The sequence below is a fragment of the Pseudogracilibacillus sp. SE30717A genome (assembly GCF_037071985.1).
Classification (GTDB): domain Bacteria; phylum Bacillota; class Bacilli; order Bacillales; family Amphibacillaceae; genus Pseudogracilibacillus.
The window spans coordinates 57,672-173,014 of the sequence record NZ_JAXHDF010000009.1 but is presented as its reverse complement, the minus strand read 5'-3'; the positions used below and the strand labels follow the sequence as shown (position 1 = coordinate 173,014).

108 protein-coding genes, 4 tRNA genes, 1 pseudogene and 2 riboswitches (2 of these 115 cut by a window edge) are annotated in these 115,343 nt (G+C 35.7%); of the genes and pseudogenes, 79 read left to right on the top strand and 34 right to left on the bottom strand.

The genetic code is table 11. From position 1 onward, the window contains the following. Positions 1-764 carry the 3' portion of a class I SAM-dependent methyltransferase gene (locus tag SPD48_RS15275; RefSeq protein WP_336258993.1) on the top strand. Its footprint begins 154 nt before the window's first position, so the window shows 764 of its 918 coding nt (coding positions 155-918); its start codon lies beyond the left edge, outside the window; it ends in the stop codon at positions 762-764. Positions 765-968: 204 nt separating this feature from the next. Here SPD48_RS15275 and SPD48_RS15270 read toward each other — a convergent pair whose 3' ends face one another. Continuing rightward, positions 969-1,712, bottom strand: a complete 744-nt coding sequence (locus SPD48_RS15270; RefSeq protein WP_336258992.1) for a class I SAM-dependent methyltransferase — start codon at positions 1,710-1,712, stop codon at positions 969-971. 456 nt (positions 1,713-2,168) lie between these two features. Between SPD48_RS15270 and SPD48_RS15265 the strand changes: the two genes are divergently transcribed. From SPD48_RS15265 to SPD48_RS15240, 6 genes are all read left to right on the top strand, one after another. Further along, a complete protein-coding gene (locus tag SPD48_RS15265) occupies positions 2,169-2,810 on the top strand; it encodes a TetR/AcrR family transcriptional regulator (RefSeq protein WP_336258991.1) in 642 nt (213 codons plus the stop codon). A gap of 115 nt (positions 2,811-2,925) precedes the next feature. Continuing rightward, positions 2,926-3,840, top strand: a complete 915-nt coding sequence (locus SPD48_RS15260) for an ABC transporter ATP-binding protein (RefSeq protein ID WP_442962164.1) — start codon at positions 2,926-2,928, stop codon at positions 3,838-3,840. 5 nt (positions 3,841-3,845) lie between these two features. After that, the gene (locus SPD48_RS15255) at positions 3,846-4,682 is read left to right on the top strand and encodes an ABC transporter permease (protein WP_336258990.1); all 837 of its coding nucleotides are present in this window, start codon (positions 3,846-3,848) and stop codon (positions 4,680-4,682) included. A gap of 44 nt (positions 4,683-4,726) precedes the next feature. Continuing rightward, the gene (locus tag SPD48_RS15250; protein ID WP_336258989.1) at positions 4,727-7,048 is read left to right on the top strand and encodes an ABC transporter permease; all 2,322 of its coding nucleotides are present in this window, start codon (positions 4,727-4,729) and stop codon (positions 7,046-7,048) included. Positions 7,049-7,060: 12 nt separating this feature from the next. Continuing rightward, entirely contained in the window at positions 7,061-7,828 is a 768-nt protein-coding gene (locus SPD48_RS15245; RefSeq protein ID WP_336258988.1) for an ABC transporter ATP-binding protein, read from the top strand. A gap of 135 nt (positions 7,829-7,963) precedes the next feature. Further along, positions 7,964-8,779: an SDR family NAD(P)-dependent oxidoreductase gene (locus tag SPD48_RS15240; RefSeq protein WP_336258987.1), complete on the top strand. Its 816-nt coding sequence runs from the start codon at positions 7,964-7,966 to the stop codon at positions 8,777-8,779. A gap of 236 nt (positions 8,780-9,015) precedes the next feature. Here the strand turns inward: SPD48_RS15240 and SPD48_RS15235 are convergent, their stop codons facing one another. Both SPD48_RS15235 and SPD48_RS15230 read right to left on the bottom strand, forming a co-directional pair. Further along, positions 9,016-9,480: a spore coat protein gene (locus tag SPD48_RS15235; protein ID WP_336258986.1), complete on the bottom strand. Its 465-nt coding sequence runs from the start codon at positions 9,478-9,480 to the stop codon at positions 9,016-9,018. Positions 9,481-9,558: 78 nt separating this feature from the next. Then, entirely contained in the window at positions 9,559-9,855 is a 297-nt protein-coding gene (locus tag SPD48_RS15230) for a hypothetical protein (protein WP_336258985.1), read from the bottom strand. 269 nt (positions 9,856-10,124) lie between these two features. Between SPD48_RS15230 and SPD48_RS15225 the strand changes: the two genes are divergently transcribed. Both SPD48_RS15225 and nagZ read left to right on the top strand, forming a co-directional pair. Then, complete coding sequence (locus SPD48_RS15225; protein ID WP_336258984.1) at positions 10,125-10,661, top strand: transcription repressor NadR; 537 nt, start codon at positions 10,125-10,127, stop codon at positions 10,659-10,661. A 30-nt stretch (positions 10,662-10,691) separates the two neighbouring features. After that, the gene (gene nagZ, locus SPD48_RS15220) at positions 10,692-11,942 is read left to right on the top strand and encodes a beta-N-acetylhexosaminidase (protein WP_336258983.1); all 1,251 of its coding nucleotides are present in this window, start codon (positions 10,692-10,694) and stop codon (positions 11,940-11,942) included. 100 nt (positions 11,943-12,042) lie between these two features. On the opposite strand, the gene fabI is transcribed toward nagZ, so the two are convergent. Continuing rightward, the gene (gene fabI / locus SPD48_RS15215; RefSeq protein ID WP_336258982.1) at positions 12,043-12,819 is read right to left on the bottom strand and encodes an enoyl-ACP reductase FabI; all 777 of its coding nucleotides are present in this window, start codon (positions 12,817-12,819) and stop codon (positions 12,043-12,045) included. A 181-nt stretch (positions 12,820-13,000) separates the two neighbouring features. On the opposite strand from fabI, the gene SPD48_RS15210 reads away from it, so the two are divergent. The 13 genes from SPD48_RS15210 (at position 13,001) to SPD48_RS15150 (ending at position 23,868) form a co-directional block, all read left to right on the top strand. Next, a tRNA-Glu gene (locus SPD48_RS15210) sits at positions 13,001-13,072 on the top strand. 10 nt (positions 13,073-13,082) lie between these two features. Then, positions 13,083-13,155, top strand: a tRNA-Thr gene (locus tag SPD48_RS15205). A gap of 47 nt (positions 13,156-13,202) precedes the next feature. Continuing rightward, positions 13,203-13,284, top strand: a tRNA-Tyr gene (locus SPD48_RS15200). Between the two features lie 19 nt (positions 13,285-13,303). Next, positions 13,304-13,378 (top strand) — tRNA-Gln (locus SPD48_RS15195). Positions 13,379-13,715: 337 nt separating this feature from the next. Further along, the gene (locus SPD48_RS15190; protein ID WP_336258981.1) at positions 13,716-15,005 is read left to right on the top strand and encodes a hydroxymethylglutaryl-CoA reductase, degradative; all 1,290 of its coding nucleotides are present in this window, start codon (positions 13,716-13,718) and stop codon (positions 15,003-15,005) included. After that, positions 15,002-15,967, top strand: a complete 966-nt coding sequence (gene mvk / locus SPD48_RS15185) for a mevalonate kinase (RefSeq protein ID WP_336258980.1) — start codon at positions 15,002-15,004, stop codon at positions 15,965-15,967. Before SPD48_RS15190 ends, mvk begins: the two co-directional genes overlap by 4 nt. A gap of 81 nt (positions 15,968-16,048) precedes the next feature. Then, the gene (gene mvaD, locus SPD48_RS15180) at positions 16,049-17,026 is read left to right on the top strand and encodes a diphosphomevalonate decarboxylase (RefSeq protein WP_336258979.1); all 978 of its coding nucleotides are present in this window, start codon (positions 16,049-16,051) and stop codon (positions 17,024-17,026) included. Between the two features lie 11 nt (positions 17,027-17,037). Then, positions 17,038-18,144 (top strand): phosphomevalonate kinase, encoded by a 1,107-nt coding sequence (locus tag SPD48_RS15175; RefSeq protein ID WP_336258978.1) that lies wholly within the window; start codon positions 17,038-17,040, stop codon positions 18,142-18,144. A gap of 79 nt (positions 18,145-18,223) precedes the next feature. Next, positions 18,224-19,126: an arginase gene (gene rocF, locus SPD48_RS15170; protein WP_336258977.1), complete on the top strand. Its 903-nt coding sequence runs from the start codon at positions 18,224-18,226 to the stop codon at positions 19,124-19,126. Positions 19,127-19,575: 449 nt separating this feature from the next. Further along, a complete protein-coding gene (cdaA, locus tag SPD48_RS15165) occupies positions 19,576-20,397 on the top strand; it encodes a diadenylate cyclase CdaA (protein ID WP_336258976.1) in 822 nt (273 codons plus the stop codon). Continuing rightward, complete coding sequence (locus SPD48_RS15160) at positions 20,390-21,607, top strand: CdaR family protein (protein WP_336258975.1); 1,218 nt, start codon at positions 20,390-20,392, stop codon at positions 21,605-21,607. The genes cdaA and SPD48_RS15160 overlap by 8 nt, the downstream gene beginning before the upstream one ends. Before the next feature lie 66 nt (positions 21,608-21,673). Then, complete coding sequence (gene glmM, locus SPD48_RS15155; protein ID WP_336258974.1) at positions 21,674-23,008, top strand: phosphoglucosamine mutase; 1,335 nt, start codon at positions 21,674-21,676, stop codon at positions 23,006-23,008. 143 nt (positions 23,009-23,151) lie between these two features. Next, positions 23,152-23,868: a polysaccharide deacetylase family protein gene (locus SPD48_RS15150; protein ID WP_336258973.1), complete on the top strand. Its 717-nt coding sequence runs from the start codon at positions 23,152-23,154 to the stop codon at positions 23,866-23,868. 26 nt (positions 23,869-23,894) lie between these two features. Here the strand turns inward: SPD48_RS15150 and SPD48_RS15145 are convergent, their stop codons facing one another. Further along, positions 23,895-24,113 carry a CDGSH iron-sulfur domain-containing protein gene (locus tag SPD48_RS15145; protein ID WP_336258972.1) on the bottom strand — a complete coding sequence of 73 codons (219 nt, stop codon included), beginning with the start codon at positions 24,111-24,113 and terminating at the stop codon, positions 23,895-23,897. 113 nt (positions 24,114-24,226) lie between these two features. On the opposite strand from SPD48_RS15145, the gene SPD48_RS15140 reads away from it, so the two are divergent. Both SPD48_RS15140 and SPD48_RS15135 read left to right on the top strand, forming a co-directional pair. Further along, entirely contained in the window at positions 24,227-25,633 is a 1,407-nt protein-coding gene (locus SPD48_RS15140; RefSeq protein WP_336258971.1) for a LysM peptidoglycan-binding domain-containing protein, read from the top strand. A 94-nt stretch (positions 25,634-25,727) separates the two neighbouring features. After that, complete coding sequence (locus SPD48_RS15135) at positions 25,728-26,315, top strand: lysophospholipid acyltransferase family protein (RefSeq protein WP_336258970.1); 588 nt, start codon at positions 25,728-25,730, stop codon at positions 26,313-26,315. Between the two features lie 416 nt (positions 26,316-26,731). On the opposite strand, the gene SPD48_RS15130 is transcribed toward SPD48_RS15135, so the two are convergent. Beyond that, a complete protein-coding gene (locus SPD48_RS15130) occupies positions 26,732-27,493 on the bottom strand; it encodes a DUF3891 family protein (protein WP_336258969.1) in 762 nt (253 codons plus the stop codon). Between the two features lie 197 nt (positions 27,494-27,690). Between SPD48_RS15130 and SPD48_RS15125 the strand changes: the two genes are divergently transcribed. The 8 genes from SPD48_RS15125 (at position 27,691) to moaA (ending at position 34,410) form a co-directional block, all read left to right on the top strand. Next, a complete protein-coding gene (locus SPD48_RS15125; protein WP_336259040.1) occupies positions 27,691-28,656 on the top strand; it encodes an ABC transporter ATP-binding protein in 966 nt (321 codons plus the stop codon). Continuing rightward, positions 28,649-29,287 carry an ABC transporter permease gene (locus SPD48_RS15120; RefSeq protein WP_336258968.1) on the top strand — a complete coding sequence of 213 codons (639 nt, stop codon included), beginning with the start codon at positions 28,649-28,651 and terminating at the stop codon, positions 29,285-29,287. The genes SPD48_RS15125 and SPD48_RS15120 overlap by 8 nt, the downstream gene beginning before the upstream one ends. A gap of 14 nt (positions 29,288-29,301) precedes the next feature. Continuing rightward, complete coding sequence (locus tag SPD48_RS15115) at positions 29,302-30,189, top strand: glycine betaine ABC transporter substrate-binding protein (RefSeq protein WP_336258967.1); 888 nt, start codon at positions 29,302-29,304, stop codon at positions 30,187-30,189. A 150-nt stretch (positions 30,190-30,339) separates the two neighbouring features. Next, on the top strand, positions 30,340-30,867 hold the full coding sequence (locus SPD48_RS15110; protein WP_336258966.1) for a hemerythrin domain-containing protein: 528 nt from the start codon (positions 30,340-30,342) through the stop codon (positions 30,865-30,867). 156 nt (positions 30,868-31,023) lie between these two features. Beyond that, complete coding sequence (locus SPD48_RS15105) at positions 31,024-32,274, top strand: molybdopterin molybdotransferase MoeA (RefSeq protein WP_336258965.1); 1,251 nt, start codon at positions 31,024-31,026, stop codon at positions 32,272-32,274. Beyond that, positions 32,262-32,765 carry a molybdopterin-guanine dinucleotide biosynthesis protein B gene (gene mobB / locus SPD48_RS15100; protein WP_336258964.1) on the top strand — a complete coding sequence of 168 codons (504 nt, stop codon included), beginning with the start codon at positions 32,262-32,264 and terminating at the stop codon, positions 32,763-32,765. Before SPD48_RS15105 ends, mobB begins: the two co-directional genes overlap by 13 nt. A gap of 53 nt (positions 32,766-32,818) precedes the next feature. Then, positions 32,819-33,415, top strand: a complete 597-nt coding sequence (locus SPD48_RS15095; RefSeq protein WP_336258963.1) for a molybdenum cofactor guanylyltransferase — start codon at positions 32,819-32,821, stop codon at positions 33,413-33,415. Then, the gene (gene moaA / locus SPD48_RS15090; RefSeq protein ID WP_336258962.1) at positions 33,400-34,410 is read left to right on the top strand and encodes a GTP 3',8-cyclase MoaA; all 1,011 of its coding nucleotides are present in this window, start codon (positions 33,400-33,402) and stop codon (positions 34,408-34,410) included. Before SPD48_RS15095 ends, moaA begins: the two co-directional genes overlap by 16 nt. Positions 34,411-34,500: 90 nt before the next feature. Here moaA and fdhD read toward each other — a convergent pair whose 3' ends face one another. After that, positions 34,501-35,322 carry a formate dehydrogenase accessory sulfurtransferase FdhD gene (fdhD, locus tag SPD48_RS15085; RefSeq protein ID WP_442962163.1) on the bottom strand — a complete coding sequence of 274 codons (822 nt, stop codon included), beginning with the start codon at positions 35,320-35,322 and terminating at the stop codon, positions 34,501-34,503. Positions 35,323-36,351: 1,029 nt separating this feature from the next. Between fdhD and SPD48_RS15080 the strand changes: the two genes are divergently transcribed. The 13 genes and pseudogenes from SPD48_RS15080 to SPD48_RS15020 form a co-directional block, all read left to right on the top strand. After that, a complete protein-coding gene (locus SPD48_RS15080) occupies positions 36,352-37,179 on the top strand; it encodes an MIP/aquaporin family protein (protein WP_336258961.1) in 828 nt (275 codons plus the stop codon). 23 nt (positions 37,180-37,202) lie between these two features. Next, complete coding sequence (gene glpK / locus SPD48_RS15075) at positions 37,203-38,696, top strand: glycerol kinase GlpK (RefSeq protein WP_336258960.1); 1,494 nt, start codon at positions 37,203-37,205, stop codon at positions 38,694-38,696. Positions 38,697-38,822: 126 nt separating this feature from the next. Beyond that, positions 38,823-39,821, top strand: coding sequence for a dihydroxyacetone kinase subunit DhaK (dhaK, locus tag SPD48_RS15070; protein WP_336258959.1), 999 nt, complete (start codon positions 38,823-38,825; stop codon positions 39,819-39,821). A gap of 15 nt (positions 39,822-39,836) precedes the next feature. Continuing rightward, positions 39,837-40,460, top strand: coding sequence for a dihydroxyacetone kinase subunit DhaL (gene dhaL / locus SPD48_RS15065; protein WP_336258958.1), 624 nt, complete (start codon positions 39,837-39,839; stop codon positions 40,458-40,460). Continuing rightward, positions 40,461-40,832 (top strand): dihydroxyacetone kinase phosphoryl donor subunit DhaM, encoded by a 372-nt coding sequence (gene dhaM / locus SPD48_RS15060; protein ID WP_336258957.1) that lies wholly within the window; start codon positions 40,461-40,463, stop codon positions 40,830-40,832. Positions 40,833-41,280: 448 nt separating this feature from the next. Next, entirely contained in the window at positions 41,281-42,495 is a 1,215-nt protein-coding gene (gene fdhA / locus SPD48_RS15055) for a formaldehyde dehydrogenase, glutathione-independent (RefSeq protein WP_336258956.1), read from the top strand. Positions 42,496-42,723: 228 nt separating this feature from the next. Next, the gene (locus SPD48_RS15050; RefSeq protein WP_336258955.1) at positions 42,724-43,947 is read left to right on the top strand and encodes an acyl-CoA dehydrogenase family protein; all 1,224 of its coding nucleotides are present in this window, start codon (positions 42,724-42,726) and stop codon (positions 43,945-43,947) included. Then, positions 43,925-44,800, top strand: a complete 876-nt coding sequence (locus SPD48_RS15045; RefSeq protein WP_336258954.1) for a transporter substrate-binding domain-containing protein — start codon at positions 43,925-43,927, stop codon at positions 44,798-44,800. The genes SPD48_RS15050 and SPD48_RS15045 overlap by 23 nt, the downstream gene beginning before the upstream one ends. Before the next feature lie 309 nt (positions 44,801-45,109). After that, positions 45,110-45,802, top strand: a complete 693-nt coding sequence (locus SPD48_RS15040) for an amino acid ABC transporter permease (RefSeq protein ID WP_336258953.1) — start codon at positions 45,110-45,112, stop codon at positions 45,800-45,802. Positions 45,803-45,814: 12 nt separating this feature from the next. Then, a complete protein-coding gene (locus SPD48_RS15035; protein ID WP_336258952.1) occupies positions 45,815-46,531 on the top strand; it encodes an amino acid ABC transporter permease in 717 nt (238 codons plus the stop codon). A gap of 11 nt (positions 46,532-46,542) precedes the next feature. Further along, the gene (locus SPD48_RS15030) at positions 46,543-47,298 is read left to right on the top strand and encodes an amino acid ABC transporter ATP-binding protein (RefSeq protein WP_336258951.1); all 756 of its coding nucleotides are present in this window, start codon (positions 46,543-46,545) and stop codon (positions 47,296-47,298) included. A 99-nt stretch (positions 47,299-47,397) separates the two neighbouring features. Continuing rightward, the gene (locus SPD48_RS15025; protein ID WP_336258950.1) at positions 47,398-48,540 is read left to right on the top strand and encodes a YeiH family protein; all 1,143 of its coding nucleotides are present in this window, start codon (positions 47,398-47,400) and stop codon (positions 48,538-48,540) included. Positions 48,541-48,582: 42 nt separating this feature from the next. Next, positions 48,583-48,879, top strand: a pseudogene (locus tag SPD48_RS15020) (aminotransferase class I/II-fold pyridoxal phosphate-dependent enzyme); the annotation flags it as partial. An 80-nt stretch (positions 48,880-48,959) separates the two neighbouring features. On the opposite strand, the gene SPD48_RS15015 reads toward SPD48_RS15020, so the two are convergent. Further along, positions 48,960-49,448, bottom strand: coding sequence for a QueT transporter family protein (locus tag SPD48_RS15015; RefSeq protein ID WP_336258949.1), 489 nt, complete (start codon positions 49,446-49,448; stop codon positions 48,960-48,962). 8 nt (positions 49,449-49,456) lie between these two features. Further along, positions 49,457-49,501: riboswitch (PreQ1 riboswitch) on the bottom strand. 304 nt (positions 49,502-49,805) lie between these two features. Between SPD48_RS15015 and SPD48_RS15010 the strand changes: the two genes are divergently transcribed. The 4 genes from SPD48_RS15010 (at position 49,806) to SPD48_RS14995 (ending at position 52,838) form a co-directional block, all read left to right on the top strand. Then, positions 49,806-49,979, top strand: coding sequence for a hypothetical protein (locus SPD48_RS15010; protein ID WP_336258948.1), 174 nt, complete (start codon positions 49,806-49,808; stop codon positions 49,977-49,979). Between the two features lie 153 nt (positions 49,980-50,132). Beyond that, complete coding sequence (locus SPD48_RS15005) at positions 50,133-50,816, top strand: response regulator transcription factor (protein WP_336258947.1); 684 nt, start codon at positions 50,133-50,135, stop codon at positions 50,814-50,816. Next, a complete protein-coding gene (locus SPD48_RS15000; RefSeq protein WP_336258946.1) occupies positions 50,817-52,166 on the top strand; it encodes a HAMP domain-containing sensor histidine kinase in 1,350 nt (449 codons plus the stop codon). Between the two features lie 90 nt (positions 52,167-52,256). Then, positions 52,257-52,838, top strand: coding sequence for a PepSY domain-containing protein (locus SPD48_RS14995; RefSeq protein ID WP_336258945.1), 582 nt, complete (start codon positions 52,257-52,259; stop codon positions 52,836-52,838). 58 nt (positions 52,839-52,896) lie between these two features. On the opposite strand, the gene SPD48_RS14990 is transcribed toward SPD48_RS14995, so the two are convergent. The 3 genes from SPD48_RS14990 to SPD48_RS14980 all read right to left on the bottom strand — a co-directional run bounded on the left by SPD48_RS14990 (position 52,897) and on the right by SPD48_RS14980 (position 57,179). Then, the gene (locus SPD48_RS14990; RefSeq protein ID WP_336258944.1) at positions 52,897-55,017 is read right to left on the bottom strand and encodes an MMPL family transporter; all 2,121 of its coding nucleotides are present in this window, start codon (positions 55,015-55,017) and stop codon (positions 52,897-52,899) included. Positions 55,018-55,171: 154 nt separating this feature from the next. Then, complete coding sequence (locus SPD48_RS14985; RefSeq protein ID WP_336258943.1) at positions 55,172-56,665, bottom strand: PH domain-containing protein; 1,494 nt, start codon at positions 56,663-56,665, stop codon at positions 55,172-55,174. After that, on the bottom strand, positions 56,658-57,179 hold the full coding sequence (locus tag SPD48_RS14980) for a PH domain-containing protein (RefSeq protein ID WP_336258942.1): 522 nt from the start codon (positions 57,177-57,179) through the stop codon (positions 56,658-56,660). The genes SPD48_RS14985 and SPD48_RS14980 overlap by 8 nt, the downstream gene beginning before the upstream one ends. A gap of 517 nt (positions 57,180-57,696) precedes the next feature. Here SPD48_RS14980 and SPD48_RS14975 point away from each other — a divergent pair. Beyond that, positions 57,697-58,935 (top strand): serpin family protein, encoded by a 1,239-nt coding sequence (locus tag SPD48_RS14975; RefSeq protein WP_336258941.1) that lies wholly within the window; start codon positions 57,697-57,699, stop codon positions 58,933-58,935. 50 nt (positions 58,936-58,985) lie between these two features. Here SPD48_RS14975 and lipA read toward each other — a convergent pair whose 3' ends face one another. The 4 genes from lipA to SPD48_RS14955 all read right to left on the bottom strand — a co-directional run bounded on the left by lipA (position 58,986) and on the right by SPD48_RS14955 (position 64,839). Then, entirely contained in the window at positions 58,986-59,954 is a 969-nt protein-coding gene (lipA, locus tag SPD48_RS14970; RefSeq protein ID WP_336258940.1) for a lipoyl synthase, read from the bottom strand. Further along, a complete protein-coding gene (locus SPD48_RS14965) occupies positions 59,951-60,796 on the bottom strand; it encodes a lipoate--protein ligase family protein (protein WP_442962162.1) in 846 nt (281 codons plus the stop codon). The genes lipA and SPD48_RS14965 overlap by 4 nt, the downstream gene beginning before the upstream one ends. Before the next feature lie 965 nt (positions 60,797-61,761). Then, positions 61,762-64,194 carry a YhgE/Pip domain-containing protein gene (locus SPD48_RS14960; RefSeq protein ID WP_336258939.1) on the bottom strand — a complete coding sequence of 811 codons (2,433 nt, stop codon included), beginning with the start codon at positions 64,192-64,194 and terminating at the stop codon, positions 61,762-61,764. A gap of 72 nt (positions 64,195-64,266) precedes the next feature. Then, positions 64,267-64,839, bottom strand: coding sequence for a TetR/AcrR family transcriptional regulator (locus SPD48_RS14955; RefSeq protein WP_336258938.1), 573 nt, complete (start codon positions 64,837-64,839; stop codon positions 64,267-64,269). A 195-nt stretch (positions 64,840-65,034) separates the two neighbouring features. Here SPD48_RS14955 and metA point away from each other — a divergent pair, with 195 nt between their 5' ends. The 4 genes from metA to wrbA all read left to right on the top strand — a co-directional run bounded on the left by metA (position 65,035) and on the right by wrbA (position 67,785). Then, positions 65,035-65,943, top strand: coding sequence for a homoserine O-acetyltransferase MetA (metA, locus tag SPD48_RS14950; RefSeq protein WP_336258937.1), 909 nt, complete (start codon positions 65,035-65,037; stop codon positions 65,941-65,943). A 131-nt stretch (positions 65,944-66,074) separates the two neighbouring features. Further along, positions 66,075-66,512: a ferritin-like domain-containing protein gene (locus SPD48_RS14945; protein ID WP_336258936.1), complete on the top strand. Its 438-nt coding sequence runs from the start codon at positions 66,075-66,077 to the stop codon at positions 66,510-66,512. A gap of 114 nt (positions 66,513-66,626) precedes the next feature. Then, positions 66,627-67,082 carry a MarR family winged helix-turn-helix transcriptional regulator gene (locus tag SPD48_RS14940; RefSeq protein WP_336258935.1) on the top strand — a complete coding sequence of 152 codons (456 nt, stop codon included), beginning with the start codon at positions 66,627-66,629 and terminating at the stop codon, positions 67,080-67,082. A 103-nt stretch (positions 67,083-67,185) separates the two neighbouring features. Beyond that, a complete protein-coding gene (wrbA, locus tag SPD48_RS14935; protein ID WP_336258934.1) occupies positions 67,186-67,785 on the top strand; it encodes an NAD(P)H:quinone oxidoreductase in 600 nt (199 codons plus the stop codon). A 73-nt stretch (positions 67,786-67,858) separates the two neighbouring features. Here wrbA and SPD48_RS14930 read toward each other — a convergent pair whose 3' ends face one another. Continuing rightward, positions 67,859-69,004, bottom strand: coding sequence for an MFS transporter (locus SPD48_RS14930; RefSeq protein ID WP_336258933.1), 1,146 nt, complete (start codon positions 69,002-69,004; stop codon positions 67,859-67,861). Positions 69,005-69,192: 188 nt separating this feature from the next. Between SPD48_RS14930 and SPD48_RS14925 the strand changes: the two genes are divergently transcribed. The 4 genes from SPD48_RS14925 (at position 69,193) to SPD48_RS14910 (ending at position 74,098) form a co-directional block, all read left to right on the top strand. Next, entirely contained in the window at positions 69,193-70,917 is a 1,725-nt protein-coding gene (locus tag SPD48_RS14925) for a methyl-accepting chemotaxis protein (RefSeq protein ID WP_336258932.1), read from the top strand. A 222-nt stretch (positions 70,918-71,139) separates the two neighbouring features. Beyond that, positions 71,140-72,180 (top strand): ABC transporter substrate-binding protein, encoded by a 1,041-nt coding sequence (locus SPD48_RS14920; protein WP_336258931.1) that lies wholly within the window; start codon positions 71,140-71,142, stop codon positions 72,178-72,180. 144 nt (positions 72,181-72,324) lie between these two features. Further along, entirely contained in the window at positions 72,325-73,311 is a 987-nt protein-coding gene (locus SPD48_RS14915) for an ABC transporter permease (RefSeq protein ID WP_336258930.1), read from the top strand. Beyond that, positions 73,304-74,098 carry an ABC transporter ATP-binding protein gene (locus SPD48_RS14910; protein ID WP_336258929.1) on the top strand — a complete coding sequence of 265 codons (795 nt, stop codon included), beginning with the start codon at positions 73,304-73,306 and terminating at the stop codon, positions 74,096-74,098. The genes SPD48_RS14915 and SPD48_RS14910 overlap by 8 nt, the downstream gene beginning before the upstream one ends. Before the next feature lie 236 nt (positions 74,099-74,334). Here SPD48_RS14910 and thrB read toward each other — a convergent pair whose 3' ends face one another. From thrB to SPD48_RS14880, 6 genes are all read right to left on the bottom strand, one after another. Then, positions 74,335-75,231, bottom strand: a complete 897-nt coding sequence (gene thrB, locus SPD48_RS14905; protein WP_336258928.1) for a homoserine kinase — start codon at positions 75,229-75,231, stop codon at positions 74,335-74,337. A 1-nt stretch (position 75,232) separates the two neighbouring features. Continuing rightward, positions 75,233-76,294, bottom strand: coding sequence for a threonine synthase (gene thrC / locus SPD48_RS14900; RefSeq protein ID WP_336258927.1), 1,062 nt, complete (start codon positions 76,292-76,294; stop codon positions 75,233-75,235). 4 nt (positions 76,295-76,298) lie between these two features. After that, the gene (locus tag SPD48_RS14895; protein WP_336258926.1) at positions 76,299-77,591 is read right to left on the bottom strand and encodes a homoserine dehydrogenase; all 1,293 of its coding nucleotides are present in this window, start codon (positions 77,589-77,591) and stop codon (positions 76,299-76,301) included. Positions 77,592-77,795: 204 nt separating this feature from the next. Beyond that, positions 77,796-78,245 carry a YaiI/YqxD family protein gene (locus SPD48_RS14890; protein ID WP_336258925.1) on the bottom strand — a complete coding sequence of 150 codons (450 nt, stop codon included), beginning with the start codon at positions 78,243-78,245 and terminating at the stop codon, positions 77,796-77,798. An 867-nt stretch (positions 78,246-79,112) separates the two neighbouring features. Continuing rightward, entirely contained in the window at positions 79,113-80,015 is a 903-nt protein-coding gene (locus SPD48_RS14885) for a DMT family transporter (RefSeq protein WP_336258924.1), read from the bottom strand. Between the two features lie 310 nt (positions 80,016-80,325). After that, complete coding sequence (locus SPD48_RS14880) at positions 80,326-81,801, bottom strand: methyl-accepting chemotaxis protein (protein WP_336258923.1); 1,476 nt, start codon at positions 81,799-81,801, stop codon at positions 80,326-80,328. Between the two features lie 227 nt (positions 81,802-82,028). Here SPD48_RS14880 and SPD48_RS14875 point away from each other — a divergent pair, with 227 nt between their 5' ends. From SPD48_RS14875 to SPD48_RS14850, 6 genes are all read left to right on the top strand, one after another. Next, positions 82,029-83,003, top strand: coding sequence for an N-acetylglucosamine kinase (locus tag SPD48_RS14875; protein WP_336258922.1), 975 nt, complete (start codon positions 82,029-82,031; stop codon positions 83,001-83,003). A 25-nt stretch (positions 83,004-83,028) separates the two neighbouring features. Then, the gene (locus tag SPD48_RS14870) at positions 83,029-83,892 is read left to right on the top strand and encodes a MurR/RpiR family transcriptional regulator (RefSeq protein ID WP_336258921.1); all 864 of its coding nucleotides are present in this window, start codon (positions 83,029-83,031) and stop codon (positions 83,890-83,892) included. 254 nt (positions 83,893-84,146) lie between these two features. Then, positions 84,147-85,052 (top strand): N-acetylmuramic acid 6-phosphate etherase, encoded by a 906-nt coding sequence (gene murQ, locus SPD48_RS14865; RefSeq protein WP_336258920.1) that lies wholly within the window; start codon positions 84,147-84,149, stop codon positions 85,050-85,052. A 143-nt stretch (positions 85,053-85,195) separates the two neighbouring features. Further along, the gene (locus SPD48_RS14860) at positions 85,196-86,515 is read left to right on the top strand and encodes an ABC transporter substrate-binding protein (RefSeq protein ID WP_442962167.1); all 1,320 of its coding nucleotides are present in this window, start codon (positions 85,196-85,198) and stop codon (positions 86,513-86,515) included. Positions 86,516-86,600: 85 nt separating this feature from the next. After that, on the top strand, positions 86,601-87,494 hold the full coding sequence (locus tag SPD48_RS14855) for a carbohydrate ABC transporter permease (protein ID WP_336258919.1): 894 nt from the start codon (positions 86,601-86,603) through the stop codon (positions 87,492-87,494). 38 nt (positions 87,495-87,532) lie between these two features. Next, positions 87,533-88,375 carry a carbohydrate ABC transporter permease gene (locus tag SPD48_RS14850; protein ID WP_336258918.1) on the top strand — a complete coding sequence of 281 codons (843 nt, stop codon included), beginning with the start codon at positions 87,533-87,535 and terminating at the stop codon, positions 88,373-88,375. A gap of 647 nt (positions 88,376-89,022) precedes the next feature. Here the strand turns inward: SPD48_RS14850 and SPD48_RS14845 are convergent. Further along, positions 89,023-90,288 carry an ATP-binding protein gene (locus SPD48_RS14845; RefSeq protein ID WP_336258917.1) on the bottom strand — a complete coding sequence of 422 codons (1,266 nt, stop codon included), beginning with the start codon at positions 90,286-90,288 and terminating at the stop codon, positions 89,023-89,025. 202 nt (positions 90,289-90,490) lie between these two features. On the opposite strand from SPD48_RS14845, the gene SPD48_RS14840 reads away from it, so the two are divergent. From SPD48_RS14840 to ytxJ, 4 genes are all read left to right on the top strand, one after another. Next, positions 90,491-91,321: a phytoene/squalene synthase family protein gene (locus SPD48_RS14840; RefSeq protein WP_336258916.1), complete on the top strand. Its 831-nt coding sequence runs from the start codon at positions 90,491-90,493 to the stop codon at positions 91,319-91,321. A gap of 327 nt (positions 91,322-91,648) precedes the next feature. Then, the gene (locus SPD48_RS14835; RefSeq protein WP_336258915.1) at positions 91,649-91,852 is read left to right on the top strand and encodes a helix-turn-helix transcriptional regulator; all 204 of its coding nucleotides are present in this window, start codon (positions 91,649-91,651) and stop codon (positions 91,850-91,852) included. Beyond that, positions 91,853-92,530 carry a DUF3169 family protein gene (locus tag SPD48_RS14830; protein WP_336258914.1) on the top strand — a complete coding sequence of 226 codons (678 nt, stop codon included), beginning with the start codon at positions 91,853-91,855 and terminating at the stop codon, positions 92,528-92,530. It abuts the gene before it with no gap. 92 nt (positions 92,531-92,622) lie between these two features. Continuing rightward, positions 92,623-92,967 carry a bacillithiol system redox-active protein YtxJ gene (gene ytxJ / locus SPD48_RS14825; RefSeq protein ID WP_336258913.1) on the top strand — a complete coding sequence of 115 codons (345 nt, stop codon included), beginning with the start codon at positions 92,623-92,625 and terminating at the stop codon, positions 92,965-92,967. 53 nt (positions 92,968-93,020) lie between these two features. Here ytxJ and SPD48_RS14820 read toward each other — a convergent pair whose 3' ends face one another. The 3 genes from SPD48_RS14820 to SPD48_RS14810 form a co-directional block, all read right to left on the bottom strand. After that, positions 93,021-93,413 (bottom strand): hypothetical protein, encoded by a 393-nt coding sequence (locus SPD48_RS14820; RefSeq protein ID WP_336258912.1) that lies wholly within the window; start codon positions 93,411-93,413, stop codon positions 93,021-93,023. Between the two features lie 70 nt (positions 93,414-93,483). Continuing rightward, positions 93,484-94,869: a sensor histidine kinase gene (locus SPD48_RS14815; protein ID WP_336258911.1), complete on the bottom strand. Its 1,386-nt coding sequence runs from the start codon at positions 94,867-94,869 to the stop codon at positions 93,484-93,486. Next, positions 94,866-95,540, bottom strand: a complete 675-nt coding sequence (locus SPD48_RS14810) for a response regulator transcription factor (RefSeq protein ID WP_336259036.1) — start codon at positions 95,538-95,540, stop codon at positions 94,866-94,868. Before SPD48_RS14810 ends, SPD48_RS14815 begins: the two co-directional genes overlap by 4 nt. Before the next feature lie 86 nt (positions 95,541-95,626). On the opposite strand from SPD48_RS14810, the gene SPD48_RS14805 reads away from it, so the two are divergent. From SPD48_RS14805 to deoC, 7 genes are all read left to right on the top strand, one after another. After that, positions 95,627-96,367 carry a MerR family transcriptional regulator gene (locus tag SPD48_RS14805; RefSeq protein WP_336258910.1) on the top strand — a complete coding sequence of 247 codons (741 nt, stop codon included), beginning with the start codon at positions 95,627-95,629 and terminating at the stop codon, positions 96,365-96,367. 361 nt (positions 96,368-96,728) lie between these two features. After that, the gene (locus tag SPD48_RS14800) at positions 96,729-98,459 is read left to right on the top strand and encodes an ABC transporter ATP-binding protein (protein WP_336258909.1); all 1,731 of its coding nucleotides are present in this window, start codon (positions 96,729-96,731) and stop codon (positions 98,457-98,459) included. A 355-nt stretch (positions 98,460-98,814) separates the two neighbouring features. Continuing rightward, the gene (locus tag SPD48_RS14795; RefSeq protein WP_336258908.1) at positions 98,815-100,101 is read left to right on the top strand and encodes an efflux RND transporter periplasmic adaptor subunit; all 1,287 of its coding nucleotides are present in this window, start codon (positions 98,815-98,817) and stop codon (positions 100,099-100,101) included. Next, positions 100,085-100,765: an ABC transporter ATP-binding protein gene (locus SPD48_RS14790; protein ID WP_336258907.1), complete on the top strand. Its 681-nt coding sequence runs from the start codon at positions 100,085-100,087 to the stop codon at positions 100,763-100,765. Before SPD48_RS14795 ends, SPD48_RS14790 begins: the two co-directional genes overlap by 17 nt. After that, on the top strand, positions 100,762-101,964 hold the full coding sequence (locus SPD48_RS14785) for an ABC transporter permease (protein ID WP_336258906.1): 1,203 nt from the start codon (positions 100,762-100,764) through the stop codon (positions 101,962-101,964). The genes SPD48_RS14790 and SPD48_RS14785 overlap by 4 nt, the downstream gene beginning before the upstream one ends. A 201-nt stretch (positions 101,965-102,165) precedes the next feature. Then, complete coding sequence (locus SPD48_RS14780) at positions 102,166-103,326, top strand: GNAT family N-acetyltransferase (RefSeq protein WP_336258905.1); 1,161 nt, start codon at positions 102,166-102,168, stop codon at positions 103,324-103,326. 24 nt (positions 103,327-103,350) lie between these two features. Beyond that, positions 103,351-104,025, top strand: coding sequence for a deoxyribose-phosphate aldolase (gene deoC, locus SPD48_RS14775; protein ID WP_336258904.1), 675 nt, complete (start codon positions 103,351-103,353; stop codon positions 104,023-104,025). A 106-nt stretch (positions 104,026-104,131) separates the two neighbouring features. Here the strand turns inward: deoC and thiE are convergent, their stop codons facing one another. Genes thiE through thiW form a run of 4 tightly spaced genes read right to left on the bottom strand, consistent with a single transcriptional unit; the run spans position 104,132 to position 106,817 of the window. After that, positions 104,132-104,743, bottom strand: coding sequence for a thiamine phosphate synthase (gene thiE, locus SPD48_RS14770; protein ID WP_336258903.1), 612 nt, complete (start codon positions 104,741-104,743; stop codon positions 104,132-104,134). A gap of 12 nt (positions 104,744-104,755) precedes the next feature. Continuing rightward, positions 104,756-105,502: a hydroxyethylthiazole kinase gene (gene thiM / locus SPD48_RS14765; RefSeq protein ID WP_336258902.1), complete on the bottom strand. Its 747-nt coding sequence runs from the start codon at positions 105,500-105,502 to the stop codon at positions 104,756-104,758. Then, a complete protein-coding gene (gene thiD / locus SPD48_RS14760) occupies positions 105,502-106,305 on the bottom strand; it encodes a bifunctional hydroxymethylpyrimidine kinase/phosphomethylpyrimidine kinase (RefSeq protein WP_336258901.1) in 804 nt (267 codons plus the stop codon). Before thiD ends, thiM begins: the two co-directional genes overlap by 1 nt. 5 nt (positions 106,306-106,310) lie before the next feature. After that, positions 106,311-106,817, bottom strand: coding sequence for an energy coupling factor transporter S component ThiW (gene thiW / locus SPD48_RS14755; protein WP_336258900.1), 507 nt, complete (start codon positions 106,815-106,817; stop codon positions 106,311-106,313). 91 nt (positions 106,818-106,908) lie between these two features. Continuing rightward, a riboswitch (TPP riboswitch) is annotated at positions 106,909-107,020 on the bottom strand. A 247-nt stretch (positions 107,021-107,267) separates the two neighbouring features. Between thiW and SPD48_RS14750 the strand changes: the two genes are divergently transcribed. Next, on the top strand, positions 107,268-108,398 hold the full coding sequence (locus SPD48_RS14750) for an amidohydrolase (protein WP_336258899.1): 1,131 nt from the start codon (positions 107,268-107,270) through the stop codon (positions 108,396-108,398). A gap of 217 nt (positions 108,399-108,615) precedes the next feature. On the opposite strand, the gene SPD48_RS14745 is transcribed toward SPD48_RS14750, so the two are convergent. Continuing rightward, positions 108,616-109,098, bottom strand: coding sequence for a GNAT family N-acetyltransferase (locus SPD48_RS14745; RefSeq protein ID WP_336258898.1), 483 nt, complete (start codon positions 109,096-109,098; stop codon positions 108,616-108,618). Between the two features lie 129 nt (positions 109,099-109,227). Here SPD48_RS14745 and SPD48_RS14740 point away from each other — a divergent pair, with 129 nt between their 5' ends. Then, entirely contained in the window at positions 109,228-110,157 is a 930-nt protein-coding gene (locus SPD48_RS14740) for a bile acid:sodium symporter family protein (RefSeq protein WP_336258897.1), read from the top strand. Positions 110,158-110,305: 148 nt separating this feature from the next. Here the strand turns inward: SPD48_RS14740 and SPD48_RS14735 are convergent, their stop codons facing one another. Together SPD48_RS14735 and SPD48_RS14730 are read right to left on the bottom strand one after the other, a co-directional pair. After that, on the bottom strand, positions 110,306-110,968 hold the full coding sequence (locus SPD48_RS14735; protein ID WP_336258896.1) for a 3-oxoacid CoA-transferase subunit B: 663 nt from the start codon (positions 110,966-110,968) through the stop codon (positions 110,306-110,308). Positions 110,969-110,992: 24 nt separating this feature from the next. Further along, positions 110,993-111,688 (bottom strand): CoA transferase subunit A, encoded by a 696-nt coding sequence (locus tag SPD48_RS14730; protein ID WP_336258895.1) that lies wholly within the window; start codon positions 111,686-111,688, stop codon positions 110,993-110,995. Between the two features lie 235 nt (positions 111,689-111,923). Here SPD48_RS14730 and SPD48_RS14725 point away from each other — a divergent pair, with 235 nt between their 5' ends. Both SPD48_RS14725 and SPD48_RS19975 read left to right on the top strand, forming a co-directional pair. Continuing rightward, complete coding sequence (locus SPD48_RS14725; RefSeq protein ID WP_336258894.1) at positions 111,924-112,853, top strand: S66 peptidase family protein; 930 nt, start codon at positions 111,924-111,926, stop codon at positions 112,851-112,853. Positions 112,854-113,170: 317 nt separating this feature from the next. Continuing rightward, the gene (locus SPD48_RS19975; protein ID WP_442962166.1) at positions 113,171-113,593 is read left to right on the top strand and encodes a helix-turn-helix domain-containing protein; all 423 of its coding nucleotides are present in this window, start codon (positions 113,171-113,173) and stop codon (positions 113,591-113,593) included. A gap of 418 nt (positions 113,594-114,011) precedes the next feature. Here the strand turns inward: SPD48_RS19975 and SPD48_RS14715 are convergent, their stop codons facing one another. Beyond that, positions 114,012-115,343: the 3' portion of a (Fe-S)-binding protein gene (locus SPD48_RS14715; RefSeq protein ID WP_336258893.1), read on the bottom strand. 12 nt of this gene lie beyond the right edge of the window; the window shows 1,332 of its 1,344 coding nt (coding positions 13-1,344); its start codon lies off the right edge, out of view; the stop codon is at positions 114,012-114,014.

The following is a 115,343-nucleotide window of genomic DNA, read 5'->3' as shown; positions in this document are numbered from 1 at the left end:
AAGGAATTCAATTCTTTAATCATGAAATTGCGCTGAAGTTTCAAGATAATCCGGATGAAATTTTAAAATGGATCACACAAGTACAGCTTTCTCCAACTCCTTTAGCACGAGCTGCCTTTTGTGAAAATATATTGTTTCATGAAATAGTGCTTGGTGTTAAACAGTATGTCATTCTAGGAGCTGGATTAGATACCTTTTGTTTTCGAAACCAAGAATTAAACGACAGCCTAGAAATTTTTGAAGTTGACTATCCAGCCACACAAGAATTTAAAAAGAAAAGGTTAGCAAATTCTAATTACCAACTACCAGATAATCTTCATTTCGTTTCCATAGATTTCACCAAAGATTTTACTTTGCAAACTCTTGTTGAAGAAGGTTTTATGCCTAATAAAAAAACTTTCTTTAGTCTTTTAGGTGTTTCTTATTATTTAACAAAGGAAGAGAATGCTAAATTAATTAAGGAATTATTCACAAAAGTCCCATCAGGAAGTTCCATCGTTTTTGACTATGCAGATGACAACCTTTTTGAAGCAAAAGGAATGTCTAATCGAGTTCAAAATATGGTCCAAATGGCTTCTGCTAGCGGTGAGCCAATGAGATCATGTTTTACTTATGATGAAATGGAAAGAATGTTAGAAAACTCAGGATTACTCATTTATGAACATTTATCACCTGATGCTATTAATAATCAATTCTTTGGTGATCGTTCAGATTATTTGTCTGCATTCGAAACGATCCATTACATCCATGCTGTAAAAAAATGACTTTTGGTAAATAGCCAACTAGCCTCTCAATCTTTATTATGATTGAGAGGCTTTACTTACTTTTTATTTGAATAGATATTTTTTGGTTGTATGTAACATTCTTCATTTTAGTAAGAGACTAATGATGACTTCATTCTTGGTGAACTTGTGGATTTTAAGCGTAACATGCTCTTAATTTTAGTTTTAAATATGGTACGAAAGAACTTATTCGTTTAGTTTTTTTGATTTAATAATAATAAAAGAGGGCCTGCGTTTCTCATGTATTAATTTTGGCATTTTTTCCAACCCAACTGGAGTTGGCTGAGGTTCGACGATTTTATCCAGCACAAATCCATTTTCAATAAGCGTGTTTATTAAAGTAGAAATGGTTCTATGATAGATAACTACCCCATCTACAAACCAATCGTGTTCTCTTTTGCCTTCTTCATGATAATTATCCAATGCCCAGTGCAGTTTATTGTTTTCCTCGGTCGATATCCAATGACTAGTACCTTTTCGAGCAGTTACAATCGGATGTTCAGTTGAAAAAATAAATTCACCGTTACTTTTTAATAGTCTATTAATATTTCGAATTAGAGCTGAGTAATCTTCAACATAATGTATAGAAAGAGAGCTGATCACTAGATCAAATTGTTGATTGGTTAATTTCAAGTCCTCCATTGGTACGCATATATATTCTATATGTTTATCCCCGTTTATCTTTTTAGCCCGTTCAATCATATTAGTTGAGATGTCGATACCTATTACTTTTTTTGCACCGTTTTCAATACAATATTTTGAAAAATGACCATCTCCACAGCCTAAATCTAAAACGGACTTTCCTTTCATGTTTGGAACAATTGATTTTATTGCAGGCTGTTCGATAAAGTCATTATAGGTTATTCCACTTTCTCGCAAATTTGTGTAAGCTTTAAAGAAAGTTGAATTATCATATACATTTTGTTTCAAATATTTTTCCTCCTTCACATTTTTTGTGAAATAAACTTACTAATGTAAAAACTGAATACATTTTACCTTTCTTTCGGAAGAACCTTCTTTTTCCGCGATCTGAAGCGTTTGTTGGTTGTGAATACTATATATTTCCATATTAACATCAAAACCCTTCTGTTTGAACGAATATTTTTGGAAAAGAATTGATTATCATATTAAAAAACGATTTAAATCCCTCTTAAATCGTTTCTTGGTGATAATTATTGTATTAATGATTAGTTATCATTAGTCCTGCTGATTAGCGCGATAAAGAAAAGAAATCTGTCTCTTGAAATTGCTTATGTATGTTTGGGCAGAGCCCTAATTTGTTAAAAGATGTTTTTGAAAGAATACAGAAACTCTTGACTTTATAAATGGAAAAATGTTACTATTTATTATAGACCGACCGTCGGTCTATAAAGATGGAGGTATTTCATGAGAAGCATAAAAAATCCAGAAGAACGAAGAAATGAAATATTAGATGTAGCTGAGATGTTTTTTACTACGAAAGGTTATTCGAAAACAACAATTAAAGACATCTTGAATGAGGTAGGGATTGCTAAAGGGACTTTTTATTATTACTTCCAATCAAAGGAAGAAGTTATGGATGCGGTTATCACACGTTTTGTCGAAACAGGGGTAAAGGCAGCGAAAGTGATTGCTTCAGATCCTAACTTGAAAGCACCTGAAAAAATATTTAGGATCATCATGGCCCAAACACCAGAGGTTGGCGGAAAGGAAAAAATGATTGAAGAGTTGCATCAAGTAGATAATGCTGAAATGCACCAAAAAAGCTTGGTAGAAACCATCCTTCACCTAACACCAGTATTAACTGAAGTCATTGAACAAGGGATTTCTGAAGGTGCTTTTAAAACTCCTTATCCAAAGGAAACTGTAGAATTTTTATTAGTAGGTTCTCAATTTTTATTAGATGAAGGAATTTTCAAATGGGAGCCACACGATCTAATGCAAAAGGCAATTGCACTTGTGCACATTATAGAAACAACGTTAGGGGCTGAACCAGGTAGTTTTGCTTATATACTTGGCAGGTACGATCAAAGTCAGGAAGGAAAATAACTAATCGAATAAAAAGGTAGTAGAAGTAGAGTTCTTAGAAAATTGGATTTGAAAAAGGTATTAATGAAAATTATTAAAGTTTAAGCTTTCTAATAAGCAAGAAAAGGTGATTAATTTGGAAAAAATGATTGTCGTAAAAGATTTTATGAAAAAGTACGGAAATTATACGGCGGTCGATGGAATTTCTTTTGATGTGGAGCAGGGAAGTATTTTTGCTTTTCTAGGTCCGAATGGTGCAGGCAAGAGTACAACGATTAATACGTTATGCACGATTTTAGAGAAAACTTCAGGTACTTTACTGATCGATGGAAAGGATGTTACGAGTTCTAGAGATGAAGTAAGAAATGTGATTGGAGTCGTCTTTCAAGAGTCGACTTTAGATAATAAAATGACTGTCGAAGAAAATCTAAAGATGCATGGTCATTTTTATGGAATCCCGAGATCAAAAATAGAGGAACGTATTGATTTTGTTTTAAAAATAGTTGATTTATTGGAATGGAAAAAATCAATGGTTAGTTCCTTATCAGGTGGAATGAAAAGGCGTGTAGAAATTGCAAGAAGCCTACTACATTTTCCTAAAGTGTTGTTTTTAGATGAACCGACAACTGGACTTGATCCAAATACAAGGGCAAATATTTGGGATTACATCGTCAAGCTGCAAAAAGAGAAAAACATTACCATTTTTTTAACGACTCATTATATGGAAGAAGCAGAAATTAGTCATAAAGTAGCTATTATGGACAATGGGAAAATTATTGCTTTTGATAGTCCGAATGTTTTAAAAAGCCAATATACAAAGGATAAGGCTTATATGACAAGCCAAGATGCAGCAATATTAGAAAAGTTACTTCAAAAGTATAATATGAGTTTTTCTAAGGAATCGAATAATTACACGATAGAGATCAATCAATTAGCTGATTTTATGGAAATTATTAATGAGCATCGACCATTAATAAAAACTTTGGAAATTAAAAAAGGAACATTGAATGATGTGTTTCTCCAAATTACTGGGAAGGACATAAGGGGGTAATCAAGATGCGAGTTATTGCAGCACTATGGTTTAGGAATGTAAAACTTTTTGCCAGGAATCGTGTGCAGCTGATTTTAATGTTTATTATGCCGTTTTTCTATTTATATTTATTAAGCTCGATTTTTAAAAGTGCGTATATAAGCAATCCAGTTAATTATGTATTAGCAGGAATTGTAATCATCGTCGTGTTTCAAACATCTTTGAATATTGCCACTTCAACGATCGACGATATTGTTTCAGGTTATATGAAAGAAATACTTGTCAGTCCGGTTAAGAGAGTCCACATTGCGATCGGGCAAATGCTATCTTCTACAACGATTGCAACTTTTCAAGGAATTTTAATTCTCGTTGTAGGTTATTTCATTGGAATGAGGTATGCGTCTCCTTTCACTCCAATCGCAATCTTTGGTTGTATGATCATAATCGGACTTGTATTTTCTTCTTTTGGATTATATATAGCAACATGTGTAAAAAATTCACAAACATTCCAAGTTGTTTCAATCGCCGTTACGACTCCTATTACTTTTTTATGTGGCGTCTACGTACCTCTTAGTCTTCTACCCAATGGACTCCAACATCTTGCATTATTAAATCCAATGACATATGCAACTGCATTTTTCAGAACCCTCAGTTTAGAAAAAATGTCTCTTACAGCAGATGAACTACTAGCAGAACAGCTTGCATTTAAGGTCAATCATTTAGTCATCACACCGCAAATGAGTATTATCATTGTATTGTTATTTGGGGTTTTGTTTTTAATACTTTCAACCCTTGCATTTTCAAAAGTAGATTTTTCTTTAATGAACCGGACGAATGCACATAAAGATATTTTTCAACAATAGTTCTCTAAGTGAAAGGAGCTGTGTATATTCAAGTGTTAATTAGAATGTTTAAAAAGGATTTTTTAAAAAATAAAGTTATAACAGCAACATTATTTATTTTCATCTTTCTATCTTCTTTACTTGTTGCCAGTGGAACAAATATGATAACAGAAATGACCAACTCTTTAAATGCTTTGTTTACAAAATCTCAAGTTCCACATTTTGTCCAGATGCACTCAGGAAAGGTCGATTACTCTCATATTGATGCTTTTGCAACAGAAAATAATTTAGTCAAAGATCATCAGGTCGTTGAAATGATTCAAATTGATGATGGAAATATTACCTTTGGAAATGTGAAGGCATCAGAAACGAACAGCATTATGGATCATTACTTTGTAAAACAGAATAGTTCCTTTGACTTTCTATTAAATTTAAACAGTGAGAGGATACACGTTTCATCCGGAGAAATAGCTGTTCCTATTTACTTTATGCAAAAAGAAAATATTTCACTAGGCGATAAAGTTACCATTTCTACAACAGACTTTACTAAGGAATTTATCGTCACTGATTTTGTTCGAGATGTGCAGATGAATCCATCTGTCATTCATTCAAAACGTTTTGTTGTAAACGAGGCTGATTTAAATGAGCTAAAAAAGAATATCGGGCAAATTGAATATTTACTTGAATTTCAACTAACTGATGTAAATGAACTTAATAATTTTAGAAATTTGTATCAATCTGCTGAACTGCCAAATAAGGGACCGACTATTGATTATCCATTGTTTAAAGCTTTAAATGCAATTACAGATGGGATCGTATCTGCTCTCATTATCTTTGTCAGCATTCTTCTTAGTATTATTGCGCTTCTCTGTATTCGATTTACTATTCTTGCAGCAATTGAAGAAGATTATCAAGAAATTGGTGTCATGAAAGCGATAGGAATTGATCTTCAAGATATTAAAAAAGTATATCTATTAAAATATATTGTTATGGCAGCTGGAGCATCTGTAGCCGGTTATATGGTCTCTTTATTGGTAAATCATTTGTTTACTTTCAATATCATGTTGTATATGGGGACCGCTCCTAAGAATTTGTTCCTGAAGCTCATTCCTTTTCTTGCCGTTGTGTTAATTTTCCTCTTTACCGTATTTTTTTGTATGTTTATTTTGAGGAGATTTAATAAAATTTCGGCAGTAGAAGCATTGAGGTTGAAAGATAGTAATGAGAAGAGTAAAAACGTAAATTATTTTCCCTTTAATAAGAATTCTTTTTCTAATATTCACATTCTTCTTGGAATAAGAGATATACGTATAAGATTCAGAATATACGGATTACTGTTTTTAGTATTTTTAATTTGTTCATTTATTATCATCGTCCCGGTTAATTTCCTTAACACTATTCAATCTCCTGATTTTATAAAATATTTGGGAGTGGAACGCAGTGATATCCGAATTGACATACAGCAATCAGATACCTCAGATAATTTTGCGAACATAATCACAAATATTTCAAATGACCCAGATGTCGAAAAGTTTGCACCTCTTGTGACGAGTCAATTTAAACTTGTAAACAATGAGGGGGCCTTAGAAAACATATCAATTGAATCGGGGGATTTTTCAATTTTTTCTTTAGAATATGTAACGGGGGCCGCTCCAACTCGACAAAATGAGATTGCAATTTCCTATTTGAACAGTGAAGAATATGAAAAAAGTGTCGGGGATTCTTTAAAACTATTCATTGATGGGCAAGAGGAAGAGATGGTCATAAGCGGTGTCTATCAAGATGTAACAAATGGTGGCAGAACCGCAAAAGCATTGATTCCTCCAAATAAGGATAACGTGCTTTCGTATAAAATAGGTGTAGATTTCAAAGCCAATGTCAGCATTCCGGGGAAAATTGCGGAGTATAGCAATACTTTTTATCCGGCAAAAGTGACCAATTTAAAAGGATATGTAAACGAAACATTTGGGAATACGATCAAGCAGGTAAGAACATTTACCATTTCTGCAATTATTATTGCTATCTTCATATCGATACTCATTACATCTTTATTTTTGAAAATGTTAATTGCAAAGGATTATTCACAACTTGCAATAATGAGAAGTATTGGTTTTTCCTTAAAACATATCCGAATACAATATGTAACAAGAACATTAGGTGTTCTCATTATTGGTATTATTCTTGGAACTTTTGTTTCAAATGCATTAGGTCAAAGGGTTGCGAGTGTCGTATTGTCTTTTATGGGAGCTTCCGAAATAAAGTTTGTAATTGATCCAATAAAAGCTTATTTCATATGTCCGTTTATTCTTATTTTGACAGTATCATTAACAACTATTTTGAGTATAGGATCCATAAAGAATTTCAGTATTACCAATATAGGTGCGTAAGGAGGAGATGTGGTGGAAATTATTTTAGAGGCAAAGGGATTAAGTAAATCATATAGGGTTGGAGAAAAAAATGAACACAAAGTATTAAAAAATATAGATTTAAAAATAAAACAAGGTGAATTTGTATGTGTGATGGGGCCATCCGGTTCTGGAAAATCAACGTTGCTTTACAATATAAGTGGCATGGACAAAATCTCCTCTGGAAGTGTTTTATTTAATGATAAAGAGATTTCAGGATTATCTGAAAAAGATTTATCGCTGCTGCGTTTACATGAAATGGGGTTTATTTTTCAGCATATTCACTTGTTAAAAAATTTATGTATTTATGACAACATTATTCTTTCAGCTTATCTAGCCAATAAAAGAAGTCGTAAGAAAATTAATGATACAGCAATTGAATTAATGAAGAAAATGGGAATATATGAACTCGCTAATAATGATATAACGCAAGCATCTGGTGGCCAGTTACAAAGGGTAGCAATTTGCAGAGCGCTTATCAATGATCCCAATATTATTTTTGGTGATGAGCCTACAGGCGCTTTAAACTCTAAATCTGCAAGTGACATCATGGAAATATTAAACGATATTAATAAGTTAGGGACGACGATTTTATTAGTGACGCATGATGTAAAAGTGGCTGCTAAAACCGAACGTATTCTTTATATGTTAGATGGTCAAATTGTCGGTGAAAAGAAACTTAATAAATATAAAAAAGAAAGCAAGGATGTGAGGGATCGGGAAAAAATTCTTTCCATATGGTTAAGAGAAATGGATTTTTGATCGACTATTATTAGTAGAATTTAATAAACAGGAGGGGATCACCATAAAGGTACAATGTCATAGAGATAGTTTAACAGAAAGTTATGGAGTTTCATTTTGCTCTTCTTCAACAAAAACAATTGGGAAGAAATAATAATGAAAACGAATAATAAAGTAGCTGTTGTCACTGGTGGTGCATCTATCGGGGAGGCTCTCTGTAAAGAGCTTGTGTCCCAAGAAGTATTTGTAATTATTGCTGATATTAATGAAAAGGAAGGAAAGGAAGTTGAAGCTTCTCTTAATAAATCAAAGGTCAATTCAAGATTCGTATTATTAAACGTCACCGATTATGATCAAATGAATCAAATTCTGACAGAGATATATGAGGAATTCGGACATTTAGATTACCTTTTCAATAATGCAGGAATAGCTATGTATGGTGAATTATATGATATGTCTATTCAAGATTGGAAAGAAATGATTGATGTTAACTTGTGGGGTGTCATTTACGGCACCCAAATTGGCTATAACATTATGAAAAAACAAGGTTTCGGACATATTGTTAACACGGCATCTGCAGCTGGCCTTGGTCCATCCCCCGTATCCGCAGTCTACTCTACAACAAAGCATGCCGTAGTAGGTTTAACAACGTCACTTCATTATGAGGCTGAAGATTTTGGGGTCAGTGTTAGCACCCTTTGTCCAGCATTTGTGGACACTCCCATCTTTGAAAAGTCAAAAGCAGTCAATATTAATAAATCCCTTATTATTAACCAATTAAAGAAACAGAAGGTAATGTCTCCCGAAAAATTAGCCAAAATCGTCTTAAAAGAAGTCCATAAAAATAAAGTTATCATTTATCCAATACCGATGCGCAAAACAATGGATATTGTTTTTAGCCTAATTCCTCCAGCACATCATGCACTGATGAAAATGGTTTGTAAGGTAAGTAGGCAGGCGAGGGTTAGTTGAAACATGATTACAGAAATTAGAGTAGCGGCAGCTTGTTTATAATATAAAGGAGAAATCAAAAAAGTGCCCATCCTAAAAATGTATCGTTAGTTCTTGCGTATAGGATTAGTGTCAATAATTAATATTTTAGTTGTATTTAATATATTAAGGTCTCTTCAGCTGAAGAGACCTTTTAAAAAAAGATGGTTCAAACAGGAACATAGCCAAGCTGGTTAACATTATATATAGTGAAGAGTTTAGAGGATATCCAGCTGTGCGAAAAGTGCAACAAGGATTTGTAGCATTAATTGTAATGAAATTGCGACGTCAGTATCAGTAGTAGTGACATCTACATTTCGTGAATTGACAATGACAAGTTTTTGGCGATTTGTTTGTTTAATTTGAGACAATTCTAATAATTCTTGCGTCACTTTTTCTGCACGGCTGCTATCCGCAATTGTAATATTTATTACTACTGCAATAGCTACTTGAAGTGCTGCCTGTAAGGATGCAGCAATTTGTGTGTCTGTCGTTTCTACAGATATATCACAGGAATCTCTTATAATAATGACTTCATTAGAGGACTGGTCAATTTCACTAATTTGAGCTGCTTCGTTTTCTGCATTTGAATTGTTGTCACAAAATCTTACTGGATGTTCTGACCTCTCATCTAATGCTATCCATCCGTTTGAAAACCTGTAATCATCTTCATAATCATACATATTTATCCCTCCTATAGTTCTATTAAATGCAAGCGAGCAAACTTTTGAGTGAGCTTATTTATCAGTGACTTCAACTATTTATTCACTTTTATCCTCTTGATTTTTTCTTCTAAACATTTCCCTAAGTGGACTTTCGGAATTGCTCTTATCTTGATCATTTTCTGTAATAGTTTTTTTGGCATTTTTTTCATAAAGAAAGCTTTCCACTTGTTCCTTTAAATTATTTACGGAATTTTTCAATGCTTCACGTTGTTCTTCCGAAATGTTTGACTTTGCTTCAACTAAGTCTATTTTATTATTTGAGAAAATATCTTTAATAAATATATCCATCATTTGGTTGGACAAGTTATATAATTCTTTTCGATTATCTTGCATATACTATTCCACCTCCTTTTTTCTCCTACTATAATTTATTCTTAAATGAATGAAGTGAAAGGGCGGACAACGTATGAAAACGAAGAAAAGGTGAGCTTGTGGTCGTTTAATATAAAATAATGTGTTTTTGAAGTGATATTATCGGCTATAGTGGCAAGCTATAAAACTATGTTGGAATCTTACTTTGGGGTGCTTTATTTTGTTTTTGATAATATGGTAAGATGGAACAGATATAAGGAAGATCCAGGATAAAGGGGTAATTTAACAAAATGACAAGTCGTAATATGAATGGTGAAGAAAGAAGAAGGTTTATTGTTGATCAATTAAAAAAGAGTTCAAAGCCTTTAACAGGTCAAATACTAGCTGAACTAACCGGTGTTAGCAGGCAAGTAATCGTAACAGATATTGCTTTATTACGAACTGCCGAGGAGCCGATCATTGCAACAAGCCGTGGCTATGTTTATTATCAAAATACGTCTCAAAACCACTTGTATAGAAAAGTTATCGTTTGTAATCATGCACCTGAAGATACAAAAAAAGAACTGAAGATTTTAGTAGACTTTGGAGTGACAATTGTTGATGTGATTGTTGAACATCCTTTTTATGGCGATTTAGCTGGTTCTCTTATGATAAAAAGTAAATCGGATATTGATTATTTTATTCATGCTTTAAATCAGACGGTCCCTTTATCCGTACTAACCGGAGGTCTTCATTTACATACTTTAGAATCTGATTCAATAGAAAAAATACATTCTGCCTGTGAAGCTTTAAAAGAAGCAGGCATTTTGGTTACGGAGAATCGATAAGTAAAGTTTGCATTACAAGGAGTGAAGCAAATGAGAAGATTGATTATCATCGTAACCCTACTTAGCTTATTTTTTACTTTCTACTTGATTTTAGCAAAGAAGTATCCAAGTCCATTAAGTATACAATCAATGAATAAAAATGGAATAGAGGTAGATATGCCTGACAACGGACTAAGTAAAGAGGATAAACACGGAAAAGAAGCTCATGAAATTATTAGTGATATGACATTAGATGAAAAGATCGGTCAACTTATCGTCGGGGGAATAGATACACCTGAACTAACGGAGGATACTAAAAAATTACTTCACACGTACAAGTTAGGAGGCTTTATCTTATTCTCGCGCAATTTACGAGAACCTGAACAATCGTTACAATTAATAAGCGATTTGAAAAATGAAAATTCACACGATCAATTACCGTTATTTTTAAGTGTTGATCAAGAAGGTGGTAAGGTTGTACGTTTACCAAATTTAAAACCGTTAAAGTCCAACTGGGAAATAGGGGAATTCTATCAAGAAAATATAGCTTTTGAGACGGGAAAAGTTTTAGGGAGACAATTAAAGGAATTTGGACTGAATATGAATTTTGCGCCTGTAATAGATATAAATAGCAATCCAGACAACCCTGTAATAGGTGCTCGTGCATTTGGTAGTGATAAATACCTTGTTAGTGAATTGGGAATTGAGATGATGAAAGGGATGCATAATGAAAATGTTATTGCTGTAGTAAAACATTTTCCAGGACATGGGGATACGAGTATAGATTCTCATGAGGACTTACCGAAAGTAGATAAAAACTATGAAGAATTAAATGAAATAGAACTTTTTCCCTTTAATGAAGCAATAAACGCTGGGGCAGAAGCTATAATGACAGCTCACATTTTATTGCCTAACGTAGATTCGCAGTATCCGGCCACTCTTTCGGAAACTATAATTACAGGTATATTAAGAGAAAATCTAGGGTTTGAAGGTGTTATTATTACGGATGATTTAACGATGGGAGCAATTTTAAAAACGTATGAGATTGGGGAAGCAGCTGTAATGGCAATTGAAGCGGGGGCAGATATTGTTTTGATAGCTCACCAATATGAGAACGTAATTGAGGTATTTAATGCGTTAAAAGAGGCAGTAAAAGCAGGTAGGCTAAATGAGGAAAGAGTAGATGAAAGTTTGTTTAGAATACTTACCTTGAAGGGAAAATATGACATTCAAGATAATGTACTGAAAAATATAAATGTAGAAAAATTAAATAAAGATATTGATAATTTATATAAAAATTAATCAGCAGTAAAAGAAATATAAAAGTCCGTCAATCACTAACAAGTAGTTTGCTTGAAATGTTGACGGACTAATTTAAAAGATGTGTTACTTTAACTTTATGTTATAGACCCATAATATGATATCCAGAGTCAACATGAATGACTTCCCCTGTAATTCCTCGAGCGAGATCACTTAGTAAGAACATTGTTGCATCTCCAACTTGGTCCTGATCAATGTTTCTTCTTAAAGGTGCTTTTTCTTCGATTACCGAATGAATTTCATTTAATCCGGAAACCCCTTTAGCCGAAAGTGTCCGAATCGGACCTGCAGAAATAGCATTGACACGAATCTCATTTTTCCCTATGTCTTCTGCTAAATATCTCACACTTGCTTCTAATGAAGCCTTCGCGACACCCATTACGTTATAGTTTTTTACAACTCGCTCAGCACCTAAATAAGATTGAGTAACAATACTACCGCCTTCTGTCATTAATTTTCTAGCTTCGTTTGTTACTGCTACTAAGGAGTAAGCACTGATTTCTTGTGCAAGTAAAAAACCGTCTCGAGAGGTTTCTGCATATTCTCCCTGTAATTCATCACGGTTTGCAAAAGCAACCGAATGAACGAGGCCGTGAATTGCCCCTACCTTTTCTTTGATTTCTGCAAATGCTTCTTTAATGCTCTCGTCACTGGCCACGTCGCAGGAGACAAGTAATTTCGCTTCTATATTATTTTCGTCTAATAACTTTTCTAATTTCTGGGATGAGCGCTGTTGTCGGTTTGTAAAGATAAGATTTGCGCCTTCACGATGAAGTGATTTTGCAATTCCCCAAGCGATGCTTCGCTGGTTCGCTACGCCCATAACAACGATGTTTTTTCCATTTAATAAGCCAGACATGAATGGCACCTCCATAATATGTACTGTTACTTATTATAACGATTTTAAAAATGGATTCATACTACAAACTAGTTTTCTAATGGATAGTAAATAATTATTAAAGATTTTTAAACTTTACCCTTTACAAAGTAGAAAAGCTTGTATATAATAAAATCTGTTGGCTTTTAAGAGCAACTTATTTGGCCCGTTGGTCAAGTGGTTAAGACACCGCCCTTTCACGGCGGTAACACGGGTTCGAATCCCGTACGGGTCATCTTAACAATGCCGGCCTAGCTCAATTGGTAGAGCAACTGACTTGTAATCAGTAGGTTGGGGGTTCAAGTCCTCTGGCCGGCATTTTTTTTATCTCTAAGTATATTTTATATTTAGATGGTAAAGCATATGGAGGGGTAGCGAAGTGGCTAAACGCGGCGGACTGTAAATCCGCTCCCATCGGGTTCGGCAGTTCGAATCTGCCCCCCTCCATTTTTATAATAAATTTGATTGGGCTATAGCCAAGCGGTAAGGCAACGGATTTTGGTTCCGTCACTCCTAGGTTCGAATCCTAGTAGCCCAGCCATCTTTATTTCATACATGAATGAATTAATTCTTATTGTAAACAAGGAGTGTATTTATACAACCTTGTTTATTTGCATTTTTAGAAGGATTTTCTCATAATAGAGTCAATTAACAGATTAAAAGTAAATAAACAAGCAATTTACGTATGTTTTTTGGTATAATTATAAAGCAGAGTTTTTTTAGTAAATAAGATAATATAAAAATTAATTTAAAAATGTAGTAGCACTTTTACTATCAATTTGGTGAAGGAGCTACCTACTTTATCAGAAACATATAGTTCGTACAGATACTATTTTATATATTCAGTTTTATTAAAACACTTTTTAAGGGTGAATTGCATGGAGATATCTTCTAGAATTCCTGGCTTTTATAAAATGACAATTGAAGAAAGAAAGAGACAACTCATCAAATTATTCGATTTTTCCGAAGAAGATGCATCTCAATTATTACATCAAATGTCGTTGCCGGAAGAAACAGCAGATAAGATGATAGAAAATGTTGTAGGGACATTCTCTCTTCCACTTGGATTAGGATTAAACTTTACAATCGATGGAAAAGATTATATTGTTCCAATGGCCGTTGAGGAACCCTCAATTGTTGCTTCTGCAAGCTATATTGCGAAAATTGTCAGGGAAGCTGGAGGCTTTCATACAGAAGCAACAGAGCGGATTATGATTGGACAGATTCAAGTTGTCGGTTGTGAAGATTTTAACAAAGCTAAAGATGCGATAATAGCCGAGAAAGAAATGCTTATTCAGGCAGCTAATGATGCTTACCCTAGTCTTGTCGCAAGAGGAGGAGGAGCCGAGGATCTAGAAGTTCGAATCATCAATGAAAGTGGCTCAAGATTTAATCAAATGTTAATTGTCCACCTGCTCGTAAATACGTGCGATGCAATGGGGGCAAACATTATTAATACAATGGCAGAATCGTTAGCACCTATTGTAGAGCATTTGTCAGGCGGAAAAGTATATTTACGTATTTTGTCAAATTATGCTGATCGCTGCTTAGCAAAAGCGACATGTGTTATTCCACCGGAGTTATTAGCATCAGAAGGCTTTACTGGTGAAGAAGTTCGTGACGGAGTGGTACATGCATACGAATTTGCTGCTTCAGATCCTTATCGCGCAGTTACGCATAATAAGGGTATTATGAATGGAATTGATCCGGTTATTATAGCTACAGGGAATGACTGGCGTGCTGTAGAAGCAGGTGCACATGCATATGCAGCTCGATATGGTCAGTATAGTTCAATGACTACATGGTCTGCAGATGAAGAAGGTAATTTAGTAGGCGAATTAGAACTTCCTATGTCTTTAGGAACTGTTGGCGGAGCTAGCCGTGTTCATCCAATGGCCAAATTGGCGTATAAGATTTTGCAAGTGGATTCTGCAAAAGAACTTGCGCGTGTAATTGTCGCTGTTGGTCTAGCTCAAAATTTAGGAGCACTTAAAGCACTTGTAACAGATGGAATTCAAAAAGGGCATATGGCACTTCATTCCCGTTCTGTAGCAATGGCAGCAGGTGCTACTGGTCAACTAGTTGATATAATTGCTGAGAAATTAGTAGATGCGAAAGAAATCCGTGTAGGCTACGCAAAAAAATTAATGGAAGAGTATGCAAAATGAGTGTGGAAAAAATTACAATCTCAGAAAAAGTTGCTACTGGGGTAGCACATAGTAAATTAATATTAGTAGGAGAGCATGCTGTTGTTCATGGGCAGCCTGCAATAGCTATTCCATTTCCTTTAATAGGGGTGGAGTCTATTGTCGAGCGTGTAATTGGGAATGTCTATCTTGACAGTTCACTTTACCAAGGTCCAATGGAATTAGCTCCTAAGTCATTAGCGGGTATTGTTAACACGGTTAAACAAACATTAAAGATTTTAAAAATTCCTTATCGCGATTTACTAATTCGGATTAAGTCTTCTATCCCTCCTGGTAAGGGGCTTGGGTCAAGTGCTTCTGTAGCAATTGCAATTGTGAAGTCGCTTTATAAGTATTCTAATGTACAATATACAAAAGAGCAGTTATTACAGCTAGCAAATATTTCAGAAACGTTTGCACATGGCGCTCCTAGTGGAATAGATCCGTTAACGATCACTTCACAAAGCCCAATATGGTACAAGAAAGAAGAACCTATTGATTATATTAAGCCGAATGGGGAGTTTTATTTTGTTGTTGCCGATTCGGGAAGAATGGCTGATACGAGAACTGCCGTTAGTACAGTGACTAAACTCATCAATCAAACGCCTCAAAAAATTAATGGTAAAATAGAGCGAATTGGGGAAATTACGTATCAAGTAAGAGAAGCACTCGAAAAGTCTAGTAAACAATTATTAGGTAATCTTTTAAATGAAGCTCAAAATGAATTGGAGTCAATTGGTGTTAGTGATTCAAGTTTAAATAAATTGATTAATTTTGCACGAGAGCATGGGGCACTTGGAGCAAAATTAACAGGTGGCGGAAACGGAGGCTGTATTATTGCTTTAGCTCAAAATGAGATTCATTCAATGCAGCTAAGTGAAAAATTGAAAGCATCAGGAGCACAAGCAGTATGGCCTTTTGTATTAAAAAGCGAAAATGAATAAACTTTTCTAGGAAATCGGTTAGATGCCGATTTCCTGTCTGTTTATGAACTTTTGCATCATTATGATTAAAGGAGTAAATTAATGCGTGCAACTGCGAAAGCACATACAAATATTGCTTTAATTAAATATTGGGGAAAGCGTAATGAGGAGCTAATATTACCTACGAATAGCAGTCTGTCTGTAACGTTGGATGGATTTTACACTCGGACAACTGTTCACTTTAAAAATGAATTACAAAAAGATGTTTTTACATTGAACGATAAGGTTATTAAAGATATTGCATATGAACGTGTAACGAATTATTTGGAATTATTCCGAAATTATGCCAATAAACAAGGATTGTATGCCGAAGTAAATTCAATAAATAAAGTTCCTACAGCAGCAGGTTTTGCGTCTTCTGCTTCAGGTTTTGCAGCTTTGGCTGCTGCTACCGCACAAGCGCTCAAGTTAGATTTGAGTGAGCAGGAACTTTCTAAATTTACAAGACAAGGCTCTGGATCAGCATGCCGTTCTATTTATGGTGGATTTGTAGAGTGGCAAAAAGGACAAGCTAATGATGGCAGTGATTCTTATGCGATACAGATTGCTCCCCAAGATCATTGGGACATCCGAGTCGCAGCAGTTGTTCTTACGGCAAAGGAAAAAGATGTTTCAAGTCGTGTAGGAATGAAAAGGACAGTAGATACTTCTGTCTTTTATGATGGCTGGTTAGATAGTCTGCCAGCAGATTTAGAAGCAATAAAAGAAGGTATTGTAGCAAAAGACTTTGAAAAAGTAGGATCAATTGCAGAAGCAAACTGTCTAAAAATGCATGCAACTACATTAGGAGCTGTTCCCCCGTTTACATATTGGCAAGATACGACAATGACAGTGATGCAAACAGTTCAAAGTTTGCGGAAAAGCGGGTTTCCAGCGTATTTTACCATTGATGCTGGACCAAATGTAAAAGTGCTGTATTTGCCTAAAGATGAACAAGAAGTTTTGAAAAAATTACGTCAAACAGACGGAGTCACTGATGTAATTGTTAGTAAAGTTGGAGAAGGAATATCCTACGTGTAGGAGTGAGTTGGTTGGAACAAAGTTTAACAATAAAAACGCCTGGAAAACTTATGGTCGCTGGGGAATTTGCGGTACTGGAACCTTACCATCATCTTGTCGTTATGGCTGTTGATCGATTTGTTTATACCGAAATTATCGATAGCGATAAAAAAGTTGTTACATTAAAAGATTTTCAACTTCATGATCTTGAATGGAAATTTGTAAATGGTGAAGTAGTTTTTAATCATACAGATACGCGGTTGGCATTTGTAAAGGAAGCAATCGGAGTCACACTAACTTATTTAGAAGAAGTAAATAGTACATTACAGCCTTTTTCTTTAGTAATAACAAGTGAATTAGATGATAATGATTCAGGACTTAAATATGGACTAGGATCGAGTGCTGCCGTTGTCACATCTATTGTTACTGCTATATTAACAAAGTTCTTACCTGAGACTCCAACACGTGAATTGATCTTTAAATTAGCTTCGATAGCACATATTAAAACTCAAGGAAATGGCTCTGGAGCTGATATTGCAGCCTCAACCTATGGTGGTGTATTAAATTACACTTCTTTCCAAGCAGAATGGTTAAAAGAAGAGCTAAGCAAACAGCCGAATATTGTTAAACTTGTTGAGAAAGATTGGAAATATTTATCGATTAAACCAATGAAATTTCCTTCTACTATTCAAGTGTGTATTGGTTGGACTGGTAATCCAGCTTCTACAGGCAGTTTAGTAAGTCATATTAAATCTTTAAAGGATTTACGACCTGATAGATATACTGCTTTTTTACATAAAAGTGAGCGAGCGGTAAGCAGTATACTAACTGGGATGGAGCATGACGACGCTAAATTATTTTTTGATGGGATAAGATTAAATAGAGAAGCATTAGCACAATTAGGAATAGATGCACAAGTTGAGATTGAGACAGATAAATTGTATAAATTAAGTGTTGCGGCAGAAAACTATGGAGGCGCTGGAAAGTTGTCAGGAGCAGGTGGCGGTGATTGTGGCCTTGCCTTTATACCGGAACAGCAATCTCGTCAAAAGTTGTATGATGACTGGGAAAAAACAGGGATTCAAACACTGCAAATTTCGATCCATCTGGAAGGATCAAGTTTAGTAAAACCTGAATAATTATGCAAATTTTTGTCGAGTTGAGTCAACCCCTTTAAATCGCTAGAATAAATATATCTAGTCAAGGGAGGCAAGTGGGATGAAAAAAGATATATCTATTATCGGAGTGCCGATGGATCTAGGACAAATGAGACGGGGAGTAGATATGGGTCCTAGTGCAATTAGGTATGCCGGTATAGTTGAAAGATTAGAAAAATTAAATTATCGAGTCCATGATTTAGGCAATATAGATATTTCCCGACCTGATCGGAACGAACCAGAAAGGGAAGACAAATTACGAAATTTGTCTGAAGTAGTTGAGGCAAATAGTAAACTAGCTGAAGTAGTTGATGAACAAGTGAAAGAGGATCATTTCCCACTTGTATTAGGGGGCGACCATAGTATTGCAGTTGGTAGTTTAGCAGGGGTCTCCCGTCACTATAACAATCTTGGTGTTATATGGTATGATGCTCATGGTGATCTTAATACTCCAGAAACGTCTCCTTCTGGAAATATCCATGGAATGCCTTTAGCCGTTAGCTTAGGTTTAGGTCATGAAAAACTGACATCGATTATGGATGATGAACCAAAAGTTAAACCCGAAAACATCGTCATGATTGGAGTTCGGGACTTGGATGAAGGAGAAAAAGAACTCATTCGTCGATTAAAAATTAAAGTTTATACGATGCATGAGATTGATCGTTTAGGAATGCCTCAAGTGATGAAGGAAACAATTGATTATTTAAAGGGGCGGACGGATGGTGTTCATTTAAGTTTTGATTTAGATGGGATCAATCCTTCAGAAGCTCCAGGTGTGGGAACGCCGGTTATTGGCGGGGCCACGTATAGGGAAAGTCATCTTGCAATGGAAATGTTAGCCGAAGCAGATATTATTACTTCAGCTGAGTTCGTTGAAGTAAATCCAATGTTGGATGATAAAAATAAAACAGCAATTCTTACAGTTGCTTTAGCCGGTTCATTACTTGGTGAAAAATTAATTTAAGGTATTATGCAGCTAGGATAAAAGCATTTTGTATTGGCAATCAAAATCCGAACAATGATTCAATAGAAATATTTTGAATCAGTTCGGATTTTTCTTTTAGTGGGTGGAAAATAATTTACAGACTCGAAAGTAAAGATAAGAAGCTATTTGTTCCTTATTCTCCGTTTTTGGTAACGATAAGATGTTTTTTGTTTCCTTATTTCCTAGATTCGAAGTCTACGTAAAATGGTTTACTTTTTTAAGCTTTTCTAACTTGTGATGGGTCTTGGCTAGAGAATAAAATTATTGTCGTATCCAAGGCTCTTTTTATTTGAAAAGGGACATACTAACATGTAAGAACGTATTAAATCGTTCGGCTTGAAAATGTCTTGTATATAACATTACCATTTAGTAATATGGTATAATATGTTTCGAATCATATACTTTTTTTGATAAAAGGAAGTGTCGGTGTGCTTGGTGGGGACTTTGATCTCGTAAACATAATCAGAATTGGTGTTGACATTGCAATCGTCTGGTATGTTTTATATAAATTAATAATGATTATTCGTGGGACAAAAGCAATTCAATTACTAAAAGGAATTGTGGTAGTCATTATCGTTTGGTTGTTGAGTATATTGTTCAATCTTCAAACGATTCAATGGATTACAAACCAAGCTATATTATGGGGTTTTCTTGTAATTATTATTTTGTTCCAACCAGAATTAAGAAGAGCTCTTGAACAATTGGGGAGAGGAAGTCTATTTTCAAGAGGTACTCGCTCCGAAGAAGAGGTAATTGACCATATTAGCAAGTCTATTGTCACGTCCTGTCTATATATGGCTAAAAGAAGAATTGGAGCGTTAATTACAATTGAGCTTGAAACTGGTGTAGGAGAATACGCTGAAACAGGTATTCCTATTAACGGTGAGTTAACAAATCAATTGTTAACGAATATTTTTACACCAAATACCCCGTTACATGATGGAGCTGTCATCATACAACATAATAAAATAATAGCAGCTGCTTGCTATTTACCTCTTTCAGAAAGTGCGTCTATTTCTAGAGAGTTAGGGACGCGACATCGAGCAGCATTAGGGATTAGTGAAGTTACAGATGCTCTAACTATAGTCGTTTCAGAAGAAACTGGTGCAATTTCATGCACTAAAAATGGTGAGTTATTCAGAGACATCGATGAGAAGAGACTCTCTGAAATATTGTTGAAAAACTTAACACAATCAATCAAAACCCCTGATGTAAATCCGCTCAACTGGAGGGGAAGAAAAGATGGATAAGTTATTTCAAAGTAAGTGGTTTATACGGGTTATTTCATTAGTTTTTGCTGTTACTTTATATTTGTTTGTAACAGTTGAAACTGATACGGCACAAAATGAATCAAGAGTGATTCCAGGTATCTCGAATGAGGTGCAAGTATTAGAAGATGTCCCATTAGATATCCGAATTGATGCGGATCAGTATGTTGTAAGTGGGGTTCCTGAGCATGTAAAAGTTTCACTTGAAGGGAAAACAAGTGTTTTAACACCGATTGTCAGACAGCGAAACTTTTCAGTCTTTGTCGATTTACGTGATTTAGGAGAAGGAGAGCACACCGTAGAGATTGAATACGAAAACATTCCTGAGGAGTTAACAGCCTATATCGAACCGAAAACGATTGATGTTAATATTGAAAAGCGTGCAGCAAAAGAATTTAATGTAAGTGTTGATTTAGTAAATACAGATAGTTTGCCAATCGGCTATGAACTTGGTGAACCAGAGATTTCTCCTGGAACTGTAACAATTATAAGTTCAGAAAGTGTTATTGAACAAATTGCAATGGTTAAAGTTTTTGTCGATGTTACAGATTTAAAAGAATCGATCCGTAATCGTGAAGTGCCGATTAGTGTATACGATATTCAAGGCAATGATTTAAATGTTCGTGTGGAACCGGCGAGTGTTACAGTTTCTGTGCCTGTAGAACGTCCAAGTAAAACAGTTCCTTTAACGATTAAGACGAAAGGGGAACTCCCAGAAGGATTGAAACTGGAAAAATTAGAGGCAGAGCAAGAGATTGAAGTTTTCGGTAAACGGGAAATTTTAAGTCAAATAAAGGAAATAACGACAAAAGAAATCGACCTTTCAAAAATTGAAAAATCGGATATGTACGAAATCGACCTTGATTTTCCTGAAGGTATTATTGCAAATGACGACATGGTAGAAGTCAATATCTTGTTGAGTGAGACGAAATTATTTGAAGATATACCGATTGAACAAGAAGGAGATAATTCGGGTAATCTAACAATAACAAAGCCAAAAGAACCCTTAGTAAATATTATTGCTCGTGGAAGTGACACTGATATAGGAGCACTTAAAAAAGAAGATATTAAAGCTATTATCGATATAGGTGCTTTAGATGAAGGTGAGCATAAAATAGAACTTGTAGTGAATGGACCGGATAATGTAACCTTAGAACCAGAATTTAAAAATGTTACGGTAAAAGTGGAGTAAGAGTTTTTAAATCACGGATTTGTTTGATTAACTCCTGTATAAAAACAGGAAAAGGAGAGGTAAAGGTTGGGTAAATATTTTGGTACGGATGGTGTGCGAGGAGTAGCGAATAAGAGCTTAACACCTGAATTAGCATTTAAGTTAGGAAGAATTGCTGGATATATTTTTACCAAAGAAGACAAAAAACCAAAAGTATTAATTGGGCAAGATACAAGGATATCTGGACCGATGTTCGAAGGAGCTCTTGTTGCAGGTCTTATATCAATTGGTGCTGAAATTATGCGCTTAGGCGTTATTTCAACTCCAGGAGTTGCTTACTTAACAAAAGTAACAAATGCTCAAATGGGAATAATGATTTCAGCTTCTCATAACTCTTTCGAGGACAATGGAATTAAAATCTTTGGTCCAAATGGTTTTAAGCTAACGGATGAACAAGAAGAAGAAATAGAACGATTGATGGATAATGAAGATAATTTGCCGCGCCCTGTTGGAAAAGATATTGGTGTCGTTAGTAATTATTTCGAAGGTTCTCAAAAATATCTGTCTTATTTGCAGGAAACTGTAGACAATGATTTTACTGATCTGCATATTGGATTAGACTGTGCACATGGAGCGACATCCAGTTTAGCTGCACATTTGTTTGCAGATTTAGATGCTGAAATTTATACAATTGGAAATAATCCGAACGGAACGAATATTAATGATGGATTTGGTTCAAACCATCCGGAAAATTTGCAAGCGATGGTGAAGGAAAAGGGATTAGATATCGGGCTTGCTTTTGATGGGGATGGAGATCGCCTAATCGCAATAGACGAAAATGGAAATCTAGTTGACGGTGATCAAGTGATGTATATTTGTGCTACTCATTTAAAAAGACGTAATCAATTACATAAAGACACTGTAGTAGCTACAGTGATGAGTAATTTGGGTTTTCACAAAGCTTTAGAAAAGCAAGATATAAATGTAGTAACTGCAAATGTCGGTGATCGTTATGTATTAGAAAAAATGCTTGAAGGCGAATATAATTTTGGTGGCGAACAGTCTGGACACGTAATTTTCCTAAATCACAGTACAAGTGGTGATGGAATGTTAACTGCGATTCAATTAATAGATATTATGAAAGAGACTGGAAAACCACTATCTGAACTTGCTGCAGAAATGAAAGTCTACCCACAACTATTAAAAAATGTCAGAGTTAGTAATAAAGAACAGGCACTTGTTGATCCTAATGTTTTGGCTGAAATAGAACGAGTTACAGTTGAATTAGGAGAAAGTGGAAGAGTGTTAGTACGTCCTTCCGGGACCGAGTCATTAATCCGTGTTATGGTTGAAGCAGAAACAGAAGAAGCATGTGAAAAATACTGCGAACAATTGGTAAACGTTATTGAAGATCATATTTAACGATATGTAGAGGGAAGATGTAAATCTACCTCTACTTTTTTTATTCCCCTAAAAAATATATTTCATTATTTTTAAATGAATAGTCGAGTTAAAAGAACTCAAACTAAGATATAAATAATCTATAATAAAAGGTAAGATTAAAAATGAAAAAAATAGTAATTCAAACCTGTTTTTTTATTTGGTTAATTTTTCACTTCTCATCAATAACTTACGCAGCCTCATCTTATTATCCATTACAAACGAAATATCCGGACACCATGCTTTATAAATTAGAAACGAATCAGAAAGTGATTGCTTTTACATTTGATGATGGCCCCGATACTATTTATACACCTAGTATTCTTGATGTGTTAAAAAAACATCAAGTGAGAGCTACCTTTTTTTTAATGGGTGTTCGCGTTGATAAATATCCTCAAATCGCAAAAAGAATTCACAACGAAGGACATGTTATAGGAAATCATACATATTGGCACCCTCAGCTTACTAAAACTGGAGCGGCTAATATGATGTGGGAAATAAATAAGACTGAAAAAGCAATTAGATCAGTTATAGAACTAGAAACAAATTTATTTCGAGCGCCATATGGTGCAATTACAGAAAATATGGTTAAAAAGCTAAAAGAAGAGGGATATCTTGGTATTGGTTGGTCGATCGATTCAGAGGATTGGAGAGGTTTGTCTAAGGAAGAAATCAAAGCTAACGTATTAAATAACTTACATGCAGGCTCAATTGTATTAATGCACTCAGCAGGTAATGTGCCAGGGACTGAAGAAGCGCTAGATGAATTATTGACATTTCTAAAAAAGAATGGATATGAATTTGTAACTGTACCAGAAATGTGGGAAACGATATATAAATAGAGGTGCATTAAACACCTCTAAATTTGTTATACTTCTACGAATACATCTTCGACGCGTGGCGCACTTTTAAAGTCAATTTCTTCATGAGTCCTATCACAGAAAGGTTTGTTGTCCGAGTACCCACAACGGCATAGGGATACATCTTTGTCTACCTCAAATGAGTTTCCTTCAGCATCAACTAAATTAAAAGAGCCTTTAACTTGGTAAGGGCCATCGTCCAGTACATGAATTGTAGGCATTTTCATTAAATTCACCTCCGTTATTATTATTTTCTTTTAGAAAATAAATATCAGTTTTAATAATTGGTATGAATACTGAATAAACTTGTTATAGCTGTTTAAGATGGAGGGGGGATTTAATGAGAATCCATGTTGTTCAAAAAGGAAACACGATTTGGCAATTAGCCACAATGTATGACACAACGTTGACTCAAATTTACTTCGCCAACCAGTTAGGAGCTCAAAGCAATTTAGTCGTTGGTCAGGCCCTTGTTATCCCAATACGAAGTACTGAATATATAGTTGAACCAGGAGATACAATAACAGAAATCGCTAATAACTATCGTGTATCAGTGAGAGAGTTATCGGAAACGAACAATATTACTGATCCAAACTTTATATTTGTAGGTCAAATGTTACGGATGCCCTATTTTTATTATCGTATCAAATCAGGAGATACCATATTTTCATTATCAGAAAGGTATGGAATATCGGTAAGTAAATTGAATCGCTTGAATGGATTACAAAACAATGCAATTATTTATCCAGGACAAGAAATTAAAATACCTAATAACGAACAACTGTCTACAGAAGTAAATGCATATACGACCTCATTCAACATTCAGGGTAGAAATGAAATTTTAGCACTGGGGAGTTATTTTACGTATTTATCTCCTTTCTCATATCAAGTGAGAGAAGATGGGAGTTTTACTCCGTTGCAAGATGAATTGGTGCTAGAAGCGGCCCGGCTAACTAATACATCACCTTTATTCGTACTGACTAATTTTCGCGATGGTTTTAACTCCGAGTTGGCAGCGTCTATTTTGCGAAATCCAGATGTTCAAGAAAAATTAATTGATAATATATTGAATGAAATGAAGGCAAAAGGATACGAGGGATTAAATATTGACTTTGAGTATATATATCCTCAGGACCGTGAAAATTACAATGCTTTTTTACGAAGAGTAGTGGAGAAATTACATCCAAATTATAGTGTATCTACCGCGCTCGCACCAAAAATAAGTAGAGAACAACGAGGTACTCTGTATGAAGCACATGATTACAAAGCACATGGAGAAATCGTCGACTTTGTTATACTTATGACGTATGAATGGGGATGGGCAGGTGGGAGTCCATTAGCAATTGCCCCAATTAATAAAGTGAAGGAAGTACTTGATTATGCTGTAACAGAAATCCCGAGAAATAAAATTATGATGGGAGTCCCACTGTATGGAAGGGACTGGAAAATACCTTTTATTCAAGGCACATTTGCTCGACAAGTTAGTCCTTTAGAAGCGGTGCAACTTGCTGCGCGATATGGTGCTGAGATTTTCTACAATGAAACATATCAGTCCCCATATTTCCGTTATACAGATCAGCAAGGACAAGCGCATGAGGTCTGGTTTGAAGATGCGCGAAGTGTTCAAGTAAAATATGATACAGTAAAGGCGTATGGAATTCGTGGAATCAGTTATTGGGTATTAGGCAACCCGTTTCCACAAAACTGGGGCGTATTACGTTCTACTTTTACGATTATAAAAAAATAACTCACAAACTGAAGAATTAACTATTTCCCCTCGACATATTTTGTGCTTATGGTAAAGTATAAATGTAAAATAGATTTATAAAGAGGGGAACAAAATGGTTTATTATCTAGCTGGATATTTGTTAAAAATATTCTTAAGCCTATTCGGCTTTTTAAAAGTATATCAAAAAGAAAACTTGCCCAAGGATGGGTATGTAATTGCTTGTACTCATACTGGATGGGTTGATATATTATGGCTTGGCGTTTCTATTTTACCGACCAAAATCAACTATATGGCAAAAAAAGAGTTATTTGAATCAACTTTTCTAAAGTGGTTGATGGAAAATTTAAATGCTTTCCCAGTAGATCGGGAAAATCCTGGTCCAAGTTCGATTAAAACGCCAATGAGATTAATTAAAGAAGGGAAAATTGTAGGAATCTTCCCAAGTGGAACGAGAACTAGTGAAGACGTTCCTTTAAAAAGAGGAGCGGTTACCATTGCGAGTTATGCAAAAGCTCCAATCGTACCTGCTGCGTATGTTGGCCCGAATAATTTTAAAGAATTATTTAATTGGCAAAGACCTAAAATTATTTTTGGGAAGCCAATTCACTTAAATAAAGATTTGCCTAAAAAAGAAGCGCTAGATGTCATGATGACAGAATTGAATGAAGCCATGAAAACTTTACAACAAAAGCTTAGATAACTCCAGAGATAACTGGAGTTATTTTGTTTTTTGCAAAGTGGCGCGACTTTGTACCTTAATGCAATAGACGCCTAAGCAGGATTACATTCAGCAAGTCGAATAAAACCAACGTTAAGAAACTTCTTCTAAACCTCTGGAATCTGTTCGTTACCCTATTGACTACGGAAATTCTAAAGTAGGGGCATGAAAAGTAGTTTATTTAGTGATTTACATTTGGATAACGGCGGTTGTGTAAGTTTAACGGCGGGACAAATTCATTTATCGGCGGTGGTGAAATTTTAACGGCGAGACAAATGATTTATCGGCGCTTGACCAAATATAACGGCGCTGATAACTTTACGGATAACGACGGGATAGTTGACCAGTCCATGCTAGGAAAACGGTCTTGCGATAATGAGGTATTTTTTACTGAAGTATTAGGCGCTTTTTTTAATAGTTATATTTATTTTCTCTTCCTTAGCTGTAATATATGCCTCGTTTAATCCCATCTGTAATATAGATGATTTTGGAATTACTTTTTGTTTTAATTCAATTGTAAAATTATGTTTAAAAATATTGTCTGATACAGTCAATTGATTATTTGATAACCATTCAACGGCTAAAGAATCCATTCCAAAATAAGAGGGAGTTTGGATGCCATCTGTAAAGAAATGATGTTCTTTCTCCTTTTTTACCCCCGGCTCATTAAGGCAAAGATAGAGAGATAGATCATCAAAAAATGTTAATAACTTGGAGTGCTTGGCAAATAAATCTTCATCAAAAAGTGGAATTTCTTCTTTTAATCTGGATTGACGAGTTTTTTCGTTTGTAACAAATTGTTTTACCAGTTCATTTGGGTGTTTATCCAAAAATGAGGAATAGTGTTTGCTACATAATAGGGCGGCATATTTTGATTCCTTTTCTACTTTATTAATCCCATACTCATATAAGACTGTTTTTGTAGATCTTGGAAAACTTGAAAACGAAAAAGGTTCATTTTTTGCATCGTCCCAGAAAGGATTCTGGTCAAACGGAATCCATCCACAATCATGTTGATATATTGCAAATTCAACCTCTTTTCTCCATTTAGAATCAACCATAAGATGATCTGCTAAGTAAGTGAAAAGATCCCCTGAGACTCTAGCATGATCATGTTGCTCGATAAAAACAAATGCTTCTTTGCATTTACGAATAATCACGACTGCACCTCCGCTATACGTATTCTCTTTGTTAAGTCTAATGTAATTGATCGTTTCTATTTGTACAAGTAATTGGCAAAATGAATCTGATGCCAAGGGGAAGTTTTGAAATAAATTATTGTTATCCTAACAGTTTTATCAACGTTCACTTTCTGTTAGAATCAACTGTAACCAAATGGAAAAAGGTGTGAGTGATCATTATTTCTTTTAAGAAAGTAACAAAGCGTTTTGCAGATGGAACCGAAGCTTTAAAGGATATTACGATAACAATACCGAGAAACGAATTAACCGTTATAATCGGTCCTTCGGGATGTGGAAAAACGACATTAATGAAAATGATTAACCGGTTAGAAACACCTACAAGTGGGGAAGTATATATTGACGAACACCCCATATTATCAAAAGATCCGGTTGACTTAAGAAGATCAATTGGATACGTTATCCAGAAGATTGGTCTCTTGCCTCATCTAACAATTGAAGAAAATATTGCTCTTGTTCCTAATTTAGTAGGTTGGAAAAAGTCTGAAACGAGTGACCGCGTCAATGAATTACTAGAAATGGTAGAATTAGATCCTGAAATTTATAAAAACCGTTATCCACTAGAATTATCTGGTGGTCAACAGCAAAGAGTTGGCGTCTGTCGGGCGCTTGCGAGCAATCCCGAGATTATCTTGATGGATGAGCCTTTTTCTGCTTTGGATCCGATAAGTAGAGAGCAATTACAAATAGAATTACATCATTTGCAGAAAAAAATTAAAAAAACAATCGTTTTTGTTACTCATGATATGGACGAAGCTTTGGATATTGCCGATAACATTATTATTATGCGTGATGGTCAAATTGAACAGATGGCAACTCCGTCGGAAATTTTGTCGTATCAAGTGAATGATTTTGTAAGAGAGTTTATCGGAATGAAACGGATTAATGGGAAAAAAGTTTTTGGTGATAGACGATTAAAAGAGTTAAAATCACTCTTCGACACGACAGTTGATCGAGAAGTAGAGCCTGTTCAGAGTTCGATATCTGTAAAACAGGCGGTCCATATACTGAAAAATAAACCGCAAATATTATTGGAAGTGAAGGAAAAAGGAGAAGTACTTGGCTATCTTGGATATGACCATCTCTTACAAGCGGCGGTAAATTGGAGTGGAACAGATGAATAAATTTATAACGACAATCGCAGATCGCTCAGATTTAATTATTGAGGCGCTATTTCAACATATCTATTTATCATTTGTCTCACTATTAATTGGCGTACTTATTGCGCTGCCATTAGGTATGTTTATTGCCCGATATCGAAAATATGCAGAATCAATCATCGGGATCACTGCTGTATTTCAGACAATCCCGAGTCTTGCACTATTTGGTTTTCTTGTTCCATTAATAGGGATTGGTTCTAAGACGGCGTTAATCGCATTAATTATTTATGCACTCTTACCAATTTTACGAAATACATATACAGGATTAACGAGTGTAGATGGTTCAATTATTGAGGCAGGTAAAGGAATGGGAATGACAGAGAATCAAATTTTGGTAAAAATTGAATTACCATTAGCCTTACCGTTTATTATGGCTGGAATTCGAACGGCGACTGTACTTACAGTCGGAATAGCAACTTTGGCAACTTTTGTCGGTGCAGGTGGACTTGGTGATGTGATCTATCGAGGTTTGCAAACATATAATAATTCGCTCGTGTTAGCGGGTGCGTTACCTGTTGCAATTCTGGCAATTTTGTTTGATGTGATATTAAAGATAGTTGAGAAAAGGGTAACACCTAAGGGATTAAAAGTATGAGAGGAGAAGATTATATGAAAAGGATATTCATTACTTTTGCAGGATTAATCTTGTTATTAACTGCATGTAGCAGTAAAGAAGAAGTCATAATTAGTGGTAAACCATGGACAGAGCAATTTATTTTGCCATATATTTTAGGCATAGTAATCGAAGAGCATACAAATTATAAGGTTACATATAAAGAAAGTCTTGGGGAGGTAGCTATTTTAACTCCAGCTATCGAAAAAGGAGAAATTGATGTATATGTCGAATATACTGGAACAGGTTTAATGGATGTGTTAAAGGAAGATACAGAACCGGGCGAAAGTGCAGAAAGTGTATATGAACGAGTGAAAAAAGGCTATGAAGAAGCATTTCAAGTTACCTGGTTAGAACCTTTAGGTTTTGAAAATACATACACATTAGCCTATTCAAAAGATAGTGATATTACAGCAGAAAATATTTCTGAACTGGCAGCGTATTCACAGAATAATGAGATGATTTTTGGGGCTCCTCATGCTTTTTATGAACGAGTAGGAGAGGGGTACGACGATTTAGTAAAAGAATATGATTTTGATTTTTCAGATACAAAAAGCCTGGATCCAAATATTATGTATGACGCAGTTAAAAATGGCGAAGTGGATCTGATACCTGGTTTTACAACAGATAGTCGTTTAGAACTTTTCGATTTAGCAACAACAGAGGATGATTTGAAATTTTTCCCGAAATATGAAGCAGTTCCGATTATCAGACAAGAAAAACTTCAAGAAATGCCGGAATTAGAGGAAGCAATTAATAAATTGGCGGGACAAATTAGCGAACAGGAAATGGTCAAGATGAACGCACGTGTTGATATAAAGGATGAAAATCCAGAAGATGTCGCAAGAGAGTTTTTAATAGAGAAAGGTATAATTTCAGAATAATTCCTTAAAATCGATAAGAATAGTTCAGCTAAATAAATGAATAGATGGATAGTTGCATTACGTAAAATTTTTTAAATCGAAGTTCGCGATAAGTCAATGTATCTAGATATCTTGTCGCGGACATTGAATATATTATTCTGAGGTGAAAATATGATAAATCATTCCGAATTTATATTTGATTTGCCAGCATTAAAAGTGATGGAGAAGGAGCACCGTTTGTTCAAGTTTTTAATGGAAGAATGGCGGCCGATTGTTTTAAAATTTGAACGGAATAAATTTAATCAGGAACAAGGACTTAAAGCTTTTTTAGCATTACATACGAAAATAGAACAATTTATGGAGCCGTTACACAATCATTTTTATAAAGAGGAACGCTATTTGTTTCCTTTGCTCGCACAATATATTGGAAATGACCATGAAATGATTTTAGCAGCAGAAAAAAATCATGAGGAAATTCATCAGTATATTAATTGTTTTTTTGATGTGAACAAAGAAGATATGACTAAAATAACGTTGCCACAAATGAAAGAGGCAGCAACTGAGGTAGGAAAAGTATACGAACTCTTAAATTCCCATTTTTTTAAGAAAGAGACGTTTATTTTCCCGATGTTAGAAGATATTTTAGAACCGAGAGAACAAGAACAATTATATAAAAATATAACATCCACGCTTCACTAACTATTTCAGTCTATTAGTATAGAACTTTCCAGCGAAACGACCCTATCGCTCAAAGTGTGTTATTTGGCATCTTTATAGAATAACGAAAGACCTTTAAACTAGTGTTTAAATATAGTATAGTTCAAGGTAAGAGAGTTGATATGGGGGTTGGATTAAGTGATTAGAAAACCTATTCCAGTTAAGGAAGCGGTACAACTTGTGATGGGGAAATGTAACATATTAAAATCGGAATCGGTGAAATTAGAGGATGCATATGGAAGAGTGCTAGCCGAGCCAATTGTTGCAAAACACGATGTACCGCCATTTGACCGTTCGGCATTTGATGGATATGCGATCCGTGCCATAGATTCAACAGAAGCTTCAGAAATCAAGCCAGCTTCTTTTCAAGTGATTGGTGAAATCGGAGCAGGACAAGTTGGAGAAGAACCAATTGGTGAATATGAAGCATATCGTATAATGACTGGAGCAATTTTGCCTAAGCATGCAGATGCAATTGTTATGTTGGAAGACACAATGGAAACAAATGAAGGGTTTATTATAACAAAGCCATTTCAAGAAAATGATAATATCTCTTTTCAAGGCGAGGACGCAAAAACCGGTGAATTGCTAATCGAAAAAGGTTCTGTCATTCACCCTGGTACGATTGCACTTTTAGCTACATTTGGATATGCATCTGTGCATGTTGCTAGATATCCTGTCGTCAGTATTGTCTCAACAGGAACAGAATTGCTAGATGTCGGAGATGAGTTGGTTCCCGGGAAAATTCGGAATTCAAACGGACCTATGTTACAAGGTCAATTAAAGCGCATGGATATTCCATATAAGTCATACGGAATGATGGAGGATGACTTAGATTCATGCACTGAATTAATTGAAAAAGCGCTAAAAAAGTCTGATATTGTGATTACGACAGGCGGAGTTTCAGTCGGTGATTATGATTATCTTCCTGAAATATATAAGCGAATTGGGGCAGAAGTTCTATTTGACAAAGTGATGATGAGACCTGGAAGTGTCACGACAGTTGCTGTTGTTGGGGATAAGTTTCTATTTGGATTATCGGGTAATCCTTCCGCATGTTTTACCGGATTTGAGTTATTTACTCGACCAGCTATATTAAAAATGATGGGGAATACATCCCCTTTCATGCCAAGAATGACAGCAATTTTAGGTGAAGACTTCTCTAAAAAGAATCCTTTCACCCGTTTTATTCGTGCCATTTGGAGAATGGAAAAAGGTGTTCCAGTTGTAGTTCCCGCCGGTTTTAATAAATCGAATGCAGTTTCTTCAATCGCGAGAGGAAACTGTTTGATTGCCTTACCAGGTGGTTCAGAAGGGTATACAAAGGGAATGGAAGTTGATGTTTTATTGCTGGGCCAAGAATTGGGAGTGCCTACATGGGAACTGTAAAAATGCTCCATGTCATTGGATTTAAAAATAGTGGAAAAACGACGCTGATTAATAGATGGATACGTCTACTGAAGGCAAATAAGTACGCCGTTTCTGTCATCAAACATCATGGGCATGGAGCGAAATTAGATGTGCCCGATGAAGAGAAGGATTCCATGCAATATTTATCGAACGGGGCAGATGTATCTCTCGTCGCCGGGGGAGGTTTTACTCAACATATGATCAATCGGACGGCTAAATTTAGTGAGTTAAAACAACTGGCAAATTGGAATCAACCTGATGTGGTTCTTGTTGAAGGATATAAAGAAGAACTAGGTGAGAAAGTTGTCCTTATTCGAGATAATAAAGATTGGCAGGAACTAAAGAATAGTAAAGGTATTGTATTAGTGGTTGGATTGGACGGGGAATGCACCTATTCTCAGATAGAGTCACGGGATAAAACAGAGGAATTAGATGATTGGCTTTTAAAGTGGATGAAAAACGAATGTTAGTATCCATGTTTGTTTAAGTTGGGTTATTTTTAAAAAGATAAAGGGAGACAAATATGAGCAATTCCAAATCGTTTGTAGGAATATTGTTGGCAGGAGGACTATCTCGAAGGTATGGTACCCCCAAAGCTTTTGCGATGCTGAATGAACAAAATTTTTACCAAATAGCCTATCAAATTCTTCTTTCCATATGTGATGAAGTTGTCATTGTTACTCGTCCTGAATTCACAAGTCGATTTCCAAAAGATAATCATGTTATAGTTGATGTAGAAGAGTTTTCAGGTTGCGGTCCATTGGCCGGTATCTATTCAGGAATGGATGCAATCGATGCAGAGAATTATGTTGTTCTGCCTTGTGATATGCCATTAATGACTACAACAATAATGAAACACTTATTAACATTTCATACAAAAAAAGTTACCATTATTAACACGGGAGATTATTTACAGCCACTAGTCTCCGTCTGGGATAAAGAGGTAAAAGACGTCATTTATTCATTTTTAAAGAACGGTCGATTTAGGATAACTGATGTATTAAAACAGACTGAAGTAGTTGAAGTCGATGCGAGTAGATTGACAGAAACTCCTCAACGATTTTTAAATATAAATACACCTCAAGAGGATAAGGAGATGAGAAAATGGAAGGGATTTTAGATAAATTTGGAAGACCGATTCGGGATTTACGTATTTCCGTAACGGATCGTTGTAACTTTCGATGTACGTACTGTATGCCAAAAGAAATATTTGGTGATGACTACGTTTTTTTGCCCAAAGAGTCCTTATTAACTTTTGAAGAAATTTCTCGTCTTGCAACATTATTCACGAAAATAGGTGTTAAAAAGTTACGTATAACAGGAGGAGAGCCGTTATTAAGGAATGATTTGACGAAGCTTTTACAAAAACTGTGTCAAATTGAAGGAATTGAAGATATAGGTTTGACAACAAATGGTGTCTTGCTCGGACGTTATGCAAAAGAATTGTATGATTCGGGATTGCGTCGATTGAATATCAGTTTAGATGCGATGGATCCTGAAATATTCGGCGAAATGAATGGTCGTGGGACGAAACCTGATATCATTTTAAAAAATATTGAGATAGCTAAAGAGATGGGCTTTCAGATGAAAGTAAATATGGTCGTGCAAAAAGGAGTAAATGAGCAAGAGATTCTTCCTATGGCCGCCTACTTTAAGGAGCAGGGAGTTACATTACGTTTTATTGAGTTTATGGATGTAGGAAATGACAATGCTTGGAGTTTTGACCAAGTAGTTTCAAAAAAGGAGATTTATAGTCAGTTAAGTAATTCATTTGATTTAGAACCTATTGATCCTGACTACTTTGGGGAAGTTGCACAGCGTTACCGATACCGAGATAACGGAGTTGAAGTTGGGTTTATTACGTCGGTATCTGAATCATTCTGTTCTACTTGTACACGGGCAAGACTTTCTTCAGATGGTAAATTGTACACATGTTTATTTGCTTCTGAAGGATTCGATTTAAAAGAGTTAATCCGTTCTAATAAAACGGATGAGGAGTTACTCAAGGCAATAGAAACTGTCTGGGGAAACCGAACAGATCGTTACTCAGATGAGCGGACAGAACAAACTGCTGCAAAGCGAAAAAAGATAAACATGAGTTATATTGGTGGTTAACATTCCCGAGGCTAAAGCCGAGGGATTTTTTGATTCATTTTGCAAATAAAAAGACAACCATACAAATAGATGGCAGTCTATCGAAATAAATTATTCACTTTTCATAACACTATTTGTTTCTTTTACACGATCAGCATGAGTATAGACATTCATTTTATTACCTCTAGTAAATCCAATAGTAGTTATTCCTAAGTCGTCAGCTAATTCCAATGCTAAGTTTGTTGGTGCTGAAGTAGAGATAATGATTCCAATCCCCATTTTAGATATTTTCAATAATACCTCTGAGGAAATTCGTCCGCTGAAAACAATTACTTTATCTTTTACAGATTGACGTTGTTCAATGATGTATCCGTAAATTTTGTCTAATGCATTATGTCTTCCAATATCAGTTCGGATTTCTAACAATTTGTCTATTGTACAGAGAGCTGCATTATGGACCCCACCAGTTTTTTTAAAGTGTCGGGAATTTTCTTGTAAAAGATTCATCAGGTGTAAACATTGTTTTACCGTAATCGTTAGAGAATGCGTTATCGTTCGAGCTGTTTGGACATCACTCTTGAAGTAAAATTGACGGCTTTTTCCGCAACAAGAACCAATGAATCTCTTCGAATGATCGACTTCGGAAGGAGGTAGAGGCTTTGTTAATTCAATATGAGCGAAGCCACGGGCGGAATCTACGTGAATATGCTTTATATCATCCATTCCGCGAATTACTCCTTCTGAAGCAAGGAATCCAATAGCCATTTCCCGGATATTTTGCGGTGTACAAACAATGGTTGCAAATTCCTTTCCATTAAGCATAAATGTTAAAGGAAACTCGTTAGCAATGATATCTTCTGTAAAAGTAATCATTTCCCCTTCAATTTTAAATGCTTTCCTACCTTGATAAATGGGTTGATCGATTTTAATCATCCTCCTAATTTGACTCTCTTTTTAAACGGAAAAAACGATAGTGGATCACTTTTAAAATTATAATTATAGACTATAGCTTGTAAGATTCGTACATATTCATATTCTAGAAAGAATATAATTGGATAACGATTAGAGAATTGTCAATTGTTGTTAGGTGAAGATATAGAGAATATCTAAGCCTACAATGGTGGAGATCAATATCGCTCTATGCCAGTTTTCTAATATGTTATGTAACTCAACTTTTGCAGCGTAAATAAACCTTGGTAGTATCACAGAGTTTATAGATTTTCTTGGTTTAATTTTCGAGTAACTGGTTACTTGAAAATATAACTATATTCCAAGATATTTTATCGTTGTATTTGATATACACTGCGACATAACTGACGATGTAATTTGCATACCGCTGCGGAAATATGTTTCGCTTTCCATGGGCGGCTGTTGAGCCTTCTTGTGCTACGCACTGCGAAGTCTCATCTAGGCCTATGCTCCCATAGGAGTCTCCACATATTTCCTTCGCTGGGACGATCACTGTTCACTGAACAACAATACTTTCTATCTATTAAATAAAATTTACATGCTAGCGTAGGAAAAATACGAAGACTCCTGGAGGAATAGCGACAGGGGAACGCAGACTAAGTACGCCACGTCCTGTGGCAACGTCTGCACTAGTACATCCTGTACATCGGAAGATATCCCTGTAGCTCCTCGTTAACGAGAAGCTACAGAAGTAGATCGCCGTGCCTGTGGTGAAAGCAATGGTCCGTAGCGGAAAACAACCTGCAATTACTGCGCAGTTTCTATCTTTTTGCGAAAGTTGAGTCATGTAATAAATGGTAAGTTCGTTCGTACATAAATAATACCATAACTGCATTAACAACTCTAGATGATCTTTTCTATCATTAAAAGTATCCGACATAGCTTAAATCCCGTCTCTACGGAACTTACATTTTAATGAGTAGTCCTCTGTCGTATGGGTTTACTCATACCAGAGTCGATTATGATAAAAATTTCAAAAAAGGGGTGTTTACATTGTCGGAATTTATGGGAGAGTTATTAGGTACAATGGTATTAATTATTTTCGGGGTTGGCGTTGTTGGCGGAGTATTGTTAAAATGGTCAAAAGCGGAAAATGCTGGTTGGGTCGTTATCACGTTGGGGTGGGGACTTGCAGTTGTTATGGGTGTCTATGTCGCAGGGACAGCATCTGATGCACATATTAATCCAGCTGTCACACTAGGTTTGGCATCGATTGGAGAATTTTCATGGGATAAAGTACCAACATATATTGCTGGTCAGATGATTGGTGCAATGATTGGTGCAGCAATTGTATTTTTCAATTATTTGCCTCATTGGAGAAAGACAAAAGACCAAGCAGCAAAACTCGCAGTATTTTCAACGGCTCCAGGGACATCTGAAGAAGTCAGAAAACCGTTACAAAACTTAGTTAGTGAAATGATTGGCACATTTGTTTTATTATTAGGACTATTATTTATTGGTGCAAACACTTTTTCAGAAGGATTAAACCCTATTGTCGTCGGATTACTAATCGTCGTGATCGGTATGTCGCTTGGTGGAGCAACAGGATATGCAATTAATCCTGCGCGTGATCTAGGTCCGAGAATAATGCACGCAATTTTGCCGATTCCAGGTAAAGGGGATTCTGATTGGAATTATTCATGGATTCCCGTAGCTGGCCCGATCATTGGAGGGGTTTATGGCGCGTTGTTTTACAATGCTGTATTTGCAGGTGAGCTAACCCCATTCTTTTGGGTAGTAACTGTTTTAGTAGCCATTATTTTAGCTAGTGCTGCTGTTAATGAACTTAAGGGTAATGAAGTAACAAAAGAAGGAAAATAAGATTAGATAAAGGAGAAGTAAATATGAGTGAAAAGTATATTTTATCGTTAGACCAAGGAACAACGAGTTCACGTGCTATTTTATTTAATCATGAAGGCGAGATTGTGGAAACTGCTCAACAGGAATTTGAACAATTTTTTCCGAAGCCTGGATGGGTTGAACATGATGCTAATGAAATCTGGACATCCATTTTAGCTTGTATTGCCGGTGTTCTACGGAAAGCTGATGTGGGGCCGGAACAAATTGAAGGAATTGGAATAACGAATCAACGAGAAACGACTGTGGTGTGGGATAAACATACCGGCAAGCCGATTCATCGCGCAATTGTTTGGCAGTCACGGCAAACGGCAGATATTTGTACGGAGTTAAAAGAACAAGGATATGAAGATCTGTTCAGGGAAAAAACAGGCCTATTAATTGACGCTTACTTCTCTGGAACAAAAGTAAAATGGATATTAGATCATGTAGAGGGAGCAAGAGAAAAAGCAGAAAACGGGGATTTATTATTCGGAACAATTGATACATGGCTTGTATATAAACTTTCAGGTGGAAAGGCTCATGTAACAGACTATTCCAATGCATCTAGAACGTTAATGTTTAACATATATGAATTAAAGTGGGATGAAGAGTTACTTGAGGTTTTAACGATTCCTAAAAGTATGTTGCCTGAAGTAAGACAATCATCTGAGGTTTATGCTACTACAATTAATTATCACTTTTTTGGTCATGAAGTTCCGATTGCCGGAATTGCAGGAGATCAGCAAGCAGCGCTTTTCGGGCAAGCATGTTTTGAATCTGGGATGGCTAAAAATACGTATGGAACTGGATGCTTTATGTTAATGAATACAGGAGAAAAAGGAGTTGCTTCGGAGCATGGTCTCCTAACAACATTAGCATGGGGAGTAGACGGTAAGGTTGAGTATGCATTGGAAGGAAGCATTTTTATTGCAGGTTCGGCTATTCAATGGCTTCGTGATGGTTTGAGAATTATTGAAAGTGCTCCAGACAGTGAAGGTTTTGCCGCGAAAGTTGAATCGACTGACGGTGTTTATATGGTACCCGCGTTCGTTGGGTTAGGTACTCCTTATTGGGATAGTGATGCACGTGGCGCTGTGTTTGGTATTACGAGAGGAACAAGCAAAGAACATTTTATTCGTGCAACGCTTGAGTCCCTTGCTTACCAGACGAGGGATGTTCTTGACGCCATGATAGCAGATTCAGGGATTGAGTTAAAATCACTTCGAGTAGATGGTGGAGCTGTAAAAAATGACTTTTTAATGCAATTTCAAAGTGATATGTTAGGATGTCCGGTAGAAAGGCCGGTTGTACAAGAAACTACCGCTTTAGGCGCCGCCTATTTAGCAGGACTCGCCGTCGGTTATTGGGACAGTAAAGAAGAAATCGCTAAACAATGGCAAAATGAACAGACATTTGAACCCGTTTTCGCTGACGAAGAACGTGAAAAATTATATGCAGGCTGGAAAAAAGCAGTAGAAGCAACACGAGTGTTTAAATAGATTACAGGAGGCCGTCTTTCTCTTAGAAGGCTGGTCTCCATTATTTATTTTGAATTAGTTGTGTAATATCTTGTAGGTAGAATATGATAAGGATAGAGAATGACTTTTAAACGAGGAGGAAAAGCGATGAAAAAAATTATAAATGAACCTACCGAAGTAGTTCAAGATATGATTGCTGGTATGGTTTTAGCGGCACCTCATAAGATAAAGCAAATCGAAGGGACGACTGTACTGGCGAGAAAAGATACACCGGTTAAAAATAAGGTCGCATTAATTAGCGGCGGAGGAAGCGGTCATGAACCGGCACATGCAGGCTATATCGGGAAAGGAATGCTCGATGCTGCAGTACTTGGTGAAGTATTTACGTCCCCATCTGTAGACCAAGTTTATGAAGGAATTAAAGCAGTAGATAGTGGTGAAGGTGTTTTATTAATTATCAAAAATTATACAGGTGATGTACTAAACTTTGAAATGGCAGCAGAGCTTGCTGAAGCAGAAGGGATTCAGGTTGCTCAAGTTATTGTAAATGACGATGTAGCCGTAGAAGATAGTTCATTTACGACAGGGAGAAGAGGAATCGCAGGTACTGTATTTGTACATAAAATTTCTGGAGCAAAAGCTGAGATGGGAGGCACATTAGAAGAAGTAAAAACAGTTGCGGAAAAGGTAGTAAATAATGTCCGTTCAATGGGAATGGCAATTAGTCCATGTGCTATTCCGGCAGCGGGAGAACCTAGTTTCACGTTGTTAGAAGACGAAATGGAAGTAGGGATCGGGATTCATGGGGAGCCAGGAATTGAACGGAAAGCGATTACTACAGCAGACGAAATAGCATCCGAACTGGTGGAGAAAATTTTAAATGATCTGGATATCAAGAAAAATGAAGAAGTTGCTGTCATGATTAATGGCCTGGGAGCCACGCCGGAGATGGAACTGTTTATTATTAATAAAAAAGTACAAGAAATTCTAGCTGAACAAGAAATAAAAGTATATCAAACGTTTGTCGGAGAGTATATGACAGCTTTAGAAATGGGCGGATGTTCGGTAACACTATTAAAACTGGATGAGGAGCTTAAAGAGCTTCTAAGTTTTCCATCTGATGCAGCAAATTTTCTCGTTAAGTAATGGAGGCAATGGTATATGAATTTCAGCGTAAATAATGTAAAAGAATGGTTAAAAAAGACGAATAATTTAATTCAGGAAAATAAAAACTATTTAACAAAGTTAGATCAAGCAATTGGTGATGGCGATCATGGAATTAATATGGCAAGAGGATTCGATGAAGCGGTAAACGTAACGGATGATAAACAATATGACACGGTTGCTGATATATTAAAAGACATTGCGATGACAGTAATGTCAAAGGTAGGTGGAGCTTCCGGGCCATTATACGGTACGGCTTTTCTAAGACTCTCTCTCTCACTGAAGGGGAAAACAGAGGTTGGCTACGCTGACCTTACAAAAGCATTGGAGGACGGACTTAACGGAATGAAACAGCGAGGACGATCGGATGCTGGTGAGAAAACTCTTGTAGACGTTTGGGAACCTGTAGTCACGTTTATGAAGAAGAAAGACGCGGCGGATGCTGACGGATTGATGGAAATAGCGAAATCAGCGGTCGAAAAAACGAAAGATATTATGGCTACAAAAGGTAGAGGGGCCTACTTTAAGGAGAAATCTGTCGGTAATATTGATCCCGGCGCGATGTCTTCCTTTTACTTATTTTCTGCTTTAGCAGAGGTATTGAAAGGAGGAGGAGAATAATTGGAATATGTCGGAATCGTATTAATTTCTCATAGTGAAAAAGTGGCAGAAGGAGTTCAAGAAATTATACGACAAGTTATTCACGATGTCCCGATCGCAACCGCGGGCGGTACAGATGACGGAGAAATTGGAACAAGCATTGACAAAATAAATGCAGCAATAGACTCTGCTTATTCGGAAAAAGGGGTTTTATTATTTTATGATCTTGGTAGCGCCAAAATGAATGCGGAGCTAGCGATAGAATTTGCTGGAAGGGATAATATAAAATTAGTTGAAGCTCCTCTTTTAGAAGGATCGTATGTAGCAGCAGTCGAGTCCAGTACAGGAAAAGACTTGGGTACCATAATTCAAAATGTAACAAAGGATTTTTAATTTAGGTAGGAAAGTTGGGTGACTTTCCTACCTAAAATTTTTGAATTAGAAAGATTTAAGAGTTTAATAAATAACATTTATGTAAGCGGTAACAAATGTTAATCCTACTGTTTTGATGAATAGTGTAATAATTGTAAATGAAAGCATATATATTGTAATGAGGCTTGGGAAAGAGAAATTCAACTTGTACGGATCAACTAAAATTTAATATCGTTTAATTTCTCGATAGACGTCTTATTTAAACTTTATTACATAAGCAACGTTATCGTTAAGCTATTTTGCTCAGTTTGTCGAAACCAGTTTATAGAAATTGAGCAAGTACTACGTAGCTTATGTCCTTGCCTCTTTGCTTTGTACAAATAAAAGAGATATTGGGGGGATGCAAAAGTAAAAGTACATTTAGTTCATGAACGGCATAAAGGAATGAATATAGGGGGAGGAAAAATACATGTCAAATCGTGGAGTAGTTTATACAGGACCAGGTAATGTAGAAATACGTGATATTCGTTTTCCAGATTTAGTGTTACGAGAAGGTCCAGGAGTTCCTCAAAGTAATGTTGGTCGGAAGTGTGAGCATGGAGTCATACTTAAAGTAATAGCTACAAATATTTGTGGAAGTGACCAACATATGGTGCGCGGTCGGACAACCGCACCGGAAGGCTTAGTCCTAGGACATGAAATTACAGGTGAAGTTATAGAGGTTGGACGCGATGTAGAATTTTTAGCAAAGGGAGATATTGTCTCGGTTCCTTTTAATGTAGCATGTGGTCGCTGTATTACTTGTAGAAGACAAGACACACATATTTGTTTAAATGTAAATCCGGAACGACCAGGTGCAGCTTATGGTTATGTTGACATGGGTGGTTGGGTTGGAGGTCAATCTGAATATGTAATGGTTCCTTATGCTGATTTTAATTTATTAAAATTCCCTGATAAAGATCAAGCGATGGATAAAATTCTCGATCTAGCAATGTTAGCAGATATTTTTCCAACTGGATATCATGGTGCAGTTAGTGCGGGTGTTGGCGTTGGTTCAACTGTTTATGTTGCAGGAGCGGGACCAGTGGGACTCGCGGCAGCACATGCCTCACAATTGTTAGGAGCATCTGTGGTAATTGTAGGAGATTTAAAAGAAGAACGTTTAGCTCAAGCGAGAAGTTTTGGATGTGAAACGATTAATTTAATGGAACATGACGATGCCGGAGAACAAATTGAGCAAATCTTAGGGATACCTCAAGTAGATTGTGCAATTGACGCTGTTGGATTTGAAGCATATCAACATGGAACAGATCATGAAGAATCGCCAGCGGTTGTTTTGAATACGATGATGGATGTTGTACAGGCAGGGGGAAGATTAGGTATTCCAGGTTTATATGTTACAGAAGATCCAGGAGCAGTAAACGAAGCCGCAAAAATTGGTTCATTAAGTATTCGACTTGGATTAGGATGGGCCAAAGCACATCATTTTGTTACTGGACAAAGTCCAACGATGCGCTACCACCGTGATTTGATGAACGCAATTCTTAGTGGTAGAGCTAATATTGCTGAAGTAGTAAATGCTACAGTGATCTCATTGGATGAAGCTCCACAAGGGTATACAGATTTTGATAAAGGTGCATCTAAGAAGTATGTTATTGATCCGAATGGTTCCATAAAACAGTAATTAAGAAATGAAATTAAAAACCTGATTTTATTAGAAATCAGGTTTTTTTGTGTTGATGGAATTTAAAAAGTCGATCATAGAAGGCTTAGTTTGAAATACATATAAATTAATTATTTTCTGAAATAATTGGTTTTTGGGGTTGACTATATCTTAATTATCAATATATAATTAATCCAATCAATTTAATGTGTTTTAAAATGAGATAATAATATGGGGGCTTTAATTAACATGCAACAATTATTTATAAAAAATGATAAACAACGTGAATGGCTAAAACGATTAGCTACATTAAAAGAAGACATAAAAGGGCGTGCAGCATACAATGATGAAGAAAATGTCTTTCCAAGTAAGAACATTAATGCTTTACGGGAAATTGGCTATACAAAATTAACGTTACCAGAAGAATTTGGTGGGGCTGGATTTTCATTATATGATGCTATTCTTTTGCAAGAAACACTTGGCAGCTATGACGGTAGTACAGCACTGTCTGTTGGCTGGTCATTACTTACTGTTGGAGAATTATTTGAGAATCGATACTGGAATCCGGAAAAATTGGGATTTCTTGCAGAACGAGTAAATAATGGAGCCATCCTTAATCGAGCAGTAAGTGAAGTTGCTACAGGTAGCCCTATTCGAGGTGGTAGACCTGGAACGACTGCTAAACAAGTAAATGGTAAATGGAGGATTAATGGTCGTAAAAGTTATACAACAGCCTCTCCCGAATTGGATTACTTTATAACTTCTGCCTGGATTGAGGAAAAAGAGACAATGGGTTTTTTCCTAATTCCAAGAGAAGCTAAAGGCCTATCTATCGACGAGACATGGGATGTTATTTCTATGCGCGGTACAGGGAGTCATGATTTAGTGTTAGAAAATGTAGAAGTAAATGCTTCTGACTTGGTCGAAATTCCGAGTTATTCTACAGGTTTTAAGTTAAATGGATGGTTGCTAATTGTTCCTGCGACTTATCTAGGTATTGCACAGGCTGCAAGGGATTATGCCTTACATTTTGCTACAACCCATTCTCCGAATAGTATTAAAGGAACAATTGCACAATTACCAAATGTCCAGAATTTACTTGGTGAGATTGAATTAGAGTTAGCTGTAGCTCGTTTTAGCTTATATGGTGCCGCGGAATCATATCAAGAGGCAAAAAGAAACGGGATAGAACAGGACAATGAGAATAAAGAGGGTGGAGAACATATTGTAAATGCGGTTAATACTGCAAAATATGTGGTTACTAATTCTGCGATTAATATCGTCGATAAAGCGATGCGTTTAGCTGGTGCCAGAAGTTTACAACGTACGAATCCACTCCAACGTTATTATCGTGACGTTCGGGCAGGACTTCATAATCCTCCAATGGATGACATGACGATTACAAAATTAGCAGAAGCAGCTATTAAACATTCTGAAGGAGCAAATAAAAATGAAAAAGAAAAAGTTAATTAAGTCATTTTTTTTAAGTTTTGCTGCATTAATCATTTTATCAGCATGTGGAAGTGGAGAAAGCAGTTCCACAAGTAAAAATGATGAAAATACGAATAACGAAAATATAACAAAGATAAAAGTTGCCTTCACAATGGGTGGTAAGCCAATAACTTATGTAGATGATGACGGTAATCCTGCAGGTTATGATGTTGATGCTATGAAGCTTATAGATGAGAAGCTAGAAGACTATGAATTTGAATTTATCCCAACATCAGATGAGGATTTATTAATTGGTGTGGAGCAGGGAAAATATGACGTTGGTATTAAAAATACATTCTTTACAGAAGAACGTGAAAAAAAGTTTCTTTTTCCAAATGAATTTTTAGGATTAAGTAGTGCTGGTATTTTACTGAAAAAAGAAAATGAGCATATAAAAGATTTAAGTGATTTTGCAGCGGAAGACATGTCACTTGCTCCAATCGCAGCGAGTAATGCGCAATATACAGTTGTTGAAGAATACAATGAAGCAAACCCAGATAATCCCGTAAAATTAGTTGCAGGTGATGAGTTTTCTGTAGATGTTGTTCAATGGGTAAATGAAGGGCGTGCTGATGGTGGTATTTCTATTGAAGCAGCATTTAATGCACAAGTAGTAAATGAAGATGGACCATATCATAATCTGGTAGACGATGTAGTATATAACGAATTTGCAGTGATTAAGACATGGCCGATTTTTAATAAAAATCAACAAGAATTTGCAGATGCATATGATGAAGCAATGGCTGAAATACAACAAACAGATGCGCTTAGTGAATTAATGTTAGAACACTACGGTAAAGATTTATTTGAAGTATTAGATACTGTGAACCGTTAAATAGGCGAAATAAGGCTGTGGATAATAATCGAGCAGCCTTATTTTAGCGGATAAGAAAGTATAATACCTTTCTTACTGCATAAGTGCAACTAAGGCTTTCGCCATAAAAGCTTGCACTTAAGAGTTATAAGTGCTATATCGCCTTTGTCTACGGCAATATGGCTCCGAGGAAGGCCGATTAAGAACAGGCTTTGTGCATAACGTCGGCATATCCCTAGTGATGAGGGCATGTTTTCTTTAGCAATAAGCCTAGGTAGTTAATTCCCACAGTGGAAAGGGTTGAAGATTGTCTTGGAGAAATATTTTGATGTGAAATATATATTGGCTGCTTTTCCTGAACTATTGCCTTTTTTAAAAGTTACATTTTTTGTTATGGGTTTAGCAGTTTTATTTGGCACATTTCTCGGGTTGTTATTAGCATTTGCAAAAATGGGTAAAAATAAGTATTTACGTATTTTTGCAAATGGTTATACAACAATTATGCGCTGTACGCCATCTATTGTATTATTATTTCTTGTTTATTATGGTGTACCTGCTTTTTCGGAAGCATTATTTGGCCTGAATTTGCAAGATATTCATACGGGCGTTTACGTTGTGATCACATTTACGCTACAATTTGCCGCGATGATGTCTGAAGTATTACGCTCTGCGATTGAATCGATTGATCATGGGCAATATGAAGCGGCTGTAAGTGTCGGCTTAACACCTCTTCAAGCTTATTTTCGGATTGTATTTCCACAAGCTTTCGTAGTGGCTCTTCCCAATTTTGGTAACGGTTTGATTGCTATATTACAAGAAGGTGCTTTAGCTTACACGATCGGATTTGTTGATATTGTTGGGAAAGCAAATTTAATTATAGCTAGTAATTATGGAACCCATACATTAGAAGTTTTTATCGCTTTAGCTATCATTTATTGGATTTTGGCTATTGTTATTGAGAAAATTTTTGCTTTATTGGAACAATTTTTCAGCAAAGGTTCTCGCTTATTTAAAACGTCGTAGGGAGGGGATATGATGGATTTAAGTTTTATTGATTTACCTTTTTTAGTTGATACATTTTTTGTCGCTTTAAGTGGCGTTCCAATTACATTACTGGTTACAGCTGTTTCTTTACTCATTGCGATACCACTCGGATTTTTTCTTGCATTATCACGTATTTATGAAATACCAGTAATTAATAGAATAGCTAAGATTTATGTGTCATTTGTACGTGGCACACCAATTATTATTCAAATCTTTGTCTTATACAATAGTGTCCCTTTAATCCTTACAGGAATTTTTGAAACATATAATATAAATTACTCTGTTTATGATATTCATCCATTATGGTATGGATTTATCATTTTTTCATTTAATACAGCTGCTATTTTAATTGAAGTGTTCCGGTCGGCTTTAGGGGCAGTGGATAAAGGTCAACTAGAGGCTGCACAATCAGTCGGTCTAACAAACACGCAAGCTTACTTACGAATAGTGATTCCACAAGCATTAGTGGTCGCTGTACCAAATCTATGTACAGCTACAGTCAATTTAATTAAAGCTACATCATTAGGTTATGCGATATCCTTGCACGAGATAACGTTGAAAGCGAAAGTAGCAGCAAATGTTGGCTATAACTACGTAGAAGCGTATATTGATATTTTTATAGTTTACTTAATTTTATGTATGACAGTTGAATATTTATTTAAAGTATACGAAAAGCGCTTAAAACGTTTTAGATATGCTAAGGTTTAGGAGGTAAGGTCTTGCTAGAGATTAAAGATATTCACAAATCATTTGGTGATAATGAGGTAATAAAAGGCATAGATTTGAAGATTGATAAAGGGGATGTAGTCGTTATCCTTGGTCCAAGTGGTTCAGGTAAAACAACTTTATTACGTTGTCTTAATTTTTTGGAGTCCGCAGATAGCGGGAAAGCATACTATGGCGAGCTGCATGTGGATTTAAAATCTGTATCAAAAAAAGATATTAATAAGATTCGGCAAAAAACAGCCTTTGTTTTTCAAAACTACAATTTATTTAACAATAAAACAGCGTTAGAAAATGTAACGGAAGGCTTAATTATCGGGCGCAAAATTCCGAAAGGTGAAGCAAATGAAATAGCTAAAAAAGCTTTGAATAAAGTAGGATTATCAGAAAAATATAACTCTTATCCAAGTGAACTATCGGGAGGACAGCAGCAACGTGTTGGTATAGCTCGAGCGGTTGCATTAAGTCCAGATATAATTTTATTTGATGAGCCGACCTCTGCACTTGATCCAGAATTAGTGGACGAAGTTTTAACCGTTATGAAAAATATCGCAAATGAGGGTACAACGATGCTTGTTGTAACTCATGAAATGTCATTCGCCAAGGACGTTGCGAACAGAGTTATATTCATGGACGGTGGAATTGTTGTAGAAGAAGGATCACCACATGAAATCTTTGTTAATCCTAAAGAAGAACGAACAAAGAAATTCTTAAGGAGAGTATTACCCGAGGATTATACTTTTCATATTTAAATAAAATAGAATTGGCTTGAATCAGTCCCATGGCATAAAAACGAATAATACACTATAATCTTTTTATCTGTATGTAAAAGATTATTGGGGGAAAACACAATGGGAAAAATGAATATATCACAGCAAATAAAAACAGTAACCCCGGGACTTTTAATATGTTTCATCGTCACTATGTTAGGAATTTATTTGGCTGATTTGATTGGCATTTTACTAGTGTATATTAAGTTTTTACCAGCCGGGAGTGCCAGTCCAATTTCAGGAATATTTGTTTCCATTTTGATAGGAATAATCATTCGAAATTCAGTTGGTTTACATTATGTATTTATTGATGGAGTCAAGTTTGCTTTAAAGTATGCGTTACGGGCAGGAATAATTTTATTAGGATTACGACTTAGTCTAGTAGAAGCATTAAAGTTAGGTGCTTGGGGATTACCACTTATTATTATTTGTATTTCATGTGGATTGTTTATAACACTTTTCTTTACAAGTAAATTGAAGCAATCCAAAAGACTTGGAACATTAATTGCTGGAGGAACTGGTATTTGCGGTGTTACAGCAATTATGGCAATTTCACCTGTAGTAAAAGCGAAAGATAATGAAATTTCTTATGCAGTGGCTAATATTACGATATTTGGTTTAGTTGGTATGTTGTTTTATCCATATTTAGCAAATGTTTTTTTTAGTGAAGAGCCAATCAAAGCAGGATTATTTTTAGGAACATCTATACATGATACTGCCCAGGTAACAGGAGCTGCACTTATTTACAGCCAAATGTACGACATCGAAAAAGTAGTTGATGTAGCGACAGTTACTAAGTTAACGCGCAATTTATTTATTATAGCTGTTATTCCTTTTATTTCATATCTATTCTATAAAGGAAAGAGTAATCTAGGAAACGAAAAAATAATTCCTAAATGGTATAAGCTCGTACCACTTTTTGTAATCGGATTTCTATTTCTTTCTTTAATAAGAACAATTGGAGATATGTCAGCAAGCAATATAGGGAACGCTTTTGGTTTATTCCAACCGGAAGCATGGGAAGGTTTTTATAGTTTTTGGAGTTCCTTCGGCTCTAAATATATGCTGGGATTAGCGATGGCTGGGGTAGGGTTATCAACTGATTTTAAAATGTTTAAAGGACTTGGAATGAAACCATTTTATATTGGCTTAATTGCAGCGGTTTCGGTTGGTATAATTAGTCTTACGTTAGTGTCATTATTTGGCCATTTAATCGTGATTTAAAAGTATTTTTATTAATAGAAACGTAGAACCTTACAAGCAATTTTTGTTGAAAGATTAAATAAGACGTATGATTTACTTATGGAAACACCCGGTGTTACTTGTGTGAAACCAAAGGGAGCTTTTTATTTGTTTCCAAATGTAAAAGAAGCGGCCAATTTAAACGGATTTAAAACAGTAGATGCTTGGGTGAATGCATTGCTAGAAGATGAAAAAGTTGCGTTAGTGCCTGGATCGGGTTTTGGGGCTCCTGATAATGTACGCTTATCCTATGCTACTTCTTTAGATGTCTTAGAAGAAGCTGTTCGGCGAATGAAACGATTTGTCGGAAACAAGTCATAGACTGGAAGAAAGAAGTAAGCATAAAAAATCGTTGAAGAAGAATCCTTCAACGGTTTTTTATATTAAGTAACAGTAACCTATTATATTAAATTTTCGAGATCCAATCGTTTATTTATAAAATAAATGATAAAAATTGCAAGCAACATTGTAAGAAATTCACTAATTCCCAGTGTCAACCAGAGCATCATAAATGCATCTTTAAAATTGGCAAAAACCTTTAATAAATACGCGATGATAAACATGTTAAAAGAAAAGACAATGGTGTTTATCAACATTAATGAAATTTTGTTTTTAACCACTCGGGCAAATAATAGAGTGATCCCTAATGAAAGAGCTGTGTGAAGTACTCCGAAAATTAAATCTGCTTTTGTTGGAGACAAAATCAAATTAGAGATAAACACACCTAGTACAATACCGAAAAAATATTTCTTGTTAAAAACAATTAAATGATTAAAAAGTTCTGAAAGACGAAATTGTATGTTTAAAAAGCCAAATGGCGCAACAATCCACGTCACAACAAAATAGAGCGCTGCAATGAGCGCATTAATAATAAGCGTTTTAACCTTCATATTTAATTCTCTCCTTAGTTTTTTATCGTGGGATGGTTTCGAACCACGTCGTACAATTGCTTGTGATAAATAGTCACAATAGATAATTATACCATATATGTAGAAAAGTTTAAATTAAACTAGGATATTATCAATAGGTGGAGTGAATACACTATTAGTAAAAACATGACTTTTGCATGATTTACTATTAGAACTCAATATAATAAACTAGTTAAAAAACTATGGTGATTAAGTGAAACAACAAGAGAATGAGACGAAAAAATGGGATAAGATTTGGAATATCATCGGTCTTTCCTTTACAACGATTACTATTATAGGCGGATTGAGTTTAGTTTATTTTAAAAAATTGAGGGCATAATGGGAAATCCAGTAGGAAAATCCATCATGTTTACATATGTTGCAATCGCAACTTTTTGCATGGTTTACCCCGAAGTTCGGACAAGAACGGTTGGTTCGCCATTAAAAAAAGTCTTATCCACTTTTTTAGTGATAGCTATTGTTTTTACCATTTTTGCTATCACACGATTATAGTATGTTCAGTAAGGAATAAATAACAAAGACACTAAAAATGGTAGGATATCATTTGGCTCACTTTAATTAGTGAGTTTTTTATGTAGATAAAATGAAGTTAGCCTTGGTACAATAAAGATAACCTTTAAAGCCTCTAGTAAAGTAGGTGAAAACATGAAAAAGATTTTAATTGTTGAAGATGAAGAAAAATTGAGCAGAGTGCTTGAACTGGAATTAAAATATGAAAACTACGTAACAGGGATTGCTGATAATGGGAAAGAGGCCCTCCGTTTAATGAATGAAGAGAATTGGGATCTTGTCTTACTTGATATAATGATTCCCGAGTTAAGTGGTTTGGAAGTTTTACGTCGTTTAAGAAAAACAGATGATCATACTCCAGTCATTTTACTGACAGCACGTGATCAAATACATGATAAAGTTAGTGGACTTGATTTAGGAGCGAATGATTATGTAACAAAACCTTTTCAAATTGAAGAGTTACTTGCCCGTATTCGTGCTCATTTGCGAAAATCAACTAGCGATATGTCGGTGACAGATCTAGTAAAGGTTGGTGATTTATCGGTAGATTTACAAACAAGAGAAGTAACTCGTTCAGGAAATGGGATAGAACTTACGCCAAGAGAGTTTGATCTACTTGTTTACTTAATGGAAAATAAAAATATCGTATTAACGAGAGAACAAATCATGGAACAAGTATGGGGCTATGACTATATGGGAGATACGAATGTTGTAGATGTATATATTCGATATGTTCGGCAAAAAGTAGATAAAGGTTTTGATACCCATTATATTCAGACAGTACGTGGGGTAGGTTATACTATAAAGGACGTTACGTAGATGAAATTAAAGACAAAAATTCAATTATTCTCAAGTCTTTTTATGCTTCTGTTAATTGTTCTAGTAAATACGTCTATTTACTTTCTTTTTTATAAAATATCAAGTAATAATGAACTTGAACAATTATCGGAACAAACCAATTCTATTATCGAAACAATACGCGCGAATCCTGAAATTCCTAAAAATGAGTTATTACGTGCCTTTGTACCGAATAATGGACTGATTCGAGTCATTGATAAGGATAACCGTGAACTTATTTTAACGACAAAACGGAAGTCATATAGAGATTTACCTGTTCAATATTCTGAACGTGAAATAAGGAAAATTGTCAAAGACGATTCAGGATCTCCTATTGCTGTGATTGTTAAACCAATCATATGGGAAAACGGAGAAGTTGTGACGTTACAAGTAGCTAATTATTTATTTGCACTGGAAAGTACAATGCGCACTCTTTTTTATGTTCTCTTAGCCGCGTCCATTATTATGTTAATTCCATCAATGATCGCTGGAAACATATTAAGCCAATTTATCTTAAAACCAATCAAAGAATTAATTCATACGATGAAAGAAAATACAAAAGCCGAAAAGTGGAATACAATCGCCATTCAAAATAAATCAAAAGATGAATTGTTTGAAATGGAAAATACGTTTAATGATATGATTGCTCATTTAAGAGAGAACTTCGAAAAACAAGAAGTGTTCGTATCTGATGCTTCTCATGAATTAAAAACACCAATTTCGATTATAAAAAGCTATGCTGAATTATTGAAAAGACGTGGTAAAAGTCATCCAGAAGTATTTGATGAAGCTGTCGATGCGATCGACTCAGAGGCAGATCGTATGCAACAGCTTGTTAATCAGCTATTAGACCTTGCGAAGAATAAACAATCAGCTCCTAGTACTATTTTAGATTTAGTGAAATTGACAAAGAGAGTTACAAGCACGTTTCAATCTGCGTATAAACGGGACATTTATTTTGAAACAGATGTACAAGAAATGGTTGTAGAAGGAAATGAAGATCAGTTAGAACAAATTGTTTATATTTTACTAAGCAATGCGGTTCAGTATAGTGAGAAAGAAATTAACGTCTTATTAAATATAGAAAATGATACGGTAAGTCTCCAAGTTATAGATCGAGGGCCTGGAATTTCAAGTGAGGAGCAAAAAAGAATTTTTGATCGTTTTTATCGTGTAGATAAAGCAAGGACGAGAAGTCATGGAGGAACAGGGCTAGGATTAGCAATTGCGAAAGCCATTTCTATAGCACATCACGGTAGCTTATCAGTAAGGAGTGAAGAGGGAAAAGGTACAACGTTTATCCTTCAGTTACCATTAGTTAAAAGAAATTAATGGAGTTCTCATCATATTCTAATCTTCTTCACCACATCTTATCATTTATGGACGGTAAGATATAAGTATCAAGAATGAGGAGGAACAAAAATGAAGAAAAAAATAGCTATGCTTACTGGAGGTTTTGCAGTTTTACTCGTTTTAGGTTTTGGAATATACAAATCGGACGCATCTCAAGCGGATCCAAAGTTAAATTACGATGAAGTAACAGGGTTAATTTTATCACAATATCCAGGAACGATAACAGAAATAGAACTAGAAAAAGAAAATAATCGGAACGTTTATGAAATTGAAATTGTAAATGATGAAATGGAGTATGATCTAAAGGTTGACGGTAATTCGGGTGAAATAATTAACTTAAAAGAGAAAAAAGTAGCAGGTAATTTAGAAGATCAGAAGGGCAATGAAGAGAACTCTAAAAAACATGAAGAAACGAAAGTAGAAAAGAAAAAGAATGTTTCCAAAGAAAATAAAAATACGGTTATTGATGCATCAGATGCAATTACCATTGCTCTAAATGAATTTACAGGAACGGTAACAGATGTAGAATTTGATGAAGATGATGGTCGTTACAGTTATGAAATCGAAATTAAAGAAGATGGGCTAAAAGCAGAAGTTGAAATTGATGCAATGACAGGTGAAATAATTATTATTGAAATTGATGAAGATTAACAATGTGAAAATCCAACGTTCTAGCAAATTAGCGCTAGTTCGTTGGATTTCGTTTTAATTACGATTTATTTCTTTGCTTATTGAGATGTTTCTCACGATTACTTTGAAAAAGAATGAGTAAACCTGGCATCAGTACCCCTCGGATTAAAAAAGTATCCATTAGTATACCGATCGCTACGATGAAACCGAAAATTGATAATACTTCCACCGGCTGGGTTATTAGCACCGCAAACGTAGCCGCCAAAATTATACCTGCTGAAGATATGACTCCGCCTGTATGTTCTACTGCTTTTGCTACTGCTTCTTTAATTGGATATTTTTTCTTTTCTTCAAGGAAACGTGACACTAAAAAGATATTATAATCAATACCAAGCGCGACAAGGAAAACGAACGCATAGACAGGTACTCGATTACTGATCGAATGAACATCGAAAATAAAACCGCTTAAGTATGTTCCTAATCCAAGCGCTGCAAGGAATGAAAGTAAAATAGTGCTCATCATTAAAGTAGAAATAGATAAAGACCTCGTTAGAAAGATTAGCATTGAAAAGATGACGACTGTTTCAATAATAACAATGACAATAAGATCGCGGTTATTTACGTTCCGATTATCAACCGATGCGGCCGTTTCACCTGCAAAATATATGTCGCCTTTCATGTCTATATTGGTAAGAAGTTCTTTCTTTTTATCTATCAAGTCCTCTAAGGTGTCGATCGTTTGGACATCATACGGATCTTCTTTGAAAGTTAAATCATATTGAATTACATGATTATCTTTTGTAGTGTTTACGAGCCTGACAGAGTTTACGAGCTTATTTTCTTTTAGTGCCTCTGCAAGCTCTTGCTGTTTTTCTTCTGTCACCACTTCATCTGCTTCTACTATTACCGTCGTTGGTGCAAGTGCGCCTTTACTGAATTTTTCTTCTAAAATATCGTAACCGACCCGGGAAGGCATATCTTCTGGGAAAGATTTCATCGTATTGTATTCATACGTAATAGAAAAAAGCTGACTTGACGAAAGGACGAGAAAAGCTAAAATAATAACAACAGAAAAAATTGGTTTTGTTGAAACAAACTGGCCAACTTTTCTCCAAAAAGATGACGCCTTTACATCGTCCTCTCCAACGAGAGGAACTTTGGGCCAGAAGGATTTTCTCCCAAACAATGTAAACAGAGCAGGAAGAAGCGTAACTGATGATGTCATAACGACAAGAACAGCGATACAGAATATAGGTGCAAAGTTTTTATAATCACCAAATGTTGCTGTGAATAGCACGAGCATAGCTAAGAGGATGGTCGAACCTGAGTAAAAAATTGGTATTCCAATTTCCTTCATTGCAAGCTGCATTGCTTTATATTTATCTTCGTGCGTTTTTAATTCTTCTCGGAATCGTGAGAAGATAAATAAGGAATAATCAATAACAATTGCAAACAAGAGAATCATCATAATTGACAAAGATTGATTTGCCAGTTCAACCCCACTCATTCCGAGCAGTCCCAATAACCGGTCTGCAACAGCGTAGACGAAAACAGCGGCAAGCAAAGGAATTAGTGCAAGGAGCGGAGAACGGTATGTAAATATAAGCAATACTAAAATAATCCCAACTGTCGAAAATAAAAGTACAAGGTCTGCACGTGAAAATAAATCAGTTGCGTCGACTGCAATTCCAGCAGGACCGGTAACATAAGCCTTTAAGGCGGGATATGATTCTAATATCGGATAAATCTCTTCTAGTCCAACATTAATTTCTTTAGATGTTAAATCTTCCTCAAATAAAACCGGTAAGAATGCCGCCTCATTATCTTCTGAAAAAAACGTACTTGTCGCTTCAGGTGGTAACAAATGTAAAGGTATGACACTTTTTACGTATGGAATGTCGCTTTCTAACAGTTCCTCGGTAAGGGCACCGAGCTCATCAAGTGTAATTTCTTCACCTTCGAAGACGAGGATAGCTGGAACTCCATCATCTTCTTTAAAATATTCATCTACCTTTTTCTGGGCCTCTTCAGACGGACTAGTATCTGGATAAAGCTGACTAACATTGTTAACGGAATAGTCATTAGAACTTGGAGCAACAATCGATAAAATTATCGTCAGTAAGACCCAAATAGCTAGGGTAATCCATGCTCCTTTTTTGGTTGAAATCCGATCTGTAATCGTATGTATGAGTTTAAGCAATCTTCACACTCCTTAGATAAGATTCGCAAGCTCTCATTTAAACTATATTATTAATGTTCAACTAATATTATATACTATTAATATCAAGCTTAATTACAGCAATTTATTGAAAAGTTATCAGACCACTATTATAAGAAAGTGAAAACAAGCGAATTTATATGTCCGCTTGTTTACTATCATTTACCCGATTATTCCCACTTGCTTCCTGTTTAAACCAAAGATAATATTCTATCACTGTTTCAATAGGCAAATGTTCCAAGGTAGAGACATGGATTGGTTTTGCTCTTGAAGTTAAACTAATTGTAGCGAGTCCAAATTGTTGTTCTAACCATGACTGGTTTACCTCTAGTTCATCTACTTTTTCTCGAATTGTAATAAAAGTTTCCGTTACTAACACACCTGTTTGAAATTGAATCCTCTTTCCAGTTTGTGCATACTTTGACAGATAGGTTTTAGCAATCCGGTAAAAAATGAGCAAAAATGCATAGATAACCGGTACAAACCAAAATTCAGGCCAGAAGAAAAAGATGAAAAACGTAACAATGACTAACAAATAACTAGGTTGAATTAAATTAACAAACAGCGCCTGTTTTGGTAAAGGATTCATCTCTTCCGATAACTTAAACGATGGTAAAATCTCAGGAAGTAGATCCTTTAGTTTTCTTTCTCTAATAAAAGGGAATAGGATATCTGTTTCCATTTCGCTTTCATCAAAGAGATCTCCTAAACTAACGATTTTAACTTTCACAAATTTAAAAAGTCTTCTTGGGATAGCTTTCTCAATGATAAGGCCATTTACTTTTTCTCTAGGAATCGTGTAAAATGTTTTATTAAAAATTCCACGAGAAATATAGATTTGCTCATGATCTGAAGAAACTTGATAATTACCAAAACGTAAATACGTGATGATGACACCTGAACCGATACCGAAACCAATAAGAAACAGTAATGTTATCGTGATCAAAATCCATGAATCCGTTAAAAAAGAGAAAATTTGCAAAACAAAAGCGTCTAATTTGAATATCTCGTCGATTTTAAAATAAATGGATACAAGTACCGGAAAAATTGCTATTACATAAATAGAAGTTAGAGCAATTAGAAAAATTTCTCCGAAAGAAATTTTATAATGAAGTTTTTGTTGATCCTTTGCTACTTTTTCGTTGAGCTCATTATCGTCTTCCGGAGTGTTTAGTTTGTTCTCCTGGATAATCCATTTAATTCGCTCTGCTTCTTTATCTGAAATCATTTCAAATTTTATTACCGCATTGTCCGAGCTTGTTCCAGTAATTAGAGATAAAGAGGTGAGACCAAATAGACGATGCAAAACGGAAGTTTGTTGTTGATGACTCTGAATTCTATTTAGTGCAATATATCTTTTATTGGAAACAAATCTTCCTTCTTTGACTTCGACATTATTATCTGTAAATAAGTATGTATGATTCTTCCATTGAAATATAATAGTAATGATGCGGAAGATGATATATAGTATGAGTGCAATAGATCCTAATTTAACCCAGAGTGCTTCATTACGAATATTAAAAACGAAAAATATAAGTATGGGGACGATTACTTCTTTTACCGATACACCAATTTGGTAGAGCATCCATAAAGGATGTTGCCTTTTTTGCATTAATGGCTGTTCATTCATTTGCATCGTCCATTTCTAAACTGTTTTTTTGTGAGTCATCAATTTGTGCTAAATAAACAATTCTATTACGGAGCTCCTTTGCTTTTTCCACAGGCAGCGCAGGAATATCGTGAGAAGAAGCGATTGTTCCAATTGTAATTGATGACAAACCGAATTTTCTAAGGAGTGGTCCTTGATTCGTATTCACATATTCTACACGACTCATTGGGACGATAGCGTGGTATTTATGGAAGTACCCGTGTTTAATTTGAATATGATCCTTATCAATTTCATATCGCCATGTCCGCTGTAAATATACCGGGTAAATCGTTAATTTATAAATAGTACTTAAAATAATATATCCAATAATGATAAATAAAATTACGCTTATCCAGCTATACCAATTAAAATAGTAGTACGCAAAAAATAGGATAGAAAGTATGATTAATTGAATAAGAGCTGAAATACTATCTCTTATGCGCCAAACAGTAATTGCTTTGGACGAAATCTTTTCACTTGGTTCTGGAAACTGCATGAATAACTACGACCTTTCTAACGTAGAATTTAAGAAAATTAATATTATAGTAACATAATACATTATATTATAAAATTTAGTGGGAGCACCATGGTATGACTAAACGAGTATTCTTATATCTATCAATCTTTCTTTTTTTACTCTAGTTGCCGGTTGTAGCTCATTAACAGATGTGCATAACCTGGATGAAGCATAAAATATGGATAACTCGAATGAGGAATTTTATGAATAAAAAAAGATTTTTATCAGGCTGAAATCTCTTAAATAGATGTACTGGATGATCCTTTGTGGATCAGATTAATAACTGGGTTAGTGAATCCAATAGAAAAAATAATAGTAGCTCCTTTAAACCCCGATTTAGTGACACTGTTAATAAATGCTTTATGATAAATGGTACCATGAATTTGAAGTCGTAAGGGAATCTTCAAATGTTTCTTTATTGCTATAACAGATGGCAAAACAGGTGTAGTATTGTTTATGAGAATCATCACAAATCCAAAAAATAGGGAGGATAATCGTGAGACAAGCTAAGTTACTTATTATTTTATTCATTCTTTTATTAGCAGTTGGTTGTGGAAATGGCAAGGAAGTAGAAGAGCAAGAAGACCAAGCCGTTTCCGGAAGTGTGGGGGATTATGAACAACTTGTTGAACCTAATAACATTTTAGGGTTTTCTTTGCTTGATAAAGTGGATCCAGATGAAAACGGGAATATTTTGATTTCACCTACGAGTGCTCTCATGGCATTATTAATCGCATATAATGGTGCAGAGGATATAACAAAAAAGGAAATGGAAGAGGCACTAAAACTGGATGGGCTAACTGCTGATGAAATTAATAAGGCTAATCGGGCACTTTTGGATATATTAATAAAGGATTCAGAGGGAGTCGAACTTTCCATTGCAAATTCAATTTGGTTAAATGAAGAATATCATTTTAAGGAAGAGTTTAAGAAAAAAGCAATCGATTATTTCGATGCGGAAATTTCTGAAATTGTTTTAGATAATGCTTCAGTCAATCAAATTAATAACTGGGTAAATGATTCTACAAATGGGAAGATTGAAGAAATTATTGAGGCCCCTTTACATCCAGATATGGCTACTTTGTTAATAAATGCATTATATTTTAAAGGGAAATGGACTTATGAATTCAATGAAGGAAACACTAAGGATTCAATGTTTTTTTCACCTGAAAGTGAAATGGATGTCCCTTTTATGGTATTGGAAGAAGAACTAGAATATGTAGAAAATGAATCTATTCAAGCAATAAAACTTCCATATGGAAAAGGGGAGATGAACATGCAAATTATTCTTCCCAACGAAGGTGTTTCGTTGGATGAAGTCGCCAAAGAAATGACTCCTGAAAGCTGGAAAGAGTTGCAAACACAATTTAAAGAAACAAACGGTATTATAAAGCTGCCTAAGTTTCAAGTTGAATATGAAACAAAATTAAATGAGTCTTTACAACAGTTAGGAATAATTTCAGCTTTTGACAATAATGAAGCAGATTTTTCGCAGATGATCGAAGAAGACACTCCTTTGTGGATTCATAAAGTGAAACAAAAAGCCTTTATTAATGTTAATGAGGAAGGATCGGAAGCTGCTGCGGCAACTTCAGTGGAAATGAGAGCGACTTCTGCTATCATTGGAGACGACTTTTATATGGATGTAAACCGACCATTTTTATTTACAATTAATATGGAAGAGTCAAACATAAATTTATTTCTCGGCTTGATATCAAGTCCAGAGCAAGAGTAATAAAGGCTGTTGAGGTTTTCTCAACAGCCTATGGAAACAATTAATTTTATTTAAGAATCAGATCGCAACATATCAACTAACGAAAAGTCTACTTCTTTATTTTCTGTTTCTTCATAACCTTTCATATACTGAATGCGGCGTTGTGCTGAAGCAGCTGATACTTGTTCGTCTGCGTGGTAAGAGGAACGGACAAGTGGACCGGATTTACAGTGTTTAAAACCTTTTTCTAATGCGATTTTTTCCAACTCTTTAAACTCATCTGGATGGTAATAGCGTTCTACATCTAAATGTTTTTTCGTTGGTTGTAAGTATTGACCGATTGTTAAGATATCAACATCATGGGCAAGTAGATCATCCATAGCTTCTAGAATTTCCTCTTTTGTCTCCCCAAGACCGACCATTATACTTGATTTTGTTGGTGTGTTAGGTGCAAAGTTCTTAACACGTTGTAATAATTCAAGTGAACGATCATATTTAGCAATGGCACGTACACGCTTTGTTAGGCGACGAACTGTTTCAATATTATGGTTAAAAATATCCGGCTCTGACGACATTAATGTATGTAAACTCTCGTAATCACCCTTCATATCAGAAGGTAAAATTTCAATGGTTGTTCCAGGATTTTTCTTACGTACTTGGCGAACTGTTTCAGCGAAAACAGCAGCTCCACCATCTTTTAAATCGTCACGTGCAACAGCCGTAATAACCACATGTTTTAAACCCATAATTTTTACAGAATCAGCGACACGCTCAGGTTCTCCCCAGTCAAGTTCATTCGGAAGACCAGTTTTTACAGCACAGAAACGACATCCTCTCGTACACGTATCCCCAAGGATCATAAAGGTAGCTGTTTGTCGTTCACTCCAACATTCATGAAGATTAGGGCATCTTGCTTCTTCACAAACGGTATTTAGCTTTTTCTCTCGCATTAATTTTTTAAGCCCTTTATAGGAATCGCTCGTATTTATTTTAATTCTTAACCAATCCGGCTTACGTAAGTATTCTTGATTTTTTGTCATGATGAAACACTCCCCGCTTTTTTTCTACGATGTTCATTCCATTCTTTCGTTCGATATTTAGTTTCAGCTAAATGATGAATGTAATGCCAGTCGTCTTTTGTTAATTCCGTTGGCTCTGTAAGGATATTTAGACTTTTTTGGAAACCTTTTAAAAATGCTTCTTTAAGCATCGAATATGTATGTTCTTTTTTCTTAATATCATAAATACTAATCGCTTTTTTCTCAAATGCATTTCGTTGCCGCTCTCTAAGCCGTTCAGAAGAAAATTTAAATAAATCAAATAACATATTGGAGTCAAAACTCATTGGAATAGAACCATGTTGAAGGAGTACTCCGTCTTTACGTGTTTGTGCATTTCCGGAAATTTTCTTCCCATCAACAACCATTTCATAAATTGCCGGCTGTTCAAAACAGACTGCGGATCGATCTCGCAATAACTCTCGTTCAGGATAAGCAAAGTCTGCTTCAATTCCTAATTCACGATATCCCTCTAACAATCCTTGAGACAAAATATAATACGCTTTGTTCACAGAGTGAGGGATTTTAGGGTGACTCTCACTTACGATAATACTATATGTTAATTCATCATCATGTAAAACTGCACTTCCACCGGTTAATCGACGGACAAAATCACAGTCATGTCTTTCGATACCCGAAAAGTCTATGGTTTTTTCTACATTTTGAAAGTGTCCTACAGTGAGGCTAGGTTTCTTCCAACCGTAGAATCGTAACGTCGGGGCTATTTTACCTTCACTGTGCCAATGAAGCAGAGCTTCATCTATAGCCATATTTGTTGCTGCGTCATGATGTCCAGTATCTAAAAATGCCCATGTTTCTTGCACGTATTTCACCTCAATTTCATAGTGCTTCACTAGAGATTAATTTGTATTTATCATATCAAGAAATGAACATAAAGTATACTTATGAATATGTTTATATTTAATATTCTCAATTTTTGTAGCGTGAAATAGATAAATAAACCTTGGTAGTATTTAGACTCCTTAGTTGAGAAACTGGTGACTTTAAAAACCTGTAGACAACTATACTTCAAAAATTTTCTCATCATCTTAATTGATATACACTGCGACATAACTGACGATGTAATTGCATACCGCTGTGGAAATATGTTTCGCTTTCCATGGGCGGCTGTTGAGCCTCCTTGTGCTACGCACTGCGTAGTCTCATCTAGGCCTATGCTCCCATAGGAGTCTCCACATATTTCCTTCGCTAGAACAGATGTCGCTCTTATGCCTGTGGTGAAAGCGATTGCCAAGAGCGTAAATCAACGACGCTATTTCTAGGTTATCCACATATCTGTTTATACTCTCTTTGTTACTGCGAAGGTTAAGTAAAATATGATCATTTAATTTTATAATTATTAATAAGAAAATGGTTATCTACAAAAAGGAGATAGAATTGTTAGAAGTATTAGATACTAAGACCGATGCATTTCAATTAATAAGAGGGTAAGTCCTTACTGAGTAAGACTTTAGTTACATAGATAATTTAGTTATCCACCTTATCCACATAATCCACAGAATTATCCACAATACATATGAACAAGGATGAGAATTGTAATATCAATACTTTAAAAAATTATCCCCAAAATGATTGTTAATCTTGTGTATAACTATAGTTAATAAAGCAACTTAAATAAAAGAACGTCGGTTCTGGCTCTCATTCGAAAGGGATTGCGAAGCATTAAACCCATTGAAATGAAGCCAAATCCGACGTTTTCAACTTTAATTAATTATAAAAGATACATAAAAACACTTAAAAGAAAAATCTGTTGATAACTTCTGAATGTTTAAACATGTTTTTCCTGCATGGAACCAAATTTTCGTTTAAACATCACTATAAAGTAAGAGATTGTAAGTAAAATAAATAGGCTTGCAAATGCGAGTAAGATTCCTGCATTTTGCCACATTACAGAGAAATCACCGCTTGAAATGACTGCTTTAAATCCTTCTACAGAATAAGTCATCGGCAACAAATAATTAAATGGTTGCAATGCTTTCGGAATTAGTTCTAAAGGAAATGTTCCTGCACTTGTCGTTAATTGCAAGATCAAGATAATGATTGCAATAAAGCGACCTGGGTCTTCTAAGCATGTGACAAGGAATTGAATAAGTGTAATAAACACAAGGCTTGTAATCACGGCAAACAAAATAAACAGTGGAACACTCTTCACTTCTAAACCGAGACCAAGTAATAAAAATCCACTAGCAATGAATGCCTGTAATATTCCGACCGAAAATAACACTGTAAACTTACTAAAAAACCAATTTAATCCACTAGTTGGGATGCCTGCTGGTTCACGTAAAGGATAAACAATTGATAGTAACAGAGCTCCTACGAATAGTCCTAATGATAGGAAATATGGTGCAAATCCTGTTCCGTAATTTGGTACTTTATTTATTTTTTCATTTTTTACATTGACTGGGTTTGCCATCATATTGTAGGTATTTTCATCGGTTTCGATTGCAGCAGCATCATCTGCAGCTTTATTCATCTCTGTTTTAAACTCAGATGTGCCATTAGTTAATTCACCCATTCCCTCATTTAGCTGAAGCGCTCCGTCTTTCAACTGTACTGCTCCATTGTTTAATTGAATAGATCCATCACTAAGTGTCACCATGCCGTTAAATAATTTGCCAGCACCATTTGCTAAGGAATCAGCACCATTTCGAGCATCGGAAAATTTAGTGCTAAATAGCTGCATGTTTTCAACATATTGATGTTGCCCTTCAGATAACGAAGCGGCACCGTTATTTAATTTCTCAGTTCCTTCAGCTAATTTGGTCACACCGGACTGTAGTTGTTCCTGCCCTGAGTAAATTGCTTCCAGACCTAATTGAAGCTGTTGAAAGGAAGGATTGACAGCTTGTGCAATCTTTTCATCTAATCCATCAGATGCCCCTGCAAGACCGTTTGTCATTTCTTTTTTGTATGTGTTAAAGCCATCTTTGATAGTAGAATTCACCGTTTGTACGGATTCATTAATTGGGCTTGTTAAACTTTCTTTAATCATTTCGACGGTTGCATCTTTTGTTGGTGCTTGATCTTTCAGCTGATCTGTTACCCCTTTAACAAGTTGAGGGTCGACGCCATTTTCTAGAAGTGTCGTTGCTAGCTGTTCTACTTGTGCAGATTGACTGGCAATGAGTTGATCGGCAACTTGATTCGCAACCCCTTCTGTTAAAGCAGGGGCTAATTGTTGATCTAAACCTGATGTGACACCTGCTTGTAATTCATCTAATCCTTCGGTTAATTTTTCCCCATTCGCTTGGATCGTTTCTTGAATGTTTTTCGCTAACTGAGCAGGGAGTTCTTTTTTTAACTCTTTTACTCCATCTAGAACAGCATTTGTGCCATCAAGTAGTTCTGGTGTTTTTTCATTTAATTGTTGCATACCTGCGTTGGTCTGACTAACTCCATTTGCCACTTGATCTGAGCCTGCTTTAACTTCTTCAGATGCTTGTAAAAGCTGTTTATTACCTTCATCTAATTGTTCCATACCAGTAGCTAATTGGGAAGAACCATCCGTTAATTCACCGGAACCATCTTTGGCAGTTGTCATACCATTTTGAAATTCAAGCGTTTTTTCGGCTAAAGTCTGTAAATGAATTTGAAGGTCTCCAGTTCCTTTTTTCAATTCTTCTGCACCTTCATTTAAGTCATTGGTAGCTTTGCTAGCATCCTCGAGCCCTACTGCTACATCATCAATTTTTTCAAAAATCATTTCTGCATATGTTTCCGTAATTTTTTCTTCGAGAGCAGCTTCAATTTGTAGCATCGCCGTTTCTCCGATTTGTGAAGCAAGAAAATTATAACTTTCATTCGGCATATAAATGATATCAAGCTGCTTAGGAGTGTTATCCATAAGCGTCGTCGCATTTTTTGAAAAATCACTAGGGATTTCGATAGCGATATAATAATCTTGGTTATTTAATCCTTGGTTTGCTTTTTCTTTTTGTACAAAATGAAAGTCAAAATCCGGATCTTCTTTTAACTTATCTACAAGCTCATTTCCGAGTTGAATCTTTTCATCTTCTAATGTTGCGCCTTTATCTTCATTTACAACTGCAATTGGTAAATCTGCTAAGTGGTCATATGGATCCCAAAATGCCCACAGAAACATCCCGGCATATAAAATAGGTACCGCGATAACAGCGATTGTTGCAATGAGCAACTTATGTTCTTTACATAGTTGACTAAACTCTTTTACTATTCCTTTCACTGAATAGACCTCCTGTTGTAATAAGTGACCGAAATTCTCAAACGGTCATTAAAATTAAAAAATGATGGATTATCAGTTTGATAATCCTTTAAAAATATAAAGATCAAATAAATTAGCGATTTCCTTTTTAGTTAGCGGCTCACGATCTCGCTCCCAGTCAAAGATGAGCGCGATATATAGTTTAAGCAATATAAAAGCAGTAATTTCTGAATCACAAGGCTTAATCTCATTTTTTTCAATCGCACGATCAATTTTCTCTTTAATGAAATTTAATATGGTTCTTTCCAACTTTTTCATGACTTGCTGTACGACAGGTGTACCAATATCACGTTCTTCCTGAAATAACTTGATTGTAAGCTGATGCTCAATTCGAAATTCAAGCATACTATATAAAGCAAGATGTACATTTTCTTGAAAGGACTGGGAAGGATTAATCGCGTTTGTAGCAGCCATTTCCATATCTGAAATTAATTTTGTAGTAATCTCATCGAATAATTCTTCCTTATTTTTAAAGAAAGTGTAAATGGTCCCTTTTCCTACGTTGGCTAGCTTTGCGACTTGATCCATTGTTGTTGCCTTATATCCAAATAAGGAGAACGATTTTGTTGCTGCATTTAATATTTCCTGCCTACGGTCAAATCCCATCTTACCTCCTCCGTTTCTAATAATGACCAAATGACAGAATCAGTCAATATGTATAATAAGTAAAATAACATAGTTATTATAAATTGGCAAGATGAACGATTTTTAATCGGAAGAAATCGGCTGTATGTATATATTATAATTGCCAGTAAGAGATTGAAACCGTTATAATGTAGTAAGGGAAGGGAGAGAAGTAAGGTGCCAATAAATATACCACAAGAATTGCCTGCTCGAAAATTACTGAAAAAAGAGAAAATATTTATTATGGATGAGAATAGAGCAAGAACTCAGGATATCCGTCCATTAAATATAGTGATATTGAATTTAATGCCAGAGAAAGAGAAAACAGAATTACAATTATTACGTTTATTAGGAAATACTCCTTTACAAGTGAATATTACATTTTTACATACAGCTACACATGTGTCTAAAAATGTAAGTAAGTCCCATTTAGACACATTTTATACTACATTTAATGATATAAAAGATAAGCGTTTTGATGGGATGATTATAACAGGAGCACCGATAGAGCATTTTCAATTTGAAGATGTGAATTATTGGGAAGAACTTGTTGAAATTATGGATTGGACAAAATCAAATGTCACCTCTGTTTTTCATATTTGTTGGGGAGCACAGGCTGCACTTTATCATCATTATGGAATTGATAAGGCTGAATTACCTAAAAAATGTTCGGGTATTTTTAATCATACGGTATTGGATCCAACAGTCGAACTAGTCAGAGGATTTGAAGATGTTTTTAATGCACCTCATTCTCGTTATACGGAAGTGGCTTTGGAAGAAATAAAAAATCATCCTGATTTGCAAATATTAGCTGTATCGGATGACGCAGGAGTATTTTTATTGAAATCGAAAGATGATAAACATATTATGGTCACTGGTCATTTAGAATATGATGCAACTACGCTTGCCGAAGAATATGAGAGAGATTTGGCAAAGGGTTTGGATATTCATATGCCGGAAAATTATTTTCCAAACAATAATATTAATAAGACACCACTTAACACTTGGAGAGCGCATACCCATTTGTTGTTTTCTAACTGGCTAAATTATTATGTGTATCAAGAAACTCCATATACTTGGGAATAACTTTTTATCACTTCCTTTTTAGTTTAATTATCCTGAACGTTTACCTTTTCATTAATACAGACGAATTTTTTGTTTTATTTTATCTGAATAGGGAAGAATAAAAGATAGGAAAAACTAAAGGGGTGAAGTAAATGGATCAAGAAAAAGAAAAGCTGATCGAAGGTTTAAATCTCGATTTAGCCCATGAATATGGGGCGGCTATTCAGTATACGTATAGTGCTTCTGTTGTTTCCGGTTTGTATCGTTCTGCATTAAAACCTTTCTTTGAAGAAGAAATTACAGATGAACTTGGCCATGCAATGTATTTATCAGAAAAGATAAAAGCGTTGGGTGGAACACCAACGACAACTGCAGCTGAAGTACCTCAACCTTCAGAAGTGAAAGATTTACTTGAAGCTGTTCATAAATCAGAATCAGAAACAATTGAGCGTTATGAAGAACGTAAAAAGCAAGCAGAAGATTTAAGAATGACAGAGTTAGTCGTTCAGCTTGAAGATATGATTGCAGATGAAACAAGACATAAAGAAGAGGTTGAGCGTTTACTATCGGATCCAAGATTTAATGAATAAATAAATGGCGACGAGATGTCGTCATTTTTTGTGTGAAAATTAATTAATTGACGAAAACCATTACCTCGAATATAATTAATATGAATTCGAGATATTTTGGGAAAGGTGAGATGGATGCAAAATGAAATTAAAGTACATGAAGATGAAGAACTTTCTTTAAAATTATTTATCGTATTGAGTCGAGCCCTGGAATCCGTTAGAAAGCAAGTAGTTAAAGATATAAAAAGTTACAATTTAAATTTAACAGAATTTGCGGTTTTGGAATTCTTATACCATAAGGGAGAACAGCCGATTCAATTAATCGGTAAAAAAGTATTGCTTGCAAGTAGCAGCATTACATACGTAGTTGATAAGTTAGAGGAGAAAGGGTACTTGGAAAGGATTGCTTGTCCAAAAGATCGTCGTGTAATTTATGGGAAATTAACTGAAAGAGGTCACCAAGTAATAAAAGAAATTTTTCCGCAGCATAGAAAAGCGATAGCTAATATCTTTTCAAGTCTAACCAAAGAAGAGAAAGAACATGCCATTGTACTTTTAAAAAAGATAGGTTTATTTGCTGATTCCATTTAATTTTTTTACTAATATCTCTAATTGAATATATTTAATTAATATTAATTTTATCTATATGTATAGGGAAGAATAATAGATAAAATTAAAAGAGGAGAGAAATATAGTGTCAAACGTAAAATTAGCAATTGTTTATTATAGTTCAACAGGGACAAATTATCAGCTTGCTCAATGGGCTGAAGAAGGAGCAAAAGAACTAGGTGCTGAAGTTAGAATTCTAAAAGTTCCAGAATTAGCACCAGATGCAGCAATTGATTCCAATCCCGCCTGGAGAAAACATGTCGATGAAACGAAGGACGTTCCAGAAGCTAAATCAGAAGATTTGGAATGGGCAGATGCGATTATCTTTAGCGTACCGACTCGATTTGGCGTAATGGCCTCTCAAATGAAACAGTTTTTAGATACCCAAGGTGGATTGTGGGCTTCAGGGAAAACAGTTAATAAAGTAGTTAGTGCAATGGCTTCAGCAGGAAATGCGCACGGAGGTCAAGAAGCAACTATTTTATCACTATATACTTCGATGCATCACTGGGGTGCAATTGTTGCGGCACCTGGTTATGCAGACCAATCTATCTATAAAGCAGGCGGTAATCCATATGGAGTAAGTGTTACAGTAGGTGATGACGGTATAGTTGAAGATGCCGAAGATGCAGTTAAGTTCCAGGCAAAGCGTACAGTGGAAATTGCAGGAAAAATTAAAAACTAAGTGTTAAATGAAAAACCTGTTTGTTATGTTTACAACAGGTTTTTCTCTTTAAATATATAAAAGTCGGGTAGAGCTAAACAGCACTACCCGAAATTTTTTTTGCAATGAAAAGGATGATCCCTACAGAAACAAACATAATAATTGCGCAGACTAAAAAGGGTAAACCCATTATTTGAGCGAACCATCCTGATACAGATGACCCGGCAACAACTCCTAAAGAAAAGAAAGCATAAAATATTCCGTAAGCTTTTCCACGATCAACCTTTGAGGAAGCATCAGCAATTAATTTATTCATGGAAGGAAAGATGAATGAAAAACCCAGTCCATATACAATCATTGCCAATAAATTACTTGAAAACGTAGTTAGAAAGCTTAATGCAATCATTGCTATACCTATTAATGATAGGCCTAAGGCAATTAAATTTACAGCGGAAAATCGATCATAAATAACATTAATTGGTGTTAAAAAGACGATTAATGCGACAATTCCAAATGTACTTAATAACATACCAGTCGTTTCTGTTGTTCTTCCCATTACCTCAACATTCAATGGCAGAGCAAAAGCTAAAGTACCATTACTTATCATTAGAGAGAATGCGGCAAGAGAAGATAAAATAATTAACGGATGTTTTATCAAAGGAATAAATTCAGTAAAAGTAAATTTTCCACGTTCTGTGGTGACAAATGATTCTTTTACAAAAAAGAAAACAACAAATGCAGTAACAAAAAACAATCCGGCAACAAGTAAAAAAACACTTTCAATAGATGCACGGGCAGCCATTACTCCGCCAATTGCTGGTCCAACTATTGCTGCAATACCAATGCTTGCACCTGTAAATGCCATTGTTTTTCCACGTGACTTACCTGTTGATTGATCTCCAATATAAGCGAATGCAGCTGGGATGAGGATTCCTCCTGCTAGACCATGAAAAAACCTTGCGAAAAATAGTTGTACCCCATTCTGGGCCAGAGGATAGAAAAGTAGTGCAATAAATACAGTTACAATTCCGATAAACAGCATTTTTTTACGACCGAATCGATCAATCCAATGACCACCGACCACATTTCCTATCATGTTAGTAAAAGAGTATACAGCTACTATAGCGCCAGTTAATAAGTAAGATGCACCCAATTCTAATGAATAGGGTGTAATAATTGGTAATTGTATAAATGTATCTAGAAAGGCAACAACGATAATTATGTACATTATTCTTGTCAACGATATCCCTACTTTCCCTTTACATTATACATAATATTCTTAGTGGGATGGTAAAAATAACCCCAGTTTGCTTACAAGTATCCACCTAGTTATTTATTTCCTGCATCTTTTAGGATATAATCAATGTATCTAATACTAAAGCACTAGTAAATATCTCCTGCAATCACTAGTGCATAGGGAGGAAAAGCATGTTTTTTAAAAGAAAAATCGAGTCATGGAATAAACATACAAAAAAGATAATGGATTCTGATATAGTTATTGGTGAAAATCAAACAGATAGATTAAAGTTTTTAAATATAACGAAAGATACCTTAAATGATGTGAGAGAAGCAGGAAAATACTTACTACCATTTAAAGAAGAAATGGTTCATAAATTTTATGAAAATATTATGTCCTCAGAACACTTAGTGAATATTATATCAAAGCATTCAACTGTTGATAGATTGAAAATAACACAGCAACAATATATAGAACAATTCTTGGAAGCCGATATATCAAACGATTATATACAGACGAGAGTTCAAATTGGAAAAGTACATAGTAGAATAAATTTAACAGCAAATCATTTTATTATGGCACATGATCTTTTAGTACAGTTTATGATTTCGATCTTAATGGAAAAACTGTATAAAAGTCCGAATAAAATGATGCGCTTAGTAATTGCGATTCAAAAATTAGCTACTTTTGATAAACAGTTAATTACCAACGTCTATACAGATGCCACTTTTCAATCTTTCTTACACGAAATTTCGTGGATGTTACAAGATATTACGAAACTGGATACGTCCGAACATTTAATTAACGGGGCAGATACTCAAATCAAGGAAACTCAAAGTGTAACAGCAGCAACGGAGCAAATGAGTGCATCGATTCAAGAAGTATCTAACCATGCTAGTGAAGTGGCAGAAAGGACAGAAGAAGCTGTACAGGCTGCCGATAATAGCCGGAAAGTTATTGACAATTCGTTTTACGATATAGAACAAGTAGATAAAACATATGAACATGTAATGGAAAATGTTGTTCAACTTGGAAAAGAAATCGACCATACACATGAAGTGATAAATGTAATAAAAGAAATAGCCGAACAAACGAATTTATTAGCGTTAAATGCGAGTATTGAAGCAGCAAGAGCTGGAGAAAATGGTCAAGGATTTGCAGTAGTTGCAGCAGAAGTTCGCAAACTATCCGAACATACGAAAGAACAAATTGAACAAATAACGACAAATATGGAATCATTACAACGTGTATCAACAGAAGTAACTGAACGAATGAAAGAAACCGGTACTAGAATTGAAAAAAGTGTTGTAGGATCGCAAGCAGCTGGAAAAGAGTTAGAAAATATTATTTCTGTAATGCATTCGATTAATTATCAAATAACAGAAATTGCGGCAATGACCGAAGAACAATCTTCTACAGTTGAAGAAATAAGTGATAGGAATTCAACTATTTTTGATTTAAGTAAAAACGTTCAACACTATGCAGTGGAGACTGCTGAAGTTATTTATGAGATAAGTAAAAAAATGGACAATTATCGTCTGTCTTTTCTGAAAACAAATGTAGTTGAAAATGAGAAAGATATTATTCAAATCGCTAAGACAGACCATCTACTGTGGAAATGGAATATTTATAATAGATTATTAGGTTTTGGTGATCTTCAAGCCGAAGATGTTTCATCTCACACCGCTTGTCGACTTGGAAAATGGTATTATAGTGATTTGCCATCGAAAGTAAAGGATAAGCATGCTTTTAAGCGTTTAGAAAAACAACATCAAGCTGTTCATGATTATGCCAGACTCGCGTTAGAACACTACGAAAGGGATAATATAGAAGAATCTAGAAGTATATTAACAGAGTTAGAAAAAGCCTCAGATGCGGTTGTACAGTGTCTTGAACAAATAGAGAATGATCTTTAATTCTAATAATCGTGAAAATTAAACTACATACAAAAAGCACAGGAAACGAAGGTCTTCATTACAAAATTGATGAGAACCTTCGTTTTCTATTACCCTTTACTATGGCGCTTTAAAGTAATATACGTTTTTAGAATATTAATAAAAGTCTTGCGTAGAGATAGAGTACTAGATATAATAGGGTAACCACATGAATAAAGAATATAATGAGGGGGAAATGTGTTGATGAAAAAGTGGCTACAATTATTATTAGTTGCTGTTGTTAGTGTTCTTGTATTGGCAGCATGTGGCGGCGGAGAGAAAGAAAGTAATTCAGATTCTGAAGGTTCTGCTGAAACAGATACAGCCAAAGAAGATGAAGCGACAGATGGCGGAGAATCGTTTACTATTGGTGCTACGCAAATTGTGGAACACCCATCGCTTGATGCTGCGTATGAAGGTTTTCAAGCAGCAATTGAAGATGCAGGTCTTGATGTGACCTATGATCATCAGAGTGCCCAAGGGGATCAAAATAACGTAAAACCAATTGCTGATAATTTTGTTTCAGATGATGTAGATCTTATTTTTGCTAATTCAACACCAAGTGCAGTAGGAGCACTTAATGCAACAAAAGATATTCCGATTCTGTTTACATCAGTGACAGATGCGGTTGATGCCGGCTTAGTAGAAGCGATGGACAAACCAGGTGATAATATTACTGGAGTAGTAGACTTACACCCGGATGGAATTATAAAAACGGTCGAGTTTATTGACAAATATTTCCCCGATGCAAAAGTCGGACTGCTATATAATGCAGGAGAGCAGAACTCTGTCACACAAATTGAAGCTGTACAGGAAGCTGTTGAAGGAACAAGTCTTTCTCTAGCAGAAAGAACTGTAGCAAATTCAGCTGAAGTTCAACAAGCTGCTCAGACATTGGCAGGAGATGTCGACGTATTTTACATTATTACGGACAACACAGTAGTATCTGCATTAGATACCGTTGTCGGTGTTGCCAATGACCAAAAAATCCCTCTAATTGTTGGAGAACCTGATTCTTTAGCAAAAGGTGGATTTGCAACATATGGAATTGATTACCATACGATCGGTTATCGAACTGGTGAAATGGCCGTTGAAATTTTAAAAGGTGATAAAACACCTAGCGAAATTGCTGTAGAGTATCCACCGGCTATTCAGTTGTTCATTAATAAAGGAGCTGCTGAAGCCCAAGGAATAGAATGGAATGACGATTGGGATAATGATGCAGAGTTCGTTGAGACTGAATAAAAAGACCTTTCTAATTTATTGGAATTTTAGTACAATATAGAGGAAGCAGGGGAGCGATCCTGCTTCCTTCTTTACATTTTATTTGTGGTATATGAATTAATAGATACATTTATATAAAAAATATATAACGAAAAGGGGGATGACATGTTTTTATCATTGTTCGGCGCTGTCGAATCGGGAGCAATTTATGCGATTATGGCTCTTGGTGTTTATTTATCTTTTAGAGTTTTAGATTTTCCAGATTTAACTGTTGATGGAAGTTTTGTTACTGGCGCCGCTGTTGCCGCTATTTCCATCATGAATGGATTACCTCCTGTGCTGGGAACAATTTTAGGGGCACTCGCAGGATTTCTTGCGGGATGTATCACTGGAATTCTGCATACAAAAGGGAAAATAAACGCTCTTCTTTCTGGAATTTTAATGATGATTGCACTATATTCTATTAACTTACGTATTATGGGACAACCAACATTATCTATGCTGAATGAATCAACGTTAAAAACCCAATTAATTTCTGTATGGGAGAAAACCGGAATTGATACGGTTTTAAATAATCTTTTGTCTGCTTTAGGACTTGAACGCTTCCCTGCGACATGGGGAATTGTTTTCATCATGATTATCGTTCTTTTGATTATTAAATTAGTTGCAGATTACTATTTAAAGACAGAAGTTGGATTAGCATTACGTGCAACAGGGGATAATCAACGGATGATTCGTAGTTTTTCTGCGAATACAGATAATCTGATTATTATTGGAATTGGAATTTCTAATGGTCTAGTTGCCTTCTCTGGAGCCCTCATTGCTCAACATGGAGGGTTTGCCGATGTCGGGATGGGGATCGGAATGATCATTATTGGACTTGCTTCCGTTATTATAGGAGAAGCGTTATTTGGCACAAAGACAATTGCTCGTGCCACTTTAGCTGTTATTTTAGGTGCTGTTATTTATCGAATCGTTGTTACTCTTGCTTTACGGGTAGAATTTTTGGATACAGGTGATATGAAATTAATTACTGCATTACTTGTTATATTGGCATTAGTTGCACCAAAAATATTACATGCACAAAGAGAGAAAAAACGCCGATTGAAAAAGCGGGCAGCACTACAAGTGGAGGATGTAAAAAATGCTTAATTTACGACATATATCCATCACGTTTAATGAAGGAACACCAGATGAAAAAAAAGCTTTGCAGCAAATCAATCTTAAACTTACTAAAGGGGAGTTCGTAACTGTCATAGGTGGAAATGGCGCTGGTAAATCAACCTTGATGAATGTAATCTCAGGAAATTTATTTTCTGACGTCGGAGATATATTTATTGATGAAAAACGAGTCGATTATTTACCGGAATTTAAACGTTCGCAGTTTATTGGACGTGTGTTCCAAGACCCTATGGCGGGAACAGCACCATCAATGACAATCGAGGAAAATTTAGCAATTGCCTATGCACGTAATAAGAAACGCGGTTTACGTTTAGGTGTAAATAAAAAACGCCGTGATATGTTCAAAGACTATTTAAAGACGTTAAATCTAGGTCTAGAAAATCGTCTGAATGCAAAAGTTGGACTATTATCCGGTGGTGAAAGGCAAGCCCTTTCTCTATTAATGGCAACTTTTACGGAGCCGAATATATTACTGCTTGATGAGCATACTGCAGCCTTGGATCCGGCACGTGCTGAATTAATTACTGAGTTAACTTCTGAAATCGTGGAGAAATTTGGTTTAACGACTTTAATGGTTACACATAATATGCAACAAGCACTTGACATGGGTGATCGATTAATTATGATGGATGCAGGACAAATTATTTTTGATGTAAGCGGAGAAGAAAAGTCCAAATTAACGATTGAAAACTTATTAGAGGAGTTCCAACGAATCCGAGGCAGACAGTTAGTTAGTGATCAAACTGTATTAGGTTAATACTGTATAATTTAAAACTATCCTCAGTTGGATACTCGACTGAAGGATAGTTTTTATTATAGAAAAGCTTTTAAGAAAGTTGATTGACATGACGAGTAATTCACAATATGAGCAAGAAATAAGTAAAGTGAAAAATTTCATACATACTTTCCGCCCAATTAAAAGAAAAAACAGCCGAGATCGGCTGATGTTTCTAATGGTTAATATGTCTATATCTCTTATAGAGATTTACTGATTTAGTTATTAATATTCACTTTTACTTGTAAACCATTTTCATCTAGTTCAAGTGCTTCTACTTCGTAATCAGGAAGAAGTTGCTTCATCTTCATTGCAATTTCTTTTCCTTTTCCATTTGGAACGAAAGAAATCATCGTTGGTCCAGCCCCACTGATAACTGTACCATATGCACCAAGACTTCTAGCATTTGAACGAATTTCAAAATAGTTTGGAATCAGTTTAGCTCGGTAACTTTCATGGAATAAATCACTTTCCATCATTTTACCAGCTAATTCATAATCTCCAGTTAATAAAGCGGAAATCATTAGATTACTTACTCCACTCGCAGTTGCTGCATCTTTCATGATTAAGTTATCGGGAAGAACTTTGCGAGCATCTTCAGTCTTTAACTCAAAGTTTGGGATATAAACGACCAAATCAGTATCGATAGCTGGAAGCTTTTTGAAACTAGCTTCTTCACCCATTTTCACTGTGACAACAAAGCCGCCTATTAAACATGCAGCGACATTGTCTGGATGCCCCTCAATTTTTACCGCATAATCGAGTTTTTCTCGTTCCGTTAACTCTAATGAACACAACTGGTTTGCAAGTTCAATGCCTGCAACGATTGCTGAAGCACTACTTCCTAACCCTCTTGCAAGTGGGATATCACTTTCCATTGTAACGTGAGCAGGGGACAGTGTACATGCATGCCACCCGGCTACTTGATTGGCGACCTTATAAATAAAATGGTCTTTATAGTTTCTAACGGAAGGAATAACTGATGTTGTATGGCTGAATTGCCAATTATCTGCTTTTGTTACTTGTAAAGTTAAATACCGACTAACTGCAACTCCTGCTGAATCGAAGCCTGGTCCGATATTTGCAGAACTTGCAGGCACAGAGATCGTAAACATACTAGTTACCTACCGTTTTTTTTATATAATCTGTCACTGCTTCTTCATCGTTAGGAAGAGATACAGGATCAATTGTAATTTGATCAATCGCAGTTTGCGGATCTTTTAAGCCGTTACCGGTTAAGATTGCAACAACTTTACTTCCAGGTGCAATAGTTCCAGCTTTAACTTGCTGATAAACTCCTGCAATCGAAGCACATGAACCTGGTTCCGCAAAAATACCTTCTTTTGCTGGAAGAGTTTTAAATGCTGATAGAATTTCTTCATCTGAAACAGAAGTAATCATTCCACCAGATTCATCTCTTGCTGCTGTTGCCAAGTTCCAGCTTGCTGGATTTCCAATGCGAATTGCAGTTGCAACAGTTTCCGGTTCTTTAATAACCTCATCTTTTGCAATTGCTGCAGCACCTTCTGCTTCAAACCCATAAATTTTAGGTAGAGCAGTTTGTTTTTTCTCGTTATATTCTTTAAAACCTTTCCAGTAAGCACTGATATTTCCGGCATTTCCAACTGGAATTGCAAGAATATCCGGTGCTTGTCCAAGTTGGTCAATAATTTCAAATGCAGCTGTCTTTTGTCCTTCCAAACGGTATGGATTCACAGAGTTTACAAGCGTAACAGGATATTTTTCACTAATATGCTGGACCATTGTTAACGCGTCATCAAAGTTACCTGCAATTTGAACGATCTCAGCACCATACATAACAGCTTGAGCAAGCTTTCCTAAAGCAACTTTCCCTTCAGGAATAACGACAACTGCTTTCATACCTGCTTTTGCGGCATAAGCAGCAGCAGCAGCAGAAGTATTTCCAGTCGAAGCACAGATAACAGATTTGCTCCCGCTTTCTTTCGCTTTTGCAACAGCCATAACCATTCCACGATCTTTAAAAGATCCAGTTGGATTTAAGCCTTCATACTTTCCATATAATTCAATTCCTAATTCTTTTGAAATGTGAGGGAAATATATTAGCGGGGTATTCCCTTCATGTAATGTTAACGCAGGAGTTTCTTCTGTCACGGGTAAAAACTCGGCGTATTCTTTTATAAGACCTTGCCAATTCATTTTATTATGCATCTCCTTCAACACGGAAGTAGCTTTCTATTGTATCGATTACTTGTAATTCATCTAGTTTTTTCATCGCATTTTGGAAGTTCTCAAACGATGTTTTATGGGTTACTACGACAATTTCAGCAAAGCCTTTGCTCGCAGGAGTCTGTAAAATTCGTTCAAAACTGATTCCTAGCTGATTAAATAATTCAGAAATAGAAGCGAAGGCGCCGATTTCATCTTTGACATGCAGACGTAAGTAATATTGGCTGAATCGTTTATCAGCAGGAGTTAATTCTTTTTGGAAACGTGGTTTCACAAATTTTTTACCATTAACACCTAAAAGCATATTTTTTAACGCTTCAACTACATCCGACATAACAGCGGTTGCTGTCGGTAAACTTCCTGCTCCTGGACCGTAAAACATAGTCTCACCGACTGCCTCTCCATTTACATAGACAGCATTATATTCATCATTAACTGCTGCTAGTGGATGATTGTTTGATAAGAATGTCGGCTGTACGCTAACTTCAATTTGGTTATTATGACGATTAGCAAACCCAATTAATTTCATAGTTAAATTTAATTTCTTTCCATACTCAATATCTGATAAAGATACATTGGAAATACCTTCTACTTCCACATCTTCTAGTTCAACATTTGTAAAGAAAGATAGACGGGCTAAGATCACCATTTTTCTTGCAGCATCTAAACCGTCAACGTCAGCGGTAGGATCGGCTTCTGCAAAACCAAGTTCTTGAGCTTTCTGAAGGGCATCTTCATAGCTCTGACCTTCCTGATCCATTTTTGTTAAAATATAGTTCGTCGTTCCGTTTACAATCCCCATCACTTGCTGAATTCGATCTGACACAAGTCCGTCTGATAATCCGCGTAATAATGGGATTCCACCTCCGACACTTGCCTCATACAGAAGGTCACAACCATTGAGACGCGCCGTTTCTTCGAGCTCTGGTCCGTGAAGAGCGATCAAATCTTTATTTGCAGTTACAACATGTTTTTTTGCTTGTAAAGCTTCTAAAATATAATTACGGGCGACATCTACGCCACCCATTACTTCAACTACTACATCTATATTAGGATTTTGTAGAACATCTTCACAATTTGTCGTTAGCAGGCTGTGATCAATATCGACTTGACGGGCTTTTTCAATATCTCTCACAAGCACTTTTTCGACTTTTACACCGCGACCGAGTTGGTGTACAAGTTCTTCTTGGTGGTCTTCTACAATTTTAATAACTCCAGAACCCACAACTCCTAATCCTAATAAACCTATCGATATATCCTTACTCAAAACGTCACCTCATTTTATCCTTTGCAAAAAATATTTCGACTATTTAATTTTCCGTATCGATTAATTTACAACACTACTAATTATACCACTTTTTCAAACTATTTTGAACAGGGATTATTGACGTATATGAATAAATATACGAAAAGTTTCTATTAAATATTTTACTTCATTACATGAATCCTTTAAAAATTAGTTACGTATTCACTAAAGAGAAGATTCTGTTAGAAGTTTTTGTAACAGTAGGATGAATTTTTTCCTGTCTTCTTCTGTAAATGGTTTAGGTCCTTTCGTACGTAGACCTCCTCGTCGGGCAAGAGCACTTGCATGTCTTGTGGTGAGAAGTCGGTCAATGTTTTTATCCGTATATTGAAATCCTTTATGATGGATAACGAGACAGCCTTTACCTAAACCTAGGGAAGCAAGTCCATAGTCCTGCGTTACAATAAGATCTCCTTTTCTCGCTCTTTTAATTATTTCAAAATCCGCCATATCTGCGCCTTTATCAACATAAACTGTTTTTACATTAGAAGCTTGATTGGTATGAGAGTAATGAGAAAAGCTTTTCACCAGCGTTACTTCTAAATTAAATTTAGAAGCAATTTGAATAACTTCTTCTTGAACAGGAGAGGCATCCGCATCAACGAATATGTTCATCTTATATTCACCCTTTCTATTATTACGTACTCAACTTTCGCACCAATAGAATTGGTGTGAAGGTTGAGTAGCACTTGATTTAACGCATCTTTCATAGCCCACATTGAAAATGTAAGAAATGCACTGTTCATAGTTACAGAAATTACTGCTTTGTAAAAGTAGAAGTGCAGTAACTTAAGATCGTTATTATCTTACCACTACGGAAATATGTTTCGCTTTCACCACGGGCATAAGAGCGACATCTGTTCGAGCTGCGCTTACGCTTGCTTTCACAGTGTCTCCTTTACCATGGGTGGCTGCCCGGCCTTCTTGTGCTACGCACTGTGTAGTCTCATCTAGGCCTTTGCTGAGACCACTGAAAAAGTCCACTATTTTCTAACGTATGCAAATCCATTCCCAAAATTCGTGCAAAATTTCGGATGAAAGTGGGGAATGAATGCCGTTTTTCATTCGATTTTAGTTATCAAAGTAGGAAAATTAATTTCCAAAATATGTTTTTCAGTGGCCAACCTTTGCTCCCATAGGAGTCTCCACATATTTCCTCCGCTGGAGTGATGCTGTTATTGCTTGAGGAAGTCTACACACGCCATTACGTGATAGTAGATTGAGCAGAGGGCAGTCGACTCCTGCGGGAAAAGCAACAGCTGAAGATCCCGCAAGAAGCGATCTTTGCTTCTGAGGAAGCTGAAGCGTTGCCCGCGGAAAGCGTACTGCCCGGAGCGGAAATCAACGATGCTGAAACTAAGGATCATAGACTTCAGTTACTGCAGAGTTTACGTTTACTACTCAAAGTCAACATAAGTACTGTACCTTTATCTATTAAATAGTATCAAGGTTCATTCGACATTTCTCACTGCGAAAGTTGAGTTACGTACTAACGGGATCTTTCATTCTTCGATTTTTACGTCCGATAATGTTTACCACAGCGACACTGGAAATCGCAATAAACCCACCGATCATAGATAGTACAGTCGGAAGCTCATGTAGCCATATCCATGCAATTATTATGGCAATGGGTGGCTCTAAATATAAAAAGCTCGAAATTTGACTCACATTTCCGATCGATAAAGCGATTGCCCAAGTAGCATAACAAAGTGCTGCTGGAACGATTCCTACATAAACTGCTGCAACGGTTGCCTCAACTGTTGCTGATTGTATTGTATCGAAGAGACCGGGTAAAAAAATAAGCATTGGTATTGTACCTGCCCAAGTAAAATATGCTGTTAATTCAATCGGATGATAAGTCAAAAATAATGGTTTTTGATAAACGAAAAAAAAGGACGTAGAAACGGTAGCGAAAAAGATGAATAAAAGCCCCTTAGATAATGTAAATGTCATACCAGTAGATCCTAAGGTAATTAATGTAATTCCTATGAAGCCTATCCCGAGTCCAACCCACCCATACCATTCCATTCGTTCTTTTAAAATAAAAACGGCAATAAGTGTCGTGAATATTGGCGCTGAACCAACGATCATGCTAGCCGTACCTGCAGCTACCGTCTGTTGGCCAAAAGTTACACCAAATTGATAAAAGGTAATTCCGGCGAGACCTAGCAAAAAGATGCGTCCCAAATCTTCTTTTCTTGGCCATTTAAAATTGGAACGAGGGTAAATAGCGTAGAGAAAAAATATAAAAGAAGCGATCATAAACCTGAAAAGCATCAGGTGACCTGCGGAGAATCCACCTTGTAAACTTGCTGAAATAGCAGCAAACCCAGAAGCCCAACCTACCACTGTAATCATTGCAATGAAAAACACTTTCCTATTCATATGTAACCCCCTATACTCAGAGTTTGTTTCTGTCACGAAACTATCATACTTTGAGTAGTTTTGACAAGAAAGAGGATTAAATCGTGGAGTTAAAGGGGACAGGCTAATTGATCAAACGTTTGATTAACACATTAAGTGATTCAATCTATAGCCTGTGAAATTGTAGGAAAATAATTTCAAACTAGTAAATTACTCATGGTTAGTAGAGTGGGTGGGTTTGAAAAGACTGCTCAAAAGGATTTTTATACCAAATTACTTATGTATGATAAAGATAGCTTAATTGACCAATAGACTCCTGTTGAGCTCAAAATTAACGTGTAGTCAATTGAAGGGCAAGCTTCTCTGTATTTTTCATTTCTTCTCCAATCTGGTTGTTTTCTTTCGTTAAGTTTTCTACTGTAGCACTCATTTCTTCTAAGCTAGCCGAAGCTTCCTCAATAATAGCGGATAAGTCCGTAGTAGATAGACTGACATGAGAAGCATTCGCTTCAACTTCGATAGCTAATTGCTCGAAAGTTGTTAATTGCTGATGTAATCCTTCAATATTGTATGTAATTTGATTAAAGGCATCGTTTACTTCTTTTGTCGCTTGCATATGATCACTTACATTTTCCATAGTAAAGTTCATTTGATTAAGTGCATCATTGTTCGTTTCATTTAATTCCTCAATATTATTTGTAATTTTATCGGCAATCTGATTCGTTGTTTCAGCTAAAATACGAATTTCATCTGCTACGACCGCGAACCCTTTACCTGCATCACCTGCTCGGGCAGCTTCAATAGATGCGTTTAATGCAAGCAGATTTGTTTGATCACTCACATGTATAATATCTTGGAGAAACTTACTTGTTTCGTTAATATTGCTTGTCAATGATTGAAAAGCATGACTTAAAACTTCTATATGATTATATATTTGGTCCATATTTACGGATAAATCATTGGATAAAACATTCCCTTGAATAGCTACCTCTTTTGATTGCTCAAATTCAGTTTTTAAACGCAACAGCTCTTTTAGCATTGTATTTATTTGGTTTGTTGCACTATTTGTATGCTCAGCAATGGTTACAATTCGATCACTTTGATCACTGCTCCCGCTAGCAATTTCAATAATCACGTTAGATAGTTCATTTTGTGCATCTATGTTATTTTGGACTCGATGATTTACGTTCGAAATATGAGTGATTATTGATTTTACGTTCATTTCAAGCAGATTATGTTGTTTCACTTTTTCTGCAGTTTCCTTCTCACTACTATCTAATAGAATCTCAATTTGACTAAATTGTTCCTTATTAAGGCGAATAACAATAATTGATACCATACCACTTAACAGATAGGCAACTAAAAAAGAAAGGAAGTTCTCTTTGATTACGGATGCTTGTACACTTTCAGGAAATTGGTATGTTAATAGTAATCCTAAAAATCCCAACAAAAGGTTAAAAATAAAAACACGAGTACTAAAATGAGATGTAGATAGAAATAGTAAAAAGAAGAAAATACCTAGTGTATGGAGGCCACCACCATGAACGCTAATATAACTAATCATCACAATATTACTAACTAAAATCATATAGTAGGGAAAAAACCGATCTTTATTGATCGCATATATGATGATAAAATAACCAATTACATAAACAATTAGTCCTACACCGTAAAATATGCTTTTATCAAACTCTTTATTAATAATTGTTACAAGTAGTGCTCCAGTCACTGCAATTGAAAATGCAATCAAAATAATTTGATTTTTGCGACTAATGTCTTTAGACCTTAAACTGTCGGCTTTAGACAAATAAAAAACCCCCTAATAATGTATATGTTTTTTGATAATTATACCATTTTAGTAAGGATATACAACTAAATCATGAATGGACATTCATTTATAGTGATTCTTTTTATCTATTATAAAAGTTTCATCAAAAAAAGAGTGAGTACATTTCAAAGATAAACAATGAGCTAGCATTATTTCTATTTATTAGTATATAATTCAACTATATCGCTAAAAGAAGGATGAGAGGAATGGATTATGTCATTGGAATTGATGGAGGGGGGACGAAAACGGCCGCCGTCCTCGCAGATCTTCAAGGTAAAATCGTTGCAAAGGCGTTGAGAGGGCCAACGAATCCCAATTTGCTTTGCAAAACTGAACTCCAGGCAACCATTAACCAATTATTAAACGATCTAAAAAAGCAAGCTCCTTTCGCTTTTTCACAAACTGTAAGTATATTTGCAGGCATGTCAGGGGTAGGAACAAAAAAGCAACAGGCGGTAGTTTCCTCAATTATTACGAACATTGTTGAACCTTCTATTAATGTGCAAATAAAGCCAGACCCAGTCAATGCGTTATATTCAGGAACTTACGGGAAACCGGGAGTTGTTCAAATTGCCGGAACAGGTTCCGTCGCCTTTGGAATAAATGGAAAGGGAGAAAGTACTCGTCTCGGTGGTTGGGGTTATTTATTTGGAGATGAGGGTAGCGGTTATGATATTGGAAGGCGAGCAATCATAAAAGTTGTACATGCTGAAGATGGTTTAGAAGATCAAACATTGCTGAAAGAACTCCTTCTTCAACACTTTGAAGTAGCGGATGTACGTCAAATGGTTGAAAAAGTCTATCATGCAGATAACCCAAAAAATGAAATTTCATCCCTTTCAAAAATTGTTTTTACTGCATATAAACAGCTTGATTTAGTAGCTGCTGATATACTAGAAAATGTATCAAAAATAGTAGTTTCTAATTTGTTAAATATTCATAATCAACTATTCTCACAAGAACAGACTATACTTGCCGTTCTTGCAGGTGGAGTATTTAATGATAGAAGTGTTTTGCCGTTACTAGTAAAAAAAGAACTTGAACCTAATCAATTTTTATCAATCGTCATCCCAGAGATACCCCCTGTAGCTGGTTCTGTTATTGGAGCGCTGATTGAGCGTAATATAATAATTACTAATGAAATTATTAATAATTTACAAACTACACTTAGTAATGCGTAAAGACGTAAAGAAAGGGTGAAGAGAAATGTCACATATTAAAGGTGGATTAATTGCCTTAAAGGAAATGATTCCTAGTTTGCCACCGTCAGAGAAAAAAATTGCTACTTATATTTTAGAAAATCCCGAGAAAGCTATCCTTCTAACGGCGATGACGTTAGGGGAGGAAAGTGAAACTAGTAGTGCAGCAGTAATGCGTTTATGTAAGTCATTAGGTTTTTCAGGCTTTCAAGAATTAAAAATTAGAGTTGCAGGAGATTTACAAAATAATAATACGATATCGGGATATCGTGATATTGAGCCACATGAAAATTATGCGGATATTATTGATAAAGTAACAACAAATACAATGCAGGCATTAAAAGAAACAATCGATATTTTAAGTGTTTCCGAGCTGAAAAAAGCTGTGAAAGCATTAATTGATGCAAAGTCAATTGTGTTTATAGGATTTGGGGCTTCTGCAATTGCTGCTCTTGATGCAGAACAGAAATTCACTAGGATTGATAAAAATGCAACCTATTATTCTGATTTACATATGGCAGCAACTGCTATTGCAACAAAAGGAAAAAATGATGTAATTATTGGGATTTCATTTTCTGGTACGACAAAAGAGGTAGTGAAACTATTACAATTAGCAAAGAGTAAAGGAACTAAAATTATTACTGTTACTAAATACGGCAATGCCCCCGTTACACAATTAGCTGATATTAAACTTTATACGTCTACTTCTCGGGAAGCAACATTTCGTAGTGGAGCGACATCATCTAGAATTGCTCAATTGCACATTATTGATATTTTGTTTATGTGTCTTGCTTCGGAAGAATATGAAAACACGATTAACTATTTGGACGATACAAGGGAAGCAATCGACTTTTTACAGGATAAAACGTAACAAGCTTAAAAAATTTTTTTACCAATATTGAAATATTATTTCTAAAAAATAAAAAAGTATTGACAAAATAATTCAGTGAATTTATAATAAGAAAAACTGATTATTACATAATTTTACAGAGTAAAGTGAAAGCGCTTTATAAATTACTTTATCTTTGTAGATGTTTGCCAGTGATAAAAATTCCAAATGATCAGCTTACCAAATGAAACACTTTATTAAACGAAACGAAATAAATGCTTGTGGGGGAGATGCTTTTGGAACTATCAAAGCTATTAACAGAACGACGTAATCCGAACAGTATGAATTTGGATGAAATGACGACTGAAACGATATTACGTACGATAAATGAAGAAGATAAAAAAGTAGCTTTTGCGGTTGAAGAGATACTGGATTCTATTGCGGTTGCTGTTGAACATATTTATAAAGCTTTATCAGCTGGAGGCAGACTATTTTATGTTGGAGCAGGTACAAGTGGTCGGCTGGGAGTCATGGACACGTCGGAATGTCCACCAACTTTTATGGTACCCGGTGAAATGGTACAAACGATTATGGCCGGGGGTGAAGGAGCATTCTTTCATGCCGCTGAAGGAGCGGAAGATGACGAGAAACAAGGCCGAATTGATTTAGAAGTTCATGCCATTACTGCTGATGATGTTGTGCTTGGAATTACGGCGAGTGGAAGGACGCCTTATCCAATTGGCGCTTTAAAATATGCTAGAGAAGCAGGTGCATATACAGTCTCTTTATCTAGCAACCCTCAATCAGAAATTAGTAAGTATGCAGATTGCCCGTTGGAAGTTATTGTCGGACCAGAAGTTTTAACTGGATCCACGAGAATGAAAGCGGCAACTTCGCATAAATTAGTATTAAATATGATTAGTACATCTGTGATGGTAAAATTAGGGAAAGTATATGAAAACCTTATGGTCGATGTTCACGCAAGTAACTATAAATTACGTGAACGAGCAAAACGTACAGTAATGGAAGTGACAGATTGTACATATGAAGATGCTGAAAACGCACTCCTGGCTTCAGAATATAGAGTTAAACCTGCCATTATTATGATTAAGCTTGGAGTTTCCTATGAACAGGCTAAAAGGGCTATTGATCAGTCAAATGGATATGTAAGGGAGGCGATCCGTTTATTAACAACAAATTAGTTGGACTTGAGTTCTAGAGCAAGAAGGATGTTCAGTCCCTAGTCTGTCTGTTGTATCTGTTTAATTATAAAAGGGAAAAGGGGGAAATTATTTTGAGTACTTTATTTAGACGTCGAGGGTTGTTGCTAGTAGTTATTGCGTTAATGACGATGTTTGTTGTAGCCTGTAGTTCTGATAATAAGTCATCTAATGAGAGTGAAGAACCAAAAGAGACAGATGGTGCAGAAGAGTCAAACGGTGACGCAAGTAGTGAAGGTGGATTATCTGGAGACTTTGAAATCCAATACTTTGTTGGTGGATATGGGGATGCATGGTGGAAAGAAGTCATCGCAGATTTCCAAGAAGAACATCCAGATTTAAATATTATTGAACATGCCGGTCCAAATATAAACGATGAAATGCGTTCTCGCTGGGTTTCAAACGATCCACCTGATGTGGTGTATATTGATGGTGCAGGATCTAGTGAAACACAGATGGTAGAAGATGGGCAATTGATGAACTTAACTGAGTGGGTTCAAGATATCGAATTGGAAAATGGCGATAAATTAATTGATAGTTTCATCGTACAACCAGGAACATTTGATGGAGATATTTATTCTCTTCCTCTCGTATTTGATACATGGGGCACTTGGTATGATGAAGCATGGTTTGAAGAAGAAGGTTATACGGTTCCGACTGATTTTGATAGTTTCATGGATTCGATGAAAGAAATAAAAGATAAAGAAGGTATTAATCCATTTGTAACTAGTGGTCAGCACCCTTATTACTTCCTTCGCGGTATGCTTTATCCTGCTTTTGGAGCAGCTGGTGGAGAAGAATTACTTGCGGATGTAATCCAAGGGAAGGAGGGAGCTTGGACGAGTGACATTGTGTTAGAAACAATGAAAAAAGTAGAAGAAATGCAAAAAGAAGGTATGTTTGATTCAGGACTGGGAGCATTAAACCATACTCAATCGCAAATGAATTTCTTACTTCATGATAATGCCTTTATCCCAGTTGGATTCTGGCTACCAAATGAAATGGCAAATGATATTCCAGATGGATTTGATTTCGGTTTTATCCCATCACCAATGCAGGATGCTGGCGAGCCATTCGCAATTGTTCCAGATTTACGTCCTTTAGCGATTGCTGAAGAAGCTAAAAATCCAGAAGCAGCAAAAGCATTTGTTGAGTTTGCTTTTACAAGAGACTATGCAGTATCTTTCTCTGAACATACAGGAGCGATGATGAACTTAACTGGGGTAGACTTAACCGAAAATGATAATGTTCCAGCATACTTAACAGATGCCAATGCTATGATTAATGATCCTGACCAAGTGCAAATTTATGAGAAGCCTCATCCAATGAGTGCTGATTTAGAAACTCCGGTTGGTGATGCATTAATGTCCTTAATGTTAGGTAATATGACTGCAGAAGAATTTACCGAAGCAGCGGAAAAAGCTGCAGCAGACTATCGCAAATAAAAGTATGTAGTGGAATGAAGAGGCAATTATTGTCTCTTCATTCTGTCTATTTTTAATGAACGACTAAGACGAAAAGGGTGATCCATTGGTACAGTCTAAAAAGCAACGTTACTTATTTTTAGCATTTTGCATTATACCGACATTTATTATGTTTGCTATCTTCACACTTTATCCTTTATTTAGTGGTTTGTATTATTCATTTTTCGATTGGTCAGGTTCTTCCCATGTGAAAACCTTCATTGGTCTCGATAATTATAAGAAGTTGTTCAATGACTCGATTATTCCGAAGACAATTATCCATGATTACTTCTTAGTCGTTACAAAAGTATTTGGAATCATGGTATTGGCCATATTTTTTGCAGTGGCCTTAACCCAATTGAAAATTAAAGAAGCCCCTTTTTATCGAATTGTTTTCTTCTTCCCAAACATTATGTCGGTCGTTGTCATTGGGATACTGTGGTCCTTTATTTATAATCCTAGCCTTGGGCTAGTAAATTCCGGACTAGAATTTTTAGGTTTAGAAAGTTGGGCCCGACCGTGGTTAGGTGATGAGAAATGGGCATTACCAAGTATTGTTTTACCCGCCATATGGGCTGGTATTGGCTTGTTTATGTTAATGCTAATGGGTGGAATTGCGAATGTTGATAAAAGTTTTTACGAAGCAGCAGAGATTGATGGAGCAAGCGAGTGGCAACAGTTTTGGCGAATTACGGTGCCATTAATTTGGCCGCAAATTAAGATTGCAGTGCTATATATCGTTATTACGACTTTAAATGGGTCATTTATCCTTGTTCAAGTCATGACCGGTGGCGGGCCAAATAATGCAACACATGTAATGGGTTCATATTTGTATCAACAAGCATTTGTTCAATTTCATTTTGGGTACGGTGCCACTATCGGTGTAATGATATTAGTTTTATCTCTTATTACCGTCTTTATTTTACAAATATTTATGCGTAGAGAGAAAGTAGAATATTAGTCTTCTAATGTTTGATAGCGAAAGAAGAGGTGAGCAATATGAAACGTACTGTTGGCGAAAGAGTTGGCCGAATCGGTATTCGTATTCCGTTAATATTATGGACGATCGCTGTATTATATCCGATATTTTGGATGTTTATCGGTTCGTTCAAATCAAATGCAGAAATTTATCGTAATCCGTGGGGGCTACCAGAATCATTCAGTTTCGATAATTTTATTCATGCATGGTCAAACTATAATATTGATACGAGTGTTTTTAATAGTTTAATTGTAACTGTCCTAGGTGCAATATTAACACTCGTTTTGGCAATCCCTACTGCATATGCTATTGAAAGGATTCAATTTCGAGGAAGTAATTTTCTATTTACTTTATATATATCAGCGATGATGATTCCAATGGTACTTGGATGGATTCCATTGTTTTTCTTACTAAATAATTTAAACTTATTGGACAATATTTTTGGGCTGACACTTGTTTATGCTGTAAGTCAATTGCCGTTTACTATCTTTGTCTTAACGAGTTTTATTAGTACTATTCCTAAATCGTTAGAAGAATCTGCTGCCATGGACGGGATGTCTCCTTATGGGGTGTTATGGAAGATTATAACCCCTTTAACAACGTCGGGGATTATTACTGTTACGATTATGAATACGATTCAATTTTGGAATGAATATTTTATGGCATTAATCTTTTTGCAAAGCAAAGAAAATTATACATTAGCTTTAGCGATTGATTATATTAGTAGTGAAGCGGAATATACAAATGCGTGGGGAACTTTATTTGCTAGTTTAGTCATTGCAATTGTGCCTGTTATTATCCTTTATATTATCTTCCAACAGCGAATAGCAAAAGGAATGGTAGAGGGTGCGATAAAAGGATAGATATAGAACGGAAAGAACGTCTAAAAAGCGATGCCGCGTTCTCCCGTTTTTTCTTTTGGAACGATTAACAGCCATATTGTAGGAAGCACGTAAACTACGCAGTAATGGCATCGATTTTATTAATTTCAGGAAGCCGCTTCGGAAAAATACTTCGCTTTCACCACAGGCATAAGAGCGACATCTGTTCAAGCTGCACTATCGTTTGCTTTTACAGTGTCTCCTTTACCGCAGGCACGGCCTCAGCTTCTGTAGCTTCCCGTTAACGGGAAGCTACAGGGATCTTCGGACTCGTGCTGTTCCTGCAGGAGTCTTCCTATGTTGCCTACGCTAGAATGTAAATTTTATTAAATAGAAAGAAAGTCGGCTCCTAAATTCAGTCAACAGTTACCATCTCAGCGGAGGAAATATGTGAAGACTCCTATGGGAGCATAGGCCTAGATGAGACTACGCAGTGCGGAGCACAAGGAGGCTCAACAGCCGCCCATGGAAAGCGAAACATATTTCTGCAGCGGTTGATCAGCTCATCCCTAAATTTTAGTTACTGGCGGATTTAATCTTCTACTTTTTACATTCAAATATTAAATTTGTGACAGAGTCAGTTAGGTTGTAAATGTTCATTCTTCAGATCTGATCCATTAATATTAAAGTTAGAAGCCTAGCTTATCTTCATAATCTTCCATGTCAAAATCCTGTTTCATTGTTCTTCTATGATTCTCTTTTAATTCTTCAATAATCATCTCTGTATCTACTTCTTTCTCATAATGCCACTGTAAGGCCATCGACATATATAACTCATTTAGTTGAGCAATTGATAATCCTTTCGTTTTAGCTGCAAGCTGGTCAATTTCAGACTCATCCACAAATTGAGTTATTTTTTTATTGAGTAAGTATTTTCGGCGTAAACCTTCATCCGGCTGCTTGATCTCATAGGCACGATCAAATCTACCTGCCCGGTTAATTAAAGCAGGGTCGATTTTTTCTGGATAGTTAGTTGTTCCAATGAGAAAAATACCTTCTTTAGTAGTTGCACCATCTAATGTATTTAAAAATACGGAACGACATTCATGTGGCATTGAATCAATATCTTCGATAATCAGAATTACTGGTGACATTTTTTTTGCTGTTTGAAAAACTTCATCGATGGAATAACTGGATGTATATTCAGTAATTTGCCAATAAACAACTGGTGCATCAACACTACCAGCAATAGATTTTACAAGTGTTGTTTTTCCATTACCGGGATTTCCGTAAAGTAAAATCCCTCTTTTGTAAGGGATATTGTATGTTTTAAAGAAGGAACCACTTTTCGAAAAGAATTCATCGATGGACCTGAAAATATCGCGCTTTACATGATCGGCTAATAACACGTCATTTCGATGAATTTGGTCTGTTATTTCTTCCTTAGAGCGATCGAGTCCTTCTTCCGTGTCTGTTAAAACAGTTATCCCATTAAGCATAAAGTTTCTTTCTTTATCAACCATTGCTGCAATAAAAAATAACATAGCTTCGTCACTCGCAGCAAAAAGAAACTCGAGTGGATAATCTGCATGACTTTGATAAATAGGAATAGTTGCATAAGCGACTTCAAATTTTTCAAAATAAAAAAGATTGTTTTCATCAGAAGGGGAAATGGAATACTTACCTTCATCCGAATAATGAATTTTTTTAGAGCTAATATGTTCAAAAACAGGAGAAAGAATAGAGATATCATCCGCTCTATCTTTTACCATCTGTGTAATGGCACTATGTAATTCTTCGTGAACATCTTCTGAGTCATAGATTTTAAAATCTTTTCCAGTCTTCTCATTTAAATATTGAACTACTTTATCGATTGCTATGGCATAATCATAATATTGTGGCATTGTATTTTGATTAATTTCTGTAAAATTTATTAACGCGTTTTTTTCGTTCATTAGTATTTAATTTCCTCTCTATTAAACTGTAATGAGAGGATTATATGTTAGTTTTCTAAAAATGTAAACATAAAAAATGGAAAATTAAATAAAAATTATTTTAAGACTCTTGCCAAAAGGGAAAGATAAGGTATAAAGAAAAGAAAAAATTATGATTCTTTGTTATACTTAAACTAGAGTCCTTATAAGGAGGAAACGGAAGTTGAGTTATGGAGCTAAGCTAGAAAAAGATGCCATGCACGTTTTGAAGGAAACGAGTCGAACTTTTTACATTCCGATCACATTATTAAAGCGAGAACTACGATTAACAGTTGGCTCCGCATACTTGTGCATGCGTGCAATTGACGAAATCGAAGATCATGAAACAATGGATGCAGAAATCAAAGAATCATTGTTAAAGAAAACGCAAGAACTGCTATTGGCAGATGGACCATTTGATCAGACCGCTTTTTTAGGAGCTATTGAACCGTATCAACTAGAATTGCCAGAGGTGACCATCCGCTTAGCTGATTGGCTTAAAGTATGTCCGGATGGCATAGTGAAGAAAGTGAAGAGCGCAACAGCAGAAATGGCTGGAGGAATGGCTGAGTGGGTTAATAAGGATTGGGTTATTAAAACAAAAGAAGATCTTGATAATTATACATACTATGTAGCCGGTTTGGTCGGAGTCATGCTTTCAGATATTTGGAAATGGTATGATGGGACGGAAACAGATCATGATTTAGCGATTGGATTTGGACGTGGATTACAAGCAGTTAATATTTTAAGAAATCAACATGAAGATTATGCAGAGCGTGGAGTGCGTTTTATTCCAGACGGATGGACTCGTGCCGATGTGTTCGAATATGCACATGAAAATTTGCGTCTCGGGGATGAATATTTAAAAGATATTAAAACTCGAACGATTACTTTGTTCTGTAAAATTCCTCTAGAACTTGCTAAACGTACATTAAAAACGATGGAAGATGGAAATGAAAAAATGACCCGCCAAGAAGTAGAAGAGGTCGTCGCAGAAATAGAAAAAGAGGAATAGATAATTGCTCAGAAATCCTGGGCAATTTTTTTGTTTAGTAAATTTGCAAACGTTTCATTTTAAGCACTTAATCACTTGTTAAAATCACTAAATCATGTGTTTAGTCTCTCTCCGGATTATATTTTAATCCTGAATATATCGGTCAATTTTCCAGATCATATTCATTTAATTTGATCCCAATGAATAGATATCAGTCCTGTAAAAATTCAGTCCTAGTAGAGTTGCAATAATGCAACTCTTTTTTTGACCAATATTATTATGTTTTTGACAAATATATTTGTCAAAATGAAAAATAACCGTTACAATACTTTCTAGAGGTGATGAATGATGAAGAGTCGTCTTAAAGAGTTACGTGCGCGAGAAGGTTTGAATCAAACGCAACTTGCTAAATTAGCGAAAGTATCAAGGCAGACGATTAGTTTAATTGAACGTGAAGAGTTTGTCCCTTCCTTACTGATTGCAGTTCGGATTTCACGTATTTTCAATGAGCCGATTGAAAACATATTTTTCTTTGAGGAGGATGAGTTATAAATGAAACTTTTTAAACAATTGATTATAGGTGCTTTAGTTGGCTTTTTTGGAGCATTACTATTTCTAAATATACCAATATTCGATTTAATAAAATATGCAGATGGAATTGTTATTGGGCTGTATAGTATTGTTGTTATCTTATGGATATGGGGATTTATCTTGCATCTCCAAATAAAAAAGCTTAATAATACGGACCTTCAAGGAGACGAAGAGGATGAGATAGACGCTCTGAAGTATCGCAAATTCAGCGACTATTCTTTATTTATCCAGTCAAATTCGATTATTTCATTATTAGCTTTATGTATTGTGTTAATCACAACTATGAATATGACCTTAATTATTATCGGGATTGTATTCTCGGTCATTAGTTATTTATTAATGGCAACAATGGTTAGTTTAATGCAAATCGTCCATCCGGAAAGAAATATCCCTAATATTTCTGATCCAGATTATGAAAAAAAACTGCTTGATTCGGCGGATGAGGGTGAAAAACACGTGATGTTGCATGGACTGTATAAATCATATAATCTATTAAATCTCGTAATAATTTTCTCAATGGTAGGAGCGACAATTTATTCAATCGCCTCAGGTAACTCTCAAGCATTTTCAATTACCCTTATGGGATTAGTCCTACTTATCGTACATGGTAGGTATATGTTTTCGATTAGGAATAAATAATAAACAGGATTGCAAATCTGAATATTTGTTTCAAACTAGATTTATCTTTAAAATAGAGGCAAATGGACAAAACATCATAAGGAGGACTGAATATGGCTGAATTAAAAGAACTTTTAGAGATAGAAGACTTAAATGAGGTATGGGAAACATCACGAGAGAAACCAGTTTTACTTTTTAAACAGAGTACAACATGTCCAATCAGTGCTGAAGCATTCGCAGAGTTTCAACGCTTTTTAGAGGATAATAATGAAGATATTGGAGCGTTTTATGTAAAAGTAAGAGAAACACGTCCTGTATCAGATCAGATTGCAGAACACTTGGGGATACGACATCAGTCGCCACAAGCTTTCGTTGTTAAAAACAAAGAAGCAGTTTGGAATGCTTCACATACGAAAATAACAGAAGATAGTATTAAAGAAGCGTTACAAAACGCTTAAATAAAAACGAAAAGTAGAGAACATTGGCTTTCTCTACTTTTTTAATTCAAGGATTATTTCTTCTCTTCGGCTGAAAAGGTAACGAGTAAAAATAAAAAGAAGCTTAAAAGTAAAATGACTCCTCCGCCAATATAAATGGGCAAAATAAGTGCTTTTGAGTCTCCGAAAGGTTGTAAATACTGCATCCACAATCCAATAGACAAACCAGCCGCACCGATAATCCCAGTCCATCCTTGTAGAGCCATTAATTTTGTTGCTTTAACACGAAATGCTTTATAATAAATTCCCCATGCGAATAAAGATAACCAACCGACTACTAATATGTGAGCATGTACTGGACGAAACGCAAGTGAACCTGCTCCAGCCATATGTGACCCTAATATTGCACCAACTAGTCCAAAAATTGCTGCAAAACGAATAAGTCGCTTACTCCAAACATCATGCATATTTTACTCCTCCTGTTTAAGTTCTATCTCTATTGTATATTTCGAAGATGAACGGAATATGAACAGAAGATTACATTTCAATTGGCAAACGTATCGTAAAGGTTGTTCCTATTCCTAGTTTGCTGTCAATATTAATTGTTCCATTGTGTAATTCAACGACTTGCTGGACAATGGCTAAACCTAGTCCTGTTCCTTCGATACCAGAATGTCTTGCTTCATCTACACGGTAGAAACGATTGAATATAAGTGGAATATTTTCTGACTTAATTCCAATTCCGGTATCTTTGATTACAATAATAACGTTAGACTCTTCTTGAAAAACAGTTACTTTAATTGTACCTCCAAAAGAACTGTACTTTAACGCGTTAGATAGAATGTTTTCCCAAACTTTTTCTAAGTAAGCCGCATTTCCATGGATAGAAATAGGGGAAATTTCTGCCGTTAAGGATATTCCTTTATCCTCCATTAACCAGCGATACCTTGTTAACACTTCTTTTAATTGTTGATCAAGATGAACTTCCTTCATCTTAAGCGGTTCGGATAAAGAGTCCAATGAGGTCAACACAAGTAATTGCTTCGTTAATTCAGATAATCGTTCTGTTTCGGAAGTAATAATCTCCGTATATGTTTTTCGATCTGCTTTGGTAGTTTGCTCATCACGAATAAGAGCTGCATATCCCTTAATATTTTGTAAAGGAGTTTGGAAATCATGGGAAACATCATTAATAAATTGTTTTCTCATCTCGTCCGACTCACGCAGCTGGTCAGCCATTTTTTGAAAGCTGGTTGCGAGTTCTCCAATTTCGTCTCCACGATTGGTCGGTAGAGTGAAGGAAAACTGTTCCGCTCCTACTTTTTTCGTTGCCTCAGTTAATACAGAAATAGGTTGAATTAGTTTTCGTGCCACAAAAAGCATTGCTATCAAACTGATTATTGCCATTCCTACTGAAAGTCCAGCAAGGAGTATATGCACTTCCGAAAAGAGCATTTTTATATCTGGTCGAAGAAAGAGGGCATATGTTTTTCCTTTGTACGTAAATGGGGTGCCCACTGTATTGGCAGATTCATCGGAGAAATAACCAGTTACAAATGTTTCTTTAGGAAGGTCACGCATGCCATGATATTGCTTCCCGCTTAAAACATCGTAAACCGTTTCAACAGGTAAATTATCTAAGCGAAAATCATTTCCAAACAACATTTTATTCGCTTCTTCATCAAATAAAATTAATTTATACCCGACATCTGATTGAGTGGATAAAAACTCTTCTAAATCTACATCATCGTTTTGGGAATGGATAAAGTCAGCAATATTTTCCACGATAGTCATATTTTTTTCATCATTCTGGGCACGCATATGTTGATGATAATACGTATTAACAATTAGATAGGCGATTAAAGCACTAGAGATCATAATTCCAATCGTGAAAAATAGGAACTTTCCGTATAAAGATTTCATGCAGAAGTCACCTCAAGTTTATATCCAACCCCTCGTACCGTTGAGATTTTTATCTCGGAAAAAGATATATTGCGAAATTTTTCTCTTAATCGTTTAATATGAACATTTAATGTTTGGTCATCTCCTTCGTAATCAAATCCCCAAACTCGTTCAATTAAATATTCTCTAGTTAATACATGATTAACACGGGAGGCAAGTACGGATAATAATTCAAACTCTTTTAATGGCAAGAATAAAGTTTTATTATCAATCTCTACTTCATAGCTTTGACGATTAATTTTCATGGAACCAACTCGAATAATCGGCTCAAGAGACTTATCGTATCGCCTTAAAATTGCCTGAATTCTATATAACAGCTCTTTTGGTTCAAAAGGTTTTACGACATAATCATCTGAACCAGCGAGAAACCCTTTTTCTTTGTCTTCGAGTTCTCCTTTAGCTGTAAGAAGGAGAACAGGAATATCCATTTCGCTTAATTTTTTTGTTAACGTAAAACCGTCCATTTGCGGCATCATTACGTCAACAACAGCTAAGTCAGGTAATTCATTTTCACTAATTGCGAGTGCTTCAATTCCATTGTTCGCTTTTAAAACTTTATACCCAGAACGGGTAAGATGAATACTGACAAGGTTTAAAATGCTTTCATCATCATCTACTGCTAAAATTTTTATCAATTTATTCATCCTTTCTACCTTTTTACATTGACTATCACGTAACGTTATCCTTTATAGTATTAATTAGAGGAGGGAAATAAGAAGTGAAAGTGAAAGAAGTTGCGAATTTAGCAGGAATTAGCGTAAGGACACTTCATTATTATGATGAAATAGGACTGCTTACTCCCAGTGAAATAAATGAGTCTGGTTATCGTATTTATTCTGAACGAAATTTGGAACAGTTGCAACAAATTTTGTTTTTTAGACAATTAGGAATGCCTTTAAAAGAAATTAAAGTAATTATTGGAAGTCCTACGTTTAATCAGTTGGAAGCCTTAGAGATGCACCGAGAAATTCTAATAGAAAAACGGGAAAACATAAACAGTCTTATTCAAACAATCGATAAGACGATTCAATATAAAAAAGGAGAGATTGAGATGAGCATGGAAGAGAAGTTTTCAGGGTTTAATTTTGATGAAAATAAATATGAAGATGAGGCAAGAGAGAGATGGGGAGACACAGCAGTTGTTGAAGCAAATGCGAAGAAAGATCGCTGGACTAAAGGGGAGAAACAAATGATGGAAAAGGAATTGGAAGATACTTTTAAACGGTTAGCAAAAATTCGTCATCTTGCACCTGATTCAGAAGAGGCGCAGGAAGCAATAGAACAATGGTGGAAGTACTTAAATAAAATTGGATCATATTCCTTGGATGCGTTTAAAGGTTTGGGGGAAATGTATGTAGCTGATAACCGGTTTACGAATAATATTGATCAATTCGGAGAAGGATTGGCAACATTCATGTGTGAGGCAATGCGAATATTTGCTGAACAACATAAAAGCTGAGCAGAATATCTGTTCAGCTTTTACTATTTTCGAATAGTGAATAAAAGGACTGTTTAATTATTAATGTAATTATCGCATCTTGACAGCAATCTCCTTTAAATGGTAATGTCATTTTATACGATTAATCATCATAATGTTATAATGAATAAAATTAAATGAAATCGGTACCAAAAAAATTATCTCTATTGGTAATTTTTATTCAGACGATTTACTATAGTCACTTACTTCCATAATTTCACTCTATAACATTTATATAGTTTTACTTTGCAAAAATGTTATACAAGTATAGATCAAAAGCAATTAAATTCATTATCTATTATCTGTGAGTAATGAGAATAATTATAAGGGGATTGGTTTTAAGATGAAGGGTGTTCAATCGGAATTATTGGCCTACGTAAAAAAGAAATGGCTCATATATGTATTGCTTATGATTAGTTTATTTGCCGGAATATTTCTAGATTTAGCTTTGCCATGGTTTATGATGAATATTACAGATTCAGCTTTGATTGGTAATATCGGCCAGTTTCGTTTTGTATTAATTATCGGAGTTGTATTGTTAGGGCTAACATTTATTCAAAATTATTATGATGTATTAGTTAAGAACTATATTTCTTCATACATAAGAAACGATTTACGTGTTCGATTATTTAATCAACATTTAAAGTTACCGATATCCTACTTCAATAAAATCAAATCCGGAGAAATTTCCTCAAAAATAATTAATGATGTCAATGTAGTGGGTGACTTAATGGGTAGTACATTTATTAGTCTATTACAGGGCCCATTAGTTGCTTTAGCTGCATTTATCTTCCTATTGAAAATTCAATGGCAATTAGCCCTAGTATGTGGGCTGATCGGTCCGTTAATTATTCTTATTGGAAAAGTTTTTGGTTCATCCATGCGAAAGGTATCAGGTAAATTACAAGAGCAAGTTGCTCACAGTCAGAGTTATGTTCAAGAAACGGTAAAAAATATCCCTTTTGTGCGGACATATTTACTTGGTCGTACTGTAGCTGAGAAGTTCCAAGGGTTAACTAAGGGGATTTTTCATTATGATATACAAAAAGGGAAAGCACAAGCCGCTATGCAAGGTTCTTCACAGGCAATTGGATTTCTTACTTTTTTGATTGCTTTTGGATTAGGATCTTATTACGTATTAATAGGTGACATTACAGTAGGCGCTCTATTAGCTTTTATACAATTATTAAATCATGTAGTTTGGCCGTTTTCCGGGTTAGCGCAGGTTTGGGGATTAACCCAGGAATCATTGTCTGCTTGTGATCGGATATTCCGTGTATTTAAGGAAAAAAGACAATTCGATACATTTCCACAAAAACATGAGGTGGGAAGAGAGAGAAGTAACATATCAATGAAAAATGTAAGCTTCTCTTACAACGAGGAAAACAAGAAAGTCCTATCTGATATTAACTTAGAAGTGGAAGAGAACCAATTTGTCGCTATTTTAGGACACAACGGGTCTGGAAAATCGACTATTTTCAAGCTTTTATTAGGGTTCTTTCCTTATTTAGGTTCGATTGAGATTAACGATAAAGAAATTAGTAAGATGACCTATACAGAATTGATGAGTTACTTTTCCTTTGTTAGCCAAGATCAGTATTTATTTTCAGGTACAGTTTTAGAAAATATAAGATATGGAAATTTAGATGCTAAAGAATCGGATATAATCACGTTATTAGAAGAATTAAAATTATATGATCTCATCAATCATTTGCCAAATGGATTGGCGACAGAAGTAGGTGAGGGTGGAGCTAATTTATCTGGAGGACAACGGCAAAAAATATCGATTGCTAGGGCGGTATTGCGTAATGCTCCTATCTTTCTTTTAGATGAAGCAACCTCTGCATTAGATTATCAATCAGAAGAACAGATTCAAGAGGTATTACTAAAATTCAAGCATGAACGAACTACCTTAGTCATTGCTCATAAGGCTTCTACCATTAGAAATGCAGATAATATTGTGGTTTTAGACAAAGGTGAGATAGTGGCTATAGGTACACATGATGAATTAATAAATAACAATACATATTATCATAATCTATATAAAGAATATGAACTTGTGAATGAAGGATAAAGGTGAAAGAGAAAGAGATAAAAATATGACCAAAATTACCTGAATAAATTCAATGAAGATCAACAGAAATGGGGACTATCGTCATTAATGCTGTCATGATGTAAGTCCTCTTAAAAAAAGTTGATTTTTGAAGGTCTTTTTCATGCTTTTTACATCTCTCTTAACTGTTAGTTCTAATTTTTTTGCATAGGACTAAAAATGCTGTTTAGCCGTACTGATTTCACTCAGGGTAAATCTGTGCTTGCTTTTCCAAGTTTTGCATTCTATAATTAGAAACAGGTGTATTAAACGAATAACACAGATTTATTTAACTATAGTGTATTAAGTTGTTGATACAGCATTAGGGGGAGAAAAAATGAAGAAAAAGACAAAGATATTAATAGGCGCAGGGATTCTTACGCTTATTGTTGTAATGGCTGTTATTTATGCGTTTAAAGGGAGAGTAAGTACGGTAGATCAGATGGATCCTGATGAAATGGAAGTTCTTGTTCAGAAAGTAACAGAAGAGAAAATGGAAGAGACGATACTAGTAACGGGTAAAATAGTCGCTGACAACGAACAAAAAGTGTATGGAGAACCTGAAAATGGAGAAATAAAAGAATTTAAAGTAAAAGAAAATGATAACGTAAAAAAGGGCGACAGTCTATTCGTATATGATGGGACAGAGTTAGATAATGAGTTTAATGCGGCAGTACGCTCAAGAGATATGTTGCAAAATAATACGAAAGTAATTCAAAATCAATTAAACCAAATGGTAAAAGAAATAGAAGAGATGAAAAAGGCAAAAGAAAACGGGCAGAGTTCAGATGAAGAAGGAACCTTCATAACGGATGAAGATATTCGGGCACTTGAATTAGAAAAGAATCAGTTAGCACTTGAAATAGAAAATGCTAAAGCGGAAGTTTCAGGAGCGCAAGCGGAAATAAATCGGATTGATGAATTGAAAAAAGCGTTGACAGTAAAAAGTAAAATGGATGGAACCATTGTAAAGGTAAATAAAAATTTAGAAAGAACAGAAGAAGGAACAACAGAACCAATTGTACATATTGTTTCAAATGAACCATTTAAAGTGATTGGTACAATGAGTGAGTTTGATAGTGTCAAAATAAAATCTGGACAAGATGTAGTCATTCGCCCAAAAGTGTTTAAAGACCGAGAATGGAAAGGAATGGTAGAGTCGGTTTCTGAATTCCCAACCGATGAAGGGGGAGGGGAGATGGACATGTACGGTGGTGGTGATATGAATGTCACTATGTATCCGTTTAAAGTAGAAATTACCGACGATACAAAGGAATTAAGGCAAGGTTATCATGTTTCTTTAGAAGTAAGTATTGGAGGCGATGAGAAAAAACTGGTTGTCCCGCATTCAGCTCTTTTGGATGACATGATGATGGGTGAAGACGATGAAGACGCAGGTATGATGGATGATATGTTCATGGAAGAAGGGATGATGGAAGAAGCTCCGTTTGTTTATGTGCTTATTGACGGAGTGCTTGAAAGACGAGACGTAGAGACTGGTAATATGAACGATGAATTTATTGAAATTACTGATGGAGTAGAAGTAGGAGAGTTAGTTGTAATCACTCCAAGTTTTGAGATGTATGATGGAATGGAAGTGACCTCCTATGATGAAGTTGAGTAAGATTAATAAAACATATAAAACCGGAAAATTAGAGGTTCCCGTTTTGTACGATATTGATGTAGAAATAGAAGACGGAGAGTTCATTGCGATTATGGGGCCGTCCGGTTCGGGGAAGTCAACATTAATGAATATTATCGGTTTTTTAGATGCTCCTACTTCAGGGGACTATGAACTGAATGGTGATAAGATTAGTGCTTTCCATGAAAATCAATTAGCAGCTTTACGAAATAAACATATTGGGTTCGTGTTCCAGCAATTTTTCCTTTTGCCACGTTTAAATGCGGTGAAAAATGTAGAAACACCACTGATTTATGCCGATATTGCAAAAAATGAACGTACTATAAGAGCGACCGAAATGTTAGAGAAAGTCGGACTTGGGGATCGGGCTCGCCATTTGCCGAATGAATTATCAGGAGGGCAAAAACAACGAGTGTGTATTGCAAGAGCTTTAGTAAACGATCCGGAAATTATTTTAGCGGACGAACCAACCGGTGCGCTGGATTCAAAGACAGGTCAGCAAATAATGGAGTTATTCACTCAATTAAATAAAGAAGGTAAAACCGTAATTATCGTTACACACGAGGAGGAAATTGCAGCTTATGCAGATCGAATCATTATGCTTCGTGATGGTGTTATTACCGAAGATCGGAGGCTGCAGGCATGAATATAGTAGAAAGTTTTAAAATTGCATTATCTTCCATTTGGAATCATAAAATTCGTTCCATTTTAACGATGTTAGGAATTATAATTGGTGTCTGTGCAGTTATTATTATTGTTGCAATTGGTACTGGTGCCCAAAATCAGTTGACGGATGAATTATTTGGAGCAGATAAAAACATTATTGAATTATATTATGAGCCGTTTCCTTCTGAAGATGGCGGAGAAATGATGTGGATAGAACCAGAAATAACATCTCAAGACTTGGCAGAAATTCAAGGTGTGCCAGGGGTTCAAGTTGCGATGGGAATCAATCATGGCTGGGGAAATTTGATTCATAATGAGAAACAAATAGAAATTGAAATCGTTGGCGTGGGCAGAGACTATTTTTACGGAAAAAATATACAAATGTTAGAAGGTCGTCCTTTCACGGAACAAGATAATGACAATATGAATCGTGTGATTATGATTGATGATTATACACGTGATAAATTATTTAAAGAAGATGAAGAAGTAATTGGAGAAATCGTTGAAATTGATGGAAATCCTTACAAGTTAGTAGGTGTCTACAAATCTACTATTCCGGAAGAGTATCGTTGGGACAACGGAGAAGGTTTAATGCCACGTACATTAAATGGAATGATGTTTGGAGCTGCGGAAATTCAACAGATTCAGATTCTTGGAGCCAGTGCAGAAACATTATCAGAAACAGCAGAAATGGCTGCAGCAAAACTAACGGAAATAAAAAATTTAGAAGACGGTATGTATACGTATTGGGATATGAGTGAGTATGAAGAAGAATTTCAGACGTTTTATCTGACCATTACGTTATTTATTGGTAGTATTGCTGGGATCTCTCTGTTAGTCGGCGGAATTGGCGTGATGAATATTATGCTCGTTTCGGTTACGGAACGTACGAGAGAGATTGGATTACGAAAAGCAATCGGTGCAACAAGAGGTAGGATACTCTCGCAATTTTTAATCGAAGCAATGACGATTACATTGCTCGGTGGATTAATTGGAATCGGAATTGCAATGTTGGTTACTATGATAGCTTCGCAGTTTTTACCTTTTACAGCAGTTGTAAGTCCAATCGTCGTGATGATCGGTGCCGGGTTCTCGGCATTAATTGGAATCGTGTTTGGAATCTTACCGGCAAATAAAGCATCAAAATTAAGTCCGATAGATGCACTTAGACATGAGTAATAGACGATTGTTAGTTATAATTTTTCTCTAAAAAAATAAAATAATGTAAGCATATTTCGGAGGGCACGGGAGATTTCTCGTGCTTTTTAATTAGGGAATTAATTACTAGATTGTATTAGAAAGGTAATTAGTTCACTTAATAGCATTGACGATAATGTTATCTTTCACTAGAATGAAACTAACTAAAGAAGGAGGTAACAGATGGAGGGTATAAAAAAGTTATCTAAAGAAAACTTTGAACAAATTATATCTCTTTCGCAATTTGCCTTTCAATATACATTGAGTGATGAACAACGTATGGTTAAAAAAGAGGAAACCGAGCGTCACTCGATTTTAGGGTATATGGTAGATGGGGCATTAGCGGGGAAACTGCATATTATCCCACTTGACGTGTATATCAATGGGACAGTCTACCAAATGGGAGGGATTGCTTCTGTCGCGACATGGCCAGAATTTCGCAGGCAGGGAATAGCAAAAAAGTTATTGTTACAAGCCTTAAAAGAAATGAAGCAAGCTGGACAAACGATTTCTATCTTAGATCCTTTTCATGTTGGGTTTTATAGAAAGTATGGATGGGAATTATCATTTATGAATCAACGTTATACAATCCCAATTGGAAAATTAAAAGAGGATTGGAATGGAAATGGCTATATAAGAAGAACAGATGATATCTCGTTACTTGATTCAATCTACAAGAAATATGCAAAACAGTATAATGGCATGCTAAAACGAAATGAAAAATGGTGGGAACAGCGCGTACTTTCAGATGAAGTGGCACAGATTAGAGTGGCTTATCACGAGACAGGTCATCCAGAGGGATATATCATCTATAAAGTGAGAGATGAAGTATTTACTGTGATAGAAATGGCTTATACATCGTTAAATGGGATGTATTTGCTTTATGAATTTATTGGAAATCATGATTCCATGGCTAAAGAAGTGAAAATGATCGTTCCTGAAAATGATTTATTGCCTTATAAATTAAAAGATCCATTTTTTAAACAAGAGAAAGAAACTTTTGCTATGGCTCGGATTGTCGATGTTTATAATTTTTTAAAAGATTACCCATTTACGGAGGCAGAAGGTTCTGTTCACATTTTGATTGAAGATGAATCTTTTCCTGAAAATAGTGCCGGCTATCACATTCAGACACAGTCTGGAAAAACAGTAGTAACGAAAGTAAAAGGCTTGAGGAATGGAGATATCAACTGTACGATACAGCAATTCACATCGATTTGTTTTGGATTCAAACGCCCACAAGAGTTATTTGCACACCATTTAGTTGATGGGAAGGTCTCGGCAATAGAACAATTAGAGAAAATGATTCCTCAAAAACAAACATTTCTAACCGACTTTTTTTAATAGATGAAAGAAAGGGAGACATAAATGGTAGAAAAACGTATAGCAAGTATGATTGATCATACACTTTTAAAACCGGAGGCGACAAAAGAGGACATCGTAAAACTTTGCGAAGAAGCAAAACAATATGAGTTTGCAACGGTATGCGTTAATCCTTCATGGGTTCGAATTGCATGTAAAGAGTTGACGGGATCAAATGTAGGAATTACGACAGTAATCGGCTTCCCGCTTGGAGCGACAAGTACTTTTACTAAAGTTGCTGAAACGAGAGATGCGATTGCATCGGGGGCGACAGAAGTAGACATGGTGATCCAAATAGGTGCACTGAAGTCTGGTGATGACCAAGCCGTTTTAGATGATATGAAGCAAGTCGTCTGGGCGGCAAATAAGGAAGCAGTAGTAAAAGTTATTATCGAGACAGGCTTTTTAACAGATGAAGAAAAAGAACGCGCATGTCTGTTAGCCAAAAAAGCAGGTGTTGATTTTGTAAAAACGTCTACTGGTTTTGGTCCAGGTCAAGCGACAGTTGAAGATATTCGATTAATGCGAACGACAGTTGGACCGGAGATGGGAGTAAAAGCATCTGGTGGGGTCCGTGATCAAGAAACAGCAGAGGCGATGATTGTTGCCGGAGCAAATCGGATTGGAGCAAGTGCTGGAATTACGATTGTAACTGGTGGTAAAGGTAACAGCGACTACTAATTTAATTAAAGATGAAAAATAAAAAATCCGTTTCATTATTGTAAGTATAAGGGAAGCTTAGCGCTATTTCCTGACACCTACAGTAAAACGGATTTTTTCACTTGCACTATAAAGCTTGAACAGTTTGAGAAATATTGTCGGATTTCGTAATGACAGAAATGACAGAAACTCCATCAGCTCCCGCTTCAATTACTTGACGAGCATTCGACGTGTCAATTCCCCCGATTCCGACAATCGGAAGATCTGGGTAATTGTTTCTAATATACGTAATCCATTCAAGTCCTACTGCTGCCTTTGCATCATCTTTTGTTTTTGTTGCATAAACGGGTCCGGCGCCAACATAATCGACAAGATGGAGAGGGCTATTCTCTAGCTCTTTTACATTCGAAACAGAAAGACCGAGAAGGAGATCGGGGAATTCTTTACGAATTTCATCTATCTTTCTATCATCTTGTCCAACATGAATTCCGTCTACACTAAGGAGAGGTGCAAGTTCTACATCATCGTTAATAAAAAACGGGATGTTCGCTTTAAGGCAAAGCTCTCTTAACCTTTTTCCAAGTTCTATTTTTGCCTGGCCGTACAAGGAACCTTCACCTTTTTCCCGGAACTGAAAAGCAGTGATCCCAGCATCAATTGCTTCCTGTAAAATTTGTTCTGGATCGCGCGTACAGTTTTGACTGCCCATAATAAAGTATTTTCGTAAATAATTTTCCATCTTTTTTACTCCTTATTGACCTAGTTCATCAATGAAAGCAGGAAGGAATGTACCTGTTCCAAATACGTCTTTTCTTTTCGCTGCTTTTTCCGATGCACTTCCGTAAAAACGAATTGCTTCATAAGCGGCATCAACTGAATCATTGTCTGTTGTTAGGCATGCAGTTAAAATGGACCCGAGCAGACAGCCTGCTCCAGTAATCCTTGTTAAAAACTCATGTCCTGTTTCGTTCGTCATCACAATATCATGTTTACAAATGACATCCATCTTACCAGTGACAACTGCAAGCGTATCATATTTTTCAGAAACTAGTCGCGCAATTTCTTCGAGTTGGGTACTATCATCATCAATCGATTCTACGCCCTTTGTTTTCCACTCTACTCCCACAAGGTTTGCCATTTCACCGGCATTTCCTTTAATTGCCGTAAAAGAAACTTCTTTTAATAAGGACTCTATCGATGCTATTCTGAACTCCGATGCGGCTACTCCAACAGGATCAAGTACGACAGGAATATTTCTTTCATTTGCTGTCTTTCCAGCAAGAATCATTGCTTCTAGTTCTGGCTTTACAATTGTACCGATATTAATTAGTACCCCGCTCGCAATGCTCGCCATATCCTTCGCTTCCGCTTGTTCTTTCGCCATAATTGGGGACCCACCAAAAGCAAGTAACCCGTTTGCCGTAAAATTCATCACGACTTGATTAGTTAAATGATGGATTAAAGGTTGGTTCTTTCTGACTTGGCTAATAATATCCATTAGTTGGAACAATCCTTTCTAACTGCAAAATGATTTGTCGGGCCATTTCCTTTTCCAAGTTCAAACGAATGCTTTATAGCTTCCGTGACAAAATGTTTACTTTTCTCTACCGCTTCAACGAGTGGGAGACCGTGACTTAAATATGCTGTAATCGCAGCAGAGTACGTACAGCCTGTCCCATGTGTATTTTTCGTATTAATTCTTTTCGCTTTAAACGTGTACATATTTTTACCGTCATATAAATAATCGATTGCATCCCCAACAAGATGTCCACCTTTTACTAATGCGGCTTCCGCCCCATATTCATGAACAATCTTCTTCGCAGCAGCTTCCATTTTATCAACGGTATCAATAGTATCCCCAGTTAAAAATTCAGCTTCCGGTAAATTAGGGGTGATAACTTTACATAATGGCAACAAATGATCACGTAAATAATCACGGGCATCTTCGCTGATTAAAGCATCTCCACTTGTTGCTACCATGACAGGGTCAATAACAAATGGAATATTTTTATCAGCAATTTTTGACTTAATTATATCCATCATATCAATATTAGCGATCATGCCTGTTTTAAATGCATGCACAGGCATATCTGAAAAAACTGAATCCAGTTGTTCTTCAATCATTTCTAACGGAATATGGTGAATACGTTGAACACCTGTTGTATTTTGTGCTACTACTGAAGTAATGATAGACATACCGTAACTTTGTAACTCCTGAAATGTTTTTAAATCTGCTTGAATTCCTGCCCCGCCTGTTGGGTCAGTACCTGCAATTGTCAGAGAACAAGCAACTTCTTTCATAGATATCAGTCTCCTTTTATGTTCGTTTTTAATTGAATGAATTTTTCATTTTTTACACGCGAAACAATAAATAGAGCAATCCCAGCTCCAGTAATACTGCTTATAAGAAATGGCGGAACAAAAAAGAAAGCTCCGAATGACGTTCCCATTATAATTTTTGCAAATGGAACGGAAAATAATGCGCCGATGATTCCAGTACCGATTACTTCTCCAAATGCTGCGAAATATTTTTTGCCAAAACGTTTGTACAAATAGCCGGCTAAAAAAGCACCGATCATCCCACCTGGAAAGGCGAGTAGTGATCCTAAGCCGAGCATATTTCGAAGCAATCCGATCATAAATGCAATGAGAACAGCGGGTCCCGGACCAAGCATTACTGCTGCAAGCACATTTACAGCATGCTGTACAGGATACGCTTTTGCAATTCCAGCCGGAAACCAGATTAGTTGAGAACCTAGTGTACCAATAGCTACAAATAATGCCATTAACGTAAGTAAAAGCGTCCGATTCATAAATTTCCTCCTTTAGAAAATGAGCGGATAACTAGTTTAAGAACATAAAAAAACCAGATTCTAATTGAACCTGGTGACATAGTTAAATTAACTAATAATTTAACTACTTCCCTCCGCTAGTATGAACTAGATCAGGTTCACAAGAGTTGGAAATGTTTGCATTTCCTCTCAGCCCACATAATTGGGCACCCCTAGTAGTCTACGCTTAAGAATATCTTAAGACACTCTTATTATAGCAAAGGTGTTTTTAAATGTCATGTTTGCCTGATACATTGTATAATCGCTAAAAAAATGGAGCTATATTCATATAGATTTGCATCAAACAAATTTACTTATTGATTACATTTAAAAGTAGTTAAGTTTAAATTAGCTCGTATTCTAGTATTTTTCATTTACATAGAAATTCCAAATGGTAAAATAAATGTAAACCGATTGAAAGGGGACATATCAATGTACATAGTTAAAAATGCTAAGTTGTATACAGGTACAGGAGATTTTTTTGCGGAAGGGTCCTTTTTAGTAGAAGATGGGAAGTTTTCCAAATTAAATATAAAGGAACAAATTGATTGTGAAATAATTGATTTGCAGGGTATGTTTGTTACGCCCGGATTAATTGATGTTCATACACATCTTGGAGTTTTTGAAGATGGGGTGGGGCAAGACGGGCATGATTTTAACGAAGTCAGTTCTCCAGTTACTCCACATGTACGAGCAATTGATGGGATAAATCCAAATGATAAAGCATTTATGGATGCAAGAAAAGGAGGGGTGACAACCGTTCAAATAATGCCAGGGAGTGCAAATGTCATTGGCGGAGAGATGCTCGTCGTAAAAACATACGGAGATATTGTAGATAAAATGGCGATTCGTACATTGTCAGGATTAAAGGCAGCTACAGGAGAGAATCCAAGACGCGTTTACGGTACGAAAGGAAAAATGCCTACGACAAGAATGGGAGTTGCAGCTTTATTACGGAAAAAGCTTGTCGAAGGACAAAACTATGTAAAAAAACTGTCTGAAGGAAAGGGAGAACGGGATTTAGAATTGGAAGTCCTCGGTAAAGTACTGAATCGAGAAATTCCACTCCGGGTACACGCTCACCGATCAGAAGATATTGCGACAGTTTTAAGAATCAAGAAAGAATTTGATTTGGATATCACAATTGAACATTGTACAGAAGGACATTTAATTGCAGATTATCTTGCCGAGCATGATGTATCTGTATCCATTGGACCAACGATGTCATCAAGATCTAAACTTGAATTATCCAATATGGGTTGGCATACATTACCTACACTCGCCTATGCCGGGGTACCAGTGTCTATTACGACGGATCATCCAGTAGTTCCTATTGAGTACTTAATGACAAGTGCGATTCATGCTGTGAAAGAAGGCTTTACGGAGGAACAGGCTCTTCAAGCAATTACAATCAATGCAGCAAAACATTTAGGAGTAGAGGATCGAGTTGGTTCCATTGAAGAAGGGAAAGATGCCGATTTCGTTGTTTGGAATGGAGACCCGTTTGATTTACGTACAGAAATTGTTTCTACATATATAAATGGGAAACTTGTTTTTGAATAAAAATTGAAAGTTCTCCGAAAATGTTTACGTCTTATTGAAGATGCTGGGACAAAAGTAGTTGGACTAAAACGAACTGTAATTGAAAAAACTTCTATAAAGAGTTAAATACAGGTCAGCGCACAAATATTTGTTCATTTATATTCGTCTTTAGTGAAAATTCCTTAGTGATCCCAGTCTCTTTTCATTCGTAACAGACATAGTTTAGTAGATTTAGGCCTTAAATGGTTAATTTTAAACAGACTGTCTTAAGTAGATGACCGTCAAACTCCTCCTCATGTTCAGAAACAAACTCAAATCCTTTTGCATGATAAAAATTCATTCCTTTTTCATTTTCTTTCTCTACATTAACAATTAGCTTTTTCACACCGTCCATTTTAATACCTTTGGCAAGAAGGGATGTACCGATACCTTTTCCTTGATAGGCTGGATTTAGATAAATAGCACCCAGTTCAATTTTTCCATCCTTTTGAACAGGAGAAAAATTTGCGAAACCGACTATTTTTTCATCTACCTCTGCAACGAATAGATGTGAATGTTTCAAACGATTAAACATTGATTCATTACTATATGCGGAGTTTAAAAAGCGATTTTGAACATCAATTGGGATTAAATCTTCATATGTATCATGCCAACTAATCTTGGCAACCTCCTGTACCGAAGCTATATCTTCTTTTTGCATCTGGCGTATCGAAACGTCCATAAAACACTTGCCTCCCCATGTTTTATTCATAGTATACCATAAAGTGGAAAATAGGGAGGGGTCAAAATTGGAATTTATTAAAAATTACAAAACTGTGTTACTATATGAGAAATAAGGGAGGGAGTATTTATGAGAATACTAGAGAGAATAAGTAGCTTTGCGGGGAATACATTTGCTATTTGGGTGATCTTGTTTGCTGTTTTTGCATTTATTATCCCTGAAGGATTTACATGGATAGCTCCACATATTTCATTATTACTTGGAATTATTATGTTTGGTATGGGACTGACACTATCATTAGATGATTTTAAAGGAATTGTAAAAGCACCAAAAAGTGTTTTAATCGGTGTACTTGCTCAGTATACAATTATGCCGTTATTGGCATTTGGTTTGGCAACTGTATTTCAGCTGCCGGCAGAAGTCGCAATCGGAGTAATATTAGTTGGCTGTTGTCCGGGAGGAACCGCTTCAAACGTCATGACTTTTTTAGCAAAAGGAAATACTGCGTTATCCGTTACGGTAACAGCTTTTTCCACTATATTAGCACCAATTTTGACACCTGCTCTAACCCTATTATTTGCAAGTAAATGGTTACCAGTATCGGCGGGCGATATGTTTTTAACTATCGTTCAGGTTGTGTTAGTTCCGATTGTGTTAGGGATTGTTGTACGAGTGTTATTTAAAAAACAAGTAGAAAAAAGTACAGGAGTATTGCCGCTCGTGTCTGTTATCGGAATTGTTGCCGTAGCTTCTGCTGTTGTAGCAGTAAATAAAGATGCAATTGCAACTACAGGATTGCTAATATTTTCTGTCGTTATGCTACATAATGTGCTAGGCCTTTTAATCGGATATCTTCTTGCTAAAGTGATAAGACTGGATTTTCGCGATCAAAAAGCTATTTCAATTGAAGTTGGAATGCAAAATTCCGGGTTAGGAGCAACTTTAGCACTTGCCCATTTCGCCCCAATAGCAGCTGTGCCAAGCGCGTTATTTAGTGTATGGCATAATATATCAGGTCCGTTGCTTGCAACGTGGTGGGGAAAACGAAGTGAAAGGTAGGAATATCTACTAATAAGAGTTCCATTAAAAAAAACGTCAGCTTTTAGTGACATGAACGAACCGAATTGTCTACCGACAAGATAGGGGAGATTCGGTTCGCTCACAAAAAGTTGAACAGACTTATTTAAATGGATGGAGCTGGTTCCGATTAAAATGCATTTTCAAGCAGTTCATTACTAACTGTTAGTTCAGCACCTGTTGATTCGATTACTTCATCAACAGTAAACCCATCAGCAACTTCTAACAAGACGAGGCCATTCTCTGTGACTTCAATAACCGCACGCTCAGAAATAATCTTATTCACTACACCTTTTCCGGTCAGTGGCAATGTACACTTTTTTAAAACTTTCGGTTGGCCATCACGGGTCACATGATCCATGATGACAATAATTTGTTGGGCACCATGAACAAGGTCCATTGCTCCACCCATTCCTTTGATCATTTTTCCAGGAATCATCCAATTAGCTAAATCACCTGATTCAGACACTTCCATTCCACCAAGAATGGCAAGATTAATATGGCCGCCACGAATCATAGCAAACGATTCCGCATTATCAAAAAACGCTGCTCCATCAATGGTAGTAACAGTCTCTTTACCTGCATTAATTAAGTCTGCATCAACCTCATCCTCCTGTGGATAAGGACCGATTCCTAATAATCCATTTTCGGATTGTAAAACAACATGTTTATTTTCAGAAATATAATTCGCTACTAATGTAGGCATGCCTATACCTAGATTTACGTAGTATCCATCTTTTATTTCTTTTTCCGCTCTGCGCGCAATTTTTTCACGGATTGCAGCTCTACTCATTTTTACCACTCCTTTATTATTTGATTAATTTGAGGATGCGACCGTTAACCGCTCAATTCGCTTTTCCTGATTTCCTTGTATTATTCGCTGTACGTAAATGCTCGGAGTATGGATGAAGTTAGGATTAAGTTCTCCTACTTCTACGATTTCCTCTACTTCTGCAATGGTAACTTTTCCAGCAGCTGCAATAATTGGATTAAAGTTTCTTGCAGTTTTGTTATAAATCAGATTCCCCATTTTATCGCCTTTCCATGCCCGAACGAAACTGAAATCTGCTGTTAATGCTTCTTCTAAAACATATTCTTTTCCATTAAATGTTCTCGTTTCTTTTCCTTCTGCAATTGGTGTACCAACCCCGGCAGGTGTATAAAACGCTGGTATCCCAGCACCTCCTGCTCGAATTTTTTCTGCTAATGTCCCTTGTGGTGTTAACTCGACTTCGACAATACCTTCAATAACTTGTCGTTCAAATTCTTTATTTTCTCCTACATAAGAGCCGATCATTTTTTTAATTTGTTTGTTTTTTAATAATAGGCCTAAACCGAAATCATCGATTCCACAGTTATTTGAAATAACTGTTAAGTCTTTAACGCCGCTATCTACCAATGCAAGAATTGAATTTTCAGGAATTCCACATAAACCGAAACCGCCGACCATGATGGTTGAACCATCCTTTATATCACTAATTACTTCCTCAAAGGATGTGTATACTTGTTTCATTTGTTTACCTCCTTATAATATGTAAATAAAAAACTCAATACCGCTTTCAAATGTACCATTTATAACATCGAATGGCAGTGAATGAAGAAAATATTTCACCCTTTTGTATAAGTATAGCAAAATTTAGTATGTAATCCCATGAAGATTTGTTCTCAATTAGTAATACATGTCACGGAGGGGCGAGTAATTGAATAGGTTAATGTAGTATAAAAAGTAGTGGCAGGTGTTAATTAATATGGCAATTAAACCTCCGATTTTAGAACCAGGGGATACGATTGGGATCGTTACTCTTGGCAGTCCGTTGAATCCACTGATTATTAACGAGAGAATTCAATTCTTAGAAAGCCTTGGATTCAATGTTGTTCTTGGAAGAAATGTATATGCTGCAACAGGCTTTCTCGCTGGAACAGCAGAACAAAGAGCCGCTGATTTAATGGATATGTTCACAAATGATGTAGTAAAAATGATTCTTCCAACTAGAGGTGGTGTCGGTGTACAAGGGATCTTGCCTTATTTGGATTATGAAGTAATAAAAAATAATCCCAAAATCATTTCCGGGTATAGTGATATAACGATATTATTAAATGTCTTATCCCAGAAGTCCGACCTGATCACTCTTCATAGTTTATTGTTGCTTGACTTTCGACCAACTACTCCAGCATATAATTTTAATCAATTTTTTGAAGCAACATCGGTTGTCTTACCGACTAGAGTGATTGAAAATCCTCCTGGAGTCCCACAAATAAGTTTGATACAAGGTAATGTCACTGGACCGCTTGTAGGTGGAAATTTAACTTCCTTAATTGGGACGCTTGGAACACCTTATGAGATCGACACGACTGGGAAAATACTCTTTTTAGAAGATACGCATGAACCGATTAATACGATCTTTAGATATCTATCGATGTTGGAGACAGCTGGAAAATTTAATGATTGTATCGGGATTGTCATGGGGGAGTGTACAAACTGTCCAGATGCATATAATACATCTTATGCAGATCTAATTAATGGAGTGATTGTACCGTTAGGGAAGCCGCTTATGACGAACGTTGCAACTGGACATGGATTTTATAAAGCTGCTATTCCTGTTGGAGCAACAGCTAATTTGAATACATTCAATAATACGTTGACCATTACCGAACCAACCGTGAGTGCAGTCACATAAAAAAGTGAGTGGGACAAATGAATAACAGGTCCTCTTCAGAGGTGAAAAAAGGTAATTAATATATCAAACTGCATCTTGAAAACCATCAAATTTTAGTCTCAATTAGCACTGTATTTTGCAGTGCTTTTATGCTGCATTTAAAGAGAGTCTTTTATAATTATGTTAAGCTGTATATAAAGATACAACTAATGGGAAATAGTCTTTAAAAGCAGAAAATACAAGGTAGCAACAACAGGTTGCACCTTGATGCACCTAGAACTATCTTTACTTTAACTGTCACTCCAATAATACTGGAATAAGAAAGGGCGATGAACAACATGTTTTTTGGGGAAAAAATAAAAAGAGAAAGAGAAAAAAGAGGTTGGTCACAAGAAGACCTTGCTGAAAAAATATATGTTAGTCGCCAATCCATTTCAAAGTGGGAAACTGGTAAAAACTATCCCAGTATCGAAGTGATTATCAATTTAAGTGATTTATTTGATATCACAATCGATGAATTATTAAGGAGTGATGATGAGTTGAAAGAACAAGTGATTCAAGATAGTAAACAGAAGTTGGGTTGGAAATCATATATTATGTTTGGTTTAGGTATCTTAATAGGTATTTTAATTGTTAGCACAATCAGACATGGAGGAATTAATTGGATTTCCATCGGTAGAGCAACGGGTGTAACAACTCTCCTGTTTCTTACTTATTTTCTTTTACGCAAGGGAATAAGAAGAGTGGAACAAAAAGGGTAAGTTACATATTACGTAAACGTGCACGATTGTGGAAGTATGTTATAATCATATGAATTTTCAAGGAGGTTGGGACAAAACAAAATAGTAGATATGAAAGACGATCACTATTTCAAGTTAGCGAAGTTTATTTCTGTAGCGATTATTATAAACGTAATTATTCGTGTTTCAATAACTCTTTCTAGCTTATGTCCCAACCTTATGTCTTTTATTTCTTTTACTTAAAATGTTAGCAAATTAATTTATCCAACTTGAAGTATTACACCGTCTATTGTAATACAACAAATTAGACTAAAAAATTGTATTCAATAATGGAATTTAAAATGGTATATTAACAAAAACAGGATAACAAATCAGTTGTGATTTAGTATCTATTTTGTAATGGCGCTTATTGCATTTTCCAAAAGAACTTGTAATTAAATTAATTAGCACTCTCTTTTTCTAGTTTATTTTCATATGCTTCCAATAAAAAGTCCACAATATGTACCGCTTCCACTTTTCCTGTTAAGCCTTCTCGTTCGATGCCTAGTTTCATTTGTAATAAACAGCCTGGATTAGAGGTGACAATGGTAGTCGCTTTTGTCTTTTTCGCTTGTTCCATTTTGTAATTTAAAATTTGCATAGACATCTCTGATTCTACGATATTATATATCCCTGCAGATCCACAGCAACGACTTGCATCATTCATTTCAATGTATTTTACTCCATCAATCGACTGTAATAACTGCCTAGGTTCTGTAAATGTTCTTTGACCGTTTTTCAAATGACAGGAGTCTTGATAGGTAACAATTTGTTCATCTAATTGAAGCTCCGACGTATCAAAATTTAGGTCTATTAAAATGCTAGAAATATCTTTGATCTTTGCCGAAAATGCCGCGGCTCGTTCTTTCCATTCTGGTTCATCCTTAAACAAATAATCATAATCATGAAGAAAAGCACCGCAGCCACCAGCGTTCGTAATAATATAATCAATTTCTTCATCTTCAAACACACGGATATTTTTTTTCGCCATTTCTTTAGCAAACTTCATTTCTCCACTATGACCATGTAATGCTCCACAACAGCCTTGGTGTTCAGGAATAACAACTTCACATCCAGCATATTGTAATAATTTAGTGGTCGCATCATTTGTCCTCATAAAAAGAGTATCCATTAAACACCCAGCGAAAAATGCGACACGCTTTTTCTTCTCAAAATAGGCTTGCAAAAATTGTGGTCTGTTGTTTAATTCCTTTCTTTTAGGAACATTAGGTAAAACTTTTTCCATTGTTCGTAAATTTCCCGGTAAAATATTGATCATACCGGTTTTTTGAGCTGCTCGCTGTATCCCGCTTCTTTGATAAAAACCTACTAAGCTTGTTAAATTCCTCATTCTGTTTTGGTGAGGAAATAGGGAACGAAAGGCAAGCTTTCGAGTAAGTTTAGCAGGTATGGATTGTTTATTAGACTGATAGATTGCATCTCTTGCTTGTTCTAATAGATGACCAAACTTTACTCCAGAAGGACAGACGGGTTCACAAGCTCTACAGCCAAGACACATATCGATCGAACGTTTCACTTCATCTGTCGGTTCGATTAAGCCATCCACAACACCTTTCATAAGAGCAATTCTGCCTCTTGGTGAATGAACTTCGTCTTTTCCAGTTTCTATATAAGTTGGACAGCTAGGAAGGCAAAACCCACATCTTGTGCAATTCATTAATTCATTATAATCAACTTTTTCTTTAAAGGCTTGTTGAATTCGTGCTTGTTC

What these genes read in the sequence shown, in the direction of transcription:
- SPD48_RS15265 (WP_336258991.1), top strand. Translation starts at nt 2,169, where the DNA reads ATGAGAAGCATAAAAAATCCAGAAGAACGAAGAAATGAAATATTAGAT.
- SPD48_RS15255 (WP_336258990.1), top strand. Translation starts at nt 3,846, where the DNA reads ATGCGAGTTATTGCAGCACTATGGTTTAGGAATGTAAAACTTTTTGCC.
- SPD48_RS15250 (WP_336258989.1), top strand. Translation starts at nt 4,727, where the DNA reads ATGTTTAAAAAGGATTTTTTAAAAAATAAAGTTATAACAGCAACATTA.
- SPD48_RS15240 (WP_336258987.1), top strand. Translation starts at nt 7,964, where the DNA reads ATGAAAACGAATAATAAAGTAGCTGTTGTCACTGGTGGTGCATCTATC.
- SPD48_RS15235 (WP_336258986.1), bottom strand. Translation starts at nt 9,480, where the DNA reads ATGTATGATTATGAAGATGATTACAGGTTTTCAAACGGATGGATAGCA.
- SPD48_RS15230 (WP_336258985.1), bottom strand. Translation starts at nt 9,855, where the DNA reads ATGCAAGATAATCGAAAAGAATTATATAACTTGTCCAACCAAATGATG.
- SPD48_RS15225 (WP_336258984.1), top strand. Translation starts at nt 10,125, where the DNA reads ATGACAAGTCGTAATATGAATGGTGAAGAAAGAAGAAGGTTTATTGTT.
- nagZ (WP_336258983.1), top strand. Translation starts at nt 10,692, where the DNA reads ATGAGAAGATTGATTATCATCGTAACCCTACTTAGCTTATTTTTTACT.
- fabI (WP_336258982.1), bottom strand. Translation starts at nt 12,819, where the DNA reads ATGTCTGGCTTATTAAATGGAAAAAACATCGTTGTTATGGGCGTAGCG.
- SPD48_RS15190 (WP_336258981.1), top strand. Translation starts at nt 13,716, where the DNA reads ATGGAGATATCTTCTAGAATTCCTGGCTTTTATAAAATGACAATTGAA.
- mvk (WP_336258980.1), top strand. Translation starts at nt 15,002, where the DNA reads ATGAGTGTGGAAAAAATTACAATCTCAGAAAAAGTTGCTACTGGGGTA.
- mvaD (WP_336258979.1), top strand. Translation starts at nt 16,049, where the DNA reads ATGCGTGCAACTGCGAAAGCACATACAAATATTGCTTTAATTAAATAT.
- rocF (WP_336258977.1), top strand. Translation starts at nt 18,224, where the DNA reads ATGAAAAAAGATATATCTATTATCGGAGTGCCGATGGATCTAGGACAA.
- SPD48_RS15160 (WP_336258975.1), top strand. Translation starts at nt 20,390, where the DNA reads ATGGATAAGTTATTTCAAAGTAAGTGGTTTATACGGGTTATTTCATTA.
- SPD48_RS15150 (WP_336258973.1), top strand. Translation starts at nt 23,152, where the DNA reads ATGAAAAAAATAGTAATTCAAACCTGTTTTTTTATTTGGTTAATTTTT.
- SPD48_RS15145 (WP_336258972.1), bottom strand. Translation starts at nt 24,113, where the DNA reads ATGAAAATGCCTACAATTCATGTACTGGACGATGGCCCTTACCAAGTT.
- SPD48_RS15140 (WP_336258971.1), top strand. Translation starts at nt 24,227, where the DNA reads ATGAGAATCCATGTTGTTCAAAAAGGAAACACGATTTGGCAATTAGCC.
- SPD48_RS15135 (WP_336258970.1), top strand. Translation starts at nt 25,728, where the DNA reads ATGGTTTATTATCTAGCTGGATATTTGTTAAAAATATTCTTAAGCCTA.
- SPD48_RS15120 (WP_336258968.1), top strand. Translation starts at nt 28,649, where the DNA reads ATGAATAAATTTATAACGACAATCGCAGATCGCTCAGATTTAATTATT.
- SPD48_RS15115 (WP_336258967.1), top strand. Translation starts at nt 29,302, where the DNA reads ATGAAAAGGATATTCATTACTTTTGCAGGATTAATCTTGTTATTAACT.
- SPD48_RS15110 (WP_336258966.1), top strand. Translation starts at nt 30,340, where the DNA reads ATGATAAATCATTCCGAATTTATATTTGATTTGCCAGCATTAAAAGTG.
- mobB (WP_336258964.1), top strand. Translation starts at nt 32,262, where the DNA reads ATGGGAACTGTAAAAATGCTCCATGTCATTGGATTTAAAAATAGTGGA.
- SPD48_RS15095 (WP_336258963.1), top strand. Translation starts at nt 32,819, where the DNA reads ATGAGCAATTCCAAATCGTTTGTAGGAATATTGTTGGCAGGAGGACTA.
- moaA (WP_336258962.1), top strand. Translation starts at nt 33,400, where the DNA reads ATGGAAGGGATTTTAGATAAATTTGGAAGACCGATTCGGGATTTACGT.
- fdhD (WP_442962163.1), bottom strand. Translation starts at nt 35,322, where the DNA reads ATGATTAAAATCGATCAACCCATTTATCAAGGTAGGAAAGCATTTAAA.
- glpK (WP_336258960.1), top strand. Translation starts at nt 37,203, where the DNA reads ATGAGTGAAAAGTATATTTTATCGTTAGACCAAGGAACAACGAGTTCA.
- dhaK (WP_336258959.1), top strand. Translation starts at nt 38,823, where the DNA reads ATGAAAAAAATTATAAATGAACCTACCGAAGTAGTTCAAGATATGATT.
- dhaL (WP_336258958.1), top strand. Translation starts at nt 39,837, where the DNA reads ATGAATTTCAGCGTAAATAATGTAAAAGAATGGTTAAAAAAGACGAAT.
- fdhA (WP_336258956.1), top strand. Translation starts at nt 41,281, where the DNA reads ATGTCAAATCGTGGAGTAGTTTATACAGGACCAGGTAATGTAGAAATA.
- SPD48_RS15050 (WP_336258955.1), top strand. Translation starts at nt 42,724, where the DNA reads ATGCAACAATTATTTATAAAAAATGATAAACAACGTGAATGGCTAAAA.
- SPD48_RS15045 (WP_336258954.1), top strand. Translation starts at nt 43,925, where the DNA reads ATGAAAAAGAAAAAGTTAATTAAGTCATTTTTTTTAAGTTTTGCTGCA.
- SPD48_RS15035 (WP_336258952.1), top strand. Translation starts at nt 45,815, where the DNA reads ATGGATTTAAGTTTTATTGATTTACCTTTTTTAGTTGATACATTTTTT.
- SPD48_RS15025 (WP_336258950.1), top strand. Translation starts at nt 47,398, where the DNA reads ATGGGAAAAATGAATATATCACAGCAAATAAAAACAGTAACCCCGGGA.
- SPD48_RS15015 (WP_336258949.1), bottom strand. Translation starts at nt 49,448, where the DNA reads ATGAAGGTTAAAACGCTTATTATTAATGCGCTCATTGCAGCGCTCTAT.
- SPD48_RS15010 (WP_336258948.1), top strand. Translation starts at nt 49,806, where the DNA reads ATGGGAAATCCAGTAGGAAAATCCATCATGTTTACATATGTTGCAATC.
- SPD48_RS15005 (WP_336258947.1), top strand. Translation starts at nt 50,133, where the DNA reads ATGAAAAAGATTTTAATTGTTGAAGATGAAGAAAAATTGAGCAGAGTG.
- SPD48_RS15000 (WP_336258946.1), top strand. Translation starts at nt 50,817, where the DNA reads ATGAAATTAAAGACAAAAATTCAATTATTCTCAAGTCTTTTTATGCTT.
- SPD48_RS14995 (WP_336258945.1), top strand. Translation starts at nt 52,257, where the DNA reads ATGAAGAAAAAAATAGCTATGCTTACTGGAGGTTTTGCAGTTTTACTC.
- SPD48_RS14985 (WP_336258943.1), bottom strand. Translation starts at nt 56,665, where the DNA reads ATGAATGAACAGCCATTAATGCAAAAAAGGCAACATCCTTTATGGATG.
- SPD48_RS14980 (WP_336258942.1), bottom strand. Translation starts at nt 57,179, where the DNA reads ATGCAGTTTCCAGAACCAAGTGAAAAGATTTCGTCCAAAGCAATTACT.
- lipA (WP_336258940.1), bottom strand. Translation starts at nt 59,954, where the DNA reads ATGACAAAAAATCAAGAATACTTACGTAAGCCGGATTGGTTAAGAATT.
- SPD48_RS14955 (WP_336258938.1), bottom strand. Translation starts at nt 64,839, where the DNA reads ATGGGATTTGACCGTAGGCAGGAAATATTAAATGCAGCAACAAAATCG.
- SPD48_RS14945 (WP_336258936.1), top strand. Translation starts at nt 66,075, where the DNA reads ATGGATCAAGAAAAAGAAAAGCTGATCGAAGGTTTAAATCTCGATTTA.
- SPD48_RS14940 (WP_336258935.1), top strand. Translation starts at nt 66,627, where the DNA reads ATGCAAAATGAAATTAAAGTACATGAAGATGAAGAACTTTCTTTAAAA.
- SPD48_RS14925 (WP_336258932.1), top strand. Translation starts at nt 69,193, where the DNA reads ATGTTTTTTAAAAGAAAAATCGAGTCATGGAATAAACATACAAAAAAG.
- SPD48_RS14920 (WP_336258931.1), top strand. Translation starts at nt 71,140, where the DNA reads ATGAAAAAGTGGCTACAATTATTATTAGTTGCTGTTGTTAGTGTTCTT.
- SPD48_RS14915 (WP_336258930.1), top strand. Translation starts at nt 72,325, where the DNA reads ATGTTTTTATCATTGTTCGGCGCTGTCGAATCGGGAGCAATTTATGCG.
- SPD48_RS14910 (WP_336258929.1), top strand. Translation starts at nt 73,304, where the DNA reads ATGCTTAATTTACGACATATATCCATCACGTTTAATGAAGGAACACCA.
- thrB (WP_336258928.1), bottom strand. Translation starts at nt 75,231, where the DNA reads ATGTTTACGATCTCTGTGCCTGCAAGTTCTGCAAATATCGGACCAGGC.
- thrC (WP_336258927.1), bottom strand. Translation starts at nt 76,294, where the DNA reads ATGAATTGGCAAGGTCTTATAAAAGAATACGCCGAGTTTTTACCCGTG.
- SPD48_RS14890 (WP_336258925.1), bottom strand. Translation starts at nt 78,245, where the DNA reads ATGAACATATTCGTTGATGCGGATGCCTCTCCTGTTCAAGAAGAAGTT.
- SPD48_RS14885 (WP_336258924.1), bottom strand. Translation starts at nt 80,015, where the DNA reads ATGAATAGGAAAGTGTTTTTCATTGCAATGATTACAGTGGTAGGTTGG.
- SPD48_RS14875 (WP_336258922.1), top strand. Translation starts at nt 82,029, where the DNA reads ATGGATTATGTCATTGGAATTGATGGAGGGGGGACGAAAACGGCCGCC.
- SPD48_RS14870 (WP_336258921.1), top strand. Translation starts at nt 83,029, where the DNA reads ATGTCACATATTAAAGGTGGATTAATTGCCTTAAAGGAAATGATTCCT.
- SPD48_RS14860 (WP_442962167.1), top strand. Translation starts at nt 85,196, where the DNA reads ATGACGATGTTTGTTGTAGCCTGTAGTTCTGATAATAAGTCATCTAAT.
- SPD48_RS14850 (WP_336258918.1), top strand. Translation starts at nt 87,533, where the DNA reads ATGAAACGTACTGTTGGCGAAAGAGTTGGCCGAATCGGTATTCGTATT.
- SPD48_RS14845 (WP_336258917.1), bottom strand. Translation starts at nt 90,288, where the DNA reads ATGAACGAAAAAAACGCGTTAATAAATTTTACAGAAATTAATCAAAAT.
- SPD48_RS14835 (WP_336258915.1), top strand. Translation starts at nt 91,649, where the DNA reads ATGAAGAGTCGTCTTAAAGAGTTACGTGCGCGAGAAGGTTTGAATCAA.
- SPD48_RS14830 (WP_336258914.1), top strand. Translation starts at nt 91,853, where the DNA reads ATGAAACTTTTTAAACAATTGATTATAGGTGCTTTAGTTGGCTTTTTT.
- ytxJ (WP_336258913.1), top strand. Translation starts at nt 92,623, where the DNA reads ATGGCTGAATTAAAAGAACTTTTAGAGATAGAAGACTTAAATGAGGTA.
- SPD48_RS14820 (WP_336258912.1), bottom strand. Translation starts at nt 93,413, where the DNA reads ATGCATGATGTTTGGAGTAAGCGACTTATTCGTTTTGCAGCAATTTTT.
- SPD48_RS14815 (WP_336258911.1), bottom strand. Translation starts at nt 94,869, where the DNA reads ATGAAATCTTTATACGGAAAGTTCCTATTTTTCACGATTGGAATTATG.
- SPD48_RS14800 (WP_336258909.1), top strand. Translation starts at nt 96,729, where the DNA reads ATGAAGGGTGTTCAATCGGAATTATTGGCCTACGTAAAAAAGAAATGG.
- SPD48_RS14795 (WP_336258908.1), top strand. Translation starts at nt 98,815, where the DNA reads ATGAAGAAAAAGACAAAGATATTAATAGGCGCAGGGATTCTTACGCTT.
- SPD48_RS14790 (WP_336258907.1), top strand. Translation starts at nt 100,085, where the DNA reads ATGATGAAGTTGAGTAAGATTAATAAAACATATAAAACCGGAAAATTA.
- SPD48_RS14785 (WP_336258906.1), top strand. Translation starts at nt 100,762, where the DNA reads ATGAATATAGTAGAAAGTTTTAAAATTGCATTATCTTCCATTTGGAAT.
- SPD48_RS14780 (WP_336258905.1), top strand. Translation starts at nt 102,166, where the DNA reads ATGGAGGGTATAAAAAAGTTATCTAAAGAAAACTTTGAACAAATTATA.
- deoC (WP_336258904.1), top strand. Translation starts at nt 103,351, where the DNA reads ATGGTAGAAAAACGTATAGCAAGTATGATTGATCATACACTTTTAAAA.
- thiE (WP_336258903.1), bottom strand. Translation starts at nt 104,743, where the DNA reads ATGGAAAATTATTTACGAAAATACTTTATTATGGGCAGTCAAAACTGT.
- thiM (WP_336258902.1), bottom strand. Translation starts at nt 105,502, where the DNA reads ATGGATATTATTAGCCAAGTCAGAAAGAACCAACCTTTAATCCATCAT.
- thiD (WP_336258901.1), bottom strand. Translation starts at nt 106,305, where the DNA reads ATGAAAGAAGTTGCTTGTTCTCTGACAATTGCAGGTACTGACCCAACA.
- thiW (WP_336258900.1), bottom strand. Translation starts at nt 106,817, where the DNA reads ATGAATCGGACGCTTTTACTTACGTTAATGGCATTATTTGTAGCTATT.
- SPD48_RS14750 (WP_336258899.1), top strand. Translation starts at nt 107,268, where the DNA reads ATGTACATAGTTAAAAATGCTAAGTTGTATACAGGTACAGGAGATTTT.
- SPD48_RS14745 (WP_336258898.1), bottom strand. Translation starts at nt 109,098, where the DNA reads ATGGACGTTTCGATACGCCAGATGCAAAAAGAAGATATAGCTTCGGTA.
- SPD48_RS14740 (WP_336258897.1), top strand. Translation starts at nt 109,228, where the DNA reads ATGAGAATACTAGAGAGAATAAGTAGCTTTGCGGGGAATACATTTGCT.
- SPD48_RS14735 (WP_336258896.1), bottom strand. Translation starts at nt 110,968, where the DNA reads ATGAGTAGAGCTGCAATCCGTGAAAAAATTGCGCGCAGAGCGGAAAAA.
- SPD48_RS14730 (WP_336258895.1), bottom strand. Translation starts at nt 111,688, where the DNA reads ATGAAACAAGTATACACATCCTTTGAGGAAGTAATTAGTGATATAAAG.
- SPD48_RS14725 (WP_336258894.1), top strand. Translation starts at nt 111,924, where the DNA reads ATGGCAATTAAACCTCCGATTTTAGAACCAGGGGATACGATTGGGATC.
- SPD48_RS19975 (WP_442962166.1), top strand. Translation starts at nt 113,171, where the DNA reads ATGTTTTTTGGGGAAAAAATAAAAAGAGAAAGAGAAAAAAGAGGTTGG.